The following is a 114,983-nucleotide window of genomic DNA, read 5'->3' as shown; positions in this document are numbered from 1 at the left end:
TCGGCGCCGTTCAACGAGGTGTACTTCGACGACGTGCGGATCCCCGCGGACGCGGTGATCGGCGAGGTCGACGCCGGGTGGGCGGCGGCGGTGACGATGCTCGGGCACGAACGCGTGTCGATCGGCGGTTCGGTGCGGCGCCGCTACGACCCGATGACGTTCGACAGCCTCCGCGACGTCGCCCGCGTGCGGGGAGTGGCCGACGACCCGGTCCTTCGCGCGGAGCTGGCCGAGCTGTACGCCGCCGAACGGAAGCTGGCGCTGCTGAACGCCCGGTTGCAGCAGCAGAGCGACGCCGGCCTCGCGCCGGGCGCACGCGGGTCGGTGGCGAAACTGGCCGGTGCGCAGGTGCTGTGGCAGGCGGTGCGGGTGGCGGGTCTCGTGGCCGGTCCTCGCGCGATCGCGTGGGATCCCGGCGATTCGTCCGGGGACGCGCTGGCGCTCGCGATCACTGCGACGCCGGCCTCCAGCATCGCGGGCGGCACCAACCAGATCCAGCGCGGCATCATCGGCGACCGCGTACTGGGACTGCCGAAAGAACCCCGGGTCGACCGCGACGTGCCGTTCCGTGAGCTGCGCGTCGGCACGCAGGCGAGGTGAATCCGGGCGATGCGGCTGATACTCGACGAGGAACAGACCGGGCTGGGCGACAGCGTCCGGGCCCTGCTGGCCGATCACTGCCCGCCGCAGCGGGTCCGCGAGGTCATGGCCGACGACGGCGAGGGCATCGACCGTCGACTGTGGACACAGTTGGCGACGCTCGGGATGACCGGACTGCTCGTGCCCGAGGCGTCCGGGGGAGCAGGAGCGGGGCACGTCGAACGCTGCGTCGTGCTCGCGGAACTGGGCGCCGCGCTGGCGCCGGTGCCGTATCTGTCCTCCGCGGTGCTGGCGACCGACACCGTGGCCGCCCTCGGTGACGACTCCCTGGCCGAGGAGCTGTTGCCGGGGATCGCGGCGGGACAGCAGACCGCTGCGGTGGCCGTGGCCGGCACCGGTGGCCGGTGGGGTTCGGCGGCCGACAGCGTGCAGGCGGCGCGGGACGGCGGCCACTGGCGGCTCGCCGGGGAGGCGGCGTTCGTGGTCGACGGCCCGTCGGCCGACCACGTCCTGGTGTACGCCGACCACGGCTGGTTCCTGGCCGACGGCGGGGCCGTCTCGTGGCGGCCGTCGCGCACCCTCGACCCGACCCGGCGGATGGCGCGCGCGGAGTTCGCCGGGACGTCGGCGCGCCGCGTGCCGTGCGGCGACCCCGCAGGTGTGCTGGAGGCGGTGTGGCACCGCGCCGCCGTGGCCCTCGCCGCCGAACAGCTCGGCGGGATGCGCCGGGTGCTCGCCGACACGGTCGAGTACGCGAAGGCGCGCGTGCAGTTCGGCAGGCCCATCGGGTCGCAGCAGGCCGTCAAACACGCGTGCGCCGACCTGTACGCCTCGTGCGAGCAGGCGGAAGCGGTGCTGTGGCACGCGGCGTGGACCGCCGATCACGATCCGGCCGCGCTGCCCGAGGCGGCGGCGCTGGCGCAGGTCGTGCTCGGCCCGGCCGCCTTCGACACCGCGGCGGCCGGCCTGCAACTGCACGGCGGCATCGGCTACACGTGGGAGCACGACGCGCACCTGTACTACAAGCGCGCCAAGACCTCCGAGCTGCTGTTGGGCACTCCGGCCGACCACCGCGCGCGCCTGGCCGACGCATTGTGCCTCTGAGCCCGGCGGCCGCACCGCCCGCAGCAGGGACGCGGCCGGGTCCGCACCGCAGCACCGAGACATCGCAGCACCGAGACACCGCAGCACCGAGACACCGCAGCACCGAGACACCGCAGCACCGAGACACCGCAGCACCGAGACCGGAAGGAAGGCCCGTGGACGAACCGACCGTAAAGGTGTCCCACAGCGACGCCGTCACGACGATCACGCTCAATCGCCCGCAGCGCAAGAACGCGATCGACGTGGAGACGTGGCCGCAGCTGGCCGAACGGCTGCGCGAGGCCGACGCCGACGAGCGGACGCGGGCGATCGTGCTGACCGGTGCCGGCGGCGACTTCTGCGCCGGTGCCGACCTGTCCGTGGAGTCGGGACTGCATCCGCTGCAGCGCATGCACCTGGTCAACCGCACCGCGATCGCGCTGCACGACGTGGAGACGCCCACGATCGCGCAGGTCGACGGCGTCGCCGTCGGCGCGGGCTGGAATCTCGCGCTCGGGTGTGACCTCGTGGCGGCCTCCGACCGGGCGCGGTTCAGTCAGATCTTCACCAAGCGCGGGCTGTCGCTCGACTTCGGCGGATCGTGGCTGCTGCCCAAACTCGTCGGACTGCAGCAGGCCAAACGCATCGCACTGCTGGCCGATTTCGTCGGCGCCGAGGAGGCCGAGCGGCTCGGGTTGGTGACCTGGGTGAAACCCGCGGGCGAGCTCGATGCGTTCGTCACCGAGACGGCGGCCGCGATCGCCGCGGGTCCGCCCGTCGCGCTCGCCCAGACGAAGGCGCTGCTCAACGAGGGCGCCGATGCGACGCTGCGGGAAGCGCTGGAGAACGAGGCGCGTGCCCAGACGATCAACTTCGGCACGACCGATGCGCGCGCGGCCTTCGAGGCGTTCCGGAACAAGACCGAACCGGAATTCACCGGCGAGTGGGGAGGTCCGTGACGATGGGTGGCGATCCGACGGCCCGCGGCGGGGCGCGGCACGACCGGCCTCCGGATGCCCGGGGCCGGGATCGGCGACGACGTGTCGGTGGGCCGTGACCGGGCAAACCGGGTGGTGTGCGAGGCCGTGCAGGGGCGCGGGCGGTCGCGACAGCACGCGGTTCGCGCCCGTGACCCGCCTGCCGTCACCGGCGGCGGGCTCGTCGTCGAGGACTCCGAGGAGGTGCGGATGCGCACGTGCGCCCGCCGTTCGTTCGGCTCCGCCGGGCCGGTCGGGCACGTATGACGGCGGAGGACCTGGCCACCCGGCTGGCGCTGCGGCTCGGGGACGTGTGGGGCGACGACGTGGAGGTCAGCGAACCCCGGCGGCTGTCGGCGGGGACGCGCCGCGAGACGTGGTCGTTCGAAGCCACCACTCCCGGCGCCGAGCCGGTGCGGCTGGTGCTGCGCCGCGACCGTCCCGGGTGGCCGTCCCCCGAGACGACGGCGCGGGAGGTGGCCGTGCTGCCCGCGGCGCGGCGACAGGGAGTTCCGGCGCCCGAACTCGTCGATCACGGCGTCGCCGGGGACCGGGTCACCGACGACGGCGACCTGACCGGCCTGGGCGCCCCGTACCTGATCAGCCGCCACGTCGACGGCGAGACGATGCCGCGGCGGCTGTTGTGCGACGACGACTACGCCCGGGCGCGCGCCGGACTGGCCGGCGAGCTGGGCCGGGTGCTGGCGCGGATCCACCGCATTCCGGACGGCGAGGTGCCGGGGCTCGCGGCACCGGACCCCCTCGAACGGCTCACCGAGCGGTGCGACGCGCTCGACGAACCGCTGCCGGCCGTGGAGGTCGCGCTGCGGTGGCTGCACCGCCACCGGCCCGCGGCGACCGGGGACACGCCGGTACACGGCGACCTCCGCACCGGCAACCTCGTCGTCGGTCCCGAGGGGCTGCGTGCCGTGCTGCACTGGGAACGGGTGCACCGCGGCGACCCGATGGAGGACCTCGGCCGGCTGTGCGTCAAGGCGTGGCGGTTCGGTGCGCCCGATCCGGTCGGCGGCTTCGGCTCGCGCGCGCAACTGCTCGACGGCTACGCCGAGGTCGCCGGGTTCCGCCCGGACGAGCACACCGTGCACTGGTGGGAGGTCTACGGCACGGCCGAGCTGGCCGTCGGCTGCGGGATGCGGGCGCGACGGCACCTGTCCGGGCGCAGCCGGTCGGTCGAACTCGCCGTGGCGGGGCGGCGGGTGTGCGAACAGGAACACGACCTGCTGCTCGCCCTCGGTGCCGAGCCCGCCGAGCCCGATCCGGTGACGGTGCCCGACGAGGCGCCGGAGCTGCACGGCAGGCCGACCGCGTCCGAACTCCTCGAAGCGGTGCGGGAGTACCTCGGCGCCGACGGCGAGGACGACGCCGGCGAGGCCTCGCACGCACTCGGCATGGTGCAGCGCGAACTCGCCGTCGGCGCCGCACAGCAGCAGCGGCACGATCGGCGGCTGGCGGCGCTCGGCGTCGGCGATTCCCGCGCCCTGGCTGCCGCACTCCGCCGCGGGGACGTCGACACCGGCGATGAGGCCGTGCTCGAGGCCGTCCGCCGGGACGTCGCCGACCGCCTCGCCGTGGCGAATCCCCGCTACCGCGACCAGCCCTGACGCCGCGGGGCCGGCTCTGACGCCACGGCATCGGCCGTCGTGACGGGGTGCCGGAGTTCAGGTCTTCTTGGCCCTGCTCGGCGCCACGCGCGGCGGTTCGCCGGGCTGTTTCGGATACACCGGCGGCCACGGCGCGTCCATCAGCCCCGAGGCCAGGTCCCGCCGCGACATCTCCAGCAGTGGTTCGAGCGACTGCGGCCGCTCGCCGATGCCCGCCCACGGGTCGCCGCGCTCGGCCAGCAGGGCGGGCACCGTGGCGATCGTGAGTGCGCGCGGATCGACGTCGGCCAGCTCGTCCCAGGTGATCGGCGCCGACACGCGAGCGCCGGTGACCGGACGGACGCACCAGGCGCCGAACACCGTCTTGTGCGGCGCGTTCTGGTTGAAGTCGACGAACACGCGCGCGCCGCGCTCCTCCTTCCACCACTGTGCGGTGATCAGGTCCGGATGGCGCCGTTCCAGTTCGCGGCCGAGGGCGACGGCGGCGGCGCGCACGGTGTAGCTGTCCCACCGCGGCTCCAGGCGCACGTACAGGTGCAGTCCGCGGGAGCCGGTCGTCTTGAGGACCGGCTCGATGCCGAGTTCGCCGAGCAGGGCACGCGCCCGTACGGCCGCCTCGCGCACCTGGGCGAACGTGACCCCGGGGGAGGGATCGAGGTCGATCCGCAGCTCGTCGGCCACCTCGGGCGCCGCGGCGCGGTAGGGCCAGACGTGGAAGCCGAGACAGCCCAGGTTCACCGCCCACAGCACGTGCGCCAGATCGGCGGCGACGAGCGCGTCGCTGGTCGTGCCGTTCGGTGTGGCCACGACGGTCGTGGTGAGCCAGTCCGGGACGGACGAGGGCACCCGCTTCTGCCACCACGACTTCCCACCCGCGCCGTTCGGGTGGCGCTCCATGAGCAGCGGTCTGCCGCCGAGCGTCGCCAACAGCGGTTCCGCGACGGCCTCGTAGTAGCGCACCAGGTCGAGTTTCGTCTCGCCGCGTTCGGCGAAGAACACCTTGCCCGGACTGGAGATCGTGACCGGCGTGATCCGCCCGTCCGGTCCCGGCACCTCGAGCGTCACGGAGTCCTTCGCCGCCGGGTCCTTCGCCGCCGGGCTCATGCCGGAGTCGCCTCGTCGAACAACGCCGTCAGCTCGGCGGGCGGCACTTGCTCCAGCTGCGCGTAGGTGCACGACGCCGGGTCCCGGTCGGGCCGGAACCGCACCAGCCTGCCGCCGTGCCGGAACCGGCCCGCCTGGAGGTGTTCGTAGCGCACCTCGGCGACCCGCTCGATGCGCAGCGGCTCCCACGAGAGGTCCTTGCCGGCGCTCCACCGGCTCTGCCCGCCCGGCATGCGGCCGCCGTGGGCGGCCTGCGCCGCCGGATCCGCCCAGTCGCGCCACGGGTGCCCGTCCAGTGCACCGGAGCGGAGCGGCTCCAGTTCGGCGGCCAGCTCCCGCCTGCGCGCCGCGGTGAAACTGCTCGCCACGCCGACGTGATGCAGTGTGTTTGCTTCGTCGTGGAGCCCCAGCAGCAGCGACCCGACGCCTTCTCCGTCCTTGTGCCACCGGAAACCGGCCACCACGCAGTCGGCCGTGCGTTCGTGTTTGACCTTGCGCATGGTCCGCTTGTCCTGCCGGTACGGCTCGTCGCCCGCCTTGACCATCACCCCGTCGAACCCGGCTCCCTCGAACCGGGTGAACCAGTCCTCGGCGACATCGGCGTCGCCGGTCAGCGGCGTCAGATGCACCCGGGCCTGCGCGGTGTCGAGGATGTCGGCCAGCCGCGCGCGGCGCCGGGAGAACGGCTCCCCGGTCAGATCCTCGTCACCGAGCGCGAGCAGGTCGAATGCCACGAACCCCGCAGGCGTCTCCGCCGCGAGCGTGCGCACCCGCGACTCGGCCGGGTGAAGACGCTGTTGCAGGGCGTCGAAGTCCAGTCCGGCCTCGCCGACCACGACGATCTCCCCGTCCACCACGCAGCGCCGCGGCAACGCGTCGGCGAGCAGGGCGACCAGCTCGGGAAAGTACCGCGTCAGCGGCCGGTCGTTGCGGGAACCGAGCTCGAGGTCGTCGCCGTCGCGGAACACGATGCACCGGAACCCGTCCCATTTCGGTTCGTAGCACAGGCCGGGCTCCCGGGGGAGCTCACGCACCAAGGCGGCGAGCATCGGCCGGACCGGCGGCATCACGGGCAGCTCCACGCACCGATCGTAGAGCCGCCGCGGCCGTCCGGCACGGTGCTCGGACCGCGCAGGCGCGCCTTGCCTCCCGGTGGCCGGTGGTTCAGCTGGCCCAGGCCAGCAGCGAGCCGTGGTTCTCCGCGCGGAGCTGGGCCAGGCCCCGCTCCTCGAGCGAGCGCACCCGTTTGCGCGTCAGACCCAGCCTCCGGGCGATGTCGGGCACGGTGTGCGCATCGCCGTCGGTGAGGCCGTAACGCAGCGCCAGCACCGTCGCCTCCTGGGCGGGCAGTGTCTCGAGCGCGGCGTTGAGCTCGCCGACCATCGACGAGTGCTCGAGCGATTCGCTGACACCGGGTACCGATCCGGCCGTGACCAGGTCACCGAGGGTGAGCTCGCCGTCGTCGTCGACCGGGACGTCGAGACTGGCCGTGCTCTGGCCCGCCTGCCGCAGCGCCAGGACCCGTTCGACCGACATGTCCGCGGCCTGGGCGAGCTCGTCGACCGACAGGTTGTGCCGCCCCTGCGCCTCGAGGGTGCGCTGCAACCGGTCGAGCTTGGCGATCTGCTCGGCGGTGTGCATGGGCAGCCGGATCGTGCCGCTGAAGAACGCGTTGCCGCGCTGGATCGCCTGCCGGATCCACCACATCGCGTACGTGGAGAACTTGAAGCCCTTGGCGTAGTCGAACTTCTCCACCGCGTGGATCAGGCCGAGGTTGCCCTCCTGCACCGCGTCGAGCAGCGACAGGTTGGCGTTGCGGTTCTTGCGTGCGGCCGTGACCACCAGGCGCAGGTTCGCCTGCACCATGTGGTCCTTCGCCGCCTCGCCGTCACGCGCGATCTGCTCCAGGTCACGACGGTCCGCGGGCAGCTCGGCGGCCTCCGACGGCACGGCACTTTCCGACGGGACGGCACTATCCGACGGGACCGTGGCATCGGACGACACTGCGCTATCGGACGGCACCGTCGGGGTGACGGTACCGCCGGTGCCGGGACCATCGGTGCCGTGGCCGGCACGGTCGGCCCTGCGGAGCAGCTCGGCGGCGTAGACGCCGGCCTCGATGCGTTTGGCCAGGTCGATCTCCTGCTCGGCGGTCAGCAGGGGCGTCCTACCGATCTCGTCGAGGTAGACACGGACCAGGTCGGCGTCTGCCTCGCCGCTGCCCGTTGCGCGCGTGCGGCGGGTCGGGGTCTTGGTGGCTTCTGCCAATCGTTGTCACCTCTCTCCGTTATGACAACGTTTGTCAGTCGGATGGAATTCCACCCCGGAACGTGGTGCGGTACACGATGGGGGAGACGCCGAGCACATCACGGAACTGAGCGCGCAGCGAGGCGCCCGTGCCGAATCCCACGTCACCGGCGATGGCGTCGACGGGCCGATCGGTCTCCTCGAGCAATACCCGGGCCCGCTCCACTCGTTGCCGGGTGAGCCACCGGCCGGGGGAGCAGCCGGTCTCGGAGCGGAAGCGGCGCGTGAACGTGCGCACGCTCATCGACGCGTGTGCTGCCAGTTCGTGCAACGGTACGGGCCGGTCGAGGTGTTCCAGGGCCCATGCCCGCGCCGGTGCGGTGGACGTGCCGTGCGCCTCGGGGATCGGATGCGGCACGTACTGGGCCTGGCCGCCCTCACGGTAGGGCGGCACGACCGTCCGCCGGGCCACGTCCGCGGCCACCGCTGCGCCGTGGTCGCGGCGGATCAGGTGGAGGCACAGGTCGATGCCTGCGGCCTCGCCCGCGGACGTGAGTACGTCGCCGTCGTCGGTGAACAGCACCTCGGCATCGAGTGTGAGGTGCGGAAACAGCCGGCCGAAGGCGGCTGCGGACTGCCAGTGCGTCGTGGCGCGGCGACCGTCGAGCAGACCGGCGGCCGCGAGGACGAAAGCCCCGGTGCAGATCGAGGCGATCCGCGCGCCGGGGCGCAGGCGGGTGAGCGCAGTGGCCAGTGCCGGGGTGAGTGTGCCGCCGGTCTCCGGCTGGTCCGGTGCGTGGGTGGCGGGCACGAGCACCGTGCCCGCCTCGTCGAGCACGTCGGGCCCGTGGGGCACGTCGAGCGCGAAGTCGGCGTCGGTGGGTACGCGGCCGGGTTCGACGGTGCAGGTCACGACGTCGTACAGCGGCGTGCCCGCGGCAGGTCCCTCCTGCCTGCGGGCCGTACCGAACAGCTGGTGCACGGCTCCGAGTTCGAGCGGCATGACCCCGGGTCGTACGAGCACGGCGACGCGGTGCGGCCGGACTGCGGACTCGTCGACGAGTGGCATGGCCTGATTCTTTCACAGTATGGCTGTCAGGCCACTGGACTGGGAAAGTGGACTGGTCGAGTCTGGGGACATGAACGTGCTGTGGATTCACGCCCATCCCGAACCGCGATCGCTCGGCGGCATGCTCGCCGCCGAGGGCAGGCGTGCGCTGGTGGAATCCGGTCACGCCGTGTGCGTGTCCGACCTGTACGCGATGCGCTGGAACCCCGTGGTGGAGGCCGCCGACTTCGGGCACGACCCGGCCTGCAGGCTCCACGTGGGGGCCGCGTCCCGGCGTGCCTACGACGCGGGCGGACTCCGTGCCGACATCGCTGCCGAGCAGGACAAGCTGCGCTGGGCGGAGGCCGTCGTGCTGCAGTTCCCGTTGTGGTGGCTCGGGCCGCCCGCGATTCTCAAAGGCTGGCTGGACCGCGTGCTGGTCCACGGTTTCGGGTTCGGGGTCACCGACCCGGTGACCGGAACGGTCCGCCGCTACGGTGACGGCGAACTGGCCGGCAAGCGCGGACTCGTGGTCACGACGATCGGGGCCAGGGAGAGTTCGTTCGGTCCCCGTGGCATCCACGGCCACCTCGACGACGTGCTGTTCCCGCTGCACCACGGTGTGTTCTGGTACACGGGAATGGAGGCGCTGCCGCCGCTGGCCGTCTACGGTGCCGACCGCGCCGACGAGCCCGCCGCGGCCGGTGCTCTCGCCCGGCTCCGCCGCCGGCTGGCGGGGCTGGCCACCGAGGAGCCACTGCCGTTCCGGAGCGAGCACGGCGGCGATTACGACACGGACCTCGTGCTCCGGCCGGGGCTCAGCCCCGGCCGGAGTGGCCTCGCGGTCCACTACCGCTAGCCGGCGTCCGGTGTGTGGACTGCTCCGCCCGGTCCATCCGGTCGGCGTTGGCCTGGCCGACCTGCCAGAGGATCGCCACGCCGGTCACGACGTGGCGGGCGAACGCCGGTTCCACTTCGAACGGCAGTCCCGGGTGGTGCACTGTCCGCCCGATCCCTGCCAAAACCAGGATCAGGCCCAGCATGAACAGGAGCGTGGTCACCATTGCGTCTCGTCTCCTCACAGGGCGTACTCGGTAGTGGTGTCATGGACTAGACTCCTCGGAACACTGGACTGGAGTAAGTACCAATGGCACGAGAATTGGACCGTTTTTCGCGCGGGGGCGACCTGGTCGCCGTGCTCGGTGACTGGACTGCCGGTGACGGGCCGCTGTATCGCAAGCTCGCGGACGCGGTGGCCCGGGCCGTCGACGAGGGGGCACTGTCGGCAGGACGGCGCCTGCCCTCGGAGCGAGAACTGGCGAAACTGCTGGCGGTCAGCCGGGCCACCGTGGTTGCGGCCTACGAGGACCTCGAGGTGCGCGAGGTGCTGGAACGGAAGCAGGGGAGCGGGACGCGGATCAGTGCGGCCGCCCGTGCGGTCCCGGCCGACGGCCGCGTGAACGGCGGCAGGGCGGCGGCGACGTTCCAACGGCTCATCGACGGGCCCGGCTCGGTCATCTCGCTCGCCTGCGCGGCCGACGCGGGTGTGCCCGAGGTCGCCGACGCGCTCGCCGAGGTGGCGCGCTACGACCTGCCCGGGCTGCTCGGCGATCCCGGCTACCAGGTACGCGGCCTGTCGGCACTGCGGGAAGCCGTCGCCGACTACTACAGCAATCAGGGCCTGCCGACCTCGCCGGACGAAATCATGATCACCAACGGCGCTCACCAGGCCCTCGTGCTGCTGTCGGAGGTGTACCTGCGGGGCGCCTCGACCGTCGCGGTCGAGGCGCCGAGCTGGCAGCCGTGCCTCGACGTGTTCCGCGACGCCGGCGCCGGCGTCGTGCCCGTGCCCCTCGACGACGAGGGCATCGACGAGCGACGCCTCGCCGCGGTGCTGGCCGAGCACCGGCCGTCGGTGCTGTACCTGATGCCGACCTTCCACAACCCGGCGGGTGTACTGATGTCGGACCGGCGCCGCCGCCGCGTCGCCGAACTCGCCGCGCGCTACGACGTGGCCGTCATCGAGGACAACGCCTACGCCGGCTGCACCCTGGCCCGCGAGGGTGCCCCCGAGATCCCCGCCCCGCTGTCGGCGTACCTGCCCGCCGGGGTCGAATCGGTCGTCGTGGAGTCGATGAAGGCGGTGTGGGGCGGGCTGCGGATCGGCTGGATCCGCGGGCCGCGCGGCCTGCTGCAACGGTGTGCGCGCCGCAAGGCACTCGCCGATCTCGGTGGCCCGATCATCGAACAGGCCATCGCGGCACGCCTGTTCCCGCGGCTGCCCGAGATCGTCAAGACCGGCTCGGTGGAACGCGCCGAACGGTGCGATCAGGCGGAGCGGCTGATCGCCGAGCACCTGCCCGGATGGACCTGGCGCACGCCCGACGGCGGGTCGTCGCTGTGGCTGGCGTTGCCGGAACGGGACGCCGACGTCTTCGCCCAGATCGCGCTCCGCCACGGCGTCGAGGTCATCCCCGGTTCGACGATGGACCCGACCGGCGCGCACGACAACTACCTGCGGCTGCCGTTCATGCAGGATCCCGAGGTGCTCGACGAACTCGTGCGCCGGCTCGCCGACGCGTGGGGCGATCTGGTGCGGCACGGCCCCGGCGAGGAGGAACCGCGGGCCCGCACCATCGTGTGACCCGCCCGCGTGGACGCGGTGGAACGCAGGCGCGTGGCTGCGACGTTGTACCGGGGAGACCGGGTGGGCACCCTGCGCCCGGTCGCCGCGGGAAGGCTGCTGCCGGGTTCGCGGCGTCACATCCGTTCATCGCTTTTCCGAGGAGTCGCCCGGTGTCGAGAATCGCTCGTTCGACGGGATCCGCACTGGCGACGGTCGTCGCGGCCGTCGCCGCCGACGCCGCGGTCGCGCTCGGCGGCAGGCCCGGTCGCCACGCCGGTTCGCCGCAGTTCCGCGACGGTGCGTTCCGCAATCCCGAGCCGTTGCGCTGGATGCCGCCCGGCAGCGTGCGCGAGGCGGCGGGGGACCTGCTCCGCCGCCGCAGGCGGCGACGTCCCTCGGGCCCCGTGCCGCGCGTCCGGACGAACGGCCCCGCGCCGGACGACGGGCTGTACGTGACGTGGTTCGGCCACGCCTCGACGCTCGTCGAACTCGACGGCGCGCGCGTGCTGGTCGATCCGATGTGGAGCGACCGCGCCTCGCCGTCGCGGCTGCTCGGCCCGCGCAGACTGTTCCGGCCGCCGCAGCCGCTCGCCGAGCTGCCCTCGCTCGACGCGATCGTCGTCTCCCACGATCACTACGACCACCTGGACATGCGCACCGTGGCCGAACTCGCGCGGCTGAGCACCGCGCCGTTCGTCGTGCCGCTCGGTGTCGGCGCGCATGTGCGGCGGTGGGGTGTGGCGGCCGAGCGGATCATCGAACTCGACTGGCACGACGAGACCCGCGTCGCCGGCCTGCGGATCGTGGCCACGCCGGGGCGGCACTTCTCCGGCCGGGCTCTGGTGCGCAACAACACGCTGTGGGCGTCGTGGGTGCTGTCGAGCGACCGGCACCGGGTGTTCTACAGCGGCGACACCGGCTATTTCGACGGTTTCGCCCGGATCGGCGCCGACCACGGCCCGTTCGACCTGACCCTCGTGCAACTGGGCGCCTACGCGCCGAGCTGGCCCGACGTCCACATGACCCCCGAGGAGGCCGTGGCCGCGCACCTCGACGTCCGCGGCGGGCTGCTCGTGCCCGTGCACTGGGGCACGTTCGACCTCGGCCCGCACGGCTGGGCCGACCCCGTCGACCGCGCGCGGAAGGAGGCCGCCGCCCGTGGGGCCGCACTCGTCGTGCCGAAGCCGGGCGAGCGGGTCGACGTGGCATCCCCGCCCGACCTCGACCCGTGGTGGGAACACCTCGCCTGACGCGGGGTGTGAGGGCAGAACACGCGGCGTGTGAGTGCATGCGCGGTGGTGGCTGCTAGCGTCCGGCTCGTCACAGGCGGGTCCAGAGTTCGGGACGGGGGTGACCGTGGGGGCAGCCGACTCCGGTACGGGCGGGGCCGGGACGCTGCGGTTGCGGCCGCCGGTCCACCGGGTGGACCGCAGGGCCGTGACGTGGTGGCGGACGCGGATCCTGCTGGCGGGCGCGGCGCCCGTGATCGTTCTGGTCGTGCTCGGGAGCCTCCTGTCGGAGGCACGGTGGTGGCTGATGGTTCCGGCCGTCGCCGTCGCCGTGGCGACCGCGGCCGCAGCGGCGGGCATGCCGATGTGGTGGTACCGCGTGCACCGCTGGGAGGTCACCGGCGACGCCGTGTACACGCGGACGGGTGCACTGTGGCAGGAATGGCGCGTCGCTCCGCTGTCGCGCGTCCAGACGGTCGACAGTGAACGCGGCCCGCTGGAGCAGGCCTTCGGCCTCGCCTCCGTCACCGTGACGACCGCGTCGGCGAAAGGCGCGCTGACGATCCCCGGTCTGGACCACCGGCGGGCCACCGACCTGGTGCACGCACTCACCGAGGCCACCCAGGCGACCCCCGGTGATGCGACGTGAACGCCGGAGCCGACCGCGAGGCCGATTCCGCCGATCACGACGCCGACGCAGCGACCGGAACCGACCCGGCGACCGGAACCGACCCGGCGACCGGAACCGACCCGGCGGCCGGCACCGACGCGGAGTGGCGGCGGCTCGACCCTCGCACCGTCCGGACCAGCCTGCTCACCGTCGCCGGCGTGTGCGTGGCCGCGGGCGCGGCGATCGGGTTCGGGATCGGCTCGATGTCGCTGTTCTGGACACTGGTGACGGTTCTGCCCGCGTCGGCGGCAGCGCTGGCCGGTGCCGTGGTCGTCGAACGCGTGCGCCTGCACAAGACCCGCTACCGCGTGCTGCCCGACCGCGTCGAGCTCACGAAGGGCATCGTCGTGCGCACCCGGAGGTCGATCTCCCGCGACCGCATCCGCACCGTCGATCTCACCGCGGGACCACCGGCCCGGTTCTTCGGCATCGCCACCGTGAAGATCGACACCGGGGAGCAGTCCCCCGAGAGTTCGCTGTCGCTCCATGCGGTGGCACGAGCAGAGGGGGAGCGGCTGCGCGCCGACCTGCTCGACCGCGGGCGCCGCGACGGGGCACCGCGCGGCGACGGCAGGCTCGCGACGTTCGACCCCCGCTGGATGCGGTACGCGCCGTTGTCGATCGTCACCCCGGTACTGGGCGTGGCCGCCTACGGGGCCGTGCTGCAGGTCGCCAGAATGTTCGGCCTGGAATCGGACGTGCTGTGGGTGTTCGATCTGCTCGGCCGGCTCGGGGTCGCCGGTGGTCTCGCGCTGGTCGTGGCCGTCGGCGTGGTGATCGGGGTGATCGGCTCGCTCGGGCTGTTCGCCGAGATGTGGTGGAACTACCGCCTGGACCGTGAACCCGGCGGCACCTTGCGTGTCCGTCGTGGCCTGGTGACGGCGCGGTCGATCTCGCTCGAGGAGCAGCGGCTCCGCGGGGTCGAGCTCGTCGAGCCGCTCGGCGTGCGCACGGTGGGCGCGGCGCGGGTGGACGCCGTCACGACCGGCCTGCGGACCCAGGGCGAGAACGAGGACAAGGAGCGCAAGACCCTGTTGCCCGCCGCGCCCCGTGGCGAGGCCGAGCGGGTCGTCGCGGCCGTGCTGGCCGAGGAGGCCGGGCCGACGTCGGCCGCGCTGACGCGGCATCCGGTCGCCGCCCGCGGGAAGCGGATCGGGTGGGCGCTGGGTGCCGTGGCGGTGCCCGTGGCGGCACTGGCGGCGATCGGCCTGCTGTACTCGTGGCCGGCGGGACTGCACCTGGCGTGGATCGGCGCGGTCGTCGGTGCGGCGATCGCCGTGGCACTGGCCCTCGACGCCTATCGCAACCTCGGTCACGGCCTCAGCGGCGACTATCTCGTGGCGCGCCACGGCGCCGTGCGGCGCAGTACCGTCGCCCTGCAGCGCCGCGGTGTGGTCGGCCTGACGGCCCGGCAGTCGCTGTTCCAGCGCCGCAGGGGACTCATGACGATCACCGCCACCACGGCGGCGGGATCGGGCGCCTACTCCGTGTACGACGTCGGCGCCGACGAGGGGCTCGTGTTCGCGGACGAGGCCGTGCCGGGCCTGTTCGGTCCGCTGCTCGAACGTCGGGGGTAACGTGTCGATCATGAGCGTCACTCGTCGGCACGCCTTCGGCGGCGCGTTCGACGTCCCCGCCGGGTACGTCAACACGCCGAGCATCGGGATTCCGCCTGTGACCGTGGCCGACACCGTCGCGGCGGCCGTCGACCGGTGGCGGGCGGGCGCGGACGATCCGCCGGACTTCACCGCCGCCGTCGATGCCTCGCGCGCGTCGTTCGCCCGTCTCGTGGGCGTTCCCGCCGACCGGATCGCCGTCGGTGCCACCGTGGCGGGACTGCTCACGCCGGTGGCGGCGGGCCTGCCCGACGGTGCGCGCGTGCTGACCGCGACGGGCGAGTTCACCAGCGTCACGTTCCCGTTCGCCGCTCAGGCGCACCGCGGTGTGACGGTCGACGCGGTGCCGGTCGCCGAACTGGCTTCCGCCGTGGACGGGCACGACCTCGTGGCCGTCAGCGTGGTCCAGTCCGCCGACGGCACCGTCGCCGACCTCGCCGCGCTGCGCGCCGCCACCGTCGATGCCGGGATCCCCGTGGCGCTCGACGTCACGCAGGCGGCCGGGTGGCTGCCCCTCGAACTCGACTGGGCCGACTGGATCGTCGGCGCGGGCTACAAATGGCTGCTGAGCCCCCGCGGCGCGGCGTGGCTCGCGGTGCACCCCCGCGCCCTCGAACGCGGTCGTCCCGTGGGGGCCAACTGGTACGCGGGCGAGGACCCGTGGGACAGCGTGTACGGCCTGCCGCTGCGCCTCGCGTCCGGAGCGCGCCGCTACGACGCCTCACCGGCGTGGCTGGCGTTCACCGGGGCCGCTGCGGGGCTCGAGTACCTCGCCTCCCTCGATGCCGGCGCCGTGTACGCGCACTGCACCGGGCTCGCCGACACGCTGCGCGATGAGCTCGGCCTGCCGCCCGCGGGCAGCGCGATCGTGGCCCTCGACACCGACGTCCCGTCGGAACGGATCGCCCGTGCGGGGGTGCGCGGCAGCATCCGGGCGGGCAGGCTCCGCATGGGCTTTCACCTCTACAACACCCGTGAGGACGTCGATCTGGCGGTTGCGGCCCTCCGCTGATGCCCGGTCGGCTACCGTCACGGGCCGTGCCAGGACAGCAGTCGCAGTTCCCCGGAACGGGTGCCTCACAGCCCGGCCCGGCCTACGGACCTCACGGACCGCAACCACAGCAGTCCGGACCACCCGCCGCGCCGGCGGCGCGCGCAGGCTCGGCAGCATCGGCAGGCTCGGCAGCGTCCGCACACCCGCAATCGCATCCGCACTCGCCCGGCCGGCCCGGGATGTCGCCGCGGGTGCGGGCCGCGCTGCGAGGCGGCGGGCTCGTGGTCATCGCGCTGGTCTCGGGCCTCGTGTGGTGGCTGATCCGGTACGAACCGGCCGCCGAGGTGCAGCCCGCAGCGCAACCGCAGAATCCGCTGACCAGCGGCGAATTCGACTACACGCGGGTGGCGGGACCCGAGATCTCGGCGGGCTGCGCGGCCAACTCGTACGGCGACGTCGTCGGCTGGTTCCGGGAGCATCCCTGCGACCGGGTGCACCGCTCGCTGTACGAGACGCGGACCCAGGACGCCCGCGCCCTCGTCTCGGTCGTGGTCGTGACCATGCCCGGGCAGACGGGCGCGAAACAGCTGAAGGTCACCACCGACACCGAGGGCACCGGCAACGTCAACGACCTCGTCCGCGACGGCACCGCGACGCTGCCGGGCGCGCCGAACGTCGCCGGCGGCGAGTACGCCTCCCGGGTGGTCGGCAACCGGCTCACGATCGTGGAGGTGCAGTTCTTCGAGGACACGTCCGGTTCGCAGGAGCTGCTGGGCGAGATCGCCCACGACGCGCTGCGCCTGTCAGCCGCGGCCCGGTAGCGCGACGGCCGCGGGCGTGTCCCCGGCGTCGAGGCGCCAGCTCGTGGCTCGCGTCGCCGAGCCGACGAGTGCCTGCGTGGCGACGTCGCGCAGGCCGGCGTCGTCGGTCCGTTCGAGAACTCCGTGCCAGGCACGCGTCGCGTCGGTCTCGGCGTCGATCACGAGCCGCACCGCCGAATCCCGGTCGGACACCGGGTCGTCACCGCTGTAGGCGGGCTGGGCACTCCGCGGGGTGGCACCCGCCGCGCGCAGCAGCGTCTCGCACGCCGTCCTGCGGTCCCGATGTGCCTCGCCGCCTGCGGTCAGCCCGTTCTCGTAGCTTCCCGGAAGGAACGCCGTGACGGTGGTGTAGACCCATTCCGCGGCGTGCTCGGCGGCCAGCGCCTGCTGCAGTGGGCCGGTGGCGGCCTCGTCGGGCGTGGCGGCCGACACCCGCTGCAGCGGCCCCGGCTGGCCTGCGCCGAAGGCCTCGTCGAGTTGCTGGACCGCGGCACACCCCGCGGCGACCGCCCCGGCCAGCCCGGCGCGGTGTGCGGGCAGCTGCGGCACCAGCCGGGCGGCCTGCGTGCGCGCAGCGTCGAGCCGCTGCCCGAGAGCCTCCCGATCGGGGGCGGCGGCGGGCGGCTCCGACGGCTCCGACGGCCGGGGCCGGTTGAGCCGGTCCACCTCGCGCCGCAGCGCGCGGGCGTGCGCCGAGCGGACCGCCGCGACCCGCTCGGCGCCGGCGCCGAGCCCGCGTGCGGTTCGTGCGTCGGACTCGGCGGCGCTGAGCAGGGGCAGCAGCGCATCCGGACTGTCGTCGTAGTCCGTGCAGCCCGCGAGTGCGCCGAGTCCCACGACCGCAGGTACGGCCAGTGCGGTCGCGCGGAGCACGGCACGGCGGTTCGGTGGGGGTGCCGGTCGACGAAAGGTCACGAGAGGTCATCCTGCCAGGCGATCCGGGGCGGCGGCTCGTGCGGACCCCGCTGGTCGGCGGACGACGGCCGCGACACGATAAGCTGGACCACCCTGTCCGGACCCGCGCGCGGGCGCCGGCAGCCGTACATTCGGACGACCTCGATTCAGCCGACCCGATTCAGCCGACCCCGACACACCGCCGGACACCCACCATCCGTACCACCGAGACCCATACCGACAAGATCCATACACCCGAGTTCCATACACAACAGCAACTCACGGGAGCAGCACGGTGCCCAACGAACTCGCCAGCCGGCTGGAGCCCGTCGTGGCCGAGGCCGTCACGGCCGCGGGTTTCGAACTCGACGCGCTCGACGTGCAACAGGCCGGACGGCGCAAGCTCGTCAAGGTCGTCGTCGACAGCGACAACGGCGTCGGCCTCGACGAGGTCGCCGAGGTCAGTCGGGGCCTGTCGGAGGTGCTCGACGAACACGAGCACCTCATCGAGGGCGCCTACACACTCGAAGTCACCTCGCCCGGCGTCGACCGGCCCCTGACCACGCAGCGGCACTGGCGCCGCGCGAAGTTCCGCCAGGTGCGGGTGACCCCGACCCAGGGCGCGGAGTTCACCGGCCGGGTGGGCCGGGCCGGTGAGACGGCGGTGCGCCTGCTCGTCGGCGGCACGATCCGCGACGTGCGCTACGCCGAGGTCGCGAAGGCCGTACTCGAGGTCGAGTTCAAACAACCGCCCGCCGGCGAGCTCAAACTGCTGGAACAGGATGCCGGTGAGACCGGTACGGGCGACAACGACAACAGCGAGGGTGCCGCGGCGGCAGCACCGGAGGAGGAGCCGAGGTGAACGTCGACATCGCCGCGCTGCGGGCCATCGAGGCGGACAAGGACATCCCGTTCGAAGCGGTACTCGAAGCCATCGAGTCCGCACTGCTCACGGCCTACAAGCACACCGAGGGCCACCAGCCCCGCGCCAAGATCGACATCGACCGCAAGACCGGGTACGTGCGCGTACTGGCGCACACGCTCGACGCGAACGGTGAGGTCGCCGAAGAGTGGGACGACACCCCCGAAGGCTTCGGGCGGATCGCCGCGACCACCGCGCGGCAGGTCATCGTGCAGCGCCTGCGGGACGCCGAGCAGGAGAAGACCTACGGTGAGTTCTCCGCGAAGGAGGGCGAGATCGTCGCCGGCGTGATCCAGCGCGACGCCCGTGCCAACGCCCGCGGCATGGTCGTGGTCGACATCGGCGGGGACACGGAGGGCGTGCTGCCCGCCGCGGAGCAGGTTCCCGGCGAGAACTACCCGCACGGCGGGCGGGTCAAGGCGTACGTGTGGCAGGTCGCCCGCAGCGCCCGCGGACCGCAGATCACCCTCTCTCGCACGCACCCGAACCTGGTGCGCAAGCTGTTCTCGCTCGAGGTGCCCGAGATCGCCGACGGCACGGTGGAGATCACGGCCGTCGCGAGGGAACCCGGTCACCGGTCCAAGATCTCCGTCCGGTCGACCATCCCCGGCGTCAACGCCAAGGGCGCCTGCATCGGACCGGTGGGCGCGCGGGTACGCAACGTCATGAGCGAGCTCGGTGGTGAGAAGATCGACATCATCGACTACTCCGACGACCCGGCGCAGTTCGTGGGCAACGCGCTCTCGCCCGCGAAGGCCGTGTCGGTCACCGTCGTCGACGAGCGGACCAAGACCGCGCGCGTGGTCGTGCCGGACTTCCAGTTGTCCCTGGCGATCGGCAAGGAGGGGCAGAACGCCCGGCTCGCGGCGCGGTTGACCGGCTGGCGGATCGACATCCGCAGCGACGCGGCACCCGACGCCGGACCCCAGCAGGAGGCGTCTCCCGACCCCCAGCCGGAGGACTCACCGCACACTGCGGTAACCGGTTCCGCCGAGTGACAGGCCACGGGCTAAACTGGGAGCGGTGCAACGCCCGACGTCGATGACCACCCCGGTCCGTACGTGCGTCGGTTGCCGTCGGCGGGCGTGCAGCGACGAGCTGCTGCGGTTGGTCGTGGCAGGTGGAGAGCTCGTCGTCGACGAGCGGCGACGGCTCCCCGGACGTGGTGCCTGGATGCATCGCAGCCCGGCATGCCTGGCCAAGGCCGAACGGAAACGCGTGTTCCCCCGTGCACTACGGGTGTCCGGTCCGCTGGACACGTCCGGCGTGCGGAACGTCGTGGAGCGGCTCGCCACCGGAGAATGAGGGGCCCGGGACCTCCCCGGGCCCTGGTCGGAAACAAGGAAGCAGGTCGACCCGTCATGAGTCAGCCGTGAAGCTGAAGCCATGAACGCGCGACGATAAGACGAGGTCAGCGGGTACTCTGCCTGCCTGGCCTCAGTTGAGGAGAGCAGTGGCAGGCAAGGCCCGCGTGCACGAGCTCGCGAAGGAGCTCGGTGTCACGAGCAAGGAAGTACTCGCCAAGCTCAAGGAGCAGGGCGAGTTCGTGAAGTCCGCGTCGTCCACCGTGGAGGCACCGGTCGCCCGGCGCCTCCGCGATGCCTACGGCGGCGCGGCAGGAAACAAGAGCGGCGGTGGCGCGTCGGCAGCCACGCCGGCTGCCGACGGCGGAGCGGACGGCGGTGCGGCCGCATCGGCGGCGCCGGTGCAGCCCGCATCGCACCAGTCCGAGCAGCCCGCGGCCGCGAAGCCGGCGGCTCCGAAGCCCGGTCCCAAGCCGGGGCCGAAGCCCGGTCCGAAACCGGCACAGCCGGCACAACCCGCCGAGCCCGCGCAGCCGGCCCAGCCCGCCGAACCGGCCGAGCAGGTACCGGCAGCGCAGGCGAGCCCGGAGAAGGAAGCGCCCAAGCAGGACGATTCCGGTTCGTCGGTGGTGCCGCCGAAGCCGCAGGGCCCCAAGCCGGGTCCGAAACCCGGTCCGAAGCAGCCGCGCGTCGGTAACAACCCGTTCGGCGTCGGAGCCGGTGCACCGGCACCGCGTCCGGCGCCGCCGCGTTCCGGCGGTCAGCAGGGTGGCGGCCAGCAGGGCGGCGGCCAGGGCGGCCAGCAAGGTGGCCAGCAGCAGGGCGGTCAGCGCTCCGGTGGTCAGGGCGGTCAGCAGCAGGGCGGCCAGCAGCAGGGCGGCCAGCAGCAGGGTGGTCAGCAGCAGGGCGGCGGTAACCGGCCGAGCCCCGGAAACATGCCGCCGCGCCCGAACCCGGGCATGATGCCGTCGCGTCCGGCCCGCCCGAGCGGTCCCGGTGGCGGCCGTGGTGGTCCCGGTGGCGGCCGTGGCGGTCCCGGTGGCGGCCGTGGTGGTCCCGGCGGCGGTGCCGGCGGTGCCGGCGGTGGCCGTGGTGGACCCGGCGGCGGTGCCGGCGGTGGCCGTGGTGGACCCGGAGGTCCCCCCGGTGGCGGTCGCGGTGGACCCGGCGGTCCTCCCGCCGGCGGCGGCGGGTTCCGCGGAGGCCGTGGCGGCGGTGGCCGTGGCAGCACGGCCGGTGCCTTCGGGCGTCCCGGTGGCCCCTCGCGCAAGGGCCGCAAGTCGAAGCGGCAGAAGCGCCAGGAGTACATGGAGAACATGCAGGCGCCGTCGGTCGGCGGCGTGCGCCTGCCCAAGGGCGGCGGCGAGACGATCCGCCTGCCCCGCGGTGCTTCGCTGACCGACTTCGCCGAGAAGATCGACGCCAACCCGGCATCGCTGGTGCAGGTGCTGTTCCACCTCGGCGAGATGGTGACCGCGACGCAGTCGGTCTCCGATGACGTGCTCGAGCTGCTCGGCACGGAGATGAACTACAGCGTGCAGGTCGTCAGCCCGGAGGAGGAGGACCGCGAGCTTCTCGAGGCCTTCGACATCACCTACGGCCAGAGCGCGGGCACCGATGAGGATCTGCAGGTGCGGCCCCCGGTCGTGACCGTCATGGGTCACGTCGACCACGGTAAGACCAAGCTGCTGGACACGGTCCGGAAGTCGAAGGTCGCCGAGGGCGAGGCCGGTGGCATCACCCAGCACATCGGTGCCTACCAGGTGGAGACCGAGCTGGAAGGTGACGAGCGGACCATCACCTTCATCGACACCCCGGGTCACGAGGCGTTCACCGCCATGCGTGCCCGTGGTGCGCAGGCCACGGACATCGCGGTGATCGTGGTCGCGGCCGACGACGGTGTGATGCCGCAGACGATCGAGGCGATCAACCACGCGCAGGCGGCCAAGGCCCCGATCGTGGTGGCGGTCAACAAGATCGACGTCGAGGGCGCGAACCCGCAGAAGATCCGTCAGCAGCTCACCGAGTACGGACTGGTGGCCGAGGAGTTCGGCGGCGAGACGATGTTCGTCGACGTCGCGGCCAAGCCCGGTACCAACATCGACGGGCTGCTCGAGGCGATCCTGCTGACCGCGGACGCGGCGCTGGACCTGCGGGCCAACCCGGACATGGAGGCGCAGGGCGTCGCGATCGAGGCACACCTCGACCGCGGCCGTGGGCCCGTGGCGACCGTGCTGGTGCAGCGCGGCACGCTCCGGGTCGGCGACTCCGTGGTGGCCGGTGACGCCTACGGGCGGGTGCGGCGCATGGTCGACGAGCACAACCGCGACGTCACCGCGGCCGATCCGTCGCGTCCGGTGCAGGTCATCGGCTTCACGTCGGTGCCGCGTGCCGGTGACACGTTCCTGGTGGTGGACGAGGACCGGGTGGCCCGGCAGATCGCCGAGCGCCGTCAGGCCCGCATTCGCAACGCCGAGAACGCGGCCAAGCGCAAGCGCGTCAGCCTCGAGGACCTGGACTCCGCGCTGAAGGAGACCAACAGCCTCAACCTGATCATCAAGGGTGACAACTCGGGTACCGTCGAGGCGCTCGAGAGCTCGCTCAACCAGATCAATGTGGGCGACGAGGTCGAGCTCAGCATCGTGCACCGCGGTGTCGGTGGCGTGACCGAGAGCGACATCGACCTGGCGGCGGCGTCCGACGCCGTGGTGATCGGGTTCAACGTGCGGGCGCAGGGCAAGGCGACCGAGCGGGCGGGCCGCGAGGGTGTCGACGTCCGGTACTACACGGTGATCTACCAGGCCATCGAGGAGATCGAGCAGGCCCTGAAGGGCATGCTCAAGCCGGTGTACGAAGAGGTCGAACTCGGCAAGGCGGAGGTGCGCGACGTCTTCAAGTCCTCGAAGTTCGGCACCATCGCCGGTTGTCTCGTCACCTCGGGCATCATCCGGCGCAACGCCAAGGCGCGACTGCTGCGTGACGGCGTCGTGGTCAGGGCGGATCTGCCGGTGGCTTCGCTGCGGCGGTTCAAGGACGACGCGACCGAGGTCCGCGACGGCTACGAATGCGGTATGACGCTCGGCAAGTTCTCCGACATCAAGGTCGGCGACGTCGTCGAGACGTACGAGCAGCGTGAGAAGCCGCGGGTCTAGAACGCGCACGGCCGGTGGGGCGGGGGATGTCTCCGCCCCACCGGCGTGGTCCGTGCCGGTGCTGCCGATGGCAGTGCTACCGATGGCAGTGCGGCGGATGGCAGCGTTGCCGCTAGCAGTGCGGCGGATGGCGGTGCGGCGGTGTTCGTAGGTTCGCTGGAGCTGGACGTGCTCCTCGGGGACGTGCATTCGCTGAAGCAGAAGCGCTCCGTGGTGCGGCCGCTTCTGGCCGAGTTGCGCAGGCGCTTCGATGTCGCGGTCGCGGAGGCCGGGCAGCGTGAGCTCTACCGCCGCGTCACCATCGGTGTCGCGGCGGTGGCGGCCGACGGCGCACACGTACGCGACGTGCTGGAGGCGTGCGAGCGGTTCGTGGCCGAGCGTCCCGAGGTCGAGCTGCTGTCGGCCGGGAGACGGGTGCACGGTACGGACGACGAATAGTGACCGGGTCTCGCCGCCGGTGACCGGTCCGGAACATCAGGGTGGTACGCCGGGCGAGTTGTACCGGCGATCGGACGAGTGAGGGGAATGGCCGTGGCTGACAAGGCTCGGGCACGCAGGCTGGCCAAGCGGATCGCGCAGATCGTCGCGTCCGCGATCGAACACGAGATCAAGGATCCGCGGTTGGGCAACGTGACGATCACGGACGCCCGCCTCACGGGCGACCTGCGTGACGCCACCGTGTACTACACCGTGCTCGGCGAGACCCTCGACGCCGCCCCGGATTTCGCCGGTGCCGCCGCCGCACTGGAGTCCGCGCGCGGGGTGCTGCGCACCAAGGTGGGGCAGGGCACCGGCGTGCGCTACACGCCGACGCTGGCGTTCGTCGCGGACAACATCCCCTCCGAGGCCCGCAACATCGACGATCTGCTGGCCAAGGCCCGCGAGGCCGATGCCGAAGTGGCCCGCCAGGCCACCGCGGCGCAGCCTGCGGGGGAGCCCGACCCGTACAAGCCCCCCAAGTCCGCCGACGACGAGGACTGACGCTCCACTCCTGCCCGAGTACCGCGTTCCTGCCCGAGTACCGTCCCGCGGGCACTCGTGCCCGAGCACCGGCCCGCCCGCAGGGGATCAGTCCTTCCGCGCCACCAGCACGTCCCGCACGATGGCCTGATCCACCCGGTGCGCGAGCGACTCGTACGGATCACCGTCGAGCACCGTCAGCCCGGCGCCGGTGAGGATCGCGGCGAGTTCGTCCCGTGGCACGACGTGCGTGTTCCACGAGATGCCCAGAGCGCCGCCGCGCCGCAGCACCCGGGTCCACATCGGAACGGCCGCCGCGAGCAGATCCCGGGGGCTGCGCGCCAGCGCCTGATCCGGCGTGCGACTGCCGTGCTGGACGCCGTAGGGCGCGTCGGTCACCACGATGTCGGCCGAGCCTGGACGCAGCAGTTCGTCGGTGTGCACCGTGTCGCAGTTGAGGTAGCCGAGGGTGCGGGTCTCACCTGCCTTGTACTGCTCCTTGGATGCGGCGTACTCGATGTCGAGCCTGCGCCCCAGCCGCGCCTTGCGGTGGCGCAACGTGCCGGCCTCGGCCTTGTGCTTGACCCGTTTGGTGCGCAGCCACGTCTTGATGAACTGTTGGTAGGCCTCGAAGTCCTTGCCGTCCAGTTCCAGCCCCGTGGCATCGAACCCGTACATCATCGCCTGGCCCAGCGTCGTTCCCCTGCCACACAGCGGATCCAGCAGGCGCAGGCCACCCTCGACCAGGGCGCGGGGGCGGTCGCAGGCCAGCACGGTGAGGTTCAGCAGCAGCTTGGTGAACAGCTCGTTGGTCTTGCCGCTGTACTTCTGGATCGTCAGCAGGTCGGAGTCGAACACGTCGGCCGGTGCCAGCGGCAGCGGCCGGAGCAGCTCGCCGGTGATCTCGAACAGCACGTAGGCCGACGACAGGTTCGACAGCAACGTCACGTCGTCGTCGGTGAGCGGCTCGGACGTGGTGAACGTGACGTAGGAGACACCGCCGATCGACCGCGTGCCCGACTCGAGCACCTGCGTGGACAACACGGCCGCGCCGAAGACGGTGAGCTCGGCGTGCAGCAGCCGGGGCGAGGTGTCGGTGTAGACACGGTTGGCCGACGGCAGGATCAGGATCGCGTACTCGGGCATCGGCGTAAGACTAGGCGTAAGACTGGGAGAGCCGTGCCCGCCCCGGCCCCTGCGGGCCGCGGCGGGCACGGCGCGGGCCTCACCGGGCCGGCCGGCCGTGGACGGTGCGGTAGGGCACGAACCGCTGGAAGCCGAGCGGTTCGAGCCCCGGCGTCCGCTCGACCAGCTGCGGCACCTCGTCGTCGGCGTTGAGTCGCTCGGCCACGACGCGTTCGTGCGCCTCGACGGTCGCGAACTCGGCCCAGTTGAGCGTCCGGCTGCCGTCGAGGGCGAGATGGAAGTGGTTGCCCGCCATGCCGTCCGCCACCGGCTCGCCGGTGGTCACGGGATGCCGGCGGATCAGCTCGTCGACGAACTGCTCGCCGGTGGCGGCCGAGTCGGTGCGGAACGAGACCAGCACGACGGCGCCCGGCTCGAGCGGCCGCTCGGGCACGGCCTCGCGGTACAGCCGGTAGGCGCCCTCGTCGCGGCGTTCGATGCCGGGGACCCGGGCTGCGACCGCCTCGTGGTGCGCGGTCCGGCCGGTGCGCCGGAACTCGTCGAGCGCGTCCTCGTCGGTCCACTGTGCATAGTGCACCAGGGTGTGACCGTCGGTGCCGAGCAGCACGCTGTGTGCCAGCAGGCCCGTGGGCCACGGGCGGTCGTGCCGGTCGTCGAGTACGGCCCGTGCAGCCGCGCGCTGCGAGTCCGCGTCGGCGACCCGCCACGTGCCGACGAGCACGACGTCCGCGTCGCCGCGCGAGACCGGCGGCAGGGAGCCGGTCAGTGCGTCCGGGTGCGCCTCGACCCAGTCGCGGTAGGTGTGTGCCGGCCTGCTGGTCACGCGCGCGACGGTGTCGGTGCGGACGGGGTCGCGGTCGGTGAGGTCGGCGACCATCCCGGCGATCACCTCGTCCGGCGTGTCCGGTCCGAGCAGGGAGCGGGCCCAGTCCTCGGCCGGTTGTTCCTCCCAGGTGACGTGCCTGCCGGTGACCTCGCCGATGACCTCGAGCTGCCGCGCCGGAGTGAGGAGCTCGGGCCCGGTGAGTTCGTGGCGGGCGCCCTCGTGCCCGTCCTCGGTCAGGGCCCGCACGGCGACGGCCGCGATGTCGCGCTCGTCGACCGGAGCGGTGGGCACCTCGGGAGCCACCATCGCCACGGGCCTGCGGGACCGGATCGCCGGTGCCCAGGCCAGCGAGTTGGCCGCGAACCCGTAGGGCCGCAGGAACGTCCACGACACCCCCGTGGCACGGATCGCCTCCTCGACGACCGCGTGCGCGTGGGCGATGGGCCCCGGCTGGTCGCCGGGGGACACGTCGTCGCGCACCGCTCCCGACGACAGCAGCACCACGTGCCGGACGCGTTCACCGAGGACGTCGACGCTCTCGGCGAGCGCGTCGAGGTCGAAGCCGGGGAGCATGAGAAACACCGCCGACACGTCGTCGAGGTGCCGTGCCAGCTCCACCGTGTCGAGCTGGCTGCCCGCCACCACCTCGACGTCGCCGGGCAGGTCCGCCGTGTCCGGGTCGCGGGTCAGTGCGCGCACCCGCACGCCCGCGTCCCGCAGCCCGGCCACGACGTGCCGTCCCACCTGTCCTGTCGCTCCGGTCACCAGCACCGTGCCGTTCGATTCGTTCATGGCGGGGACGTTAGGCCGCGTGTGATGATCACGGCATCCGTCGGATGACCGGGGTGTCGGCGGGGTCCCTTAGGCTCGGTGCGTGGTCGAGGTGACGGAGGAACGCGCCCCGGCGCGCAAGGTGTTCGGGCTCGCCGTTCCCGCGCTCGGCGTGCTCGCGGCGGAACCGCTGTACGTGCTCGTGGACACCGCGGTGGTCGGTCACCTGGGGGCCTTGCCGCTGGCCGGTCTCGCGCTGGGCGGCACGCTGCTGGCGCTCGTGTCGACCCAGCTCACGTTCCTGTCCTACGGCACGACCTCGCGCACGGCGCGGCTGCACGGCGCGGGCAGGCGCGCCGAGGCCGTCGAAGAGGGGGTGCAGGCCACGTGGCTGGCGCTCGCCGTCGGGCTCGTCATCGTGGGCCTCGGCCAGCTGCTGGCCCGGCCGGTGGCGAGCATGCTGTCCGGCGACGAGGCGATCACCGACGCGACGGTGTCGTGGCTGCGGATCGCGGTGTGCGGCACGCCGATGATCCTCGTGACGATGGCGGGCAACGGCTGGATGCGCGGAGTGCAGGACGCCGTGCGCCCGCTGCGGTACGTGCTGGCAGGCAACGGGCTGTCGGCGGTGCTGTGCCCGGTCTTCGTGTACCCGCTGGGATGGGGGCTGGAAGGGTCGGCGATCGCCAACGTCGTGGCGCAGACCGTGGCGGGCGGGCTCTTCCTGCACGCGCTGGCGGCGGAACGTGCGCGGCGGCGCCCACGGCCGCGGGTGATGTGGGCGCAGCTGATCCTCGGCCGGGACCTGGTGCTGCGCAGCCTCGGCTTCCAGGCGTGTTTCCTGTCGGCGACCGCCGTCGCGGCGCGGACGTCCACCGAGGCGGTCGGCGCCCACCAGGTCGTGTGGCAGCTGTGGACGTTCCTGTCGCTGGTGCTCGACTCGGTGGCGATCGCCGCTCAGTCCCTGATCGGCGCAGCGCTGGGGGCGGAGTCGAGACGGCGGGCTCAGGGGATCGCGAACCAGATCGTCGGATACGGGCTCACGCTGGGCTGCGGCCTCGGCGTCGTGTTCGCGGCCGTGTCGCAGGTGCTGCCGCTGGCCTTCACCACCGACGCCGGGGTGCTCGGCCAGATCCCGCACGCCTGGTGGTTCTTCGTCGCACTGCAACCGGTGGCCGGGGTGGTGTTCGCGCTCGACGGCGTACTGCTCGGGGCCGGTGACGCCGCCTACCTGCGCAACGCCACGCTCGGCAGCGCGCTGCTCGGGTTCCTGCCGTTGATCTGGGCCTCGCTCGGCTTCGGCTGGGGACTGGCCGGCATCTGGACGGGCCTGACGGTGTTCATGCTGCTGCGGCTGGCGTTCGTGGTGGTGCGCTGGCGTGGCGGCCGCTGGGCGGTGACCGGCGCGGTCCGGACCTGACCCGGCCGCGTGCGGGCGGGGTCAGCGCCTGCGTGTGGGCAACTCCACTGAGGTCACGGGCCCGCTGCGGGTGCCGCCCCGGCCGGCGATGCACTAGAACGAACTCCGGACGGCCGCCGTGCCTGTCCGCTCGTGCGACGTGACTAGGAGGACAGGTGCTGTCCAGTAAGCCGGTGCATGCGTCCGCCCCCGGCCGGGCATGGGTGATCTGGGGTGCCGGCGCGTTCGTCTACGTGCTCGCGCTGTTCCACCGGACCTCCTTCGGCGTCGCCGGCCTGGACGCGGCCGAGCGATTCGGTGTCGGTGCCGCGGCGCTGGGCACGTTCACCGTGCTGCAGGTGGGCGTCTACGCCGCGATGCAGATCCCGACCGGACTGCTCGTCGACCGGTTCGGCCCGCGGGCCGTGCTGACCGGGGCGGTCGTGATGCTGGGCTCCGGACAGGTGCTGCTCGCGCTCGTGGACGCCTACCCGCTCGGTCTGCTCGGCCGCGCCGTGCTGGGCGTCGGCGACGCGCTGGCGTTCGTCTCGGTGCTGCGGCTGGCGGCCAACCACTTCCCGGGACGGCAGTACGTCCTCGTCACGACCCTCACCGGTTCGCTCGGGTTCGTCGGTAATCTCGCGGCCACGCTGCCGTTGGCGCTGTTGCTGTCCGGCCCGGGCTGGACGCCCACGTTCCTCGTTGCCGGCCTGGTCACGCTGGCCTACATCGTGGTGGTGCTGGCCGCGGTGCGGGACTCTCCCGAGCGGCGGACGGCCTCGTCCGAGGCCAAATCCTTCTCCGAGGTCGGCGGTGACCTGCGGGCGGCGTGGCGGGTTCCGGGTACGCGGCTCGGCTTCTGGACCCATTTCTCGATGCCGTTCAGCCTCAACGTGATGACCCTGCTGTGGGGCCTGCCCTACATGGTCGAAGAACTCGGTTACACGGAGACGACCGCGAGTTCGCTGCTGATGGTCTTCGTCGTCGGCGCGATGCTGTCCAACCCGCTCGCGGGCGGGTTCTTCGGTCGCAGGCCGGACCTGCGCATGCCGACGGTGCTCGGCTACGGCGCGCTGCTCACGCTGACCTGGGCCGTGCTGCTCGGGTGGCCGGGTCCGGTGCCGATCGCGGTACTGGTGGTCGCGTTCGTGCTGATGTCGCTCGGGGCGCCGGTCTCGTCGGTCGGGTTCGCCCTGGTGCGCGACTACAATCCGCTGCCGCGCGTCGGCACGGCCACGGGCGCGGTCAACGTGGGCGGGTTCTGTGCCACGACCGCCGCCTCGCTGCTCGTCGGCGTGCTGCTGGAGCTGACCGGCGGCGACTACCGGATCGCGCTGCTGGCGATCGTGGCCGTGCTCGTGTTCGGCACGTCCCGGGTCGTCGTGTGGTTCCGGCGGGCACGGGCGGCGGTGCTGGCCGCCCAGGAGCGCGGCGAGGACGTGCCCGTGCGGGTCACCCGCACCCGTTGGGACCTGGCCTCGGCGGCGTAGCCGGCGCTCGCTACAGTCGGCGGCCGTGTCCAGAGCGCCCGCGCCCCCTCCCGGCCTGCTGATCGTCGACAAGCCCGCCGGCATGACGTCGCACGACGTCGTCGCCAAGGCACGCCGTTTCCTCGGCACCCGCAAGATCGGCCATGCGGGCACGCTCGACCCGATGGCCACGGGTGTGCTCGTGCTCGGCGTCGAACGTGCGACGAAACTGCTCGGCCACCTCGCGCTCGACCGCAAGACCTACCTCGCCACGATCACCCTCGGCGCCGCCACGACGACCGACGACGCGGAAGGCGATCTCCTCACCGAGACCGACGCGAGCGCGGTCACCGACGGGGCGATCGCGGCGGCGATCGCGGACCTGACCGGGGACCTGCAGCAGGTGCCCAGCGCCGTCAGCGCGGTGAAGGTCGACGGCAAGCGGGCCTACGCGCGGGTGCGCGACGGGGAGGACGTCGACCTGCCGCCGCGGCCGGTCACCGTGCACCGGTTCGACCTGCTCGCGAGCCGCAGGGAGGACGGCCGCATCGCCCTGGACGTGATGGTCGACTGCTCGTCGGGCACGTATGTCCGCGCGCTCGCCCGGGACCTCGGCGCCGCTCTCGGCGTCGGCGGGCACCTGACACAGCTGCGGCGCACCACCGTCGGCCCGTTCACGCTCGCCGCGGCGCGCACACTCGAGGCCGTCGAGGCCGACCCCGGGCTGTCGCTGAATCTGACCGAGGCCGTGGCCGCGGCGTTCCCGCGCCGGGACGTCGACGTCGCCGAAACGCGTGCGGTGCGGCACGGCCAGCGGCTGCCCGCGGCCGGCATCGCGGGCACCTACGGCGTCTTCGGCCCCGACGGCGAGGTGCTCGCGCTCGCGGAGGATCAGCGCGGTGCCGCCAAGCCCGTGGTGGTCCTGCTGCCGGCCTGACGCGTGCCGGCGGGCCGCGGGTGGGCCGTCCGGCGCGGCGGACCCGCCCGGCCGGTGCACGCTCCCGCCCGGCTGCCGCGCGGCTCGCGCAGGGTCGTTAGGCTGCTGCACTGTGCAGCGTTGGCGCGGTTTGACAGATCTGCCCGGTGGCTGGGGACGGTGCGTCGTCACCATCGGGGTGTTCGACGGGGTGCACCGGGGTCACCAGGTGCTCATGGACCGGACGGTGGCCACGGCCGCCGAGCTCGGGGTGCCGTCGGTGGTGTTGACCTTCGACCCGCATCCGTCCGAAGTGGTGCGTCCCGGATCGCATCCCGCTCAGCTCACGACCCTGCGCCGGAAGGCGGACCTGGTCGAGCAGCGGGGCGTCGACGTGTTCTGCGTGCTGCCGTTCACACCGGAACTGTCCCGGCTCGAACCCGACGAGTTCGTGCACGAGATCGTCGTCGACAAGCTGCACGCGGCGGCGGTGATCGTGGGGGAGAACTTCACGTTCGGCCGCAAGGCCGCGGGCGACGTCGAGACGCTGGAGGAACTGGGCAAGCGCTTCGGCTTCACCGCGCAGGGCGCCACGTTGCAGGGGACCGCATTGCCGGGCGGGGCCCGTGAGGCCGAGCAGATCACGTTCTCGTCGACCTACGTGCGCTCGTGCATCGACGCCGGTGACGTGATGGCGGCCGCGGACGCGCTCGGCAGGCCGCACCGGCTCGACGGCATCGTCGTGCGCGGCGACGGCCGGGGGCACGACCTCGGTTACCCGACGGCGAACCTGTCGCCGCCCCGGTTCGCGGCGATTCCGGCCGACGGGGTGTACGCCTGCTGGTTCGTCCGGGCAGGCGGCGTACGGTTGCCCGCCGCCGTGTCCGTGGGCACGAACCCGACGTTCTCCGGAAGGGAACGCACCGTCGAGGCCTTCGTGCTCGACGTCGACGAGGACTTCTACGGCCAGCAGGTCTCCCTCGACTTCGTGGGGCGGATCCGGGGTCAGATCACCTTCGACGCGTCCGGCGGGCTGGTCACCCAGATCGCCGAGGACGTGGCGCGAACGCGGGAACTGCTCGGAACGGCCTGAGCGGCCGGGCGATGGGGGACGCGACGACGGGGACGTCGCGGCGGTGGTGGGGCCTCGCGGCGGTGGTGCTGCCACCGGCCCCGGTGCGATAGTGAACGGTCGGTCCGTTCCGTCCCGAACACCGGGCGCGACCTGGCAGGATGCCGGGAGGGGTCGCCGGGACGTCCGGCGGTCGGACATTCGAGGGGAGCATGGCTGACGTGGAGGACCACAAGATCGTCCAGCGCAACGTCTCGTTGCAGCGCGAGTGGTACGGGGAGCCGCTCGGCGACCGCGTGCGCAGGCTCGTCGTGGCCTTCGACGTGTCACAGGCCTATCTGGCCGAGGTGCTGGGGATCAGTGCGCCGATGCTGAGCCAGGTGATGAGCGGCAGGCGTGCCAAGATCGGGAATCCGGTCGTACTGGCGCGGCTCATCATGCTGGAGCGCAAGGTGCTGTTGCCGGAGGTCGCGGGCGGTGGCAAGGAGGCCATCCAGGCGGCGCTCGAGGACGTCAAGGAGTCCCGGCCGACGGTGAGCCGGGACAGCATGCCGCTCGGCGCGGGCCCGGACGACCAGCACGTGCTGACCGCCCTGCGCGAGGTCGCCGAGGGCGAGGATCTGCTCAACGCGGGCGAACGGCTCGACCCGGACTTTCCCGCGATCGCCGATCTGCTGCGGCGGGCGGGGAAAGACACCCGGTGACGACGGGGCCGTGAAGGACCTCGGCGTGGGCGTGCGGCTGTTCAGTGCCTTACCCGTACCCGCCGCGGCGGGCGAGGCGCTGCGCGCACGCCTGGCCGAAGCGGTGCCGTCCCGTGCCGACGGAGTGCGCTGGACGGCACCGCAGGGCTGGCACATCACGCTGGGGTTCTACGGTGACGACGACCCGCGGGCCCGCAGCGCGTGGCTGGCACGCCGGCTCGACGGCCTGGGTGCCCCCGTACTGCGCCTGGCCGGCGCGGGCGTGTTCCCCGGTGTGCTGTGGGCGGGCGTGGCCGTCGAGTCCGGGGAGCTGGCCCCGCTTGCCGACGCCGTACGGCCACCCGGCGAGCGCAGGCCGTTCCGGGCACACGTGACCGTGGCACGGGGCGACCGCGGAGCGGGGCTCGACGAGCTGGCCCGCGAGCTGGCCGATCACCGCGGACCGGCATGGCAACCCGAGGCGGTCGTCCTGCTGCGCAGCGACCGCGGACCGGCGGGACCGGAGTACACCCCGGTTTCGCGGTTCGGTCTCGGCCGTGCGCTGCGGTGACCGCGAGCGCTGATAGGCTGGACAGCTGAGTCCGGCTGCAGTCCGTGGCGGCCGGTACCGACATGACAACACGGCACTGAACACAAGGAGTGACGAGTGGCGCTGTCCACCGACGAGAAGAAGGCGATCCTCACCGACTACGGCTTGCACGAGTCGGACACCGGTTCGCCCGAGGCTCAGGTTGCCCTGCTGACCAAGCGGATCACCGGGCTCACCGAGCACCTCAAGACCCACAAGCACGACCACCACTCGCGTCGTGGTCTGCTGCTGCTGGTCGGCCGTCGCCGTCGGCTGCTCAACTACGTGATGAGGGTCGACATCGCGCGGTACCGTTCGCTGATCCAGCGACTCGGCCTCCGCCGGTGACATCGTGACGAAGGGGAGTGGCCCGGCGGGTCGCTCCCCTTCGCTCCATCGGAGCCGGAATAGGCTCCCCTCGGACGCGTGAGCCGGCGGAGTCCGTGCCTGCGCGGTCCGGAGACAAATCAGCGGTCCGGAGACACATCAGCCGGTCCGGAGACACATCAGCCGGTCCGGAGACACATCAGCCGGTCCGGAGACACATCACAGAGAGGGTTCGCAGGCGATGCGCGCCGCGTGCGGGGACGCCGCAGCCGGTCCTCGGTAGTGGCCCCCGGGAGTTTCCCGTGGGCTTCGATCGATGGCCGGCCTCGTACCCCGGACGTGCCCCGAAGGGCGGGGAAGTGCGTGTCGCATGCGGCAGTACGAGGAGTTATCACTTTCATGACAGACACAGACACCGTGCACGAAACCGAAGCCGTACTGGACAACGGCCGGTTCGGCACGCGCACGGTGCGCTTCGAGACGGGCAGGCTGGCCAAGCAGGCCGCCGGCAGCGTCGTGGCGTACCTGGACGACGAGACCATGCTGCTGTCGGCCACCACGGCCTCGAAACAGCCCAAGGAGCAGCTCGACTTCTTCCCGCTGACGGTGGACGTCGAGGAGCGCATGTACGCCGCGGGACGCATCCCCGGCGCGTTCTTCCGCCGCGAGGGTCGTCCGTCGACCGACGCGGTGCTGACCTGCCGGCTGATCGACCGGCCGCTGCGCCCGTCGTTCGCCGACGGCCTGCGCAACGAGATCCAGGTCGTCATCACGGTGCAGAGTCTCAGCCCCGAGGACCCGTACGACGTGCTGGCGATCAACGCCGCATCGGCCTCCACGCAGATCGGCGGACTGCCGTTCTCGGGTCCGATCGGCGGCGTGCGCGTGGCGTTGATCGAGGACCAGTGGGTCGCGTTCCCGACCTGGTCGCAGCTGGAGAAGGCGACCTTCAACATGGTCGTCGCGGGCCGGGTCGTCGGTGACGGTGCCGGTGACGTCGCGATCATGATGGTCGAGGCCGAGGGCACCGAGAGCACGCTCGACCTGATGGCCGAGGGCTCCACCGCGCCGACCGAGACGACGGTCGCGCAGGGCCTGGACGCCGCGAAGCCGTTCATCCGCGCACTGTGCGAGGCGCAGCAGCGGCTGGCCGAGGTCTCGGCGAAGCCGACCGGCGAGTACCCGCTGTTCCCCGCCTACCAGCAGGACGCCTACGAGGCCGTCGCCGCGATCGCGACCGACGACCTCACCAAGGCGCTGGCGATCGGGGGCAAGCAGGACCGCGACGACGCCACCGACGAGGTCAAGGCCGCGGTGCTGGAGAAGATCGGCCTCGGTGAGGGCGAGGCCTTCGAGGGCCGCGACAAGGAGATCGGCGCGGCGTTCAAGTCGCTGACCAAGCACCTCGTGCGCCAGCGCATCCTGCGCGACAAGGTGCGTATCGACGGCCGGGGCCTGACCGACATCCGGCAGCTGGCCGCCGAGGTCGCGGCCATCCCGCGGGCACACGGTTCGGCACTGTTCGAGCGCGGCGAGACGCAGATCCTGGGCGTCACCACGCTGAACATGCTGCGGATGGAGCAGACGCTGGACACGCTCTCGCCCGAGACGTCCAAGCGCTACCTGCACCACTACAACTTCCCGCCGTTCTCCACCGGCGAGACGGGCCGTGTCGGCACGCCGAAGCGGCGCGAGATCGGCCACGGCATGCTCGCCGAGCGTGCGCTCGTGCCGGTGCTGCCGAAGCGGGACGAGTTCCCGTACGCCATCCGCCAGGTCTCGGAGGCGCTGGGCTCGAACGGCTCGACGTCGATGGGCTCGGTCTGTGCGTCGACGATGAGCCTGTACAACGCCGGTGTGCCGCTCAAGGCGCCCGTGGCGGGCATCGCGATGGGCCTCGTGTCCGACGCGGTCGACGGGGAGACGCGGTACGTCGCCCTGACCGACATCCTCGGAGCCGAGGACGCGTTCGGCGACATGGACTTCAAGGTCGCCGGTACCAAGGACGTCATCACGGCGCTGCAGCTGGACACCAAGCTCGACGGCATCCCGTCGGACGTGCTGGCCGCCGCGCTGAACCAGGCCCGCGACGCCCGGCTGACGATCATGGACGTGATGTCCGAGGCGATCGACGAGCCGGACGAGATGAGCCCGTACGCCCCGCGCGTGACGACCGTGAAGGTCCCGGTCGACAAGATCGGTGAGGTCATCGGGCCGAAGGGCAAGATGATCAACACGATCACCGAGGAGACCGGCGCCGACGTCTCGATCGAGGACGACGGCACGATCTACGTCGGTGCCGCGGACGGCCCGTCCGCCGAGGCGGCGATCGACAAGATCAACGCCATCGCCAACCCGCAGCTGCCGAAGGTGGGCGAGCGGTTCCTCGGCACGGTCGTCAAGACGGCCGCGTTCGGCGCGTTCGTCTCGCTGCTGCCCGGCAAGGACGGCCTCGTCCACATCTCGAAGCTGGGCAACGGCAAGCGCATCGGCAAGGTCGAGGACGTCGTCAACGTCGGTGACAAGCTCCGCGTCGAGATCGCCGACATCGACCAGCGCGGCAAGATCAGCCTGGTCGTGGTCGACGAGGACGGCGAGAGCAACAGTGGCAGCGACCACGACGGCGCCGCGCCGGAGGAGGCCGAGCAGACCGAGGCCTGACGGCTCCGGATCCGCCACTCGGACGAACAGACACGACAGCGACCCGTCGACGGCATCCTCTGCCGCGGCGGGTCGCTGTGTGACCTCGGGCGAAAAGCAGGTTGATGGCACGGCAGAATCCCGGGCACGAGCAGCCCGTCGGCAGCACCCGCACCCTGGAGTCGGCTTCCGGTGGGCAGGTGAAGCGCACCGTCCTGCCCGGCGGGCTGCGGGTGATCACCGAGCAGGTTCCGGGCGTGCGGTCGGCGACGGTCGGTCTGTGGGTCGGCGTCGGTTCCCGCGACGAACGCCCCGCGGTCGCCGGCGCGGCGCATTACCTCGAACACCTGCTGTTCAAAGGCACCGGCCGCCGGGACGCGACGACGATCGCCGAGGAGGTCGACGCCGTCGGCGGGGAACTGAACGCGTTCACCGCCAAGGAGCACACCTGCTACTACGCGCAGGTCATCGACGAGGACCTGCCGGTGGCCATCGACCTGGTGACCGACGTCGTGTTCGACGCCCGGTGCACGGATGCGGACGTCGACACCGAGCGCAGTGTCGTGCTCGAAGAGATCGCCATGCGCGACGACGATCCGGAGGACCTGCTCCACGAGACGTTCGTGGAGACCGTCCTCGGGGGACATACGCTCGGCAGGCCCGTTCTCGGCAGCCAGGAGTCCATTCAGGACATGTCGGCCGGGGCGCTGCGCGGGTTCTATCGCAGGCGGTACCTGCCGCAGCGGATGGTGCTGGCGGTCGCCGGCAACATCACGCACGGCGCGGTGCTGCGACTGGTGCGGAAGGCTCTCGGCGGCAGATTCGACGGTGACACCGCTCCGGTGCCCCCGCGCGGGGGCCGGGCGCGGCCCCGCAGGGCCCGGAGCCTGCAGCTGCGCACCGACGACACCGAGCAGGCGCATCTCATGCTCGGTATGCCGACGCTCGGCAGACACGACGAGCGGCGGCATGCCCTCGGGGTGCTCAACGCGGCGCTGGGCGGCGGGATGAGCTCACGGCTGTTCCAGGAGGTGCGTGAGCGCCGTGGACTGGCATATCAGGTCTACTCGTCGGTGGCGACCTACGCCGACACCGGTCACCTGTCGGTGTACGCCGGGTGCCAGCCCGACCGGCTCGGCGAGGTCACCGGTGTCGTGCGCGCCGTGCTCGACGACGTGGCCGCCCACGGGCTCACCGACGCCGAAGTGGCGCGCGCGAAAGGCCAACTGCGCGGCGCGCTGGTGCTGGGCATGGAGGACACGGCCTCGCGGATGACCAGGCTCGGCAAGAACGAGCTGAACTACGGCCGGTACCTGAGCGTCGACGACAACGTGGCGCGGATCGACGCCGTCACGGCCGACGACGTCGCCGCGCTCGCGCGGACATTGCTGGGCAGGCCGGGAGGCGTGACGAGCGGTGTGGTCGTCGGGCCGTACGCTCACGACGAGGACCTTCCCGACGAGTTGCACGAGGTGATCGCATGACCAGCAGTCCGATTCGCGTCGGCGTGCTCGGCCACACGGGCCGGATGGGCGCGGAGACCGTGCGTGCGGTCGAGGGCGCTGGAGACCTGGATCTGGTCGCCACCGTCGGTTCCGCAGGCGACCCGGCCGCGCTGGTCGAGGCGAAGGCCGATGTCGTGGTCGACTTCACCCGGCCCGATGCGGTCATGGGCAACCTCGAGTTCGCGCTGTCCCACGGTATGCACGCCGTGGTGGGCACGACCGGGTTCACCGACGAACGCCTGGCGCAGCTGCGCTCATGGCTCGCCGACCGGCCGGAGCTGGGTGTGCTCATCGCGCCGAACTTCGCGCTCGGGGCCGTGCTGGCGATGCGGTTCGCGCAGCAGGCCGCCCGGTTCTACGACTCCGCCGAGGTCATCGAACTGCACCACAACCGCAAGGCCGACGCGCCGTCGGGCACGGCCGCGCACACCGCGCGGGCGATCTCGCAGGCGCGCGCCGAGGCCGGGATCGCACCGGGCGGCGACGCCACGGTGTCCGAAGTGGATGGAGCGCGCGGCGCGGACCTGGGCGACGTGCGGGTGCACTCGGTGCGCCTGCCCGGGCTCGTCGCCCATGAGGAGATCCTGTTCGGGGCCGCGGGGGAGACGCTGACCATCCGCCACGACTCGATGGACCGCACGTCGTTCATGCCCGGCGTGCTGCTCGGCATCCGGGAAATGCCGAAGCGGCCCGGCTTGACGGTCGGCCTGGAGCAGGTGCTCGACCTGTGAAGGCCCGCAATGTCGCCATCGTGCTCACGGCCGCGGTGGCGTTGTATCTCGTGCTGCTGGGCGGCCGCGCGGTGGCGCTGCTGAGAACCGGGGAGCCGGTGCCCGTGCTCCTCGGGGCGGGCGTGCTGGTGCTGCCGTTGTTGGGCGCGTGGATGCTGTGGACGACGTGGCGCTCCGGGAACCGGATCCAGCGGCTGGCCCGCACCCTCGAGGCCGAGGGTGGCCTGCCGGACGTCTCCGACCTGCCGCGCCGCCCGTCGGGCCGGGTGGACCGGGAGGCCGCCGACGCCTGGTTCGACGAGCGCCGCGCCGAACTCGAACAGGAACCCGACGACTGGCGCCGCTGGTACCGACTGGCCTACGCCTACGACATCGCGGGGGACCGCAAACGCGCCCGCGCCACGATGCACAAGGCCGTCGAACTCGAAGCGCGCGACACCCGCGACACCGACACCCGCGACACCGGAGCCGCCGACGGCACCGACGGCTGAGCGTGCGGCCGACCGGCGCACGGCTCACCGGCGCAGTCGCTACAGCGTGATACCGAACCAGCCTGCGCACACCGCGGGGGCGGCGGCGACGAGGCTGAAGCGCACGAACCGGCCCGCCAGGCCGGCTCCGAGGAACAGCGACGGGCGCATGTTGACGAACCCGGCCAGCACGACGGTGGCCATGTACGGCGGCAGACCGACGACGGAGCTGACACCGTAGGTGCTCGCCATCCAGTGCGGGTGCCGGTGACACCGCTCGCGCAGCGCCTCCAGCCAGCCGCGCACCCGTTTCGTACGCCTGCGCCAGCGCTCCCGGCGCGGGGTCGGCGGGCGCTGGCGCCGGTTCCGGTGCAACCGCGCGTGCAGGAACCGCGGCAGGTGGATCGAACCCCGCGCCGCGAGGTAGTACGGCAGCTTGCCGACGACATGGCCGACCGCGACGACAGCACCCATGAGTACCCACGGGATCGTCTCGCTCTCGCTGGTCATCACCGTGACGAGGAAGAGTTCGAGGCTGACCACCGGCAGCAACGCGGAGCCGAGGGCGACACCGAAGGCGACGCACAGCCAGGTCAGCACGGTGTCTCCGAACGGTCGGGATCGGTGGTCGGGAGCCGGGGACAGGGACGGTGCGGGCGGTGTCGCCACCGACGTCAGTGCGGCCTCAGCGTCACTGCGGCCTCAGCGTCACTGCGGCCTCAGCGTCACTGCGGTCTCAGCGTCACAGAAATCGGGTGTCGGGTGTGTGAACGGCGCAGCGGATCGGCGGGCCGAACCGGATCGGCGGAGGATCGGGGAACGAATCGACTGTGCCACACACCGCCGCCGCGATGTGCCGGTTGATCTCGATCGCCGCCGCACGTCGGGCGGCCAACGGGCCCGCTCGCACGGGCCGGCCGCGCATCGCCGTGGCGGTGACGTCGCCCGTCACCGGGGGTCACTGTTCGAATCGGATGTCCAGTCCGCCGGTGAGCCGGAGCTCGCGCACCGTGCGTTCTCCCGTGTCGAGGGTCCGGACCGTGCCGTCCGGGTTCCAGCCTATGCTGCGAAAGAACGACAGGGCCGCCGAATCGGACTGCGAGACCCAGGTCACGCCGCGGGTGTGGCCCAGTGCCCGCAGGTCGGTGGCGGCGGTGCCGAACAGGCGGCCGCCGTGCCCGCGCCGCCCCCACCGCGGTTCGACGAGCACCGTGGCGACGAGCGCCACCTCGGCGGCATCGGCGGGCGGGGACCCGTCGGCGGCCGCGGTGTCGTCGGCGGGCGCCGGTCCGGCCGCGCAGAAGCCGACGGTCGTCACGCCTTCGCGGGCGACGTAGACCGTCGACGCCGGGTGGGTGACTGCGCGGGTCCATTCGTCGGTGAGGGTGGCCTCGTCGAGCGCGTCGACGGTGGCCTGGCCCAGCGTGTCCGCGTACGCGGTGCGCCACGTCCGTACCTGGATGGCCGCGATGTCGGCGGCGTCGTCGGGGCCGGCGATGCGAACCGTGGCGTCCGTCATACCGGCACCCTACTGGCCGGGGTTCGGCGGCCGACCGCGGTGGCCCCTCGTCCGCGGCGGGCTGAGGCAGCGGCCCGGCGGATCCTCCCCGCGCGGCCGGGGCCGGTGGAGGGGTTCGGTCGTGGGTCTCGGCCGCGGGGACTCGGTGACGGCGGAATCGTCGGGGGCGGCTGGCACCATGCGGAGGGTGAGGACCATGAGCCTGTCCGTTGCGCGCCGCACCGCCCTCGCCGCCCAGGGGTTCGCCGAGCCGCGACCGTCGTCCGCGCCGACCCGCCGGCAGCTGCAGCGCGTGCTGTCGCGCACGAAACTCCTGCAGCTCGACTCGGTGAACGTGGCGATGCGCGCGCACTACGCCCCGCTGCTGTCCCGTCTCGGCCCCTACGACCCCGCGCTCGTCGACGACGCCGCGTGGCGCGACACGGCCCGGAAGCCGCGTCTGCTCGTGGAGGCCTGGGCCCACGAGGCGAGCCTGATCCCCGTGCAGGACTGGCCGTTGCTGATGTCCGGGGCGAAACGCCCGGGATGGTGGCGCGGCTACGAGCCGCACGCCGACGCGTCACCGGGTCTGGTCGATGACGTGCTCGCCGTCGTCAAGGAACGCGGGCCGGTGGGTGCGGGAACCATCGAGAAGGAGCTGACCGGCGGCGAGCGCCGCACCCCGGGTTCGTGGTGGGAGCGCTCGGAGGTGAAGAAGATCTGCGAGTGGCTGTTCGGCACGGGCGAGCTCACCACGGGTACGCGCCGCGGTTTCGAACGGTGTTACGAGCTGACCGAACGGGTCGTGCCCGCCGACGTCCGGCAGCGGCGCGTCGATCCCGCGGACGCGGCGCGGGAGCTCATCGAGCGGTCGGCCGACGCGCTCGGCGTCGCGACCGACACCGATCTGCGCGACTACTACCGCCTCGGCCCCGCGACAGCGCGCACCGCCGTGGCCGAGGCGGTCGAGGCCGGCACGCTCGAGCCGGTCCGGGTCGAGGGATGGCGGCAGCAGGCGTACCGCCATGCCGCGGCCACGGCACCACGGTCGGTGACCGGGAGCGCGCTGTTGTGCCCGTTCGACCCGCTGATCTGGGAGCGCAACCGCACCGAGCGGCTGTTCGGGTTCCGCTACCGGATCGAGATCTACGTGCCCGCAGCCCGGCGCGAGTACGGCTACTACGTCTTCCCGTTCCTGTGCGACGGCCGGCTGGTGGGCCGGGTGGATCTGAAGGCCGACCGGAGCGCTTCCGTGCTGCGCGTACCGGGTGCGTTCGCCGAGCCGGGCGTCGATCAGGGCCGCGTGGCCGCGGAGCTGGCCGTCCGGCTGCGCGAGACGGCGGGCTGGCTCGAGCTCGACGGCGTCGAGGTCGGTGAGCGCGGCGACCTGGTGCCCGCCCTGCGCCGCGCGCTCAGCCCGCGGCGGTGACGACGGCACGGGTGACGACGGCGTCACCCGACCCCGTGCGTGCCCGGACCGCGAGCGGGACGTCGCGGTCCGGCGTCCTGTCGGCCACGTCCAGCTCGCTGGTCGCGCGTCCCGAGCCGGAGGAGAGGTCGATCTCGGCGGCCACGCCGGAGCGGATGCCGATGCGGATCGTGCCCGAACCGGTGGTCGCCTCGAGTGAGCCGGCCACGGCGTCGGCGACGGTGACGTCACCGCTGCTCGTGCGGACGAGGACGTCGCCGGCGACCTCGCCGAGCCGGACCGCACCACCGGCCCCCGTCACACTCCCTGTCGCGGGCAGCGCAGCGATCGTGACCGCACCCCGGCTCGCGCGCAGTTGCGCGCCGCCGCGGAGTGCGCCCGCCGTGACGTCACCGCTGCCCGCGCGGATCGTCGCCGGGCCGTCGGCATCACCCACCCGCACCTCACCGGCTCCGGTGGTCACCTCGAGCCGGTGAGCCGTGCCGGTCACCGTCACGGGACCCGCCGCGGCGCGAACCCGGACCGCCGATCCGGCGGGCGCGTGCACGGTCACCGCGAGCGGGACGCCGTGCAACGGCAGTGCCTGCGGACCGCGCACGACGAGGGTCACGGGGTCGTGGTCGATGCGCGCCTCGTGCTCTATCCGACACTGCCCGATCGCCTCCTCCGGCGATCCGGCACTGTCGCCGGTGCCGAACCGGTCGCCGACCCAGCTGAGAATGCCCGCGACGCTCTCGGTCCACGGCAGTTGCGCCCCGGGATCGTGCCGGATCTCCACCGAGCCGGAGGTCTCGCCGAGATGCACGGCCACGCGTCCGAACGGGATGTCGACATCGATGTCCACCGGGCCGGAAGCGTCGAACGCGTCGGTGCGTACGGCGTCGGGGTGCTGCTCGGGCATGGTCACCCCTCCACCCAGCCGTGCAGGTGCGACCGCGTCGTGTGCTCGGACCGGGGTCCGGGGCCGCAGTCGCCGCGCTCACTCTCCCGGTTTGCTGTCCGGTCCGCCCCGCGGCCGGGCCGGTTCCCGCGGCCCTGCCGCCCGCCGCGGACCGCCTGCTGTACCGCCTGGGCGACGAACGCGTTCAGCGACTGCCCCTGGGCCGCGGCCGCCTGTTCCGCCTGGGCCTTGATCTGCTCGACGATGCGCAGCGTGATGCGGCTGATGTCACCACCGGCGCCGGAGAAGTCGCCGAAGGTGCCGCCGGGCCCGGACGTGCCGGCATCGCCCGGGTCGCCGCCGCCGGTGGTGCCACCCGTGGCACCACCGGTGATGTCAGGGTCGTCCCCCGCGTCGGTGTCCGCGCCGGATGTCGGCGCGCCGGCGGCGGAGCGCGGGCCCGGCCCGGTCACGGCGACCCGGACGTCGCGCCCGTCGAGGCGCACCTCCACCACCTGTTCCTGCAGCTGAGCGGTGACCTCGGCCGCCATGTCGGCGAGGGCGTTCATCAGGGTCAGCCGGGCCGCGGGTTCGAGTGCGGCCGACAGCACCGCGGCGGTGCGCTTCATGTCCTGGTCGCCGGCCGAGGCGCTCGTGGCGAGGTCCTCGCGGAGGCGGTCGAGGTACGGGGTGAGGTCCATGACTCCATGGTGACGTCATCTATGACGTCATGCAATCCCTGTCGGTGGTGTCATCGTGGCTGCGCGCGGCGTCATCAGGGCAGAGGGCGCTGTGGGCAGAGGACGCGGTGGGCAGAGGACGCGGTGGGCAGAGGGCGTGGTGGACAGAGGGCGCTGTGGACGCCGGGTGCTCCGGGGTGCTGGTACCCGGCCCGGTCGGACGCCGCCGTCGGGGCCGGGAAGTACGCTGCCCGAGGAGTCGCGGGCGCCGTGGATCCGGGCTCGGCGACACGTGCAGGCGCGAGGGCACGAACGTGGCCGGGACGCGGCAGGAACGGGAACGCGGCAGGACAGGAATCCGGCAGGACAGGAACCTGACGGGACAGTGCGGGGCGAACAGAGGGAGTCGGACGTGGCCGAAACGGTGTCACCGCAGGTGCGTGTGATCGCGAAGACGGAGTTCTTTCCGCCGGAGGACGTGGCGTGGAGCACCGACGCCGACGGTGGGCAGGCGCTCGCGGAGTTCGCAGGCCGGGCCTGCTACCAGTCGTGGCAGAAGCCCAACCCGAAGACCGCCACGAACGCCGGCTACCTCGACCACATCATCGAGGTCGGCCACCTGTCGGTCCTCGAGCACGGCTCGGTGACCTTCTACATCACGGGCATCTCCCGTTCGTTGACCCACGAACTCATCCGCCACCGGCACTTCTCGTACTCGCAGCTCTCGCAGCGGTACGTGCCGGAGAAGGACGCCGCGTTCGTCGAGCCGGACGTCATCGCCGAGGACCCCGAGCTGCACGAGAAGTTCGTCGCCGCGGCGCAGGCGAGCGTGGACGCCTACGCGGACCTGCTGGCCGGCCTCGAGGACAAGTTCGCCGACGCGCCCAAGGCCACGCTGCGCCGCAAGCAGGCCCGTCAGGCCGCCCGTGCGGTGCTGCCGAACGCCACCGAGACCCGCATCGTCGTCACCGGGAACTACCGTGCGTGGCGGCATTTCGTCGGCATGCGGGCCACCGAGCACGCCGACGTCGAGATCCGCGAGCTCGCCGTCGCGTGCCTGCGCGAGCTGCAGAAGGCCGCGCCGAACGTGTTCGCCGACTTCACGATTTCGGAACTGCCGGACGGCACCGAGGTCGCGACCAGTCCGCGCGTCGCGGAAGGCTGAGGGGGACCCGTGCGCCGACTCGCGATCGACGTCCGGCCGGGGGAGTACACGGTCGCCCGGTTCGCGGCCTCCGCACCGGTGCCCGCCGGACTGCTCGATCCGCCGGGCGGGGATCTGGTGTCGGTCGTCCGTACGGCCGAGGAGTTGTCGGTGGTCGGCCCGTCGGCACGCGTTCCCGCCGCCGACCGCGCGGAACCGGGGTGGCGGCTGCTGACCGTCCGGGGGCCGCTGGCGTTCAGCCTCACCGGAATCATCGCGGCGCTGTCGAGCGAACTGGCCGCGGCCGGGGTCGCGCTGTTCGCGGTCTCGACCTTCGACACGGATCACCTGCTCGTCGCGGCCGACGATCTCGACCGGGCGATCGATGCGTTGCGATCCGGAGGGCACGAGGTGCACCGCGCCGACGTCTGACCGGGTGATGCGTCGCTAGGATGCGGCGCGCACCGTGAGGACGAAGTGAGGGCCTGTGACCGAGAACCCCGATCAGCAGACCGATTCCAGTACCCGGGCGCACGTCCCGCTGCGTACGGTGGCGGGGCGGTACGCCCTGCTCGAGGAGCTGGGCCGCGGCGGCATGGGTCTCGTCTGGCGCGGTGAGGACACCGTGATCGGCAGGCACGTCGCGGTGAAGGAACTGCGCCTGCCGGACGGTGCCGAGGACGCGGGTGTGTTCTCCGAGCGCATTCTGCGTGAGGTCCGCACCGGAGGGCGGCTCAACGATCCGGCCGTGGTGACGGTGTTCGACGTCGTGGCCGACGGCGACGCGACGTTCATCGTGATGGAGCTGGTCGAGGCGCCGACCCTGTCGGACCTCGTCGACCGGCGCGGCCCGTTGCCGGTGCACGAGGTGGCGCGCATCGGTGACCAGGTGTTGTCGGCGCTCGAGGCCGCGCACCGGGCGGGCATCGTCCACCGGGACGTCAAGCCCGGCAACATCATGGTCGCGCCGAACGGCCGGGTGAAGCTGACCGATTTCGGCATCGCCCAGGCCGTCGACGATCCCCGGATCACCACGAGCGGCATGCTCGTCGGCTCACCCGCGTTCATGGCTCCGGAGCGAGTGGCGGGACAGGAGGCACTCGCCGCATCCGACCTGTGGTCGCTGGGTGCGACCCTGTACTTCGCCGCGGAAGGGGCGCTGCCGTTCCAGCGTTCGACCACGGCGGCGACGCTGCACGCGATCATGCACGAGATGCCGTCGCTGGCCCGGGCACACGGCCCGCTGGCGTCGGCGATCATGGGCCTGCTGTCCGCGGCGCCCGAGGCGCGAGTCCCCGCGGGCCAGGCCCGGGGCCTGCTGACCGCGGCCGCACAGCCCGGCGTGGCGCAGCCGGGACCGCAGACACCGCCCGGCGGTGACGCGCAGGCCACGGCCGTGCACGAGGGCGGCCCGCCGACGCTCGCCGCGGCGCAGGGCGCCGGCGCGCGGCCCGTGCCCCGCGGCCGGCGCAGGCTGCTCCTCGCCGGCGGGGCGGTCGCGGCGGTGGCGCTGCTGGTCGGCGGCTTCTTCGCGGGCAAACCGTTCTGGGGCCCGGCCACCGACGACGCGATGGCCGAGACGCTCACCTACGGCCGCGGCGGCGACATCGAGAGCTATTCCCTCGACACCGGTTCGGACTACTGCGTGAACACTCCGCTCGCGGCGGGCCGTGCGCTCGCGTCGAGCAACTGGGTCGACTGCGAGGACGAGGCGCACGACGCGCAGCTGTTCGAGGTCGCCGCCGCGGCGCCGGAATCCCGCGACTCCGATGCGGCCGCGGCGACCTACCCCGGCCAGGACCGGCTGCGCGCGTTCGCCGAGGCCAAGTGCACGGCGACGTTCCACACCAACCGGGTGGACGACGAGGCCCGCCCGGCCCTGCGGTTCCTGGCACTGGTGCCGACGGAAGCCGCGTGGAATCGCGAGCCCGCCGACGAGTACGCCTCGCCCGTCCGCAACGTGCTGTGCTTCCTGATTCCCGGCGAGGGCGGCAGGCTCGAAGGGTCGGCGACCCGCAACATCAGCTGAGCCGCGGTCCGCCGGGACGGCGCAAGAACTTCCGGTGGCGGCGCGGCGGCAGCGGTGATCCTCCGGTGCGTGGCGTGCCCCGCACGAAGGGCCGCCTCGGGGCATGGTCGACGCGGTGGGCCCTCCTCTCGGCAGGTACCGTCAGCGGCATGTCGACCGCTTTGCCTACCGCGCCCACCGCCGCGCCGGGCCGCCCGTTCGGCCGCGTGCTGACCGCCATGATCACGCCGCTCGACGACCGGGGCGAACTGGACGTGACGCGGGCGCAGGAGATCGCCGAACACCTCGTGGACCTGGGTAACGACGGCCTCGTCGTCAACGGGACCACCGGTGAGAGTCCCACGACGACCGATGAGGAGAAGGCCCGTCTGGTGCGCGCCGTCGTCGAGGCGGTGGGGGACCGTGCCGCCGTCGTCGCCGGAGCGGGCACCTACGACACGCGGCACAGCGTGGAACTCGCCCAGCAGGCGGAGAAGGCGGGCGCCCACGGCCTGCTCGTCGTGACGCCGTACTACTCGCGGCCGACGCAGGCCGGGGTGCAGGCGCACTTCACCGCCGTGGCCGACGCGACGCAACTGCCGGTGATGCTCTACGACATCCCGCCGCGCTCGATCGTGCCCATCGAGGTGGACACGCTGCGCCGCCTCGCCGAGCACCCGCGGATCGTCGCCGTCAAGGACGCCAAGGGCGACCTGCTGGCCGGCAGCGAGGTCATCGCCAACACCCACCTGGCCTACTACTCGGGCGACGACGCGCTGAACCTGCCGTGGCTGTCGGTCGGTGCGGCCGGTGTGGTCAGCGTGATCGGCCACGTCGTCGCGGGCCGGATCCGCGCGATGATCGAGGCCTACGAGGACGGCGACACGTCCACGGCCCGCACCAACCACCGGGGCATGCTCGCGGTGTATCGTGCGTTTTCCCGCGTCGGCGGTGTCGTGTTCTCGAAGACCGCTTTGCGCCTGCGTGGCTTCGACGTCGGTGGTCCGCGACTGCCGATCGTCCCGGCCACCGACGATCAGGTGGAAGCGATCGCTGCGGACCTGACGCAGGCCGGCGTGCCGCTCGACGCCTACCGAGCGGAGGACTGGGCGGGTTCTCGTGCGCGCCGCGCGGACGAGGCCGCGGCCTACGTCACGCCCACCACCCACACCAGCGTTGGGACACTGCATCAGTGAGTGAACTCGCGGTCGGCCCCGGGCCGACTTCCGCACCACCCGCACTGCCGGACGGCGCGCTGCGCACGGTCGCCCTGGGCGGCATCAGCGAGGTCGGCCGCAACATGACCGTGTTCGAGTACGGCGGCAGGCTGCTGATCGTCGACTGCGGGGTGCTGTTCCCCGAGGATCCGCATCCGGGTGTCGACCTGATCCTGCCCGACTTCCGCGCGATCGAGGACCGGCTCGACGAGGTGGACGGCCTCGTGCTCACCCACGGGCACGAGGACCACATCGGGGCGGTGCCGTTCCTGCTGCGGCTGCGGCCGGACCTGCCGGTCTACGGCTCGAACTTCACCTTGGCACTGCTCGCGGCGAAGTGCCGCGAGCACAAGCAGAAGCCGGTGCTGGTGGAGGTCGCCGAGGGGGAGCGGCGCAACGTCGGGGCGTTCGACCTCGAATTCTTCGCCGTGAACCACTCGATCCCGGACGCCCTGGCCGTGGCGATCCGCACTCCGGCCGGGGTCGTGCTGCACACCGGTGACATCAAGCTCGACCAGTTGCCGCTCGACGGCAGGCTCACCGATCTGGCCGGCTTTTCCCGCCTCGGCGACGAGGGGGTGGACCTGCTGTGTGTGGATTCCACCAACGCCGAGGTCCCCGGATTCGTCACGCCGGAGCGCGAGATCGGGCCCGTGCTCGACGACGTGATCGCGAAGGTGCGCAGGCGGGTGATCGTCGCGTGCTTCGCCAGCCACGTGCACCGCGTGCAGCAGGTGCTCGACGCGGCCGTCAAGCACGGCAGGCGCGTCGCCCTGGTGGGCCGTTCGATGGTGCGGAACATGAACATCGCCGCCGAGCTCGGACTGCTGAACGTGCCCGAGGGGCTGCTGATCGACCTCGACGAGGCGGTGAACCTGCCGGAGTCGCACGTCCTGTTCGTCTCGACCGGGTCGCAGGGTGAACCGCTGTCGGCCCTCTCGCGCATGGCACGGGGCGAGCACCGGCAGATCTCCATTCGCTCCGGCGACACGGTGGTGCTGGCGAGCTCCATGATCCCCGGCAACGAGAACGCCGTGTTCGGGGTCATCAACGGGCTCGTGCGGCTGGGCGCGGACGTGGTCCACCAGAGCAACGCCAAGGTGCACGTCTCGGGGCACGCCTCGGCGGGGGAACTGCTGTTCCTGTACAACGCGATCCGCCCGAGCAACGTCATGCCGGTGCACGGCGAATGGCGGCATCTGCGGGCCAACGGGGAACTCGCGGTGCACACCGGGGTGGCACCGGACAGCGTGGTACTGGCCGAGAACGGCGTGGTCGTGGACCTGATCGACGGTCGCGCGCAGGCCACCGGCCGGGTCGAGATCGGCGAGGTCTACGTCGACGGGCTGTCGGTGGGCGACGTCGGGGAATCGACATTGTCCGACCGGCTGATTCTCGGCGAAGGCGGCTTCATCGCGATCACGGTCGTCGTCGACTCCGCCACCGGGCGCGCCGTGAGTGAGCCGACGGTGTCGGGCCGCGGCTTCTCCGACGATCCGAAGGCGCTGGACGAGGCGGCCTCGCTGGTCGAGATGGAGCTGTCGCGGACCGAGGCCGAGGGCATCACCGACACCCATCGCATCGCCCAGGTCGTCCGCCGTGCCGTGGGCCGCTGGGTCGCCGAGACCTACCGCCGCCGTCCGATGATCGTCCCGACGGTCATCCCGGTGTAGACGCTCCCCGCCCGCGCCCCGCGCCCCGCGCCCGGGACCCTGCCCCTGCGGGTGCCCGGGGCCGGGGCGCCCGCAGGGGTGGGAGTCACCCGGTCACGCCGGGCGGGCGGCCCGTGGCCGCGGTGCAGAGCAGGTCGGCGAGTTCGCGGCCGTAGTCGCGCGCCGAGGTGCCGACCCGCCTTCGCAGCACCCCCGGGACCTCGCGCAGCGCGCCGTACATCGCGTCGGCGAAGGTATCCGGGTCGAACGGCCGGAACTCGCCGTGCTGCTGTCCGGCGAGCAGGAAGTCGACGAGCTCGGTGCGGCCGGCCCGTTCGTGCTCGTCGATGTCCGCCCGCAGGGCCGGCGTGAGCGTGGCCGCCATGATCTCGCGCCGGGCGGCCATCTCCTCGGGGCGAGCGGCGCAGTGCTCGACGTGGCCCGTGACGATGCGCCGCAGGCCGTCCTCGTAGCCCTGGACGGGCTCGTCACCTTCCATGGCCTGGTCCTGCCGGGCCGCAATGTCCCGTAGGACCCGGCGGATCAGCCGTTCCTTCGTCCTGAAGTGGTAGGTGATCAGCCCGGGGCTGATCCCGGCATACCCGGCGATCCGCACGAACGACGCCTTGCCGTATCCCACGTCGGCGATGACGGCGACGGCGGCGCGCACGATCTGGTCACGACGGGCCGCCTCGACGAACGTCTCGGACTCCGTGTCGCTCCCGTCCGCCGTAGCTCCCGCCGGTAGCTCCTGCTCCGTACCGCTGTCTGGTTGCACGTACAGAATCCTATATGGTCAACTAGTCGGCGGTGCACGCCGAGTGAGGGGACCGTCATGGAGCCGGAAACGGTCGCGCTGACCGGCGTCACGGTGCTGGTCAGGGACGGGCCGGCAGCGGTGCCGGACGCCGTCGTGGTGAGCCGGGGCGGCCGGATCGTCGACGTCGGCCGGGACGTTGACGTGCCCGGGGACGCGCACGTGTACTCCCTGCCCGGACACACCGTCCTGCCCGGGCTGGTCGACACCCACGTCCATCTCGGAGCGCCCGACGGGACGGGACTACGAGCCCGGCTCCGTGCGGTCGCGGGCCACCTGCGTTTCCACCCACGCAAGCGCCGCGCGTTCCTCGCACACGGCGTCACCACCGTGTGCAGCCTCGGCGACGACCACGCCTGGGCCCACGAATTCCGTCGGCGCACGGCCGACGGGCGCCTCGTCGGTCCGCGCGTGCGTATCGCCGGACCTCTCTTCACCGCGCCGGGCGGTCACCCGGTGGCCACGCGCGGTGCCACGTCCCGCGACGACTGGGTGCGCGTCCCCACCAGCCCGGAACACGGACGGGAACAGGTGGCCGCCGTAGCCGGAGGTAGCGACCGCCACGATCCCGTGGACGTCGTCAAGGTCGTCCAGGATCGTGGTGATCCTGCGCGGCGCGCGCTGGAACCGATGGCGCCTGCGGTGCTGACGGCCGTCGCCGACGAGGCCCACCGGCACGGCGTCCCCGTCGTCGCGCACTGGGGCACGCCGGCGGACCTGGCCGAGCTGCTGGAGGCAGGCGTCGACCACCTGCAGCACCTGGAACCCCGCGGACCGCTGGACGGGTGGCCCTCCGGCGTGCTGGAGACGATGGTCGCGCGTGGCATCACGCTCGCGCCGACCCTGGCCGTCACCGAGCCCCTGTTCGACGACGACACCGCGCGCACGATCCGCAGGCGGGTCCTGGACGTCCACGAGGCGGGCGGAACGCTGCTGGCGGGCAGCGACACGGGAATGCCCGGCGTGGCCCCGGGACGCGGCCTGCTCCGTGAGATCGAGCTGCTCGCCGCGTGCGGCCTCACCGCGCGCGAGGCACTGCGGACAGCCACGACGGCACCGGCTGCAGCCCTGGACCTCGAGGACGCAGGCGTGCTGTCCCCGGGTGCGGTCGCCGATCTCGTGGCGGTCCGCGGTGATCCGCTCACCGAGGTCGGCGCCCTGCGGCGGGTCGGCCTGGTCCTGTGCCGGGGCGTCGTCGTCGGCGGCCGTGGACACCGCACGAGCCGTGAACGCCGCACCGGCTTCGGACACACAGCGCACGAGGGGGCGTGATGGCACGAGGACGTCGCGAGAACACAGCGAGGGCCACGGCGACCGGGACCGGCGCGGCCGACGAGCAGCGCACGGTCACCACCGTCCGCCACGGGGCGGGCTACCACCTCCTGCTGTGGGGACTGTTCCCTCTTCTCGGTGCAGCGGGTGGCTGGCTGCTGTCCAACGTGCCGGGATGGCTGCCCGCCCTGCCCGACTGGGTATCGGCACTGCCGTTCCTGCCGGGGCCCGAGAAGATCGAGGCGGTGGCCGGACTCAGCGGGCCGGTCCTGACGATCGTGCTCGCCGTGCTGGGTGCGGGCGGCGGGGTCCTGCTCGCCGCGTCGGCCTACGACGAGGTGATCACGGTCGAGGTCGACGACGCGGCCGTGCGGGTGGCCGCCTCCGGCGCCACAACGGAGGTCGCGCGGGACCGGTTCGGGGTCGCGTTCCTCGACGGCAAGGAACTGGTCATCCTCGACGTCGACACCGCCGAGGTGGTGCGGGTGGTGACCGATCACGACGCACGGCGACTGCGCGACGCGTTCGCCGCACATACGTATCCGTGGTCGGAGGGCGATCCGCACGAGGGCACCTACCGCCGGTGGCTGGACGGTACGGCCGAGCTCGACGATCACGTTCAGGCCCTGCTGCGCACCCGGCGGGAGGCGCTGGCGAGCAAGGACACCGGCGACGCCGCGGCGTTGCGGCGCGAACTCGCCGAACACGGTGTCGTCGTGCGCGACGAGGAGGGCAGGCAGTACTGGCGAGCGCTGACCGGCCGCGGCGACTAGCAGGGCCGGTCGCGGGACCGGTCCGACAGCGGGTCAGTCGGCCACCGGGAGGGGTTCACCCACGGGTTGCTTCTTCGGTGAGGTCAGCTGCACCAGCGCGGCGCCGCCGAGCAGGATCGCCGCGCCGAGCACCTGCAACCACGTCAGCGCCTCACCGAGCAGCAGCCAGGCCAACCCGGTCGCGATCAGCGGTTCCATGAGCGCGAGTACGCTCGCCGCGGCCGCGGGCAGGTGCCGCAGGGACGCCGTGCCCGCGCTGTAGGCCAGCACGGTCGAGAGCAGGGCCACGGCGATCAGCAGCACCCACACCGGCGGCTGCCACGGCCCGAGCTGGGCCGATGCGGTCACGACGTCACCGGGCCACGTCCACGGCGGCGCGACGACGCACACCGCGACGGCGCCGACCGTCATCCCCCACGTGACCATCCCGAGCGGGTGTTGGTCGGCGACACCGCGTTCGCCGAGCAGGAAGTACGCCGCCGAGCACAGGGCGGCCCCGGCACCGGCCAGTAGTCCGATCGCGTCGAGGGTGAGGCCGGTGCCGATCTGCGCCACCATGGCCAGCCCGGTCAGTGCGAGGGCGATGCCGAGCCACATCGGCCACGGCAGTCGGACTCGCCGCACGAACCGCACCCACAGCGCCACGAGCACCGGCGAGGTGAACTCCAGCAGGATCGCCACGCCGACCGGGATCCGGGACGCGGCCACGAAGTACAGCAGCTGTACACCGGCGACGCCGAGCAGGCCGTAGGCGACCAGCAACCGCCACTGCCCGCGCCGGACGCGGAGCAGCGACGGGCGCAGTAGCGCGATGCACGTGAGCATTACCAGCGCCGCGATGCCGATCCGCGCGGCCGCGACCTGTTCGGGGCCGAGGCCTGCGGTCATCGCCGGTTTGCCGATCACGCCGGAACTGCCGAAACACAGCGAGGCCACGAGCAGCAACAGCACTCCGCGGCCGGTGTGCGGGCGCAGCGTGATGGACGGCGAGGTGGTGGGCGGTGCGGGGGCGGCGTCGCCGCCGGCCTGCTGTGCGGGCCCGGTCGTGGTCATGCGCAGAGGTCCTCGTCGAGGTCGAACGGATCGGGGATACCTCAGGACCGTAATCGGGATCGGGGTGCGGCCGATTGAAAATTGTCCCGCCCCCGCGCAACATGTTTGCGTGAGTGATCTGATGCTGGACGACGTCGACCACGACCTGCTCGCGCTGCTGCAGCGGGACGCCTCCCGCACGCTGCGGGACCTGGGCGACGAGGTGGGGCTCTCGCCGAGTGCGGTGTTGCGGCGGGTCCAGCGCTATCGCGCGGCGGGACTGCTGAGTCACAACGTCGCGGTGCTCGATCCGCGGCACGTGCCCGAGGTGATCCTGTCCGTCTGCCTCGTGACGATCGAGGACGACACTCCCGAGGAGGGCCGCCGCTACCGGGCGCGGCTGCTGGAGGCGCCGGAGGTGCAGCAGGCCTACGAGGTCTCCGGCGATTACGACTACGTCGTGGTGCTCGCCTGCGTGGGGATGCGCCACGAGAACGAGGTGGCGAAACGCCTGTTCCAGCAGGACCCGAACGTCAAGCGCTACACCACGCTGTTCGTGCTCGACCCCGTGCGCACCGGGGCGGCGATGCCGACGCGCGAACCGGTACGGGGCCCGGCGCCGCCGTCCGGTGAGGTCAGGGGCGCCACGGACTGACCGTGTCCGTCGGCCGGGTCGGGTCGTGGAACCGCGGGACGTCGGGTTCGTCGCGGCGCAGCGGGACGATCCCGTCGGTGATGGTCTGCATGATCTTGGCGTGGGCCTTCACCGCGTGGCCCGGCGTGGCCGCGTCGAACTCGCCGAGGTCGACCGGTTCGCCGAAATGCACCCGGAACGTCGGCCTGCGCAGGGGCGCGGTGAACCCGGACCGCGCCAGGGGAACCACGTCACCGAACCCGGTGACCGTCTCGGTGCCCCAGTAGACGGCCTCGTGTGCGCCCCACTGGCTGATCGGCACGACCGGCACGCCCGAGCCCAGCGCGAGCCGGGCCAGGCCCGTCTTGCCGCGTTCGGGCCACAGCCCGCGGTCGTGGCTGATCCGCCCCTCGGGGTAGACGATGATCGGCGAACGGGTGGCGGTCAGCTCCGCGACGGCATCGGTGAACTGCTGCACGGCGGAGGCGGAGCCGCGGTCGACCCGTAGGTGGCCGCTGGCCTTGAGCGCGGTGCCCAGCACCGGAGCGTCGAGGAGCCCACCGGCGAGCATGAACCGCGGGGCGAGCCCGAGCGACCGGCACGCGGCCATCAGCACGAACGGGTCGAAATTGCCGATGTGGTTCGCCGCGATGAGCAGCGGCCTGCCGCGCAGTCGCCGGGGGACGGACCCGGTGATCCGTAACCGCCCTGCGACGCGGACGAGGTTGTGGTCCGCGGCGAGCATCGCGCGCCAGATGGCCGGCGTCCCGCCACCGCGTGACGGAGAGTGATCGTCGGTGTGACTGCCGGTCGTACCGCTCAGCATGTCCAGAAGGATGTCACGCGCACGGATGAGTGCGGCGGCCCGGTCGGTCCGGCGGGACGAGCAGGCGCAGGCCGTCGTGTGACCTCGTCGTTCGTGACGCGCGGGCCGCGTGTGGCGGCTGGGACGCGGGTGGTGATCCGGTTACCGTGGGGACATGGCGAGTGGGTCGGTGACGAAGGGCCGGGGCGGCGCGTCGGGTAAGTCGGGCGCCGCGGGCGGCAAGTCCGGTGGGTCTCGCGGCTCGGGAGCGCGGGGCTCCGGCAGTGGTTCCGGGGCCCGCAAGTCCGCCGCCGGCGGCGGGGCGAAAACCGCGAAAACTGCGAAAACCGCCTCGTCGTCGCGTACCCGGGCTGCGTCGTCCTCGCGGACCCCGGCCAGGAAACCCGCCGCGGGCGGTACGGCGGCCGGTGCGAAAGCCGGGGCGAAATCGGGCGCGAAAGGTCGTTCGGGCGCCGCCACGGGCTCGGCCGTGCGCGGGGGCTGGAACCTCGCGGCCAAGGGTGTCGGCGGGCTGGCCCGCACGGTCGGCCGGACCCGCGACCTCGAACCGGAACACCGCAGGGACGGCCTGGCACTCGGTTTGATCGCGCTGGCGCTCGTCACGGCCGTGGGCGTGCTGTGGGAGAGCGCAGGACCGATCGGCGAGCTCGTCACGATCGGGATGCGCACGGTCTTCGGCGCCGGTTCGGTCGCGATCCCGCTCGTGCTGCTGGTGCTGGCCGTGGCCCTGATGCGCTCGGAGCCGAACCCGCAGACGCGCCCGCGCCGGGTCATCGGCGTGCTGTTGATGGGCCTGGCGGTGCTCGGACTGCTGCACCTGATCAACGCGCGCCCGCAGGGCCACGAGGGGCTGATGTACGCGGGCGGCGGGCTCGGCTGGTTCTCGGGTGACCTGCTCGCCCGCGGGGTCACCGTGTGGGTGGCCGCTCCGCTGCTGGTGCTGGCCCTGGTGTTCGGCGTCCTCGTGTTCACGGGGACCCCCGTGCGGGAGATTCCGCAGCGACTGAGCGAATGGGGCGCGGAACCGGACGACGACGAGGCGTTCGAGGCCGAGGACGGCTCGGCGCGTGGCGGCCGCGGCGCGGATCCGACGACCGAGGGCGATCCGTCGGCGGTGCGACTGCGCAAACCGTCACGGCGGCGGCAGTCCTCGTCCGGCTCGGCGTCGACGCTGGACGAGATGCTCGACGGTGACGCCGGGACCGACGCGCCCGCCGCAACGGGGGCGACGGAACACGCGGCCGCGACCGGCGGCGCCCGGTCGAAGGCGGCGAAGGCCGCCGACAACGCCGTCGACAAGGCCGCGGAGAAGGCCACCGCACCGGCCGCGGAGAAGGCCGAGGCCAAGGCCGACGCACCGCCGGCCGAGCCCGCGCTGGCGATCACGCGCACGGTCGACGGCGATTACCAGCTGCCGCCGCCCGACCTGCTGACGCTCGGCGATCCGCCGAAGGCCCGCAGCAAGGTCAACGACGCCATGATCGAGGCGATCACCGGGGTACTGGAGCAGTTCAACATCGATGCCCAGGTCACCGGATTCGTCCGCGGTCCCACGGTGACGCGCTACGAGGTGGAGCTCGGCCCGGGCGTGAAGGTCGAGAAGATCACCGCGCTGACGAAGAACATCGCCTACGCCGCGGCCACCGACAACGTCCGGCTGCTCGCGCCGATCCCCGGCAAGTCGGCCGTCGGTATCGAGGTGCCCAACTCCGACCGCGAGATGGTGCGGCTCGGCGATGTGCTGCGCTCGCCGAAGGCGGCCAAGGACACGCATCCGATGGTGATCGGCCTGGGCAAGGACATCGAGGGCGAATTCGTGACGGCGAACCTCACGAAGATGCCGCACCTGCTCGTCGCCGGTTCCACCGGTTCCGGTAAGTCGAGCTTCGTCAACTCGATGCTCGTGTCCCTGCTCGCGCGCTCGACGCCCGACGAGTGCCGCATGATCCTCATCGACCCCAAGATGGTCGAGCTGACGCCGTACGAGGGCATCCCGCACCTGATCACGCCCATCATCACCCAGCCGAAGAAGGCGGCCGCCGCGCTGGCCTGGCTCGTGGAGGAGATGGAGCAGCGCTATCAGGACATGCAGGCCAACCGGGTGCGCCACATCGACGACTTCAACACGAAGGTGCGTGCCGGCGAGATCACCGCACCGCCCGGCAGCGAGCGCGAGTACCGGCCCTACCCGTACATCCTCGCGATCGTCGACGAACTCGCCGACCTGATGATGACCGCGCCCCGCGACGTCGAGGACGCGATCGTGCGCATCACGCAGAAGGCGCGCGCCGCGGGCATCCACCTGATCCTGGCGACCCAGCGCCCGTCGGTCGACGTCGTGACCGGCCTGATCAAGACGAACGTGCCCTCGCGGCTGGCGTTCGCCACGTCGTCGCTGACCGACTCGCGCGTCATCCTGGATCAGCCCGGCGCCGAGAAGTTGATCGGTATGGGCGACGGTCTGTACCTGCCGATGGGCGCGGGCAAGACGATCCGCATCCAGGGCTCGTTCATCGGTGACGACGAGATCCAGTCGGTCGTCGACTACACCAAGCAGCAGGCCGACCCGGAGTACACCGAGGGCGTCACGCAGGGCAAGACCGACGAGAAGAAGCAGATCGACGAGGACATCGGCGACGATCTCGACGTGCTGCTTCAGGCGACCGAACTCGTCGTGACCTCGCAGTTCGGCTCGACGTCGATGCTGCAGCGCAAGCTCCGCGTCGGATTCGCCAAGGCCGGACGGTTGATGGATCTGCTCGAAAGCAGGTCCGTCGTCGGGCCGTCGGAGGGGTCGAAGGCCCGCGACGTGCTGGTCAAGCCGGACGATCTCCCCGCGACGCTGGCGTTCATCCGCGGTGAGGACCCGCCGTCGGCCGACGAGGAGACGGCCGCCGACGAGTGATGTCTCCCCAGTGACGTGCCGGGTCAGCTGGCGCCGAACTGGCGGACCGCCTGGTAGTAGGTCCAGGCTGCCGCGTTGCAGGCGTACGAGCCGCTGCACTGCTGCTTCATGTCGCTGTAGAAGTTGTTGTCGATGCTCAGCCGGGCGTCCTCGGTGAAGCGGCCCTGCCGCTTGTAGTTGCGGTACCCGAAGTCGTGCCGGTGGCAGGCCGGGGTGAAGTCGTAGCCGAGGGGCTCGTCGGGTGACCACGAGCAGGCGTCGGACGACCAGTCGAGCTGGTCGGGGTAGGGCTGCTGGTCGCGGATCGCACCGAACTGCGCGAGCGAGGTGTCGAACAGATACTGGTCGGTGATCGCGGGGGCGTCCACCGCCTGGGCGGCGGGCGCACCGACGACGACGGCCGCGGCGACGGCGGACGTGGCGACGGCGCCGCGCAGGGCTCGTTTCAGGAGTGCGGAGGTCATGCCGGAGTTCCTCACGGTCGTGGCTGACAGTGAGGAACAGTGTCGGCAGCGGTGGTCTGTACCACTACCGCCGATGGTGGGACGGACGGTGAACGTCGGGCCACGGCCCGTTGTCCGGCGGTTGCGGCGGGCCCGGGTGTCAGGGCGCCGGGTGTCAGAGCTCCGGGTGTCAGAGCTCCAGCAGCATGCGGGTGTTGCCGAGGGTGTTGGGTTTGACGAACGGCAGGTCGAGGAATTCCGCGACGCCCGTGTCGGGGGAACGCCGCATCTCGTCGTAGACCTCCTGGGGGACGGGCGCGCCGTCGATGGCGCGGAAGCCGTGCCTGCCGAAGAAGTCGGTCTCGAACGTCAGCACGAACAGCCGGGGCAGGCCGAGCCTGCGCGCGAGGTCGATCAACGCCGACACCAGGGCGTGCCCGACGCCGTGGCCGCGGGCCGAGCGGTCGACGGCCACGGTGCGGATCTCGGCCAGGTCCTCCCACAGCACGTGCAGCGCTCCGCAGCCGACGACCTCGCCGCCGAGCTCGGCGACCCAGAACTCCTGCACGGCCTCGTAGAGCGTGATCAGGTCCTTCTCGAGGAGCACCTTGCCGGCATCGGCGTCGACGAGACGCTTGACGGTGCGGACGTCGGCGATACGGGCGCGGCGAACGGTCGGTGACTCCACCACTCAAACGCTAGCGGCCGGGTTGCGCGGACATGTCGATGGCCTGGTCGTTACTCTTGTCGGGATGTCTTCCGCAGCTGCCTCGCCCGGCCGCAGGGTGTCCCTGCTGACCCTGGGCTGTTCCCGTAACGAGGTCGACTCCGAGGAACTCGCGGGGCGGCTCGCCGCCGGAGGGTGGGAACTCGAGAGCGATCCCGCGGGCAGCGACGTCGTGGTGGTCAACACGTGCGGGTTCGTCGAGTCGGCGAAGAAGGACTCGGTGGACACGCTGCTGGCCGCGTCCGACACGGGCGCGAAGGTCGTCGCCGTCGGCTGTATGGCCGAGCGCTACGGCGAGCAGCTCGCCGGGAGCCTGCCGGAGGCCGACGCCGTGCTCGGCTTCGATCACTACGCGGACCTGGCCGAGCGGCTCGACGACGTCGCCGCGGGCAGGCAGGTCGCCTCGCACACGCCGGCCGACCGCAGGACACTGCTGCCGATCAGCCCCGTCGAGCGGCAGGACGCGGCCACCGGCGTCGCCGTGCCGGGCCACGCCGGGTGGGGACCGCGCGTACTGCGCTCGCGCCTGGACGACGCGCCCGTCGCGTCGCTGAAGATCGCCTCCGGGTGCGACCGCCGCTGCTCGTTCTGCGCGATCCCGTCGTTCCGGGGCTCCTTCGTCTCCCGCCACCCCGACGAGATCGTGGCCGAGGCGGAGTGGCTGGCCACGCAGGGCGCGCGGGAGCTGTTCCTGGTCAGCGAGAACTCGACGTCCTACGGCAAGGACCTCGGGCGTGAGCTGGGCGGCACCCGGGCGCTGGAGGCGCTGCTGCCGCGGCTGGCAGGCGTCGACGGCGTCGAGCGGGTGCGCGTGTCGTACCTGCAGCCCGCCGAGACACGGCCCGACCTGGTCAGGGCGATCGCCACGACCCCGGGGGTGGCCGACTACTTCGACCTGTCGTTCCAGCATTCCAGCGAAACGGTGCTGCGGCGGATGCGCCGCTTCGGGTCGACCGACGCGTTCCTGGCGCTGGTGGACCAGATCCGCGAGTACGCACCCGAGGCGGGCATCCGTACCAACGTGATCGTGGGATTCCCCGGCGAGACCGACGACGACGTGGCCGAGCTGGAGCGCTTCCTGACGGGAGCGCGGCTCGACGCCGTCGGCGTGTTCGGCTACTCCGACGAGGACGGCACCGAGGCCGAAGGGTACGAGGGCAAGGTCGATCCGGACGTGATCGCCGAACGCGTCGCCCGGGTCTCCGCGCTGGTCGAGGAGCTGACGGCGCAGCGGGCGGAGGAACGCATCGGCACGGTCGTCGACGTGCTCGTCGAGCAGGCCGGTGGTGATGCGGGCACCGAGGGCGGCGACGAGGCCGAGGTGACCGGGCGCGCCGCCCACCAGGCTCCCGAGGTCGACGGCGACTGCGTCGTGCTCGGGGCGGGGAACGTCGAGCGGGGTGAACTGATCCGCTGCGAGGTCGTCGACACCGCGGGCGTCGACCTGATCGTGCGTCCGGTGGCGCCCGCCGCCGGTGAGGATGCCGCGCGGTGACCGGCGGGGCCGGCGATGAGGGTCCCTCCGGGGCCGCGGGAGGTTCCGGCGCTGCCGGCGGGCACGGGGCCGCGGGTGCGGTGCCCGTGCCGACGCTGAACGTCGCCAACCTGCTGACGATCTCGCGGCTGGTGCTGGTGCCGCTGTTCGTGATCGCCCTGTTCGCCAGCGGTACCGGCGAGGACGAGGCCACCGGCGGTGCCGGCGTGTGGCGGTACGTCGCGGCCGCGCTGTTCGCGCTCGCGGCGCTGACCGACAACGTCGACGGATGGGTGGCCCGCAAGTACGACCTGATCACCGACTTCGGCAAGATCGCCGACCCGATCGCCGACAAGGCGCTGATCGGCGCCGCGCTGGTCGGGCTGAGCGTGCTCGGTGAGCTTCCGTGGTGGGTGACGATCGTGATCGCCGTCCGGGAGCTGGGGATCACGCTGTTGCGGTTCTGGGTGCTCCGGCACGGTGTGCTCCCGGCGAGCCGCGGCGGCAAGGCCAAGACGCTCGCCCAGGTCGTCGCGATCGGGTTGTTCCTGCTGCCGCTGCCTGCGGCGCTGGACGTCGTGAGCTGGACGGTGCTGGTCGCGGCGCTCGTGCTGACGGTCGCGACCGGCCTGGACTACGTCGTCAGGGCGGTGCGGCTGCGCGCGGGCCCGGCCGGCGGCGCGGCGGCGTGACGGGCCGGGCGGTGTGACGGGGACCGGTGACGTCGTGACCGGGGAGCCCGGGGTGCCACGGCGGGTCGTCGACCTGCTGGCCGCGGCCGGGCAGACGGTGGCCGCGGCGGAGTCGCTGACCGCGGGGCTGGTGTGCGCGACCCTGGCCGAGGTTCCGGGCGCGAGTGCGGTGCTGCGGGGCGGCCTGGTCGTGTACGCGACGGACCTCAAGCACGAACTGGCCGGCGTGCCGGCATCGCTGCTGGAGGCCGAGGGCGCCGTGCATCCCGAGGTGGCGGCCCAACTGGCGGACGGGGTCCGCAGGCGGTGCCGTGCCGACTGGGGGATCGGGCTCACGGGTGTCGCCGGACCGGCGGCGCAGGACGGCGTGGCGCCGGGAACGGTGCACGTCGCCGTGTGCGGTCCGGACGGCCGACACGCCCGGACCCTCGAGCTGTCCGGCGACCGGGACGCGGTGCGTACCGGGGCCGCCTGCGGAGCACTTGCGCTGCTCGTGGAACAACTCGGCTGACTGTGGCGTTACAGCCGGGTAGAGCCCGCCCGGACCTGCCGGGTGAGTACTGCCGGCGATCGCTGTGCACACCGCGGTGACGCCGGGCCGAGGGGCCGTGCCCTGTTCGCCGATGGCGGACGGGCCGCGCGAATGACTGTGCGGTGTCGGTCCCGGTCGGTACCGTGGGCGGTGGTTGAAGGGAGGCGCGTGATGACCGTGCTGCTACGTGAGGCGATCGGTGACCGGCTCCGCCATGCCCGGACCACGAGGCATCGGACGCTGCGGGACATCTCGCGCGTTGCGAGGGTGAGTCTGGGATACCTGTCCGAAGTCGAACGCGGGCAGAAGGAGGCCTCCAGCGAGCTGCTGGCCTCGATCTGTGAGGCCCTGGACCTTCCACTGTCGGACCTGCTGGTCAGCGTGGCCGGTGACGTCTCCGCGCTGAACAGCGTGGACGCCGTCGGAGCCGTGGACGGCCCCGTCGAGCCCACCGGTGACGGCGCCGACGCGGCGGCCGATCGCGGGGTCGATGTCGGCGAGGCACACGCGAGCGCCGCAGGCGGCCGGGACGGTTTCGAAGCCGATTCGCTCGTGGCGGGGCCGGTCGGTAACGAGCTGACCGATCTGGAACTGTCGCCGGTGCTGCGCACGACGATTCATCGGCCCGAGGCGAAGGCCGTACTCGTCGCCTGAGTTCGATCACCTGCCGAGATCATCCGGGCGTTAGGCGGAGGCCGGTGAAAACCCTGAAATCCTTCGGGGTCTTGTGGAACGACCGCGCTCGACCTGACACGATGGAACCGACACCGGGGGTTGCACGTTTGCCAGGTCGACGGCCAGCGGTGACAACACCGGACCAGCAAGCCCGTGGGACGTGGAGAAGGCAGGCGGAAAGATGGCCAACCCTTTCGTGAAGGCATGGAAGTACCTGATGGCGGCGTTTTCGGCGAAGGTCGACGAGAACGCCGATCCGAAGGTACAGATCCAGCAGGCCATCGAGGAGGCGCAGCGCAACCACCAGCAGCTGTCGCAGCAGGCCGCCTCGGTGATCGGCAACCAGCGGCAGCTGGAGATGAAGCTGAACCGCCAGCTCGGTGAGGTCGAGAAGCTGCAGTCGTCGACGCGCCAGGCGCTCACGCTGGCCGAGGAGGCCCGCGAGCGCGGCGACGAGCAGAAGGCCCAGGAGTACGAGACGGCCGCGGAGGGCTTCGCCGCTCAGCTGATCACCGCTGAGCAGAGCATCGAAGACCTCAAGACGTTGCACGACCAGGCATTGCAGGCCGCCGATCAGGCCAAGGAGGCCGTCGAGCGCAACGCCAGCATGCTGCAGCAGAAGCTGGCCGAGCGCACGAAGCTGATGTCGCAGCTCGAGCAGGCCAAGATGCAGGAGCAGGTGTCCTCGTCCCTGAACCAGATGACCGAGCTGTCGGGGTCGGACAACACGCCGTCGCTGGAAGACGTCCGCGACAAGATCGAGAAGCGGTACACCACGGCCGTCGGATCGGCGGAACTGGCGCAGAACTCGGTGCAGGGCCGCATGATGGAGGTCCAGCACTCCACGACGCAGCTCGCCGGGCACAACCGGCTGGAGCAGATCCGTGCCTCGATGGGCGGCGGTTCCGTGGCCGGCGAGGTGGCCGGCGGCGCCGCGTCCGGTACCTCCTCGGCGGGTACGTCGTCGGCCGGTGCCACGCAGTCCGCAGCCTCCGGCTCGGACGTCCAGAACGAGATCCAGCAGCGCGTGCAGGCCGAACAGCAGAAGAACCAGGCCTGAGGCGGCCGGATCGGGCCGGTTCACGAGTGTCCGGGAGGCGGTCATGGCGAGGAAATCGGGCGGACGAGATTTCAGTGAGCTGACAGCGAAGCTCGGCAAGCATGTCGAACGTCTGCCCGATTACGCGCAGAAGGCCCAGGAGAAGGTCCAGAAGTACCTGCCGCCCGAACAGCAGCGGGCCTCCGGGGACGGGGACCGGACATCGGGGTCGTCGGGGTCGGCGGATCGCCGCGACGAGGGTCCGCCGTCGCGAGCCGACGGCAACCGCACGGGCGGCTCGTCCGTGCCACGGCCGAAGGTGGACCTCACGGTCGTGAGCGACGTCCGGGACAAGATCGCCGCGTGGAACTCACCCGAGGCCAAGCATGCGCGGCGGGTGCGCTGGACCCGTCGCGCGGTCACGTTGTGGACGGTGCTGAGCCTTCTCGCGGTGCTGTGGGCGGTCGCCGGGTACTTCGGGATCATGGGTAGCTACGACGGCATCGAAGGCGCGCTGACCGGTGCCGTCGGCACGGTCGTGTTCGGCACGCTGGCCGTCTCCTCCGGCACGAAACTGCGCCGGCTGCGCCGGGCCGAACCGCCTCCGCCCGACCCGGCGTCGACACTGCCGTCCGCGGGGTCGGCTGCCCGGGAACCGATGGAGAAGCTCGCGGACAGCGAGCAGACCCTGACGGATCTGCTCGACCAGCTGGCGGCACCGCAGCACGGCGCGCCGTCGGGGGCGGCCGGATTCGACGTCGAGGACGCCCGGGCCACGGCGACGGACGCCTCGGCGGCACTGCGGGGGCTCGCGGCGCGGCTCGAATCGATCGAACGGGCCCGGGACGCGGCACCCGCACGGGAACGCGGTGGGCTGGATTCGGCGGTGACGGCCCTGCGTGAGCAGCTCGACGAAGGGCTCGAAGGATACGGCACACTCGTCGCGGCGGCGGGCCGCGCCGTTGCGGCGAGCAGCGACGGCGCGACCCCGGCGAAGGACGCCCTCACCGACGCCACCGACCGCCTCGCCGGCCTGGCCGTCGCGCTGCGCGAGCTGTCCTGAGTCGCTCCCGTCCCGGACCGCTCCCGTCCTGAGCCGTTCAGTAGTCCGCAGGCCACCGTGCCTGCTCGGCGGCGAGGGTCCGGTTGATGGTGCGCACCACGGACGGGCCGTGCAGTGCGACCGCGGTGTAGAGCTGCACCAGCGCGGCACCGGCGTCGAGCATCGCCTCGGCGTCGGAGGGCCCGCAGATGCCCCCGACCCCGATCACCGGCAGCGTGCCGCCCGTGCGGGTGTGGACGAACCGCACCACCTCGCGGGCCCGGTGCGTGAGCGGCCTGCCCGACAGTCCACCGGTCTCGGCTGCCGTGGCCGCGTCCCCGGCGGCCAGGCCGTCGCGACCGAGTGTGGTGTTGGTGGCGATGACCCCGGCGACGCCGTGGTCGGTGCACACCTGCAGCAGCTCGCCCAGCGCGTCGTCGGTCAGGTCCGGGGCGACCTTCACCAGTAGTGGCGTGGTGGGCGCGGCCTCGCGCAGCGCGGTGAGGATCTCGGCGAGCGAATGGCGGTCCTGCAGGGCGCGCAGACCCGGCGTATTGGGGGAGCTGACGTTGATGGCGACGTAGTCGGCGTAGGGCCGCAGGGCGCGCAGCGACGCCTCGTAATCGGCCACGGCCTCGTCGATCGGCGTGAGTTTCGACTTGCCGATGCTGATGCCCAGTGGGACGTCCGGAGTGCCGTCGCGTGCCAGCCGCGCCGCGAGTGCCGGGGCGCCCGCGTTGTTGAAGCCCATGCGGTTGATCACCGCGTCGCTGTCGGGCAGGGCGAACAGCCGGGGGCGCGGATTGCCGGGCTGCCCGTGACCGGTGACGGTGCCGACCTCGACGAAGGACAAGCCCAGCGCGGGCCACGCGCGCAGTGCCCGCCCGTCCTTGTCCATACCTGCGGCGAGGCCGACACGGCCCGGGAAGCGGATGCCGAAGGCGGTGACGGGAGTGTCGGCGGCGTAGTGGCGCCGTAGCGCCGCGCGGGCCGGAGCGGGCGTGGCGCTCAGCATGCCGAGTGCGCGGACGGTGCGTTCGTGAACCCGCTCGGCATCGCCGCCGTGCAGCCGGTACAACGCGGGCCGGATCAGACTGTCGAAGAGCACGGCTGTTCATGGTGCCGCACGTGCGCTCCGGCCGCGGGCCAGGGCCCTCGGGCGTGCTCACCGCCGGCCGCCGGAGCATGGCGGCGTACCGGAGCATGGCGGCGTACCGGGGCATGAGGAAACCCCCGACGCGACTCCCGGACGTCGTCAGTCGTCCGGGCCCGGGGTGGACCGGTCCTCGGGAGCGTCGGGGGTCGGTGACCGCCTGGTATTCGCCAGGCGACACGCGGTGGTCCGCATGCCGTCCTAGCGGACGACCACCTCACGAGTCCTGTAGCTGTGCACTGCTGGACCACCTCCTTTCTCGTGTACCCGCCACGTTAGGCGGGTCCGCGCCGGTCCGGCAACGTGTTTTTGGTCGTTCATCGGTCCGGTGCCGGGCCGTGCTGGCAGCGGGGGCAGAACCACACCGGCCGGCCCTCGGTGCCGATCCGGACGGCTCCGCCGTCGCCCTCGGACGCGCCCTGGGCCGCCACCCGGACCGGGCCGCCGCACCGGAAACAGCCGTGGCGGGTGCGTTCGTACACCCACGTGCGCCGGCCGCGGACGAGCTGGCCGGTGGTGCTCTGCTCTCGGCGCGCCGCATTGGCGCGCAGCAGTCGCCGGGCCAGGGCGACGGCTCTCGTGGCGCCCCCGGCGTCCATATCGGACACCGGGGTCCACGGTGTGACGCCGAGCAGGAAGCAGGTCTCCACCTTGTAGAGATTCCCGACACCGGCCATCACCGTCTGATCGAGCAGGGCGAGGCCGATCTCGCGGGCGGGGTCGGCGGTCAGTGCCGCCACCGCCCGCGCGGTGTGTTCGGCCGTCCACTCCGGATCGAGCAGATCGGGGCCGAGCAGGCTCACCCGGCGATGTTCGTCCGATGTGGACATCACGGCGAGGTCGTGCACCCGGATGCCGACGAGTTCGGCGGTGCCTGCGGTGAGCACGACCCGGACCCGATGATCGCGGACGGGACGCCGGGCGCTGGGGTGCAGTACCCGCCATTCGCCGTCCATGCGCAGGTGGCTGTGCAGGCTGAGTTCCCGCTCGCCGGCCCGGCCGTCAGGGTCGTCACGGCCGTCACGGAACCGGAAGAACAGGTGCTTGCCCACGGTCCGCACGCCGGTGAACACCCAGCCGCTCAGGTCGGCAGTGGCCAGTGCGGGAACGCGGAACTCGCAGCCGGTCACCGTGGCGCCGGTCAGAGCGCGCGCCACGGTGCGGCCGGTGAGGAAGACGGTGTCGCCCTCGGGCACGGATCACGCCGAGCCGGTTTCGGCGCCCGGATCGTCGGCTTCACCGGGCAGGCGATGGCGTCCCGCGCGGCTGGAGCGCAGGACCTTCGCCAGCACCATGTTGAACGTCAGTCCGATCTCGTGTGCGCCGGGCGATTTCCACTCGTGGATCGGCAGGCACGCGCCCTGGGCCTGCTGGATCGCGAGCCGGTCGGGAATGGCCGTCGGCATGACCGAGCGCCCGAACGTCTCCCGTAGCTCGTCGACGCGGTAGTTGTGCTCGTGCGAGCGCGGGCGCATGCGGTTCACCAGCACCCCGGCCGACTGCAACCGCGGATTCGGTCCCCTGCGGATGCCTTCGATCGCCTCGAAGGCGCGCTCGGCCCCCGACACGGCGTACATCGTCGGTTCGGTCACCAGCAGTGCGGTGTCCGCGGCGAGCAGTGCGGAACGCGTGAGCCTGCCCAGCGACGGCGGGCAGTCGAGGATCGCCACCTCGTACGGCCGGTCGCTCTGCGGCTGTGCGCGCAGTGCGTCGAGTGCCCGGGCGAGGTTGTCGAGCCGTCTGCTGCCGGGCCCGGGTTCGTTGAGCAGCTCCAGGTCCTCGGAACTGACGAGGACGTCCAGGTCGGGGCCCCAGCTGCTCGGGGCGAGCGCATCGGCGATCACCGCGTCGCGCGGGGTGTCCAGCACCGCTGTCAGCGAGGCCGTCGTGACCGGCGGGTTGAGTGTGGCGGTGGCATTGCCCTGCGGGTCCAGGTCCGCGACCAGCGTGCGGGATCCCCGGCGCAGCGCGGCGGAGGCGAGACCGAGGGCGACCGTCGTCTTGCCCACGCCTCCCTTGAGGCTCAGTACCGCGACCGTATGCACGCGTCCAGCGTATCGGCTCGCGGAGCGTCACGCGGCGGTGCCGCGACCGCGGGCGAGATCGCTCACTCGGGTGGGGCCGGGATCCGCGGCACAGTTCCGGTGGCGGGGCGCGCGGGCGCGGGCGGCCGTGACTACGCTGGGCGCCCATGCGAACGGAGTACGCGGCCGGCCACGGGTCCCCGGCCGTACGGCGAGTGCTGTCCGACGAGCTGGTGCAGGCGCGCGAGCGGAGGGCCGGCAGGCCACGGGTGATCGATGTCGGCGGTGGCACCGGCGGCTGGGCGGTACCGCTGGCCGGTCAGGGCTGCGACGTGACGGTCGTCGAGCCCAGTCCGGACGCCGTCGCCACGCTTCGCCGTCGTGCTCGCGAGGTGGGCGCGGACGAGCGGATCAGCGTGGTGGCCGACGACGTGGACGCGCTCGCACGTCACGTTCCGGAGGGCTCGGCCGACCTGGTGCTCGCGCACGGCCTGCTGGAGGTCGTCGACGACCCCGCCGCAGCCGTGCGCGCCTTCGCGGCGGTGACCGCTCCCGGCGGGGCCGTGTCGGTGCTCGTCGCGAACCGTCATGCCGCGGTGCTGCAACGGGCCCTGGCCGGCCGGCTGTCCGAGGCCACTGCACTGCTCGGCGCGCCGGACGGGGTGTTGTCGGGTGATTCGGAGACGGTGCTGCGCCGGTTCGACACCTCCGGTCTGGAACTGCTGCTCGGCGGCGCGGGACTGGCGGTGGCGCTGATGCAGGGCGACGGTGTGGTCGCGGACGTGGTCCACCAGCTCGACGCGGCCGACGACGGCGCGGACACCGCCTGGGAACGCGAGGTCACCGAGTTCGAGGACCGGGCCTCCGTGACCCCGCCGCTGCGGGACATCGCGAGCCGCCTGCACGCCCTGGCGCGCCGGCCCGCCTGAGGCACGTACCCGCCGCCGTCACACCGCGGACCCCGGAATCGTCGGCGGTGGCCGCTAGTCTGGCGCCGTGGGACGTAATGCGCAGCTGCCCGACGGGCACGAGCGCTTCCTGGTGCGCACCGGCACGCCGCACGACGCGCTGCCGGACGACACCGGGTGCGGTGTGCTGCATGTCGACATGGACGCCTTCTATGCGGCCGTGGAGCTGCGTACCCGGCCCGAGCTGGTCGGCGCGCCGGTCGTCGTCGCCGGTGCGGGTCCGCGGTCGGTGGTCCTGTCGGCGACGTACGAGGCGCGGCGCTACGGGGTGCGGTCGGCGATGCCCGCCGCGGCTGCGCGGAAGCTGTGCCCGGACGCGGTGTGGCTCCCGCCGAGCCGGGACGCCTACCGCGAGGTCTCCGACGGTGTGATGGCGCTCTTCCGCGAGATCACGCCGCTGGTGGAACCGCTGAGCCTCGACGAGGCGTTCCTCGACGTGAGCGGTGCACTGCGCAGGCTGTCCGCGACCTCGGCCGACATCGGCGCGCGGATCCGGGCGCGGGTGGCCGCCGACCACGGCATCACCTGCTCGGTCGGCGTGGGCAGGGCGAAGTTCGTGGCCAAGCTCGCCTCCGGGATGGCGAAACCGGACGGCATGGTCGTCGTCCCCGACGCGGAGACGCTCCCGTTCCTGCACCCACTGCCGGTGTCGGTGCTGTGGGGTGTCGGCAGGCGTACCGAGGAGGCACTCCGCAGTCACGGCTACGCCACCGTCGCCGACGTCGCGGCGGCTCCGGTGGAGCGCCTCCGCCGCAGTGTCGGTGCCGCGGCAGGGGAGCAGCTGCATGCGCTGGCCCGCGGCCACGACGAGCGGCGGGTCGTGCCGGAATCGGAGGAGAAGTCGGTGGGTGCCGAGCACACCTTCGACGCCGATGTCCACGACCGCGGCGCGGGTGAACGCGAGCTGCTGCGGCTCGCCGAGCGGGTCGCGGCGACGCTGCGCGGGAAGGGGCTGAAGGGCAGGACGGTGTCGATCAAGGTGCGGTTCTCCGATTTCCGGACGATCACCCGGGCCCGTACGCTGCCGGCCGCCACCGACGTCGCCCGCGAGGTCCACGCCACGACGGCCGACCTGTTCCGCGAGGCGGTCTCCGGGGCGCCGGTGCGCCTGGTCGGTGTGCGTGTGGAAGGATTGACGGCCGGTGATGCCGCCGAACAGCTCAGCTTCGAGGCGCCCGAACCCCGGTGGCGCGACGCCGAGGTCGCGGCCGACGGGGCGCGATCGCGGTTCGGGGCCGCGGCCGTGCGGCCGGCGTCGTTACTGTCACCCGATGAGCGGTGACAGCAGCGATGCCGGTTGCGTTCCGTGCCGATCCGGCAGCTGTCCGACGTCGCCGCAGGAAACACTTCTGTCGGAACGCGAGATCGGGTAGTCGCCGACGCGCGGTGCTCGTATCCTGGAGTCCGACACCCCGACCGGGGCTGTCAGGGTCCACGATGAAATGCGGTCCGGTGCCGCCAGGTGGCGCCGGGAAGCGCTGTGCCGGAGGAGGAAAGATGCCACTCTCCGAGCATGAGCAGCGGCTGCTCGACCAGATCGAGCGCGAGCTCTATGCCGAGGACCCCAAGTTCGCATCGTCGGTACGCGGCGCGAAGGTACGTCGCCCGAAGCGCGGCAGGCGCTTGCAGGGTGCCGCGCTGTTCGTGGTGGGCATCGGCCTGCTCGTGCTGGGCGTCATCGTGCCCGTGCGGGTCGCCGAGATCCCGCTGATCAGCGTTTTCGGCTTCCTGGCGATGTTCTTGGGGGTGGTGCTCGTCATCACTGCCATGCGAGCAGGTGGGGAGCCGGAAGAGGAATCCGGCAGCGGTTCTGGGGATTCGGGTGGCGGTTCGTCCCGCGCCGCTCCGCGCCAGCGCAGTTCGTTCTCCCAGCGCATGGAGAACCGGCTCCGCCAGCGGTTCGACGACCGATGACGACGTCTCGCGGACCCGTGCCGCGACACCGGGAGAGGACGGCCCGGGCGCCCGCCGGGGCGTGACGGCGCCGGTACCGGTCGCGGCGGAACACCGCAGCCGATCTCGAGCAGGACTCCCGGAGGGGGTCCTGCTCGAGTTGTGTCGAGCAGGGCCCTGCGCCCAGGACCTCGCGCCCCGGATCCCGCGCCCCGGCACGGTCCGGATCGGGCTCGGTGGACTCGGGCTCGGTGGGCTCGGGTTCAGTGGTGACGGCGGTGCAGCAGGGACCGGGGCAGCACCCGGTTCCGCCAGGACAGCGGTGCACACTGTGCGAGGCGCTCGCGCAGCCCCGTGAGCGCGCGGTCCAGTTCGGGCCGGGACGAGTCGGACTCGTGCCCCGCCGCGCCGGTGGCCCCGGCCGGGCTGTACCGCGACCGTTCCACGACGGAGACGATCGTGTGCAGTTCGCGGCGTCCGGTGTCGTCGAGGTCGAGCCGGTCGCCGATCGTCTCGGCCGACTGCCGGAGCGTCGCCGTGGCCGGCAGGTCGAGACCCCGGTCGGCGCATTCGGCGAGCACCTCGCGCCAGGCGGCGTCCGGTGACGCCTCGGTGACGCTGGCGACCTCGGCCATCCGGCGCCGGCGGATCAGTTCCCGGGCACCGGCGGGTCCCAGCACCCCGGCGACGAGCACGAACACGCCGAGTGCGACCGCCCAGTGCACCAGCCACGCGGTCAGCGCCACCGACACGAGCCAGGCACCGACGACGGCCGCGGCCCGTGCGCCTGCCGTGGTGGGCGCCGTGGTGAGGCGCCTGCCGAGCGCCAGGACCGCCGAGGTCGTCAGCGCCAGCAGGGTGCCCGCGACCCAGCCGGGCCACCGCGCCGGTTCGGTCGCACCGGCGGGCTGCGCCTGCTGGTCCGGAGTGTCGGCGGGCTGGGACGGTTGCGGGGTGTCGGGCGACGAGCCGTCCGGGGCTTCCGACGGCTCGGCCGGGTCGCTGGATGCGGGCGCGTCCTCGGTGTCGAGGTAGCCGGGCGTGTATCCGCGGCCGTTGGTGAGCGGGGTCGGGTCGAACGTGACCCAGCCGAGGTCGTCACCGAAGTACACCTCGACCCATGCGTGGGCGTCCTCCGACGTGAGCACGCGGGTGCCCTGGCCGTTGGTGGTGCCGCGGGTGAAGCCGACCGCGACGCGGGACGGCACGTCGAGGGAGCGGAGCATGACCGCCATCGCGGAGGCGTACTGCTCGCAGAACCCGCGCTTACCGTTCAGGACGAAGTCGGCGAGTGCGTCCGGGTCGGAGGCCGGTGCCGTCTCGGTGTCGTAGACGAATCCGTTCGACGGGTCGGTGAAGTGGCGCCAGACGGCCTGGGCCTTGTCGAACGTCGTCGGGGCGTCGGCCGTGAGCTCCTGTGCGAGGGACCGCACGCGCGGGTCGACCCGGTCGACGGCGTGGTACCGGGGATCGGGGCCGGAGACGGTGCCGGCGCCGCGGAGCTGTTCCCGCGTCGGTTCGGCCAGCGACGTCGTCATGGTGTAGGTGCGCGGTCGGCGTTTGTCCTCGCTGTACACCGCGCCGCTGCCCGGGTCGTAGTACCACTCGCCCGGGGGCGGGTCGATGCTGCGGACCTTCCCGTAGGTGGGCAGCCAGACGTCGGACCAGTTGACGGGGGTGACCCGGACCGTGCGCGCGGCATCGGTGACGGTGTCACCGGGTGCGGGCGGCAGGGTGCCGCCGGCGGGTCGGCCCGCCGGCATCCGACGCCCGTCCGGCAGTCCCCAGCCCTGTCCGGGCACGTAGCGCGACAGCGTGAACGCGCGCATCAGCGGTGCGTCGTCGCCGAGTCCGTCGACCTCGAACATGCGGGTCGGGGAGCGGTCGCCGAGCATGCCGCGCAGCGACGTGAACGGTTCCACGCCGAGCCCGCCGGGCGCAGCCTGCTGTTCGGAATCCGACCCGGGCAGGCTGCCTTCGGTGCCGACGACGGTCAGGGTCGCGCCCGCGACCAGGCCCGCCACGACGGCGGTGGTGACGATGCCTGCGGGGGCCGCCACGGAGCCGATGCCGGCACCCGCGTCCCGCGTGGCGGTGCGGGTGCGCCACAACCGGTGCCGGTGGCTGCCGTCCACGGCCAGCAGCCCGGCGTAGCCCACCACGCCGAGCGCGAACGTCCACCAGGGCAGCAGTTCCGAGGTGAGCGCCGAGGGCACGGCGTAGACGCACAACAGGAGCAGGCCCGTCGCCGCGGGGGCGGCGGCGGTCACGGCGAGCAGGTCGACCACCAGCGCCACGAGCCCGATGGTGATCATGATCAGGCAGCGGATGCCGGTACCGGCCTCGACCGGTGGCAGTCCGGTGCGGATGTCGGCGAACCCGCCGGTGAGCACCTGGTGCAGTTCACCGAAGGCCTGGGGACCCGGCAGCAGGCCGAGTACGCCCCCGGTGGTGAACGATCCGGTGACGAGCAGGAGCAGCACCAGCAGTTGGGCCGCTCCCACGAGGAACGGGGGCAGCCGCACGATGCGCAGTCCGATGCCGGTGCCGGCGATCAGCAGTGCCGCGGTCACGATGTCGCCGAACCACGACCAGCCCGCCACGACGCCGGTGAGCGCGGTGGAGACGGCGATCGTGGCGAGTGCGGCCATGAGCGGTGCGACGATGCCGTGCAGCGTCACGTGCGGTCGCCACCGTGACGGCGCGGCCGACGCGCCGGGCGGTGGCGGGGCCGGAGGTGCGGGCGCGCTCACCGGAGGCCGCCTGCCTGCACGGGGGTGGGCGTCGTGGCGCGGCACAGCTGCGACCACACGTCGGCGACATCCGCGTGCCGGTCGGCGACGACGACCCGCCAGCCCGCGGCGCGTAACAGCGCGGCCGTCTCGCTGACGGCCGCGCCGGGGCTCCTGCCGGGCTCCTGCCACGACGCGGTGTCGACCAGCACCGCGAGGCTGGGCGCACCGCGGGGCCGGGTGTGGGTCAGCTCGGCGACGCCCTGGGCGCCGACGGTGCCGAGCACGGCGATCAGCTCGTGGCCCTGGGCGTGTACCGGACCGGAGGAGACGGCCAGGTCGCGCTCGTGCGCGGGCTGTAGTGCGGCGAGTGCGTCGAGCGCGACGCCGCTGCCTGCCGGACCTGCGCCGTCCGGAATATCGGCCAGGACATGGCCGCGTTCGTCGGACAGTCGCACGGGGCTACCGGAGCCGCTCAGGTGCACGCACGCGCTGGCGGCGAACTCGACGGCCCATTCGAGGCTGCCGTCGGGGTGTCCGACGCCGTGGTGTGCGGCGGCGCGGCGGTCGAGCAGGACGGTCGTCCCGCCCCGCCACGGTCGTTCCTCGACCCGCACCATGATCTCGTCCCGGCGCGCGGTGGAGCGCCAGTGCACCTTGCGCATGTCGTCGCCGGTGCGGTATTGCCGGACCATGACGTCCGGGTCGCCCTGACCCACGTGCCGGCGGATGCTGCCGCTGTCGGCGCCGCCGGTGCCTGCGCCGCCGGGGCGGCCGTGCAGCGGGGTCACGCGCGGTACGACGACGACGCTCGACGGCGGCACCAGGTCGCGGTCGAACTCGCAGAGGCCGAACGGGTCGGTGATCGTCGCGCGCAGCGCGGTGATGCGGTGGACACCGCGCATGCCGGGCCGGATGGGGTAGCGCAACGCGACGGGATGCTGGGGGAGCCGTTCCACCACGAAGCGCGGCCTCGGGCCGAGCGGGTGCGGCAGCCGGTCCTCGAGCAGGATCTCCCCTGCCGGGAGCCGGCCGGTGCGCCACAGGTCGAGGCGGACGTCGCCGTCGCCGCCCGCGGGCACCCGCTCGGGGGTGACGGTGCGCCGGGCGCCGAGGCGCACTTTCGACGCCGCCGCGAGGGCCGTGGCCAGCAGCGGCAGTGCCACGACGAAAGCCGCGATCCGCAGCAGGCCCCGTTCGTCGAGGACGGCGGCGCAGACCGCCGCGGCGAGGCCTGCGGCCAGCAGGCAGCGGCCGCGGGTGGTCAGGCCGGACACGGCCCGTAGTACGGCGGGCCTGCGGCGCGGCGTGGCGGGCGGCCGCGTCGCGCGCGCTCGCCCGGACGACGAGCCGGCCGCCTCCGCCCGCGGCGACGGAGGGGCCGGTGCTGCCGGGCCGGCGGCCGGATCGCTGGTCATGGTCGGGATCCGTGCTCAGTGCCCGTACGGGCCACCGTGGGCGTCCGGTGCGCCGGGCCGGTCCGCAGGCCCGCCGGGTCCGACGTGGCCGGAGTGTCCGACGTGGCCGGGGTGCCCGTTGTCGGCGTGCCCGTTGCCGGCGTGCGGGGCGGGATGCGGTGGTGCGGAGTGGGCGCCGGCCACGGGCGCCTGCGCTCCGCGGGTGGCGCCGCCCGCCGCACCGTTGGCGGGGGCGCCCCCTCGCTGCGGGACCGGGACGCGCTGGGGCACCGGAACGCGCTGGAGGACGGTGTGGACGACGTCGGACGCGGAGCGGCGCGCGGCGTGGGCCTCGGTGGTCAGGACGAGGCGATGCGCCAGTACCGGCACCGCGACGGCGTGGAGGTCGTCGGGCACGACGAACTCGCGGCCCGCGAGCGCGGCCTGGGCACGGGCGGCGCGGATCAACTGCAGCGTCGCCCGCGGCGAGGCGCCGAGCCGCAGTTCGGGCAGCTGCCGGGTGGCCGAGACCAGATCGACCGCGTACTGGCGCACCTCGGGCGCGACGTGCAGCTGCTGGACGGCACGGGCGAGCCGGTGCACGGTCCCGCCGTCCGAGACCGGCACGAGGTCGTCGAGGGGATTGTGGCCCGCGTGCTCGTCGACCATCGCCAGTTCGGCCTGCGGGTCGGGATAGCCGATCGAGACGCGTGCGGTGAACCGGTCGCGCTGGGCCTCCGGGAGCGCGTACGTGCCCTCCATCTCGATCGGGTTCTGCGTGGCGATCACCATGAACGGCGAGTCGAGCGGATAAGTCGTGGTGTCGACGGTGACCTGCCGTTCCTCCATGCACTCCAGCAGTGCGGACTGCGTCTTGGGGGAGGCGCGGTTGATCTCGTCGCCGACGACGACGTTCGCGAACACCGGGCCGGGCCGGAACTCGAACGTCGCCTGCTGCCGGTTGTAGATCGAGACGCCGGTGACGTCGCTGGGCATGAGGTCGGGCGTGAACTGGATGCGGCTCACGGTGCAGTCGATGGACCGGCCCAGCGCCTTGGCGAGCGAGGTCTTGCCGACGCCCGGGACGTCTTCGACGAGCAGATGCCCCTCGGACAGCAGCGTGATGAGGGCGATACGGACGACGTCGGGTTTGCCGACGAGGACGCGTTCCACGTTGGCGGCGATGCGCTGGGCCGTCTCGTGCAGGTCGCCGAGTCCGGGCTGCGGTGCCGGGCCGCCGGACGCCGGGTACGCGGGGCGTTCACCGAATGTCTCGGCGGTTGCGGCAGAGTGCCCTCTCGACGTCACGCGACCTCCACATTCCGTGCATGCGCCCTGCTCCAGGGTCCCACGAAGTGTGTCAAACACGGGCGAAACGACGAGATTCACCCCGCGTCGTGCCACGGTGACACCGCGCACCCGCCGCTGTCGACTCCGCGTACCCGCCTGCCGGGGGCGGATGAGGGCTGGACACCTGCACGAGGTCGCCTAGGATTGCACCCTGGAATCATCCGGTTACGGAGAGGCGCCTCGCGATGACCAGTGGTACGCCTGTCACGGGCCCGGTCGACGTGCCGGCCGGGGCGTTCGCCGTCGCGCCGGAGCTGGCCGAGGACGCGTTGCAGCGGATCAGCGAGCTGCAGGACGTGGTCGGCAGGCTCGTCCGGGAGGCGAAGGTGCTCGGCCGGTCGGTGCCGCTGGGCGGCGGTTACGCCGGCGAGATCGGTGAGTTCATGGCCCGCTACGGCATCGAACCGGACGGCGGTGCCGACGCGGGCTCGGGAGCCGTGTCCGATGCCCTCGTGGCGTTCGGCAGGGAGCTCGCGGACCTGCGCACCCGGATCGGCGCCGCCCTCGAGCAGTACCGCAGTCGGGACGAACAGGCCGAGGGCGAGCTGAAAGGCGTCGATTGTCAGGGCGGGTGACTCGGCGGCGCGGGTGGCTGTGGGGCCGCGCCGATGGCCGTCACACGGGCAGGGCGGGCGCCGCGGGGTCCGGTGCGGTGATCGTGGCGGGCGTGCTGGCGACCTCCGCGTGCGGGGCGGCAGGCGGAGCTGCGGCTGGCGGCGACGGGACGGCACCGAGTGCACCACCGTCGGGGGCCGGTCCCTCGTCGCCGGGTGTGCCGTCGTCGGAACGGACGCCGGTGGCGGAGACCGATCCGTGTGCGTGGCTGACGCCGGCCGAACGGTCGTCGGCCGGGCTGGCCGTGCCGGGTGAGCCGCGGACCGTCGGCTCGGTTCCCGTGTGCGACTACACCGAACCGGGTTCCGGTGGCGTCACCGTCACCTTCGACACCACGTCCGCGCTGACCGACCTGCGGCCGGACGGTGAGGCCACCCCGCTCCGGATCGCGGGCCGCGAGGCGCGGCGGGTGGCCGATCTCCGCACCGACGACGGAACCTGCACGATCCTGATCGCGGCGGGCCCGGCCGCGTCCGTCCACATCGATGTGTCCACGGCGGACTTTCGCGGTACCCGCGAGTCCTGTGAGCGTGCCACCGCCGTGGCCGAGCTGATCGCACCGGATCTGCCGGGGAGGGCGGGATGACCGAACGTCGACACGGTGGCGCAGAGCACGGTGGCGCAGAGCACGGCGGTGAGGAGCACGGCGGCGCTGCCACCGCGGATCCCGCCGGGGGCGGCGTCCGTGACCCGCTCGTGCCGGAGCCGGACGTGCGCTACGAGTGGTACAGCCACGAACAGCTCAAGGCCATGGTCGACAGCGGCAACGACCCCGAGTCCGCCGGTGAGGTCGGCGCCGGCTGGTACGGCCTCGGCCGGGCACTGCACGAGGCGGTCGGGCAGCTGGCCGGCACCACCGCGGCCTCGGAGGACGTGTGGCAGGGCGAGGCAGGCCGGGCGTTGCGGGCCGCGCTCGACCGGGCGAGGTCGTGGGCCGGGCAGGCGGCGGCGACCGCGGATGCCGTGGGCGGCGCCGTGGTGTCGCAGTCGGGCGTGGCGGCGCAGGCGCGGTCGGCGATGCCGGACCCGGTGTCCTACGACCCGGGCGCGATGATCCGTGACGCCATCGCCACCGGTGACCTCGCGGCTCTGGCCGGCATGACCGACACGATGGCGCAGCGCCGCGCCGAGGCGGAGGAGGCGCGGCGCCGTGCCGTCGACGTGCTGCACGCGCGGGACCGCGCACTGCGCGATGCCGCACGCGTGCCCTCGTTCACCACGCCGCCGTCGCTGAGCGGTCCGGCATGATCCGCCTCTCGGCGTCGGCGTTCGACATCCTCTGGTCGGACCTGGATCTCGGCGCTCCGCCCTCGGTGCTGGCCCTGCCGAGTGTGGGGCGCACCGACGGCGAGCGTGCGCGTATCCGCGAGGAGGTCTATGCCAACCTCGCCGACCGTGGCCTGTACCCGGGGGAGCTGGACGCCGCTCTGCACGCCCGCCTGGCCGGGATCGCCGCGGCGCCCCTCGTGATCGACTGCGAAGTGCTGTTCGATCCGGCCGATGCCGAACCGCTGCGCGGCCTCGTCGCCGAACTGCGCGACGGCAGGGGAGTGCTGGCCGTGCAGCCGCATCGCACCCTCGGCCTCGATGCCGTCGGCGACGGGCGTGCCTGCGCCGAGGCGGCGGCGATCCTCCCGGACCTCGACGCCGGTCCCGGACACGGCGTGAGTCTGCCGTCGCGCGCGCTCGCGGAGGCGGCCGATCCCGTCTACGACGGCGCCACCGGCTCGCGTGCCCACGATCGGCAGGTGCAGGAGGTGCTGGCGATCCAGGCGCGGCCGGTCCTGTCCGCAGGCCAGTTCTCCGTGTACCGGCGTGAGGCGACGCGGCTCGTCCGGCAGGGCGGTCTCAGTTGGTTCCTCACCGACGTCGGCGCCTACACGGCGACCGTGCTGCCCGGTTCCGACGGCGAGTCCTGGACGACGGTGGCTCCCGCCGACCGTGACCGCGTGACGGCCCGGCTCGCCGACCTCGTCCCGCGGGAGCAGGCCGCCGCAGGCCGGGCGCGGGCCGGCGGCCCCTGACGGACGCCGGTCGTCCACCACCCGGCCGCCCGTCGCGCTGTGCGGCCCCACCCTTGCGCCCCACGCTCGTCCCGATCCCCGGATCCCCGGTCCGCACCGATGTCCCGGTCCCCACCTGCTGCCCGGGTTGCCACGCCGCGCAGGACCGCGGTTCCCCACCACGGCCTCCGGCCGTGGGCCTGCGTATTCCCCACCGTCGCCCACAGAGCGCCCCAAATACCCGATACGGCGGTCGAAACGGGCACAACGGGCGTGGGGAACCGGCTCCGGAGGCGTTCACATCCCCCGGCGTGGCGATCTTCCCCCGCGGCTCCCCACTGCTAGATCACCGCTGTGACCTGCTTAAACTCCCACTTTTCGGTGTTGATTTCCGGTTTTTCACGTTGACTGTGGGGAGAAGTGGGGTACGGTGGTGCTCAGTGGAGCGGAAGGGAGCTCCGAGGTCGATGCCGGCAGGTCCGACGGGACGGTCCGCGGCCTCGACAGGGGAGGTGGAGGCCGATGTTCCTCGGCACTCACACCCCGAAGCTGGACGACAAGGGGCGACTGACGTTGCCCTCGAAGTTCCGGGAAGCGTTGGCGGGGGGCCTGATGATCACCAAAGGTCAGGACCACTGCCTCTATGTCTTTCCGCGGGCGGAATTCGAGCAGCTGGCCAGGAAGGTCGCCGAGGCTCCGTTCACGAACGAATCGGTGCGGGCCTACCAGCGGTACCTGTTCGCGGGGACCGACGAACAGCGGCCGGACGGACAGGGCCGGATTCCGATCGCACCCGAGTTGCGGCGCTATGCCGGGCTCAACAAGGAATGCGTGGTGATCGGTGCGATCACCAGGCTGGAGATCTGGGACTCCGAGGCGTGGCAGTCCTATCTGGACGAGAACGAGGACAACTACGCCAAGGCGCAGGAGGAGATCCTGCCCGGTGTCTTCTGACCCGGAAACCGGACATCCGGTCGTGGCGTCTCTCCGGTGCCGTCACCGGACACGGGAGAGAACAGACGGACGACGTCGGCGCGGATGCCCTCAGGCTGCGGCCCTGATGCACCTTCCCCGGTATCAGGCCCGCAACCTGTAGGCATCCGCCCGCGTCGGGAGAGCAGTCCCCGGTGGGGCGGGGCGGACAAGGGGGCGCAGTGACCAGTGACGCCGCGCACCTTCCCGTGCTGCTCGACCGGGTCGTCGCTCTGCTGGCCCCCGCGGTGGCCGACCGCGACGCCGTGCTCGTCGACACCACACTCGGCCTCGGCGGCCACGCCGACGCGCTGCTGACGGCGTATCCCCGCCTCCGGCTCGTCGGTCTGGACCGGGACCCGAACGCGCTCGACCATGCCCGGCAGCGGCTGGCCGGCCACGGCGACCGGGTCGACTACGTCCACGCCGTGTACGACGAGTTGCCCTCCGTCCTCGACGGACTCGGGCTGTCGCATGTGGACGGCGTGTTCATGGACCTGGGTGTCTCGTCGATGCAGCTCGATGTCACCGATCGCGGGTTCGCCTACGCGCAGGACGCCCCGCTGGACATGCGGATGGACCAGACCACCGGCGCGAGTGCGGCGGATGTGCTCAACACGTACTCGGTGGCGGAGCTGACCCGGATCCTGCGCGAGTACGGCGAGGAACGGTTCGCCCAGCGGATCGCGAAGGCCGTCGTCGCCGAACGGGAGTCCGAGCCGTTCGACCGCAGCGAGCGGTTGGTGCGGTTGCTCTACGAGGTCGTGCCCGCGGCGAGCAGGCGCACCGGCGGGCATCCGGCCAAGCGGACGTTCCAGGCACTGCGCATCGAGGTCAACCGGGAGCTGGAGGCGCTGCGCGCCGCGGTTCCGGCCGCGCTCGATGCGCTGGGTGAGGGCGGCCGGATCGTCGTGGAGGCCTACCACTCGCTCGAGGACCGCATCGTCAAGCGTGCGCTCGTCGAGCGTGCCACCTCGCGCACGCCGGAGGGGCTGCCCGTCGAGCTTCCCGGGCACGGCCCTGAGTTCCGCCTGCTCACCCGCGGTGCCGAGAAGGCGGGCGAGCAGGAGATCGAGCACAACCCGCGCGCGGCGTCGGTGCGCCTGCGCGCGGCCGAGCGGATTGGAGCGGCTGCCTCATGACTGCACCCGCACGTCCTCGCCCGCAGCCGGTCGAGCGGCCGCGGCAGAACCCGCGCCGCGGTACGAGGCAGGCACCGGCATCCGCTCCCGACACCGGCTCCCCGCGGCGCCGCAGTTCCGCGGCCGAACGCGCCTACGCGCGCCGGGCACAGCGCGCGGAGACACTGCAGCGGCAGTCCGAACGTCGCGAGACACCCGAGCCGCGCACGCTGCGACTGCGGCTGCGCTGGCCGAGGTCGCGGACCTCGTTCGTGCTGATGCTCATGGCTCTCATGGCCGTGGGTGTCGCGACGACGCTGTGGCTCTCGACGCAGGCGATCTCCGATTCGTACCGGCTCGAACAGCTCCGCCAGAACAACGCCTCGCTGGCCGAACGGTCCGAGGAGCTGCAGCGTGCGGTGGCCTCGGCCGAGGCGCCGACGCGGCTCGCCGAGCGGGCCGAGGAACTGGGCATGGTCCCGGGCGGAAACCCGGCCCGGCTCGTCGTGGGTGACGACGGCGAGGTCCGCGTGGTCGGCGAACCGACCCGGGCGAGCAAGCCCGCGCCGCGGCAGTCCGCAGAGGCACAGAGCGATCGTGACGGTGCCGCCGGCGACCAGGGCGGCGACCACCAGGGCGACGCCCAGCAGGACGGCGACGAGCAGGCCGGCGACGAGCAGGGTGACGGCCAGGACGGTGATGGCCAGGACGGTGACGGCCAGGACGGTGACGAGCAGGCCGGTGCCGACACGCGCAGCGACCGCGAGGAGGGCCGTGACGGTGCTCGGGGCGGTGACACTGGAGACGCCGGTGCCGGCGATCAGGACGGTGCCGGGCAGACAGCGGACTGACTCCCCGCGGCCGTCGTCGGGGCGGACCGGGAGAGTGTGACGGATCCGGAGGGGACCGATGCGACCGAAACGACCGGCGGGACCGGGAGGTTCGAGCAGGTCGGCGTCGTCGCGGCGGCGCGGCGCGGCGGGACGGACGTACTCGGCGAAGGCCCGTCGTGCCGGGCAGGAATCGGCCGAGCGTGGCACGCGGAGCCGGTTCGTGGTCGGCCGGATCGCACTCGCCGTCGTCCTCGTCGCCACCGGCGCCAAACTCGTCCACGTGCAGGGGTTTCAGGCCGCGGCCTTGTCGGCGCGTGCGGAGCAGCAGCGCACCACCACGATCGACATCCCGGCCCAGCGCGGCTCCATCGTGGACCGCAACGGGGCGAAACTGGCCTTCAGCGTCGAGACCCGCACGCTGTGGGCCAACCTGCGGCTGATGCGAAAGAACCGCGCCGAGGCGGAGAAGGAGAATCCGGACTCGGCGGAGAGCTTCGACACGCGCGTCGCCGAGATCGCGACGTTCATCGCCCGGCAGGTGCCGGACAAGACCACCGAAGCCGAGTTGCTCGAGGAGTTCCACGACGAGGATTCGAGCTTCACCTACCTCGTCGACGACGTGAAGCCGTCCGTGGCCGACCGGATCGTCGAGAAGTATCCGGAGATCGGCTTCGAGAAGCGTGCGCGCCGCGAATATCCGGCGGGCGAGATCGGGTCGAACATCGTCGGGTTCGCCAACTGGCGGATGGAGGAGCCGGACCAGTCCAAACACAACATCGAGGGCCTCGCCGGACTGGAAAGCGCGCGCAACGCTGTGCTGACGGGTGAACCGGGGCGGCAGGTCGTCAACACGGAGCAGGGCACCGACGTCGTGATTCCGGGTACGGAGCGGGAGGTGCAGCCGGCGATGCCCGGCTCCGATCTCGAGCTGACCGTCGACTCCGACGTGCAGTACAACCTGCAGCAGATGCTGTCGGACTACGTGGCGAAAGCCCGCGCCGACGGCGGCAGTGCGGTGGTGCTGGATTCGAAGACCGGCGAGATCTACGGACTCACGAGCGAGAAGACCCTCGACCCGGACGACGTCGACCCCGACCTGATGACGGAGAAGGCGGTCACCCAGCCGTTCGAACCGGGGTCGGTGAACAAGCTCGTCACTGCGGCGGGTGCGATCGAGGACGGCGTCACCGAGCCCGGGGACGTCCACCGGGTTCCCGGTTCGATCAAGATCGCCGACCACACCGTGCGCGACGCGTGGGACCACGGCACGCAGCCGTTCACCACCACCGGCATCTTCGCCAAGTCGTCCAACGTCGGCACACTGATGCTCGCCCAGGAACTCGGCCCGGACCGGTACATGGATCTGCTGAAGAAGTTCGGCCTCGGCAGCCGCACCGGCGCCGGCCTGCCGGGCGAGAGTCCCGGGTACGTTCCGCCGCGCAACCAGTGGTCGGGCACGACCTTCGGCAACCTGCCGATCGGTCAGGGACTGTCGATGACGGTGCTGCAGATGGCGAGCATGTACCAGGTGATCGCCAACGACGGCGTGCGGGTCGAACCGCGCGTGGTCGCCGCGACCCGCACGCCGGACGGCGGCCGCGTGGCCGAGCCGGAGCCCGACCGCACGCGGGTCGTGAGCGCGCAGACGGCCGGCTCGGTGCGCAACATGCTGCGGGCGACGACGCAGGACGGCGACGTCTACGAGAGCGGCACCGCTCCGCAGGCCGCGATCGAGGGCTACCAGATCTCGGGCAAGACCGGCACGGGCCAGCAGATCGACCCGCAGACGGGTGCCTACAGCAACGAGCTCTACAACATCACGTTCGCCGGGATCCTGCCCGCCGACGACCCGCGCTTCGTCGTCGGCATCCGGCTCGACGCCCCGGACACCACACTGCCGGCGGGCAGCTCCGCGGCACCACTGTTCAAACAGGTCTCGTCGTATCTCGCGCAGCGCTACGAGATCCCGCTGTCGGACGAGCAGGCGCCGGTCGTCCCGCTGATCCGCAGGCAGTGACTGACGTCCGCAGACCGGCAGTGCCGGCCGCACACGCGACCGGCAGTGCCGGCCGCACACGCGTGAGGGGTGCTCACTCGACGAGTAAGCACCCCTCACGGTGTCGCGTGGGTTCGGCCGGTGGCCTACTTGGCGTACAGCGAGTCGATGTCGCCCGCGTAGTTCTTGCCGACCACGCCCCGCTTGAGCTTCATGCTCGGCGTGATCTCGCCGCCCGCCTCGGTGAAGTCATGCGGCAGCACGCTGAACTTCTTGATCGCCTCGGCGTGCGAGACGAGCTTGTTGGCCTCGTCCACGGCGGCCTGCACGTCGGCCCACAGTTTCTCGTCGGCGACCAGGTCGGCGACGGTGGCGTCGGCCGGCTTGCCGTTCTGTTCCTTCCAGCTCGGGAAGAACTCCTCGTCGATCGTCACCAGCGCGCCGATGAACGGCCGCTGGTCGCCGACGACCATCGCCTGGCTGATCAGCGGGTGGGCCTTGAGTGCGTCCTCCATCGTCGACGGGGCGACGTTCTTGCCGCCCGCCGTCACGATGATCTCCTTCTTCCGGCCGGTGATCTTGACGAAGCCCTCGTCGTCGAGCTCGCCCAGATCGCCGGTGTGGAACCAGCCGTCCTCGAGGGACTCGGCCGTGGCCTGCTCGTTGCGCCAGTACTCACCGAACACGACGCCGCCCGAGAGCATGAGCTCGCCGTCCTCGGCCACGCGCACCGACGTGCCGGCGACCGGCCTGCCCACGGTGCCCACCTTGAACGCCTCACGGGTGTTCACGCAGGCGGCGGCGCTGGTCTCGGTCAGGCCGTAGCCTTCGAACACCGGCACCCCGATGCCGCGGAAGAAGTGGGCGAGGCGCGTGCCGAGTGGAGCACCGCCGGCGACCGCGGCGATGCAGCGGCTGCCCAGGGCGGCGTGCAGCTTGCTGTAGACGAGCTTGGCGAACACCGCGTGCTTGAGCTTGAGGCCGAGGCCGACCTTACCGGCGTCGGTGGCCTGGCTGTAGGCGATCGCGGTGGCCTCGGCCGCGTCGAAGATCTTGCCCTTGCCCTCGGAGTGGGCCTTGAGCTTGGCCGAGTTGTACACCTTCTCGAACACACGGGGCACGGCGACGACGAACGTCGGCCGGAAGGCACCCAGGTCGGAGACCAGGTCCGTGGTGTCGGTGTGACCGAGCGTCACGCGGGAGGAGAACGCCGTGACGGCGATGGCGCGCGCCAGGATGTGGGCCAGCGGCAGGAACAGCAGCAGGGAGTTGCCGGACTCCATCAGGTCCGGGAACGCGTCGATGTTGGCGCGGACCTCGGAGAGCAGGTTCCGGTGCGTGAGCGTGACGCCCTTCGGCCTGCCGGTCGTGCCGGACGTGTAGCAGATCGTCGCGACGTCGTCGGCCTGTACGGACCGGCGGCGGGTGTGGACGTCGTCGTCGGCGCGCTCGGCACCGAGCGCCGTCAGCGCGTCGACCGCCGGCGTGTCGCCGTCGATCTGCCAGGTGTGGGCCAGATCGGGCAGCCGGCTGCGGACCTCGTCGAGGGCGGCCGTGTGCGCGGCCGTCTCCACGACGACCGCCGTGGCGGCCGAGTCGGACAGAATCCAGTGGATCTGCTCGGCCGACGACGTCTCGTAGATCGGCACGGTGACGCCGCCCGCGGCCCAGATCGCGAAGTCGAACAGGGTCCACTCGTAGCGGGTCGTCGACATCAGGCCGACGCGATCGCCGCGTTCGATCCCGGCGGCGATGAAGCCCTTCGCGACCGAGAGCACTTCGGCGGCGAAGGTCCGCGCGGTGACGTCCCGCCAGGAGCCGTCGATCCGCCGACGGAAGCTCACGGTGTCGCCGAACCGCTCGGCGTTGGCCCAGACGACGTCGGAGGCGTTCTCGTCGTCGGCGATGGGCCGTAGTGCTGGGGCGCTGTACTCGCGCACGTCAACCTCCGCAGTGGGATACCAAACAACGTTGTTACTCGCCGGTCAACCTAGCCGGTGTCCGTTCCGTGCACCACGGGTGGGTGTGTGCATGTTGTGAGCCGCATATCATCTCGCAACCGTGAGCGGATCCGAATCCGAGCCTGCGCTCGACATCGTCGACGAGACGTTCCTGACTGTGCCTCCGAGCACACTCGCCGCGGTCTTCGCGGACCCGGCGGCGTGGCGGAGGTACTGGCCGGACCTGGTACTCGAAGTCTATACCGACCGCGGCGACCAGGGCCTGCGCTGGACCGTGCGGGGCGCGCTGATCGGCACGATGGAGGTGTGGCTGGAGCCCGTGCTCGACGGCACCCTGCTGCACTACTTCCTGCGCGCGAGTCCGGTCCCGGACGACGGGACCCGCCCGTCGGGTGCGTGGCTCCGGCGGGAGTTCGACCGGAGGGCGCGCGCCGCGAAGGCGATCGCGTTGGACCTGAAGGTGACCCTGGAGGACGGTCGCGCCGCAGGGATGCCGCCGCGCTCGACGGTAGAATGATCACGTGCGGGTTCATGTGGTGTCCGATGTGCACGGCAACGCCGAGGCATTGGCGCGCGCCGGTGACGGGGCGGACGCGCTGGTCGTACTCGGTGACCTGATCGACTTCGTCGACTATCACGACCACGGCGGCGGGATTCTCGGCGCGCTGTTCGGCGCCGAGCACGTCGCCGCGTTCGCCGCGTTGCGCCGCGAGGGCCGCCGCGGGGAGATGATCGAGCTGTCGAAACGGCTGTGGGGCAGCCTCCGCGACCCGCAGGCCGCGGTGGACGAGGCGGTGCGCGAGCAGTACGCCCGGCTGTTCGGTGTGCTCCCCGCGCCGACCTACGCGATTCCCGGCAACGTCGATGTGCCCGCTCTGTGGCCCGAGTTCGAGGCGCCCGGGTTGCATTTCGTCGACGGCGAGGTCTGCGAGATCGGCGGGCTCCGGTTCGGGTTCGTCGGAGGCGCGGTGCTGCCGGAGGGCGTGTCCCCGCGGCGCGATGAGGCGTGGCGGCCGTACCTGCGCACCCGTGAGGAGTTCGACAAGGCCGTCGCCGGCCTGACCGGCGTCGACGTGCTGTGCAGTCACATCCCGCCTGCGCTGCCCCAACTGACCTACGACGTCGTCGCGCGGCGGGTCGAGCTCGGCTCGGAGGCGCTCGCCGACCTGATCGTGCGGGAGCGGCCGCGGTGGTCGCTGTTCGGCCACGTGCACCAGCCGCTGGCCGGTGCCACGCGGGTCGGGACGACCGAATGTCGCAACGTGGGGCATTTCCAGCGCGACCCGCGGCCCTACGTCCTGCGATGGTGAGGAAGCGGACCGCTACGCTCTAGCGCCATGGCCGACCAGTCCACGCAATCCATCGAGGTCGATGCCCCTCCGGAGCAGATCATGGCCGTCATCGCCGATCTGCCCGCGTATCCGGAGTGGGCCAAAGCGGTGCAACAGACCGAAGTGCTGGGCACCGATGAACAGGGTCGGGCCACGCAGGTGCGGTTCACGCTCGACTCGGGCCCGGTCAAGGACGTCTACACACTCGAGTACGACTGGGCCGACGACGGGTTGTCGGTGAGCTGGCATCTGGTGAAGGGCCAGATGCAGAAGGCCCAGAACGGCCGGTACGAGCTCGAACCGCTCGACGGCGCTCGTACGAAGGTTACCTACACCCTGGCCGTCGAGCTGGCGCTGCCGATGATCGGGATGCTGCGCCGCAAGGCGGAAAAGATGATCATGGACACCGCCCTGAAGGAACTCAAGAAGCGCGTCGAGGCCGAGGGCTGACGCGAGTGCGACTGCTGCTGCTGACCGGGAAGGGCGGTGTCGGCAAGACGACGCTGGCCGCCGCGACCGGCGCCGCGTCGGCGGACCGGGGCAGCACGACACTGGTCGTGTCGACCGATCCGGCGCATTCGCTGGCCGATGCGTTCGCGGTGCCCATGGGGCACGAGCCCGCCGAGGTGGCCGACGGGCTGTACGGCGCGCAGCTCGACGTCCGTGCGCTGGCCGACGGCGCGTGGGACGGCGTGCGCGAGCAACTGCGGGCCGCCCTGGTCCGTGGCGGAGGCCTGGACGGGCTCGCGGCCGAGGAGCTGAGCGTGGTCCCGGGGGTCGACGAGTTGCTGGCCCTCGGCGAGGTGCAGCGGCTCGCCGGAACCGGGCGCTGGGACGCCGTCGTCGTCGACTGCGGCCCGACCGCCGAGACGCTGCGGCTGCTGGCACTGCCCGATGCCGTGTCGGGGTATCTCACGCGCATGGCCGGCCCCGTGGCGAAACGATCCGCGCTGGCGCGGTCGATGACCCGGCTGGCCGACCACACCGGTGCGCTGCGCGACCTGCTGGCCGACCCCGCACGCACGAGCGTGCGCCTGGTGTTCACACCCGAGCGCGTCGTCGTCGCCGAAACGCGGCGGACCCTGACCTCGCTGGCCTTGCACGGGATCCGGGTCGACGGCATGATCGCGAACCGCGTGGTGCCCTCGCCGGGCTGGTGGCGCGGCGCCGCGGCCGCGTGGGTGCGCAGACGGCGCGGGCAGCAGGAAGCGGTGCTGTCGGAGCTGGCCGATTCCGGTGTCGGCGATGCGGCGCGCCGGTTGCGTTCCGTCGAACACCGGGCAGAGGAACCGATCGGGCTGGCTGCGCTGCGGGAGATCGCCACCGAGCTGTACGGCACCGCGGACCCGCTGGCCGACGACCTGGCCGACGACGCCGCGGCCGCCGCCGGCGGCCCCGCGGGCGCGGCCGGCCTCACGCCGCTGTTGCAGATGTTCGAGGCCGACGACGGCTACCGGCTCCGGGTCGCGGTGCCGCTCGCCCGGGACAGCGACGTGGATCTGGCCAGGGTCGGCGACGACCTCGCGATCACGGTCGACGGCGTCCGCAGGCTCATCGCGCTGCCGGAACCCCTGCGCGCCTGCCGGATCACGGATGCCGAATCCGACTCCCGTGGCGTGCTCGTGCACCTGGAGGGAACCGAATGAGCGGCACCGACGGCCCCGCAGGCCGCGCGGGGGAACCGCGGGCGGGAGCGCCGGACCCCGGGGACGGACCGGCGGCCGACAGCGCGCGGCTGGCCGAGGAGATCCGCCTGCTGGTCGACCTCGTCACCGAGCGGGCGGAACCGTGGCTGCGGAGCGTGTTCGCCGCGGGACACGGCCGGGGTGACCCGGCGTCGTGCGCCGCGCCGGGTCCCGGCGGGCCGGGCGGCGACGCGCAGACGGGTCACCGTGGCGGGTCCGCCCCCTCGGATGCGGCGGCCGGCGATTCCGGCACCGCGACGGGCGGCGACGGCGAATGGGCTCCGGCGTGCTCGTGGTGCCCGCTCTGCGCCGTGATCTCGGTCGCGCGCGGCGAGACCCCGGAGATCACCGCCCGCGTGCTGGAGCAGGCCGCCGCGCTGATCGCGCTGCTGCGGGCCGTGCTCGCCGACCGGTGGCAGCCCGACGAGGGCGTGCACATGCCCGGGTACCGCCCGTCGTCACGGCCGGGACCGGCTCCGGCAGGCTTCGCCGCGTCGGGGACGTCGGTGTTCGCCGAGCGGCCGGGCCGTGGCGCGGCAGCGGGCGGGCCGGCCCGGAGCAGGGAAGCCCGGAGCAGGGAATCCGGGAGCAGGGGACCCGGCGAGCCGGCGAGTGGGGCGCGGCGGGTGCAGCGCGTACCGGTGCGCCCGCGCGAGAGCTGGGAACCGGGGGAGTAGCCGGTGGCCGCGATCGGAATCGATGTCGGCGGCACGAGCATTCGCGCCGGTGTCGTCGACGGCACCGGCGATGTGCTCGACACCGCACGCACCGGAACCCCGCACGACGAGGCGGCACTGGAGGACGCGATCGCGGGAACGGTCGACTCCTTGCGGCGTGGCCGTGAGGTGGCCGCGGTCGGACTGGCGGTCGCCGGGTTCGTCGAGCGCGACCGCACGTCGGTGCTGTTCGCGCCCCATCTGCCGTGGCGGACCACCACGGTGGCCGAGCGCATGAGCGAGCGGCTCGGGCTGCCGGTGACGCTCGAGCACGACGCCAACGCCGCGACCTTCGCCGAGTACCGGTTCGGGGCGGCGCGTGGCGCGTCGGTGGGCGTGTTCGTCGCGCTCGGTACGGGGATCGGCGCAGGCCTGCTGCTCGACGGTGAGCTGTTCCGGGGTGCGCACGGTGTCGCACCGGAGCTGGGGCATCTGCGGCTCGTGCCCGGCGGGCGGCAGTGCCCGTGCGGCAAGTCCGGGTGCTGGGAGCGCTACTGCAGCGGCACCGCGCTGGCAGCCACGGCGATCGAACTGCTCGCCACCCGGCCCGAACACTCCACGGTGCTGGCGCGTGAGGCGGCGGGCGATCCGGGTGCGGTGACGGGCCGGCGTGTGGCTGCGGCCGCGCGCGAGGGCGATCCGCTCGCGCGCAGGGCGATGGCGGAGCTCGCCCGGTGGCTCGGTGAGGGGCTGGCACTCGTGGCCGACGTCTACGACCCGGAGGTCGTCGTCATCGGCGGTGGCGTGTCGGCGTCGGCGCCCCTGTTCCTCGACGAGGCACGGGAGACCTACCTGAGCGCCGTGACGGGTGGCAGGCACCGACCGCACGCCCGGATCCGCACGGCACAGCTCGGCGACGACGCCGCCATCGTCGGGGCGGCCGCACTGGCGGCCGAATGCGGCGGCCGAGCGGTCTGATTGCCTCCGGGTACGGGCGTGTTGCGGTCCGGACGCGCTAGATTCGCACGATGCTGATCGGAAACGGGGACGGGTTCGTCAGCTGTGCCTGCGGGCGGCGGCACTGGGGCTTGTTCGGCGCTGCAGGGCTGCTGCTGAGCGATCCGCGGCGCGGCGTGCTGCTGCAGCATCGCGCGGCATGGACGCACGAAGGCGGTTCGTGGGCACTGCCGGGCGGCGCGGTGCAACCCGACGAAACGTCGGCGCAGGCGGCGGCTCGGGAGACCGAGGAGGAGACGGCCGTGCCCGGCGAGGCCTTCCGGGTCCTGGCCCAGCGTGCCGACGAACACGGCAGCTGGCGGTACACGACGGTGCTGGCGACGGCACTCGGCGACGCGGCACGGCCGCGCGTGGCCAATGCCGAGAGCACGGCCCTGCGCTGGGTACCGCCCGGCGAGGTGGCGGACTATCCGCTGCACAGCGGGTTCGCCGCGGCCTGGCCGGAGCTGCGTGATCAGCTCGGCAGGCGGCTCGTGCTGCTGGTCGACGCCGCGACCGTGATCGATGCGCGCTCGGACGGCCGGTCCCGCGACCGGGCGGGCGCGGTGGCACGGCTGCGCGATCGGCTGGCCGTGCTCGCCGGCATGGGCGTGTCGGCAGCCGACGTCGGACTCGACGGCGTGGCCGGCGCGGCGCACTGGAGCTGGTGGCCGCAGGTGGTGCTGGTCGCCGAGGGTGCGGCCGCCGGGACCGAACCGGCTGCGGGTGTCGCTGTGGTGGGCCCCGGTGCGGACGGCCCCGGTGCGGACGGTGACGCCGGGATCGTGGCGGCCGCTCGCACGGTGCGGGCGGGCGGGCCCGGCGATCACCTCGTGGTGGTCACGGCCGATCCCCGGCTGCGTGACGGCGCCGACGCCACGGAGGTCCTGGATCCGGCTGCGGTCCTGGATCCGGCTGCGCTGTGGCGGCTGCTGGCGGCCTGCGCACCCGCGTGACCGCGGCACGTCCTCACGCGGTGAGCCGGAACCTCTCGCGGTGAGTCAGACCCTCTCGCGGTGAGTCAGACCTGAGCGCCGTTGGTCGGGTCGGCACCGTCCGGCGGACCCTGCCTGACGCGCAACAGCAGCAGCGAGATCCCCGCCGCGAGCGCGAGCATGCCGAGCGGCGTGGCGACCGCTCCGGACAGCCCGGCGAGCGACGGCGCGATGAGCAGCAACAGCCCGAAGACGAACAGCACGAGGATGACCGCGGCACCCTTGCGCGGTTTCGGCAGCGGGGGCGGTTCGGGCGGGACGAAGTGGTCGTCGGGATCGTCGTCGTCCGGTGCCGGGCCGAACATCGTCTCGTCCCACGCGATCGGGCTGTCGCGCCAGCCGTCGCCGCGCGAGCGCGGCGCCGTGGTGCCCGCACCGCGCTCGCTGTCGCCGCGGTCCTCGGGTCCGTGGGAGGGATCGGGGCGCTCGTCGGGATCGGGACCGGGGCGCTCCAGTACCGCACCGCCGCCCCGGTCGTCGTCGATGCCGGGCCGGTCGCCGCGCGGTTCGCTGCGATCCCGGTCGTCACCGGCCGGTTCGTCGAAGGACCCACGGTCGGCGGCGCGCTCGTCGAATCCCTGCGCGCGCAGGTCCGCGACGATCTCCTCGAAGGTCGCGTCGATGTTCTCCGGTCCGTCGGAGCCTGGTCTGCTCACTTGCTCCCCACCTGCCTGACCGCGCGGACGAACTCGCTGCTGCGCTCGAAAACGAGCGGTGCGTCGTTGTCGAGGGTGGCGACGTGGAAGCTGTCGTGCAAGACGACCTCGGTGACACGCGCCGGATCGGTGCCGATGCCGTCGAGGACGACCCGGGAATTGACCGGCTCGACGACGTGGTCCACCGTCGAGTGTGCCAGCAGCACCGGCTGGGTCACGAGCGGCAGATCCCGGCGCACCGACCGCCACAACCTGCTGAGGGAATGCGCCGCGCGGAGGGGCGTGCGGTCGTAGGAGAGTTCGGTGACACCGGGCTTGGCGATGTCGCCGGAGATCGCCGGGATCGAGGGAACCAGGTGGGATACCACGGGCAGGAACCTCGCGGCCGGCCGCGAGGTCAGTACCGACGGGTTGACCAGCGCGATGCCCGCGAGCGCGTCACCGAGCTGCTGCGCGAGCCGAAGCGTCAGCGTGCCGCCCATCGACAGCCCGAACACGAACACCGCGTCGCACCGGCGGGACAGTTCCAGCGCCTCGCGTTCGACGCAGCCGTACCAGTCCCGCCAGGTCGTGCGGTTGCATTCCCGCCACGTGGTGCCGTGTCCCGGCAGGCGCGGCCCGCGCACGGTGTGGCCCTCGGCAGCCAGGTGCTCGCCCCACGGCCGCATACTCGCCGGGGTCCCCGTGAATCCGTGGCACAACAGCACCCCCGTTCCACTGGTTCCGGTGTGCTGGAACGGCTCGGCGCCGGCGAGCACGGGCATGCCGCGGGTCCCTTCCTCGTACGGGTGATCGAGTGTCATCGTCGCACGGCGAACCGCACGCACGGAGGCGAAGCTCCGCCTGCCGGCGTCCGCGGCGCCGGGGCGGTGCCCGGGGAACCGGGTGCGGGGTGACACGGATGTCGGCGGCACCCCCGGTGTTGTGGCCGTGCGCACGGTATTCGTAGTGTGAGCCGTCTCGATGGGGTGACAGGTTAGGAGGCGCGGCACGGTGGTGTATCGGCTGCTCAAGTACGTGTTCCTCGGCCCACTGCTGCGGCTGTTGTGGCCGACCAGGGTCACCGGGACGGAGAACATCCCGGCCGAGGGCGGCGCGATCATCGCGAGCAATCACCTGGCCGTGGCCGACTCCTTCTTCATGCCGGTGCACGTGTCGCGGCGGGTGACGTTCCCGGCCAAGCAGGAGTACTTCACCACGCCCGGCGTCAAGGGGCGGCTGCAGAAGTGGTTCTTCACCGCGTCGGGCCAGTTCCCGATCGACCGTTCGGGGGCGTCGGCGGCCCAGGCCGCACTCGACACCAGCGTCGGGTTGCTGTCCGAAGGACGACTGCTCGGGATCTACCCCGAGGGCACCCGTTCGCCCGACGGGCGCCTGTACAAGGGCAAGACCGGCATCGCCCGGATCGCCCTCGAGGCACAGGTGCCGGTCGTTCCGGTCGCGATGGTCGGCACCGACAGGGTCAACCCCATCGGCTCGAAGATGTGGTGGCCGCGCCGGCTCGAGATCCGCTTCGGGGAGCCGCTCGACTTCTCCCGGTACGAGGGGCTCGCCGGTGACCGGTTCGTCGAGCGCTCGATCGCGGACGAGATCATGTACGCGCTCATGGAGCTGTCCGGCCAGGAGTACGTCGACGTCTACGCCGCGAAGGCCAAGGAGGAACTCGGTGAGGCGGTGCCGCGGCACTCCCGAACGGATCGGGCCGCCGCGCCGGACCGATACGCCGACACCGACGCCGACGCCGATACCGACACTGCCGCCGACGCCGACACTGCCGCCGACGCCGCGGCGCCGGCCGGGATGCCGGAGAGCCGGGCGGGCTGATTCCGGGGCCGGACGGGCGGTCCGCCACCTCCGGACCGCCCGTCCGGGGTGGCGGAGCGCGGGCGTTACGGTGCTGCGGTGCGATTCTTCTACGACACCGAATTCATCGAGGACGGCGTGACCATCGACCTGGTGTCGATCGGTGTGGTGGACGAGTCCGGACGCAGCTTCTATGCCGTGTCCACGGAGTTCGACCCCGCCAAGGCGGGCAAGTGGGTGCGCGAGCACGTGCTCGACAAACTGCCCTCGCCCGCCGACCGGGCATGGGGCAGCCGCGATCGGATCCGTGACGACCTGCTGGCGTTTCTCGGCAAGCCGTCCGACGGCATCGAGCTGTGGGCCTGGTACGCCGCCTACGACCATGTCGCACTGGCCCAGCTGTGGGGCGCGATGCCGACGTTGCCGCGTCAGCTGCCCCGGTTCACCCGCGACCTGCGCCAGCGCTGGGAGGACGTCGGCAAGCCGGCGCTGCCGAAACAGCCCGCCGACGCCCACGACGCGCTCGCCGACGCGCGGCACAACCTGGAGCGGTGGAAGGTCATCGAACAGGTGCGCCTGCGCGCCGGCTTCGCGGACTGACCCGGGTCCGGCACGGCCGAACGCGGTGCCGGACCCGGTTCGGAAGGGTCAGCCCCGGCGGGCGCGTACCGCCGCGGCGAGGTCGTCGAGCAGGGACGTCGTCGTGGTCCAGTCCATGCACGCATCGGTGATGCTGCGTCCGTAGTCGAGGTCGGCCGCCCGGCCGAGGGTGAGGTCCTGCCTGCCGTCGGCGAGGAAGCTCTCCAGCATCAGACCGGAGATACCGGGCTCACCCGCGCCGATGCGCGTCGCCAGCTCGCTCACCACGTTCGCCTGGCGCACCTGGTCCTTACCACTGTTGCCGTGGCTGGCGTCCACGACGAGGCGTTCGGGCAGCCCCGCCTTCCGCAGCCGCGCCAGGGTGTCCGCGACCGTGCCGGCGTCGTGGTTCGGGCCTGCGCTGCCGCCGCGGAGGATGACGTGGCCGTCGTCGTTTCCGGCGGTGGTCAGCAGCGCGGACACGCCGTCGGTGGTGATGCCGGGGAAGACGTGACTCGCCGCCGCCGCGCGCGTGGCGTCGACGGCGACCTGCACGTCGCCGTCGGTCGCGTTCTTGATGCCCACCGGCATCGACAGTCCGCTGCACAGCTGACGGTGCACCTGGCTGGCCGCGGTGCGCGCACCGACGGAGCCCCACGTCACGACGTCGGCGATGTACTGCGGAATGATCGGGTCGAGGAACTCGCAGCCGACCGGAAGGCCGAGCGCGGAGACGTCGAGCAGCAACTGGCGCGCGAGCCGCAGGCCCTTGTTGACCGCGAAGCCGCCGTCGAGGTCCGGATCGTTGATCAGGCCCTTCCACCCGAGCGTGGTGCGCGGCTTCTCGAAGTACACGCGCATCACGATGTGCAGTTCGCCGCGGACCTTCTCGGCGTGGGCAGCCAGCTTCCGGGCGTAGTCGAGGGCGGCCTCGGGGTCGTGGACCGAGCAGGGCCCCGCGACGACCAGCAGGCGGTCGTCCCGGCCGGCCAGGATGTCCACGGCGGCGTCCCGGCCCGCGGTGACCGTGCGGGCGACGGTGTCGTCGACCGGGTGCTCCTGGCGCAGCAGCGCGGGCGACATGAGGGGGCTGACGTGCGTGATGCGGTGATCGTCCAGGGGCACCGTGGCAGTACCGGACGTGGCGGCACCGGCTCCGGCGGCGCCGGTCGTTGCCGTCGTGGGCTCGGGGGATGCCGTGCTCGGCAGAGTGGCCATCGGGGTGACTTCCTTTCCGCAAGCCGCCCCGGGCGTGACCGAGCCGGCTCGACTTCCGGCTCGAAGTGGGTTGGTCAGCGCAGGTTCACGCCGACCGGCCCACTCCGGGCCGGCCAGGTAAACCAGTAATAGCGCTGCATGTCTGGGACCATAGCAGAGGCTAACCTAGCTTGAACGGTCCAGTGATCTAGATCTATCCTCGGCCCGCACCAACCCGTACACCGAGGACGGCGGGGCGGAACGGATCGCGCTCCACTCCGGTAGGGCGGGCGGGGCGAGCGCCGTCCTCGTGCCGGAACGGCCGTTCTCGGTCGGCCGGGTGGTCGGCCGGGTGGTCGGCTGAGTGCAGGCCCGGTTCGAGCGGGAGTACGCGCCGATCGTCGTCGCCGCCGAAGGCGCTCAGCCCGACGCCGTGGCTGCGGTCGCCGACGGCGACTCGGGTGTGATGACGGCCCTGCGTGGCACCGGCATCGTCCGCGTTCCCCTCGTCGAGGCCACGGCCGAGCTCAAGACCGTGCCCGCCGAACGCTACGCCGAGGCGGAGGTCCTCTTCGGCTGACACCGTCGGATGCTCGATCCGCCGGCCGGGTTAGCGTGTCCGGCCGTGGGGTTCACGGGATTCGGCGAGTACGCGATCGACTTCTACGACGGCCTCGTGGCCGACAATTCGAAGCCGTACTGGAACGCCAACGTCGAGACGTACCGGCGCGACGTGCGCGGGCCGATGGAGGAGTTGCTGGCCGAGCTGGCCGACGAGTTCTCCGACCTGGGCGAGCCGAAGGTGTTCCGGCCGCATCGCGACGTGCGGTTCGCCAAGGACAAGACGCCCTACAAGACGCACTGCGGCGGGGTGATCGAAGCGGGCCGCGGCGGCGGTGCGTACTACGTCGAGGTCGGGCCCGCCGGCCTGCGCGCAGGCGGCGGGTGCTTCCACCTCGCCGCCGACCAGCTGGCCCGGTTCCGGCAGGCGGTCGACACCGACGTGCACGGCCGCGCGCTCGAACGCATCCTCGGCGACCTGCGCGGGAAGGGATGGCAGATCGCGGGCGAGACCCTCAAGACCCGCCCGCGTGGCGTGCCCGCCGACCATCCCCGGCTGGAGCTGCTGCGGCACCGCAGGCTGTACGCGATCCACACGTGGGAGCCCGACGACACGCTCCACGAACCGGGGTGTCTCGACCGCGTGCGCCGCGCGTGGCGGCAGGTGCGGGCGCTGAACGAGTGGGCACGCGACCACGTCGGCGTGAGCACGCAGCCCCGCCGCTGACGGGCGCGACCGGGCCGCCGACCGGGGTGTGACCGGGCACACCACGCTCCGCGGCACGCGGAAACCGGATCGGTCAAGACGCGAGGGCGGCGACGGTCTAGGCTGTGCAGGTGTGAGTCGACGAGCGAAGATCGTATGCACCCTTGGCCCAGCGACGGCGACGGCGGAGAAGGTCCGTGACCTCGTCGAATCGGGGATGAACGTCGCCAGGATGAACTTCAGTCACGGCGACCACGACGACCACAAGCAGGTCTACGACCTCGTCCGTTCCGCCGCGGCCGAGACCGGACGGGCAGTCGGCATCCTCGCCGACCTGCAGGGCCCGAAGATCCGGCTCGGCACGTTCGCCAGCGGTCCCGTCGAATGGCGCACCGGCGACACGGTCCGGATCACCGTGGAGGACGTGGTCGGTACCCACGACCGCGTGTCCACGACGTACAAGGGCCTGGCCGAGGACGCCAAGCAGGGCGACCGGTTGCTGGTCGACGACGGCAAGGTGGGACTGACGGTCGACGAGGTCGACGGGTCGGACGTCGTGTGCACCGTCAGCGAGGGCGGCACCGTCAGCGACAACAAGGGCGTGTCGCTGCCCGGTATGGACGTCTCCGTGCCCGCCCTGTCCGACAAGGACGTCGCCGACCTCGAATTCGCCCTCGAGCTCGGCGTCGACTTCATCGCACTGTCGTTCGTGCGCTCGCCCGCCGACATCGACCTCGTCCACCAGGTGATGGACCGGGTCGGCAAGGGCCGCGTGCCGGTGATCGCCAAGCTGGAGAAGCCGGAGGCGGTCTACAGTCTCGAGGCCGTCGTGCTGGCCTTCGACGGTCTGATGGTGGCGCGCGGCGACCTCGGTGTCGAGCTGCCGCTCGAGCAGGTGCCGCTGGTGCAGAAGCGGGCCATCCAGATCGCGCGGGAGAACGCCAAACCGGTCATCGTCGCGACGCAGATGCTCGACTCGATGATCGGCAACCCGCGGCCGACGCGCGCCGAGGCCTCGGACGTCGCGAACGCGGTGCTCGACGGTGCGGACGCGGTGATGCTCTCCGGCGAGACGAGCGTCGGCCGGTACCCGATCGAGACGGTGCAGACCATGTCGCGGATCGTCGAGGCGGTCGAGGCCGATCTGCCCGAGGTGCCGCCGCTGTCGCACGTGCCGCGCACCAAGCGGGGCGTCATCTCGTACGCGGCGCGCGACATCGGCGAGCGGCTCAACGCGAAGGCGCTCGTCGCGTTCACCCAGTCCGGTGACACGATGCGCCGGCTCGCGCGGCTGCACACCCGCTTGCCGCTGCTGGCGTTCACCCCCTTGGAGAGCGTGCGCAGCCAGCTGGCGCTGTCGTGGGGCACGAACACGCAGCTCGTGCCGAAGGCGGACTCCACCGACCGGATGATCCAGCAGTGCGATCGCGCCATGATCGAGACCGGTCGGTACCAGCCGGGTGACCTGGTCGTCATCGTCGCCGGTTCGCCGCCGGGCACGGTCGGCTCGACCAACCTCATCCGGGTGCACCGGCTCGGTGAGGACGACCACGCCTGACCGGCGACTGCGGCGGCCGGCTGACAGAATCGGCGCATGACGGAACTGGCGCGCGCCGCGGCATCGGAGTCCGGCGACGACTCGGGCAGTGGTCAGCCGGTGCTGGACCGGCTGGTGAATCTGCTCGACCTCGAGAAGATCGAGGAGAACATCTTCCGCGGGGTCAGTCCGCCGAACTCGCCGACGCGCGTGTTCGGCGGGCAGGTCGCCGGGCAGGCGCTCGTGGCCGCGGGCCGCACGGTGCCGGCCGAGCGCCACGTGCATTCGCTGCACGCCTACTTCATCCGTGGCGGCGATCCGGCCGTGCCGATCGTGTACGAGGTCGACCGTGTCCGCGACGGCCGTTCGTTCACCACGCGGCGTGTCACCGCCGTGCAGCACGGCAAGGCGATCTTCGCGTTGTCGGCGTCGTTCCAGCTGGCCGAGGCCGGTGTCGAACACGCAGGGGTGATGCCCGACGTGCCCGCTCCCGAGACGCTGCCGACACTCGCCGAGCGGGTCGCGCCGTACGCCGAGACGCTCGGCGACCACCGGGTGGGCCCGCGGCCGCTGGACATGCGCTACGTCAACGACCCGCCGTGGGTGACCCGGGAGACCGGCGGCTGGGAAGGCCGTAACCAGGTGTGGATGAAGGCCGACGGCGTACTGCCGGACGACCCGCTGCTGCACGTGTGCGTGCTGACCTACGCCTCGGACCTCACGTTGCTGGACTCCGTACTCGCCGAACACGGTGTGTACTGGGGCCTCGACCGCGTGCTCGGCGCCAGTCTCGACCACGCGCTGTGGTTCCACCGGCCGTTCCGGGCCGACAACTGGTTCCTCTACGACAGCACGTCGCCGACCGCCTCCGGAGCGCGCGGTCTGGCGACGGGCCGGTTCCTCGCTCACGACGGCAGCCACATCGCGACCGTCGTCCAGGAAGGTCTGGTCCGCGTCCTCTGACGCCATCGCCACCGCCACCGCCACGCCGGCGCGGCGGTGGCGGTGGCGTTTCCCCGGGGTCGGCGCAGCCGTCCCGCAGGTCGGCCGTCACGTTCGGCGGAAATGCACCGCGTGGTTTTCCGGAATGGCACGCTCGTACGGCGCCGACGTGATTCACCGGCACCGTCTTGTCCTCGCGCTCGGTGGTTAGATGGGGCGCGGCACGAGGTGGAGGTGAGTGATGACGCGTGGCCAGGGCCCGACCGTCCGACGCCGCAGGCTGGCCGGAGAACTGCGCAGACTCCGGGAGGCTGCGGACCTGACGATCGACGACGTGGCCGAGCGCCTCGAGTGTTCCGCGTCCAAGGTGAGCCGGGTCGAGACCGGCAACGTCGGCGTCACGCCGCGGGACGCGCGGGACATGCTCGGGTTGTACGGCGTGACGGGGCAGGAGGCCGACGCCCTCGTTCAGCTGGCGCGGGAGGCCCGCAAACGCGGCTGGTGGCACGCCTACAGCGAGGTCTTCACCGGCACGTTCGTGGGACTCGAGGCCGACGCCAGCTCGCTGCGGGCGTACCAGGCCCTGCTCGTGCCCGGTCTGCTGCAGACCCGCCGGTACGCGCACGCGGTGATCCGGGCGATGCGGCCCGACTCCACCGAGACCGAGGTCTCCCGCCGTGTCGAGGCGCGCCTGGAACGGCAGGCACTGCTGCAGGACGCGCATCCGCCCGAGTACTGGGCCGTGGTGGACGAGGCCGTACTGCACCGCGCCGTCGGCGGCGCGGAGGTGATGGCCGAACAGCTGTGGCGCATGGTCGACATCGCCGCGCTGCCGCACGCGACCATTCAGGTCGTGCCGTTCGGCGGTGGCGCACACCCGGGAATGGAGGGCCCGTTTCTCATTCTCGGATTCCCGGAACAGGCCGATCACGACGTGGTGTACGTCGACAGCACGAATGGTGGACTCTATCTCGAAGAGGACTCCGAGGTTCATCGCTACGCGCTCATGTTCGACCATTTGCGTGCCGCGGCGGCCAAGCCCGATGATTCGCTCGACATGATCGAGGCCGCCGCGCGGCGGTTCGAGAAGCACGACAACTGAACCGGATCGACAAGGAGAGCACATGGCCAGCGTCCTGTCCGCCCGTTCCGCGCCGCGTGGCTCGAACCGGGCCGAAGCCTGCGAGCTCGCGTGGCGCAAGAGCAGCTACAGCGGTGGCGGCAACGACTGCGTCGAAGTGGCGTTCACTCCCGCCGGTACCGCGGTGCGGGACTCGAAGAATCCCGGCGGCGGCATGCTGCGGATGTCGGCATCGGAGTGGGAGATGCTGCTGACGGCCGCGCGCAGCGGCTCGCTCGACCGCCCTTGACTCCTACTCGTGCGCCTGCCGGTGAGCCGTCGGCCCCTCGGGCGGGCGTCAGCGGCGCGGGAGCCGCCGCAGCGCCGCGATACCCGCGGACATGGCCTTGGCCCACAGCCGCGGGGGCATGCCGCGGAACGGGCGCAGCTTCAGGCCGCGCTGCACGGCGACGGCCTGCGCCTCGGTGTACTTGAGCAGACCCTCGGCACTGTTACGCCTGCCGACACCGGATTCCTTCATTCCGCCCATCGGCACCCCGACCGTGCCGAACGTGGCTGCGTAGCCCTCGTTGACGTTCACGGTTCCGGCCTTGATCCGCCGGGCGACCTCTTCGCCGCGGCGGGCGTCACGGGTCCACACGCTCGCATTGAGGCCGAACTCGGTGTCGTTGGCGCGGGCGACCGCCTCGTCGACGTCGGAGTAGGGGTACACCGCCACGACCGGGCCGAACGTCTCCTCGCGGAACAACGCCGCCTGCTCGGTGACGCCGGTGAGCACGGTCGGCTCGTAGAACAACGGGCCCAGGTCCGGCCGTGGCCTGCCGCCGGTGACGACGTTCGCTCCGGCCGCGCGTGCGTCGTCGACGTGCGCCGACACCGTGTGCAGTTGGTCCTGCGAGGTGAGCGAGCCCATGCCGGACCGGTAGTCGAGACCGGCGCCGAGCCGGAGCTCCTCGGTCCGTTCGGCCAGGGCACGGACGAACTCGTCGTGGATGCTCTCGTGCACGTAGATCCGCTCGACCGATACGCACAGCTGGCCTGCCGACGAGAAACACGCCGTGACGGCACCGGCGGCGGCCTTGCGGATGTCGGCGTCGGGCAGCACGACCATCGGGTTCTTGCCGCCGAGCTCGAGCGAGTAGCTGGTGAGCCGCTCGGCGACCTGCCGCGCCAGCCGCTTGCCCGTCGGCGTCGAGCCGGTGAAGCACAGGTAGTCCGACTCCTCGACGAGCGCGTCGCCGATGGCCGATCCGCGCCCGAGCACGATCTGCCACGCGTCGGTGGGCAACCCGGCCTGCCCGGCGAGTTCGTGCAGCCACAGCGCCGACAAGGCCGTCTGGTTGTCCGGCTTCTGCACGACCGTGTTGCCGGCGGCCAGAGCGGGCAACACGTCCATCGCCGTCAGGGCGAGCGGGTAGTTCCACGGTGAGATGATCCCGACGACACCCTTCGGGTGCCGGACCTCGCTCGCCTTCGTCAGCACCGGCAGGGCGCCTGCGGCCCGGCGCGGGGCGAGGTGTCGTGCGCTGTGCTTGCCGTAGTAGGAGGCGACCAGTGCGGTGGCGCTGACCTCGTCGAAGGCGTCGATCCGCGCCTTGCCTGCCTCGATCTGCACCAGGTCGAGTACCTCCTGCTGGTGGGCGAGCACGAGGTCGGCCAGGCGCAGCAGCACCCGCTGGCGTTCGCGGGCCGTCCGGTCGCTCCACGCCGTCTGCGCCTCGCGCGCCCGGGTGAAGACCCGGCGCACCTCGGCGTCGCCCGCCTGCGGAAGTGCCGTGACCGGCAGGCCGGTGAACGGCGCGGACATCGTCACCGGTGCGGCGTCCATGCCGGTGACGACCCGGCTGGTGAGCTGTTCGGCGCGCCGGCCGGTGGGTGCACCGGGAACCCCGCCGATGGGGTCGCCGGGGCCGGCCGTGGAGCTGGACTGGCTGGGCGTGCTGGCCGCGGTGCTGGTCACGGGTGCCTCCGGGGACGAAGAAGTGTTACCGGCGAGTAATACCATACCGGGCGGCCGCAACTCCTGCCTCCCGAGCTCGCGGGGCTCACCCGCCGGGATGCCGCGTCACTCGCCGAAATACCGGGTCGCGATGCGTTTCCACTCGGCGAGCAGCTGCTCCCGGCGGTGCGGATCACCGCCGAGTTCGGCGTCCAGGGCCAGGCCCCGGGTGAGGTTCACCGTCAGCCAGAACAGGGTCTGCATCCGTTCCTCGGAGAGGTCGCCGGAGACGCCGGTCAGCAGTTCCAGGGTCGAGCGGCCCAGCGCGCGGTCGACCGGACGGATCGCGCAGCGTAGGTCCGGGTCGGTGCGCGCGGCGATCCAGAGTTCCATGGCCGCGGTGGCGAGAGTGCCGGAGTAGGAGTTCCACAGCAGGTCGATCGCGGCGGCGATGCGCTCGGGGCCGTCGGGCAGCTCCCTGGCCTCCGGCGCGCGCTCGTGCTGCAGCCGGGTGGTCAGGTGCTGCACCGCGGAGGCCATGAGCTCCGATTTCGACGCGAAGTGGTGCTGGAACGCGCCTTTCGAGACACCGGCGCGGGCGCAGATCTCCTGCATCGACGTGCGCGGATACCCCAGCTCCACCAGGCAGTCGATCGTGGCGTCGAGCAGGGCTGCGCGGGTCTCGGCGCGCCGCTGTGCCTGGGTGCGGTGGGTACGCGGGGGAGTGGGCGGTGTCGTGGTCATGAGCGCGTCACCTGCGACCCCTTTACCGGCTCGGGTGGTGGTTGTAGATTCCGGTCGGAACTTACATCTCGTCCGGAATGTTTTCCACCCCAGAGCCAGGTGATCAAGGAGGACCGCCGTGCCGCTGCAACTGCCCAGGAGCCCGTGGCTGACCGAGGAGCTCGACGACTTTCGCGAGATGGCGCGGTCGTTCTGCCAGAAGGAGCTCACCCCGCATCAGGACCGGTGGATCGAGAACAAGCAGATCGATCGCGAGGTCTGGACCAAGGCCGGTGAGGTCGGCCTGCTGTGCCTGTCCGTCCCGGAGGAGTACGGCGGCGGTGGCGGCACCTTCGCGCACGAGACCGTGCTCTACGAGGAACAGGCCCGCAGTGGTGACAGTGCATGGGGCGTGTCCGTGCACAACGGGATCGTGGCCCACTACGTGCTCGCGTACGCCGACGAGGAGAACAAGCGCGAGTGGCTGCCCAAGCTCGCGAGCGGTGAGTGGATCGGTGCGATCGCCATGACCGAGCCGGGAACCGGATCCGACCTGCAGGGGATCAAGACCCGTGCGGTGCGCGAGGGCGACGAGTACGTCATCAACGGCTCCAAGACGTTCATCACCAACGGCGCGATGGCCGACTTCGTCGTCGTGGCCTGCAAGACCGACCCCGATCCCGACGCCGGCGCCAAGGGCATATCGCTGATCGCCGTGCCGACGTCGACGCCCGGTTTCCGGCGCGGCCGCGTGCTCGACAAGATCGGCATGAAGGGGCAGGACACCGCCGAGCTGTTCTTCGACGACGTCCGCGTACCCGCAGCGAATCTGCTCGGCGACCAGGAGGGCCTGGGCTTTCTCCAGCTGATGCAGCAGCTGCCGCAGGAGCGCCTGCTGATCGCCGTGACGGCGGTCGCCGGCATGGCGGCGGCGGTCGACCAGACGATCACCTACACGCACGAGCGCGAGGCGTTCGGCAGGCCGCTGTCGAAGTTCCAGAACACCAAGTTCACGCTCGCCGACGCGGCGACCGAGGTCGCCGTCTCGCGCGCGTTCCTCGACCAGTGCATCGAACGCCACCTGGCGGGCGAACTCGACGTGCAGGGTGCCGCGATGGCGAAACTGTGGACCACCGAGCGCGCCAACCGCGTCATCGACGACTGCGTGCAGCTCTTCGGCGGCTACGGCTACATGACCGAGTACCCGGTCGCGCGCGCCTGGGCGGACATGCGCATCTCGCGGATCTTCGGCGGCACCAGCGAGATCATGAAGGACATCATCTCCCGGACGCTGTGACCCGGCGTGGAGCGAACCCGCCCGCGGAGGGCGGAAAGGGGACATCCATGAACACTGGGCCTCTCGGTGGCCTGAAGGTGATCGAACTCGCCGGCCTGGCGCCGGCTCCGTTCGCGTGCACGATGCTGGCCGATCTCGGTGCCGACGTCGTGCGCGTGGATCGGGCGAACCCGGGAGCGGACGTGCTCGGCATCCCGGACGACCCCCTCACCCGCAGCCGCCGCACCATCGGGGTCGACACCAGAACGCCGGAGGGTGCCGAGGTGGTGCTGTCGCTGGCGCAGCGCGCCGATGTGCTGATCGAAGGCTTCCGGCCCGGCGTCGCCGAACGCCGCGGACTGGGACCGGAGCAGGTGCACGCGCGGAACCCGCGGCTCGTGTACGGGCGCATCACCGGGTGGGGCCAGGACGGTCCGCTGGCGCCGGTGGCCGGGCACGACATCAACTACATCGGGCTCTCCGGAGCCTTGGCCACCATCGGCAGGGCGGGGGAGAAGCCGGTGGCGCCGGTGAACTACCTCGGCGACTTCGGCGGCGGTGGGCTGTACCTGGCGATGGGCGTGCTCGCGGCGCTCCACGAGCGCACGTCCTCCGGTCAGGGACAGGTGGTCGACGCCTCCATGGTGGACGGTTCCGCCCTGCTGACCACGCAGCTGTACGGCATGAAGGCTGCGGGGGCCTGGGGCGGCGAGCGGGGCGAGAACCTCCTCGACGGTGGTGCGCCGTTCTACGACACCTACGCCTGCGCCGACGGCAGGTACGTGGCCGTGGGCGCGATCGAGATGCGGTTCTGGGCCGCGCTGGTGGAGGTGCTCGACCTCGACGCCGCGTCACTGCCGGTACACCTGGACCAGTCGCAGTGGCCGGCGCTGCGCGAGATCCTCACCGAGGCGATCGGGCAGTACTCGCGCGACGAGCTGGTCGCCAAGGCCGAGGGCACGGATGCCTGCCTGACGCCGGTGCTCACGCCGGAGGAAGCCGCCGAGCACCCGCACAACATCGCGCGCGGGACGTTCGCCGACGTCGGCGGGACCGTGCAGCCCGCGCCGGGACCGAAGTTCGACCGTACGCCCGCGCCGCACCCGGAGGCGCCGCACGAGCAGGGTACGGACACGGCCGAGGTGCTCGCCGAATTCGGGTACGACGACGCCGCCATCACCGCGCTGCGGGACGGCGGGGCCATCGCGTGACGAGATCCGCGCGAGGGCTGCACGGCGGGGTGACGGCTGCACGGCCGCGGTGATCGGCCGCGGGCCTCGCCGGCGATCGGTGGGGCCCGCGGCAGGTTCCCGGTCCCACTGGCCGGCGGGACCGGGAATCGGGCACGATGCGCGGCGTGTCGTTGCGCCTGCCGTGAGCGTTGTTCTTCTACGGTGCCACCCGTACGTGTCAGTCATGGATGCGTTGTGTAACCGGATTCCGCCGTTCGTGTGGGAACCGGTTGGGTGGCCCACGGCCCGGTGCAGATGAGGTTGAATGAGCCGCGTGAGCGCGTGCGGCTCACCGGCGTTCATCGGGCTGTCACCCCGTGCGGTCCGGACGTGGCGGAACCGGCGTGAGACCTGGCCGGCCGCCGATGTGAAGAATTGAGTGGAGCGATGTCACCGGGACTCAAGAAATTCCTCATATTCGGCGTCGTCGCTCTCGTTCTGTTCCTGTTGATCAGCAAGCCCACCGAGTCGGCCGAGGCCGTGCAGACCGCCCTGAGCTGGCTCGGAGACGGCGCCCAAGCACTCGTGACCTTCGTGGAGCGCCTCTTTTCCTGACGGTTACGCCGCAGCATCTTTTCCTGACGGTTACGCCGCAGCATCCACCATATGGACAGTTCCTCGTCCGGTGCCGGAAACCCGGCACCGGCAAAGCGTCGTGACCACCCGAAGAATGCGATCACACAGCGTGCATTCGCGGCTTTCTCGACGTGCGGACTGGACCATCCGGGTGGATTCCTGGCCTTGAGTCGCAGGTCAACGAATCGGTTGCCGAGAGGGTCTGGCGTGGACCCGAGTCGCTCTCCTACGGTGCTCACATTGCGTGATCGGGACGATTCCCATCGCCCCGGCGGCTTTGCACCGCAGCGTTGCTCGTGACACGTCGTTCGGGAACGGCGTCGCTCGCGAAGCAGGGCTGCTCGACAGTCTTTCCGCAATCGACCTTTCCGCAATCGACTCCGATGTGCGTTGCAGAAGGAGGCAGGGATGCACGACCCCGGCGTTGACGCGGTCATCCAGCAGTGGACCTCTGAGCGTGAGCAGAGCGCCGAGGAGGCCGAGGCGCACCGCATCGCCACGTCCTGGCTCGCCGAGGCCCCGCAGACTCCGCAGAACTCCCCGCAGACCCCCGGGATTCCCGGCCAGCGAGGCGCGGCGGGCGCCGGCGCGTGGTCGACCCTCGAGACCGCCGACACCACCTATCTGGACGCCATGCGGGACCGTCTGCCGGACGCTCCCGACGAGCTCCTCGTCGCCGCCGCGGGATGGTGGCAGATGGTCGGTGACGTCCGGGAGGCAGAGGCCTGGTGGGATGCCGGCATCAGCCCGCTCGACCAGCGGGCGCTGGACTACCGCGCGGCGGGGCTGGCCCCGGACGATCTCGCCAAGTGGCTCGGGCCGCTCACGGTCCTCGAACACCTCCGGCGGGGCAGCGCTCCCGCCTGGTGTGTGGCCCGCCTGGCGCGGCAGCGCCGCGACGCCGCGAGCTGAGCCCGGTCCCGGCGGTTCTCCGGCCGCGCGGCCGGATCCGTCGTGTGACCCGGCGCCTGTGACCCGTGCGGCCCGGCGCCGTACGGGTCGCACGGTGACCTCGTCCCGGCGTGCCCGCGCCGTCACCGGACGGGCGTAACGTTACGGTGCCTCCGTTCGTTAGCCCCACGGGTGGATCGGCACAGGGAAGGGCCAGGCGGTGCGCGTAGCGGGAACCGGCGACGGTGGACAGCACCGTGGCTTCGTGGTGTCGGTGCTGAGGGTGGTGCCGGTGCTGAGGCCCGTGGCGGCGCGGCTCGGCGCCGTCCTTCTCGTGCTGGCCGTCGGTGCGGGCGGTGTCTGGCTGGTGGCCGGCGCGGCCACCCCGGAGGCGAGTCCCACGACGACGGACGTACCCGCGCGGGAGATCGAACCGGCGAGCGTGACTCCCGGCTCCGCGGCGCCCGCCGAGGAGGTGTCGGTGGAACCGGAACCGGAACCCGAATCGCAGCCGGACCCGGGTGCGAGCAGCGGCGGTGGCCGGCAGCGCCCCGCGGATTCGCTCGACGCCTGGGCCGAACGCACCGCGGCGGTCACCGGCGTGCCCGCCCGCGCGCTGCGTGCCTACGGCCAGGCCGAGCTCGCGATGCGCGAGCACCGGCCCGGGTGCCGTGTCTCGTGGGCGACGCTGGCCGGTATCGGCCGCGTCGAATCCGACCACGGGCGTTACGGCGGCGCCGTGCTGCAGGAGGACGGCAGGCCCTCGTCCCCGATCATCGGCGTACCGCTCAACGGCGCTCCGGGCGTACGCAGCATCACCGACACCGACGGCGGGCGCCTCGACGGCGATTCCCGGCACGATCGGGCCGTCGGCCCGATGCAGTTCATTCCGAGTACGTGGGTGCGCCATGCCGGCGACGGCAACGGCGACGGGCGGGCCGACCCGCAGCAGATCGACGATGCGGCGGTCACCGCGGCGCGGTATCTGTGCGCCGGTGGGCGTGACATGTCCGGAGCCGACGGCTGGTGGGCCGGGATCATGTCCTACAACAATTCGGTGGAGTACGCGCAGAAGGTGTTCGGCCTCGCGGACGGCTACGCCGCACAGGCCGCGGGAGCCCAGGGCTGAGGGCCGAGCCGGTGGCGACGGGCACGCTCGTGCGGCCGCGCGCACCGGGTGTGTGACCGCGATCGCGATCGCACGGGTGCTAGCGTCGGAAGGGTGAATCCCCGCTCCGTCACCGGCCGCGCCGTGGGCCTCACGGCGCTCTGCCTGGCGGCGATGGTGGTCTGCTTCGGCTTGGCCTGGTGGCAGTGGGACCGGTTCTCGTCCGCAGGCGGGACGTTCCAGAACCTCGGTTACGTGCTGCAGTGGCCACTGTTCGGGTTGTTCCCCGCATTCATGGTGTGGCGGTGGCGGGTACTGAGCCGCAGATCCGGCGAGGAGTCCGCCGGCGCATCCGGTGCCGAGTCCTCCGGCGCCGGCCACAGCACTGACGGCGGCCACAGCACTGACACCGGCCACAGCACTGACGGCGGCCACGGCGGTGACGGCGGATACCGTGGCGACAGCGGCGATTCCGAAGACCCCGCCGACGCCGAGCTGGCCGCGTACAACCGGTACCTGGCCGAGCTCTACGCACGTGATCACGAGGTGAAGTGACGACATGGTGACGACCGACCGCGACGCCGACGGCGGGAACAACGCGAGCGCCACTGACAATGCGACCAGCACTGCCGGCCGGGCTCCGGAAGCGTTGCGGGGCCCGCTGGCCCGGTTCCGCGTCGCCGCCTTCGCCACCGGCATCGGCCTGCTGGGACTGGTGGTCGTGATGGTGATCCGCTACGGCTTCGACAACGCCGGGCCCTCGGCGGTGTACTCGCCGATCCACGGGGTCGTCTACATGATCTACCTGGTGCTGGCGGTGGACCTTGCGCTCAAGGCCCGTTGGTCGGTGAAGGGGACGATCGGCGTGCTGCTGGCCGGGTGCGTGCCCCTGCTGTCGTTCTGGGTCGAGCGCAAGGTCCACCAGCATGTCATTGCGGGGAAGAAGCTCTGACCGACGCCCGTACCGCGTGCGGGGGCACGGTGTTGCCCTGCAGTGCCTCGGCGTCGATCGACTCGGGCAGGTAGCCCGCGCCACCCGCGGTGATGCCGGCGAGCCGGCCCTGCATGGTGGTCACGGCGTCGTCGATACGGTCGATCCTGCCCGACAGGAACGCCCATTCGTGCTCGTCGGAGCCGTAGTAGACGGCGGTGCTGAACGCCTCGGTGAACCGTCGCCACGCGGTGACGAGCGTGCGGTTCCGCCACATCGTCGGGCAGCCGCCCTGGCACGTCACCACGCCGCCGGGTGCGAGCAGCTGCGCGCACCGGCGCAGGAAATCTGCTTCGTAGAGGCGGTTGTGCTGGGCCTCGGGGTCTTCGCTCTCGTCGGGCAGGTCGATCAGCACGACGTCGTAGCGGGTGCCCGCCGACTCGGCCGTGGCCAGGAAGTCGAAGCCGTCGCGGTAATGCATCCGGACGGGCCCCTCGTGGGCCTCGGCCGCGGTCAGCTCGGCCTCCGTGTAGCCGTAGGGAAGGTGCTGCGCGCACAGGCGCACGGTCTCGGCGTCGATGTCGACGTGGTCCACCAGCTCCGCTCCGTGGGCGACGGCCATCGCGCTCGCGACACCCTCGCTCGAACCAATGATCAGGACGGACTCCACCCGATCGGCCAGTAGCAGCGGCGGCACGGCCAGCGCCTCGTGGTAGACGAGCTGGGTGGCGTCGGCGCTCTGGCGTTCGTCGTCGCAGAACAGGGTGAGGCCCTGGGCGGTACGGCCGATCAGGACGTGCTGGAACGCGGTCGTCGTGTCGACGACCACGTCGTCGACCTGCCAGGTGCGGGTCATGCCGTCGGCGAGCGGTTCGACGATCTCGGTTCCGGTGGAAGACTCGGTGCTGACGGGGGACACGCGTCACCCTCCTGTCGTGGTCGTCTGCCGGGCGGGGTGGCCGCGCCGGACGATGGACATGGTCACCGGTCCGCTGCCCAGTGCGTCGCCGAGCAGCTGAACGGCGTGAGCGGGGTCGGCCCGGTCGCCGCACGTGAACACGTCGACGAAGGCGGCTCCGACCTCCGGGTACGTATGCACCGACGCGTGCGACTCGGCGAGCATCGCCAGCACGGTCACGCCCTGCGGCTCGAACCGGTGGGCGATGACGTCGCAGACGGTCGCCCCCGCGTCGGTGAGGGTGCGAGCGAGCGTGGCGCGCAGGAACGCCTCGTCGTCGAGCAACCGCGGTTCGACACCGTGCAGCTCGGCGAGTACGTGCGTGCCCGAGAACACACCGACGTCGCTGCGGTCAGTCGGCACCGGTAGGCCTCCCTTCACGGATGCAGTAGGTACGGAGTGGCGGAATGCCGTTGAACGCCACCGACGAATAACTCGCCGTGTACGCGCCGGCGGCAAGGATGTCGATCCGGTCCCCGGCGCGCAAGGACTCGGGTAGCCGGTACGGCGTCCGCTGATACAGCACGTCGTCGCCGTCGCAGGTCGGTCCGGCAAGGACCACCGGCCCGTCGGGCCCGTCGCGGTCGTCGACGAGTTCGACGGGGTAGGTGATCGCCTCGTTCTCCGTTTCGGCGAGCCCGTTGTAGCGGCCGACGTCGAGGTAGACCCAGCGATGGTCGTCGCCAGGGGCCTTGCGGCTGACCAGCACGACCTCGGCCCGGATCAGCCCGGCGTCGGCGACGACGGCACGGCCGGGTTCGAGGACCAGCTCCGGCTCGTCCGCGGGGAAACGGGTGCGCAGTGCCCCGGCGATCGCGGTGGCGTACTCGGCCGGATCCGGTGCGGCCTGCCGGTAGCTCGTGGCGAAGCCCCCGCCGATGTTGAGCCTGCGCAGGGGTACGTCCCGCTCGGCGGCTGCGGTGAACACGGAGGCCGCGGTCGCGATCGCGCCGTCCCAGGCATCCGGGTCCTGCTGTTGCGATCCGACGTGGAGGCTGACGCCGACCGGGTCCAGTCCCAGCCCGGCGGCCTCGACGAGAAGGTCGGTCGCGATCGCCGGGCTGCAGCCGAACTTGCGGCCGAACGGCGTCGCCGAATCCGGCGGGTCCACGAGGAGCCGGACCGAGACCTGGGCTCCGGGGGCGTGGGCGGCGATGGCGTGCAGATCACCGGAGGCCTCGCAGGCGTACTCGGTGATACCGGCGGAGTGGGCGTGGGCGATTGCGGCGGGCTTTTTGACCGTGTTGCCGTAGGAGAGCCTGCTGCCGTCGGATCCCGCGTCCAGGCACAGGTCGATCTCGGCGGGGCTGGCGACGTCGAACCGGGCGCCCGCCTCGGCCAGTGCCCGCACGACCTCGCGGGACGGATTCGCCTTGACGGCGTACTGGATGCGTGCCTGCGGGAAGGCCGCGGACAGGGCGCGGTATCGCGCCACGACGGTGTCGGTGTCCACGACGAGACAGGGGGTCGGCGGGTCGTACTCGTCCAGGAACCGCCGCAGTGCCGGGGGCGGTGTCGGGGTGTGGTCACGGTGGTTCACGAGGGTGAGGTTCGCAGGCCGGGCCTCGGGCCCGTGTCGTGGGCCGGGTCGGTGTGCGGCGTGCAACTTGAGCCGGTGGACGGTGCTCGGGGCCCGGTGCGGTACACGTTCACCGACTGCGTGCCGCCCCGGTGAAACCGTGGCGTTCGGTGCATTTCCGGGAATGGAAGGTCGCGCCGATTGGTCATTTCTGTCCGCGTGACGGTGCGGGACACGGATCCTGCGGAATTGTGCGCTCCGTTCTATTCGGCACCGGCAATCGCTGAACCGGGTGACACGGGCGTGGAGGCGCGTCCGTCTCGCTGTGCGCAGAGTAGTGATCATGGCGTCGCGCGGCGGTGAGCTGGTGTGTGCGATGTGTCGAGGGGCAGCCGGCCGTCTCCCGGGCGGGGGTGGCCGGTCTGCCGTCGCCGGCGCGGCGGACTGAACCACCGTTCGAGGGACACCGGCGACGGAGGTGCATTCGCGATGTACCACAAGATCGTGGACACTTTTGTTGCAGTCCGTAGTCGCACTGGACCAATGGCTACCCATTATGGGTGAATAATCGTCTCATACTGAGCTATGTGGGTGAGACTTGACTCGGTGTCTGCTGCGAGTTCGGTAACCAAAAATCGGCGCGACCTTCGCGGGGTGGGGAAACCGGCGGCCGCCGAGTCGGGTGAATGGCGATTTCCGCTGGTCATGCTGCGCCCGTCGAGATCGTTTGGTGGCAACCCGATTGGCTGTACGATTTTTGACGCCCCGGCCGAGCGAATTGAGTGCCACCACACGGATCTGTGTCACGGCACGGATCTGCGGTTTCAACCTGCAGATCGCAAGCCGTCGGCCGCGGCGCCGAGGTGTGCCGTCGTGTGCGGTGCGCCGACGTGGCGGACGGTGTTCTGGGGGAGGGCGCACCCGGGCGGGGCGGACGTGAGCGACAGCGGCCGCAGGCCGTCCGGACCGGTGGTGACAGTGCCGGTGGTGACGGTCCGGTGCCACAGGCAGCTCGACCGTGCCTGCGGCGGTGCTGTGGTGTCGGCGCCCGTCCGGAGAGACACCGGATACGGAGGAACGACCAGACATGCGCTACAGCGTGCGGTGCCCGGGCGGGGCTCGACCGGCCCCGGCCGCGGTGACGAGCCCGGCCGGGTACCCCGCCCGGGCCGGGTTCCCGCACCTGACCGGACCGGAGATCGTCGTGGCCGTGAGTGAGCCGGAGAGGGAGTCACGTACGTGACCGTTGCAGGAGAAGGCCGAGTTCCGGTGGGGCAGCTCCTCGGAGAGGGTGCCCCGAAGCCGTCCCCGTGGCAGGCGCTGGCGCGCTGGCGGGACTGGAAACTGCCAGCCAAGCTCGGAGCCGTCACGTTGGTTCCCATCGTCATCGCGCTGGTGCTGGGCGGGTTGACGCTCGCCACGCAGCTCGACCGCGCCGACCGGTACGACCGGGTGGCGGAGCTGGCCGAGCTGAACTCGGCCTCGCGCACGCTGCTCGATGCGCTGCAGCGCGAGCGCACCGCCACCGCGGCTGCGCTGACCCGGGGCACCGGTGCCGACTCGGCGGAGCTGAACGGACTGCGTGACGAGGTCGACCGTGCGGTGGGGCCGGTGCGGGCCGCGCTCGTGACCGAGGGCGCCGAACTCGACGCGCTCGCCGGGCCGCGCAGTCGCCTGAACGACCAGCTCGACCGCCTCTCTTCGCTGCGGGAACGGGTCCGCGCCGGCCAACTGGGCGCGATCCAGGCAGCGCAGTCCTACTCGGTGATCACGTCCTCGCTGCTGGCGGTGGATGTCGCGGCCGTGTCGGGCATGGGCGACCGTGCCGTGGGCGGCACACCCACGGCGTTGCACGACGCGCTGGTCGCCCGCGAGGAGGTGTCGGTCCAGCAGGCGCTCGTGGCCTACGGCATCGACCGTGGCGGGCTCGCTCCGAGCGAATTCGACCAGCTCCGCACCTCGGCGGTCCGGTTGGAGGACCGGCTGTCCGACTTCGGCAGCGCAGCGACCGTCGGCCAGCGTGCCGCCTTCAACGAGACCGTGCGCGGCGAGGCGTTCGACAACCGCGAGCGGATCATGCGCGGACTGCTCGCCGGACAGGACGGCGACGCGGCGTTCGGCGAGGTGTCACCGAGCCGGTGGCAGGACGCCTCGGACGGCGTGTTCGCCGCGACGGGTGAGTTCGCGGACCGGCTTGGTGACGAGGTGATGACCGCCACCGACGACGCCGCGGGCGGCGCCCACGCCGCCGTGGTGTGGCTGGCCGTGCTGTTCTTCCTGGCGCTGGTGCTGGCCGCGGTGGTCGTGTTCGTGATCACCCGGCAGCTGCTGCGGTCGCTGAACGTGCTGCGCACCGCGGCGCTGGACGTGGCAGACCGGGCGCTGCCCGAGGCCGTGCAGTCGATTCAGGACGGTCAGTCGCAGAACCCCGTCGTGCGCCCGGTCCCGGTGTCCACCGACGACGAGATCGGCCAGGTCGCACGCGCGTTCGACGCGGTGCACAACCAGGCACTCCACCTCGCCGTGGAGCAGGCCGGCATGCGGGCCGGGTTCGCGGGCGTGTTCGTCAACCTGTCGCGCCGTAGCCAGAGCCTGGTCCAGCGGCAGCTGCAGCTCATCGAACGGCTGGAGCGGGACGAGGAGGACGCCGATCAGCTGGCGACCCTGTTCCAGCTCGACCACCTCGCCACGCGGATGCGGCGCAACAACGAGAACCTCATGGTGTTGTCCGGCGACGAGCCGGGCAGGCGGTCCGGTCGGCCGGTGTCGGCGACCGACGTGCTGCGTGCGGCCGTGTCGGAGATCGAGCAGTACCAGCGTGTCGTGGTGAACACACCACCGTCGGCGCGGGTCGTCGGCCACGCCGCGGGGGATCTGGTCCGGCTGGTGGCCGAGCTGCTCGACAACGCGACCGCGTTCTCCGCGCCGGAGATGCGGGTGACGCTGTCCAGCCGCCTCCTCGACGACGGCTCGCTGCAGGTCGACATCTCCGACCGGGGTATCGGCATGAACGAGACCGAGCTGGGGGAGGCCAACGGCCGGCTGCGGGACGTCGGCCCCGTCGATATCGCGACCTCCCGGCGCATGGGCCTGTTCGTGGTGGGCCGCCTCGCCGAGCGGCACGGCTTCGGCGTCGTACTGCAGCGCGGTCAGGACGCGACCGGCGTCACGGCCGTCGTGACCGTGCCCTCCGAGGTCGTCATCGTCGAGCAGCAGGCGCCGACCGACGTGCTCGCGCGGACCGCGTCGGCGACGTTGCCCGGGAGTACGGCTCAGCAGGCCGGTGCGCAGGCGGCAGGGTCCGGTGCCCCGGCTGCGGCGACCGACACGACTACCTCCGCGCACGGCACCGCGGCGGCGAACGGCACGGCACCGGCGGATCCGGCGCAGGCCTCCGGCAGCGGGTCCGGTGCGGCCTCCGCCGCGACGAGTAGCGGGCTGCCCCGCCGCCGGTCCCCCGGTTCGGCCATGCCCGCTTCGTTCGCTCCGCTGACGCAGGGCGGCGACGGACCGTCGGAGACCGAGGTGTCCGGGACCGCCCTGTTCAGCCCGGTCACCGACGACGATCACCCGGGGAGCGGAAAGGACCAGAGCGGAAAGGAACAGAGCGGAAAGGAATCGTCGGACACCGGGAGCGGCGGAGCGGCCGGCTCCGGGGCCACCGAGGCCGGTGACCGGCCCGAGGCCGGAGCCCGCATCCCGGAAGCCGGCGCCGACAGCGGACCGCCGATCCCGCAGCAGGGTGGACCGGCCGACGACGAACCCCGCTCTGGAACCCGGGACGAGAACGAGAGCGACGATTCCCCGTCCGGAACGCAGAACGGTGCCAAGCCCGCGCTGCCGCGGCGTAAGCCGGGTGCGAGCCGGACCGGCCGCGACGGCGCGCGGCGCCCGGGTGAGTCGGCCGGAACCGGTGCCACGGCCGGATCCGACGCGGCGGACTCCGGGAGTACGGCCGACGCGGATGCGGACCGCACCACCGCCGACGCGCCGAGCTCCGGCCTGGGTGGGTCCGCGCTGTTCGCCGTGCCCGATACGGAGGTCACCGACTGGTGGAACGCTGCGACCGCGGCCACGACGACCCCGGGCACCACGCCCCCGGCCACGGAGCCGCCGGGCACCGCGACCCCAGGCACCACGACCCCGGGCACCACGACCCCGGGCACGGAGCCGCCGGAATCCGAGCCGGCACCGCGGCGGAAGGACGGCTCCGAGGGCACGCCCATCTTCAACGACATGTTGTCGGCGTGGTTCCGCAGCGCCTCCGATTCCGAGGACGAGAG

General features: G+C 72.2%; 109 protein-coding genes and 2 pseudogenes (2 of these 111 only partly in view). 79 read left to right on the top strand and 32 right to left on the bottom strand.

Features of this window, described 5'->3' with window-relative positions; translation table 11 throughout:
• From LY41_RS01300 to LY41_RS01280, 5 genes are all read left to right on the top strand, one after another.
• Positions 1-600, top strand: partial view of an acyl-CoA dehydrogenase family protein gene (locus tag LY41_RS01300; protein ID WP_253861963.1) — the 3' end only. Its footprint begins 618 nt before the window's first position; only the last 600 of its 1,218 coding nucleotides appear in the window; its start codon lies off the left edge, out of view; its stop codon occupies positions 598-600.
• A gap of 9 nt (positions 601-609) precedes the next feature.
• The gene (locus LY41_RS01295; protein WP_253861962.1) at positions 610-1,704 is read left to right on the top strand and encodes an acyl-CoA dehydrogenase family protein; all 1,095 of its coding nucleotides are present in this window, start codon (positions 610-612) and stop codon (positions 1,702-1,704) included.
• 155 nt (positions 1,705-1,859) lie between these two features.
• Positions 1,860-2,642, top strand: a complete 783-nt coding sequence (locus LY41_RS01290; RefSeq protein ID WP_253861961.1) for an enoyl-CoA hydratase/isomerase family protein — start codon at positions 1,860-1,862, stop codon at positions 2,640-2,642.
• Positions 2,643-2,648: 6 nt separating this feature from the next.
• Positions 2,649-2,927 carry a hypothetical protein gene (locus LY41_RS01285; protein WP_253861960.1) on the top strand — a complete coding sequence of 93 codons (279 nt, stop codon included), beginning with the start codon at positions 2,649-2,651 and terminating at the stop codon, positions 2,925-2,927.
• Positions 2,924-4,282: a phosphotransferase family protein gene (locus LY41_RS01280; RefSeq protein WP_253861959.1), complete on the top strand. Its 1,359-nt coding sequence runs from the start codon at positions 2,924-2,926 to the stop codon at positions 4,280-4,282. Before LY41_RS01285 ends, LY41_RS01280 begins: the two co-directional genes overlap by 4 nt.
• A gap of 57 nt (positions 4,283-4,339) precedes the next feature.
• Here LY41_RS01280 and LY41_RS01275 read toward each other — a convergent pair whose 3' ends face one another.
• The 4 genes from LY41_RS01275 to LY41_RS01260 all read right to left on the bottom strand — a co-directional run bounded on the left by LY41_RS01275 (position 4,340) and on the right by LY41_RS01260 (position 8,702).
• Positions 4,340-5,386 carry a DNA polymerase domain-containing protein gene (locus LY41_RS01275; protein WP_253861958.1) on the bottom strand — a complete coding sequence of 349 codons (1,047 nt, stop codon included), beginning with the start codon at positions 5,384-5,386 and terminating at the stop codon, positions 4,340-4,342.
• Positions 5,383-6,468 carry an ATP-dependent DNA ligase gene (locus tag LY41_RS01270; RefSeq protein ID WP_253861957.1) on the bottom strand — a complete coding sequence of 362 codons (1,086 nt, stop codon included), beginning with the start codon at positions 6,466-6,468 and terminating at the stop codon, positions 5,383-5,385. The genes LY41_RS01275 and LY41_RS01270 overlap by 4 nt, the downstream gene beginning before the upstream one ends.
• 82 nt (positions 6,469-6,550) lie before the next feature.
• Positions 6,551-7,654 carry a sigma-70 family RNA polymerase sigma factor gene (locus tag LY41_RS01265; RefSeq protein WP_253861956.1) on the bottom strand — a complete coding sequence of 368 codons (1,104 nt, stop codon included), beginning with the start codon at positions 7,652-7,654 and terminating at the stop codon, positions 6,551-6,553.
• 34 nt (positions 7,655-7,688) lie between these two features.
• On the bottom strand, positions 7,689-8,702 hold the full coding sequence (locus LY41_RS01260) for a GlxA family transcriptional regulator (protein ID WP_253861955.1): 1,014 nt from the start codon (positions 8,700-8,702) through the stop codon (positions 7,689-7,691).
• A gap of 19 nt (positions 8,703-8,721) precedes the next feature.
• On the opposite strand from LY41_RS01260, the gene LY41_RS01255 reads away from it, so the two are divergent.
• On the top strand, positions 8,722-9,540 hold the full coding sequence (locus tag LY41_RS01255) for an NAD(P)H-dependent oxidoreductase (RefSeq protein WP_253861954.1): 819 nt from the start codon (positions 8,722-8,724) through the stop codon (positions 9,538-9,540).
• Here the strand turns inward: LY41_RS01255 and LY41_RS01250 are convergent.
• Positions 9,500-9,745, bottom strand: a complete 246-nt coding sequence (locus LY41_RS01250) for a hypothetical protein (RefSeq protein ID WP_253861953.1) — start codon at positions 9,743-9,745, stop codon at positions 9,500-9,502. The two genes, LY41_RS01255 and LY41_RS01250, sit on opposite strands and share 41 nt — an antisense overlap.
• Before the next feature lie 83 nt (positions 9,746-9,828).
• Here LY41_RS01250 and LY41_RS01245 point away from each other — a divergent pair, with 83 nt between their 5' ends.
• The 6 genes from LY41_RS01245 to LY41_RS01220 all read left to right on the top strand — a co-directional run bounded on the left by LY41_RS01245 (position 9,829) and on the right by LY41_RS01220 (position 16,637).
• Positions 9,829-11,325 (top strand): aminotransferase-like domain-containing protein, encoded by a 1,497-nt coding sequence (locus LY41_RS01245; RefSeq protein WP_253861952.1) that lies wholly within the window; start codon positions 9,829-9,831, stop codon positions 11,323-11,325.
• Between the two features lie 152 nt (positions 11,326-11,477).
• Positions 11,478-12,557, top strand: coding sequence for an MBL fold metallo-hydrolase (locus tag LY41_RS01240; protein WP_253861951.1), 1,080 nt, complete (start codon positions 11,478-11,480; stop codon positions 12,555-12,557).
• A 100-nt stretch (positions 12,558-12,657) separates the two neighbouring features.
• A complete protein-coding gene (locus LY41_RS01235) occupies positions 12,658-13,185 on the top strand; it encodes a PH domain-containing protein (RefSeq protein ID WP_344056120.1) in 528 nt (175 codons plus the stop codon).
• Positions 13,182-14,783, top strand: coding sequence for a PH domain-containing protein (locus LY41_RS01230; protein ID WP_253861948.1), 1,602 nt, complete (start codon positions 13,182-13,184; stop codon positions 14,781-14,783). Before LY41_RS01235 ends, LY41_RS01230 begins: the two co-directional genes overlap by 4 nt.
• 10 nt (positions 14,784-14,793) lie before the next feature.
• The gene (locus LY41_RS01225; protein ID WP_253861946.1) at positions 14,794-15,834 is read left to right on the top strand and encodes an aminotransferase class V-fold PLP-dependent enzyme; all 1,041 of its coding nucleotides are present in this window, start codon (positions 14,794-14,796) and stop codon (positions 15,832-15,834) included.
• A 26-nt stretch (positions 15,835-15,860) separates the two neighbouring features.
• On the top strand, positions 15,861-16,637 hold the full coding sequence (locus LY41_RS01220) for a hypothetical protein (protein ID WP_253861945.1): 777 nt from the start codon (positions 15,861-15,863) through the stop codon (positions 16,635-16,637).
• Here the strand turns inward: LY41_RS01220 and LY41_RS01215 are convergent.
• Positions 16,620-17,552 carry a ferritin-like domain-containing protein gene (locus LY41_RS01215; protein ID WP_253861944.1) on the bottom strand — a complete coding sequence of 311 codons (933 nt, stop codon included), beginning with the start codon at positions 17,550-17,552 and terminating at the stop codon, positions 16,620-16,622. The two genes, LY41_RS01220 and LY41_RS01215, sit on opposite strands and share 18 nt — an antisense overlap.
• A gap of 274 nt (positions 17,553-17,826) precedes the next feature.
• Between LY41_RS01215 and rimP the strand changes: the two genes are divergently transcribed.
• The 6 genes from rimP (at position 17,827) to rbfA (ending at position 23,890) form a co-directional block, all read left to right on the top strand.
• On the top strand, positions 17,827-18,393 hold the full coding sequence (gene rimP / locus LY41_RS01210) for a ribosome maturation factor RimP (protein WP_253861942.1): 567 nt from the start codon (positions 17,827-17,829) through the stop codon (positions 18,391-18,393).
• On the top strand, positions 18,390-19,451 hold the full coding sequence (gene nusA / locus LY41_RS01205) for a transcription termination factor NusA (protein ID WP_253861939.1): 1,062 nt from the start codon (positions 18,390-18,392) through the stop codon (positions 19,449-19,451). Before rimP ends, nusA begins: the two co-directional genes overlap by 4 nt.
• A 25-nt stretch (positions 19,452-19,476) precedes the next feature.
• Complete coding sequence (locus LY41_RS01200) at positions 19,477-19,758, top strand: YlxR family protein (RefSeq protein WP_253861937.1); 282 nt, start codon at positions 19,477-19,479, stop codon at positions 19,756-19,758.
• A gap of 148 nt (positions 19,759-19,906) precedes the next feature.
• Positions 19,907-22,909 (top strand): translation initiation factor IF-2, encoded by a 3,003-nt coding sequence (gene infB, locus LY41_RS01195; protein ID WP_253861935.1) that lies wholly within the window; start codon positions 19,907-19,909, stop codon positions 22,907-22,909.
• Positions 22,910-23,050: 141 nt separating this feature from the next.
• Entirely contained in the window at positions 23,051-23,347 is a 297-nt protein-coding gene (locus LY41_RS01190) for a DUF503 domain-containing protein (protein ID WP_253861933.1), read from the top strand.
• Between the two features lie 93 nt (positions 23,348-23,440).
• The gene (gene rbfA, locus LY41_RS01185; protein ID WP_253861932.1) at positions 23,441-23,890 is read left to right on the top strand and encodes a 30S ribosome-binding factor RbfA; all 450 of its coding nucleotides are present in this window, start codon (positions 23,441-23,443) and stop codon (positions 23,888-23,890) included.
• Between the two features lie 87 nt (positions 23,891-23,977).
• On the opposite strand, the gene LY41_RS01180 is transcribed toward rbfA, so the two are convergent.
• Both LY41_RS01180 and LY41_RS01175 read right to left on the bottom strand, forming a co-directional pair.
• Positions 23,978-25,015 (bottom strand): TRM11 family SAM-dependent methyltransferase, encoded by a 1,038-nt coding sequence (locus tag LY41_RS01180; protein ID WP_253861930.1) that lies wholly within the window; start codon positions 25,013-25,015, stop codon positions 23,978-23,980.
• A gap of 79 nt (positions 25,016-25,094) precedes the next feature.
• Positions 25,095-26,633 carry an SDR family oxidoreductase gene (locus LY41_RS01175; RefSeq protein WP_253861928.1) on the bottom strand — a complete coding sequence of 513 codons (1,539 nt, stop codon included), beginning with the start codon at positions 26,631-26,633 and terminating at the stop codon, positions 25,095-25,097.
• Between the two features lie 82 nt (positions 26,634-26,715).
• Between LY41_RS01175 and LY41_RS01170 the strand changes: the two genes are divergently transcribed.
• From LY41_RS01170 to LY41_RS01120, 11 genes are all read left to right on the top strand, one after another.
• Complete coding sequence (locus tag LY41_RS01170) at positions 26,716-28,032, top strand: MATE family efflux transporter (protein WP_253861927.1); 1,317 nt, start codon at positions 26,716-26,718, stop codon at positions 28,030-28,032.
• 158 nt (positions 28,033-28,190) lie between these two features.
• Complete coding sequence (locus LY41_RS01165) at positions 28,191-29,501, top strand: MFS transporter (protein ID WP_253862836.1); 1,311 nt, start codon at positions 28,191-28,193, stop codon at positions 29,499-29,501.
• Between the two features lie 25 nt (positions 29,502-29,526).
• Positions 29,527-30,417 (top strand): tRNA pseudouridine(55) synthase TruB, encoded by an 891-nt coding sequence (truB, locus tag LY41_RS01160; protein ID WP_308292182.1) that lies wholly within the window; start codon positions 29,527-29,529, stop codon positions 30,415-30,417.
• A gap of 112 nt (positions 30,418-30,529) precedes the next feature.
• On the top strand, positions 30,530-31,489 hold the full coding sequence (locus tag LY41_RS01155; protein WP_253861925.1) for a bifunctional riboflavin kinase/FAD synthetase: 960 nt from the start codon (positions 30,530-30,532) through the stop codon (positions 31,487-31,489).
• A gap of 200 nt (positions 31,490-31,689) precedes the next feature.
• Complete coding sequence (locus LY41_RS01150) at positions 31,690-32,172, top strand: helix-turn-helix transcriptional regulator (protein WP_253862834.1); 483 nt, start codon at positions 31,690-31,692, stop codon at positions 32,170-32,172.
• A 10-nt stretch (positions 32,173-32,182) separates the two neighbouring features.
• Positions 32,183-32,722, top strand: a complete 540-nt coding sequence (gene thpR, locus LY41_RS01145) for an RNA 2',3'-cyclic phosphodiesterase (protein WP_253861923.1) — start codon at positions 32,183-32,185, stop codon at positions 32,720-32,722.
• A 96-nt stretch (positions 32,723-32,818) separates the two neighbouring features.
• Complete coding sequence (gene rpsO / locus LY41_RS01140) at positions 32,819-33,088, top strand: 30S ribosomal protein S15 (RefSeq protein WP_253861922.1); 270 nt, start codon at positions 32,819-32,821, stop codon at positions 33,086-33,088.
• Between the two features lie 378 nt (positions 33,089-33,466).
• Positions 33,467-35,728 (top strand): polyribonucleotide nucleotidyltransferase, encoded by a 2,262-nt coding sequence (locus tag LY41_RS01135; protein ID WP_253861921.1) that lies wholly within the window; start codon positions 33,467-33,469, stop codon positions 35,726-35,728.
• 104 nt (positions 35,729-35,832) lie between these two features.
• Entirely contained in the window at positions 35,833-37,191 is a 1,359-nt protein-coding gene (locus LY41_RS01130) for a M16 family metallopeptidase (protein WP_253861919.1), read from the top strand.
• A complete protein-coding gene (gene dapB / locus LY41_RS01125) occupies positions 37,188-37,943 on the top strand; it encodes a 4-hydroxy-tetrahydrodipicolinate reductase (protein ID WP_253861918.1) in 756 nt (251 codons plus the stop codon). The genes LY41_RS01130 and dapB overlap by 4 nt, the downstream gene beginning before the upstream one ends.
• Positions 37,940-38,434 carry a hypothetical protein gene (locus LY41_RS01120; RefSeq protein ID WP_253861916.1) on the top strand — a complete coding sequence of 165 codons (495 nt, stop codon included), beginning with the start codon at positions 37,940-37,942 and terminating at the stop codon, positions 38,432-38,434. The genes dapB and LY41_RS01120 overlap by 4 nt, the downstream gene beginning before the upstream one ends.
• 39 nt (positions 38,435-38,473) lie before the next feature.
• Here the strand turns inward: LY41_RS01120 and LY41_RS01115 are convergent, their stop codons facing one another.
• Together LY41_RS01115 and LY41_RS01110 are read right to left on the bottom strand one after the other, a co-directional pair.
• Positions 38,474-39,013 carry a hypothetical protein gene (locus LY41_RS01115; RefSeq protein ID WP_253861915.1) on the bottom strand — a complete coding sequence of 180 codons (540 nt, stop codon included), beginning with the start codon at positions 39,011-39,013 and terminating at the stop codon, positions 38,474-38,476.
• 358 nt (positions 39,014-39,371) lie between these two features.
• The gene (locus LY41_RS01110; RefSeq protein WP_253861913.1) at positions 39,372-39,932 is read right to left on the bottom strand and encodes a GNAT family N-acetyltransferase; all 561 of its coding nucleotides are present in this window, start codon (positions 39,930-39,932) and stop codon (positions 39,372-39,374) included.
• A gap of 196 nt (positions 39,933-40,128) precedes the next feature.
• Between LY41_RS01110 and LY41_RS01105 the strand changes: the two genes are divergently transcribed.
• Positions 40,129-41,340 carry a winged helix-turn-helix domain-containing protein gene (locus tag LY41_RS01105; RefSeq protein ID WP_372493042.1) on the top strand — a complete coding sequence of 404 codons (1,212 nt, stop codon included), beginning with the start codon at positions 40,129-40,131 and terminating at the stop codon, positions 41,338-41,340.
• Here LY41_RS01105 and LY41_RS01100 read toward each other — a convergent pair.
• Together LY41_RS01100 and LY41_RS01095 are read right to left on the bottom strand one after the other, a co-directional pair.
• Positions 41,324-42,241, bottom strand: coding sequence for a DUF4097 family beta strand repeat-containing protein (locus LY41_RS01100; RefSeq protein WP_253861910.1), 918 nt, complete (start codon positions 42,239-42,241; stop codon positions 41,324-41,326). The two genes, LY41_RS01105 and LY41_RS01100, sit on opposite strands and share 17 nt — an antisense overlap.
• 2 nt (positions 42,242-42,243) lie before the next feature.
• Complete coding sequence (locus LY41_RS01095; RefSeq protein WP_253861908.1) at positions 42,244-42,921, bottom strand: toxin-antitoxin system HicB family antitoxin; 678 nt, start codon at positions 42,919-42,921, stop codon at positions 42,244-42,246.
• A 391-nt stretch (positions 42,922-43,312) separates the two neighbouring features.
• Between LY41_RS01095 and thyX the strand changes: the two genes are divergently transcribed.
• The 5 genes from thyX (at position 43,313) to LY41_RS01070 (ending at position 48,942) form a co-directional block, all read left to right on the top strand.
• Positions 43,313-44,065, top strand: a complete 753-nt coding sequence (gene thyX / locus LY41_RS01090) for an FAD-dependent thymidylate synthase (RefSeq protein WP_253861906.1) — start codon at positions 43,313-43,315, stop codon at positions 44,063-44,065.
• Positions 44,066-44,074: 9 nt separating this feature from the next.
• Complete coding sequence (locus LY41_RS01085) at positions 44,075-44,476, top strand: ACT domain-containing protein (RefSeq protein ID WP_253861904.1); 402 nt, start codon at positions 44,075-44,077, stop codon at positions 44,474-44,476.
• A 55-nt stretch (positions 44,477-44,531) separates the two neighbouring features.
• Positions 44,532-46,073, top strand: coding sequence for a serine/threonine-protein kinase (locus tag LY41_RS01080; protein ID WP_253861903.1), 1,542 nt, complete (start codon positions 44,532-44,534; stop codon positions 46,071-46,073).
• A 149-nt stretch (positions 46,074-46,222) separates the two neighbouring features.
• A complete protein-coding gene (dapA, locus tag LY41_RS01075) occupies positions 46,223-47,248 on the top strand; it encodes a 4-hydroxy-tetrahydrodipicolinate synthase (protein ID WP_253861902.1) in 1,026 nt (341 codons plus the stop codon).
• The gene (locus tag LY41_RS01070; protein WP_253861901.1) at positions 47,245-48,942 is read left to right on the top strand and encodes a ribonuclease J; all 1,698 of its coding nucleotides are present in this window, start codon (positions 47,245-47,247) and stop codon (positions 48,940-48,942) included. Before dapA ends, LY41_RS01070 begins: the two co-directional genes overlap by 4 nt.
• A gap of 85 nt (positions 48,943-49,027) precedes the next feature.
• Here the strand turns inward: LY41_RS01070 and LY41_RS01065 are convergent, their stop codons facing one another.
• Positions 49,028-49,699, bottom strand: a complete 672-nt coding sequence (locus LY41_RS01065) for a TetR/AcrR family transcriptional regulator (RefSeq protein WP_253861899.1) — start codon at positions 49,697-49,699, stop codon at positions 49,028-49,030.
• 57 nt (positions 49,700-49,756) lie between these two features.
• On the opposite strand from LY41_RS01065, the gene LY41_RS01060 reads away from it, so the two are divergent.
• Together LY41_RS01060 and LY41_RS01055 are read left to right on the top strand one after the other, a co-directional pair.
• Complete coding sequence (locus LY41_RS01060; protein WP_253861898.1) at positions 49,757-51,010, top strand: amidohydrolase family protein; 1,254 nt, start codon at positions 49,757-49,759, stop codon at positions 51,008-51,010.
• Complete coding sequence (locus LY41_RS01055; RefSeq protein ID WP_253861896.1) at positions 51,010-51,783, top strand: YqeB family protein; 774 nt, start codon at positions 51,010-51,012, stop codon at positions 51,781-51,783. Before LY41_RS01060 ends, LY41_RS01055 begins: the two co-directional genes overlap by 1 nt.
• Before the next feature lie 33 nt (positions 51,784-51,816).
• Here the strand turns inward: LY41_RS01055 and LY41_RS01050 are convergent, their stop codons facing one another.
• Positions 51,817-52,836: an EamA family transporter gene (locus tag LY41_RS01050; protein WP_253861895.1), complete on the bottom strand. Its 1,020-nt coding sequence runs from the start codon at positions 52,834-52,836 to the stop codon at positions 51,817-51,819.
• Positions 52,837-52,945: 109 nt separating this feature from the next.
• Between LY41_RS01050 and LY41_RS01045 the strand changes: the two genes are divergently transcribed.
• Positions 52,946-53,470, top strand: a complete 525-nt coding sequence (locus tag LY41_RS01045; RefSeq protein WP_253861893.1) for an Lrp/AsnC family transcriptional regulator — start codon at positions 52,946-52,948, stop codon at positions 53,468-53,470.
• Here LY41_RS01045 and LY41_RS01040 read toward each other — a convergent pair.
• Positions 53,451-54,194, bottom strand: a complete 744-nt coding sequence (locus LY41_RS01040) for a lysophospholipid acyltransferase family protein (protein ID WP_253862833.1) — start codon at positions 54,192-54,194, stop codon at positions 53,451-53,453. The two genes, LY41_RS01045 and LY41_RS01040, sit on opposite strands and share 20 nt — an antisense overlap.
• Before the next feature lie 235 nt (positions 54,195-54,429).
• Between LY41_RS01040 and LY41_RS01035 the strand changes: the two genes are divergently transcribed.
• Positions 54,430-57,180: an FtsK/SpoIIIE family DNA translocase gene (locus LY41_RS01035; protein WP_253861891.1), complete on the top strand. Its 2,751-nt coding sequence runs from the start codon at positions 54,430-54,432 to the stop codon at positions 57,178-57,180.
• 23 nt (positions 57,181-57,203) lie between these two features.
• On the opposite strand, the gene LY41_RS01030 is transcribed toward LY41_RS01035, so the two are convergent.
• Together LY41_RS01030 and LY41_RS01025 are read right to left on the bottom strand one after the other, a co-directional pair.
• Entirely contained in the window at positions 57,204-57,644 is a 441-nt protein-coding gene (locus LY41_RS01030; RefSeq protein WP_253861889.1) for a phospholipase, read from the bottom strand.
• A gap of 169 nt (positions 57,645-57,813) precedes the next feature.
• On the bottom strand, positions 57,814-58,311 hold the full coding sequence (locus tag LY41_RS01025; protein WP_253861886.1) for an amino-acid N-acetyltransferase: 498 nt from the start codon (positions 58,309-58,311) through the stop codon (positions 57,814-57,816).
• Between the two features lie 64 nt (positions 58,312-58,375).
• Here LY41_RS01025 and rimO point away from each other — a divergent pair, with 64 nt between their 5' ends.
• From rimO to pspM, 6 genes are all read left to right on the top strand, one after another.
• Positions 58,376-59,845 carry a 30S ribosomal protein S12 methylthiotransferase RimO gene (gene rimO / locus LY41_RS01020; RefSeq protein WP_253861883.1) on the top strand — a complete coding sequence of 490 codons (1,470 nt, stop codon included), beginning with the start codon at positions 58,376-58,378 and terminating at the stop codon, positions 59,843-59,845.
• Positions 59,842-60,516 carry a CDP-diacylglycerol--glycerol-3-phosphate 3-phosphatidyltransferase gene (pgsA, locus tag LY41_RS01015; protein WP_372493041.1) on the top strand — a complete coding sequence of 225 codons (675 nt, stop codon included), beginning with the start codon at positions 59,842-59,844 and terminating at the stop codon, positions 60,514-60,516. Before rimO ends, pgsA begins: the two co-directional genes overlap by 4 nt.
• 34 nt (positions 60,517-60,550) lie before the next feature.
• Positions 60,551-61,027: a CinA family protein gene (locus LY41_RS01010; RefSeq protein WP_253861881.1), complete on the top strand. Its 477-nt coding sequence runs from the start codon at positions 60,551-60,553 to the stop codon at positions 61,025-61,027.
• Positions 61,028-61,219: 192 nt separating this feature from the next.
• Entirely contained in the window at positions 61,220-61,702 is a 483-nt protein-coding gene (locus LY41_RS01005) for a helix-turn-helix domain-containing protein (protein WP_253861879.1), read from the top strand.
• Between the two features lie 202 nt (positions 61,703-61,904).
• The gene (locus LY41_RS01000; protein ID WP_253861875.1) at positions 61,905-62,783 is read left to right on the top strand and encodes a PspA/IM30 family protein; all 879 of its coding nucleotides are present in this window, start codon (positions 61,905-61,907) and stop codon (positions 62,781-62,783) included.
• A gap of 43 nt (positions 62,784-62,826) precedes the next feature.
• A complete protein-coding gene (gene pspM, locus LY41_RS00995; RefSeq protein WP_253861873.1) occupies positions 62,827-63,825 on the top strand; it encodes a phage shock envelope stress response protein PspM in 999 nt (332 codons plus the stop codon).
• 37 nt (positions 63,826-63,862) lie between these two features.
• Here pspM and LY41_RS00990 read toward each other — a convergent pair whose 3' ends face one another.
• The 3 genes from LY41_RS00990 to LY41_RS00980 form a co-directional block, all read right to left on the bottom strand.
• The gene (locus LY41_RS00990) at positions 63,863-64,912 is read right to left on the bottom strand and encodes a quinone-dependent dihydroorotate dehydrogenase (protein WP_253861870.1); all 1,050 of its coding nucleotides are present in this window, start codon (positions 64,910-64,912) and stop codon (positions 63,863-63,865) included.
• 362 nt (positions 64,913-65,274) lie between these two features.
• Positions 65,275-66,153: a DNA-formamidopyrimidine glycosylase family protein gene (locus LY41_RS00985; protein WP_253861867.1), complete on the bottom strand. Its 879-nt coding sequence runs from the start codon at positions 66,151-66,153 to the stop codon at positions 65,275-65,277.
• A gap of 3 nt (positions 66,154-66,156) precedes the next feature.
• Positions 66,157-67,002, bottom strand: coding sequence for a ParA family protein (locus LY41_RS00980; RefSeq protein WP_253861864.1), 846 nt, complete (start codon positions 67,000-67,002; stop codon positions 66,157-66,159).
• A gap of 146 nt (positions 67,003-67,148) precedes the next feature.
• Between LY41_RS00980 and LY41_RS00975 the strand changes: the two genes are divergently transcribed.
• From LY41_RS00975 to LY41_RS00965, 3 genes are all read left to right on the top strand, one after another.
• Positions 67,149-67,910 carry a class I SAM-dependent methyltransferase gene (locus LY41_RS00975; protein WP_253861861.1) on the top strand — a complete coding sequence of 254 codons (762 nt, stop codon included), beginning with the start codon at positions 67,149-67,151 and terminating at the stop codon, positions 67,908-67,910.
• 67 nt (positions 67,911-67,977) lie between these two features.
• Positions 67,978-69,231: a DNA polymerase IV gene (gene dinB / locus LY41_RS00970; RefSeq protein WP_253861859.1), complete on the top strand. Its 1,254-nt coding sequence runs from the start codon at positions 67,978-67,980 to the stop codon at positions 69,229-69,231.
• A 215-nt stretch (positions 69,232-69,446) separates the two neighbouring features.
• Entirely contained in the window at positions 69,447-69,863 is a 417-nt protein-coding gene (locus tag LY41_RS00965) for an SCO2097 family morphological protein (RefSeq protein ID WP_253861857.1), read from the top strand.
• Positions 69,864-70,105: 242 nt separating this feature from the next.
• On the opposite strand, the gene LY41_RS00960 is transcribed toward LY41_RS00965, so the two are convergent.
• From LY41_RS00960 to LY41_RS00950, 3 genes and pseudogenes are all read right to left on the bottom strand, one after another.
• Positions 70,106-72,523 carry a transglutaminase TgpA family protein gene (locus LY41_RS00960; protein WP_253861855.1) on the bottom strand — a complete coding sequence of 806 codons (2,418 nt, stop codon included), beginning with the start codon at positions 72,521-72,523 and terminating at the stop codon, positions 70,106-70,108.
• A 68-nt stretch (positions 72,524-72,591) separates the two neighbouring features.
• Positions 72,592-73,992, bottom strand: a complete 1,401-nt coding sequence (locus LY41_RS00955; protein WP_253861853.1) for a DUF58 domain-containing protein — start codon at positions 73,990-73,992, stop codon at positions 72,592-72,594.
• A gap of 261 nt (positions 73,993-74,253) precedes the next feature.
• Positions 74,254-75,279 (bottom strand): annotated as a pseudogene (locus LY41_RS00950) (AAA family ATPase); the annotation flags it as partial.
• Positions 75,280-75,506: 227 nt separating this feature from the next.
• Here LY41_RS00950 and LY41_RS00945 point away from each other — a divergent pair.
• The 8 genes from LY41_RS00945 to LY41_RS00910 all read left to right on the top strand — a co-directional run bounded on the left by LY41_RS00945 (position 75,507) and on the right by LY41_RS00910 (position 82,882).
• Entirely contained in the window at positions 75,507-75,896 is a 390-nt protein-coding gene (locus tag LY41_RS00945; protein WP_253861851.1) for a hypothetical protein, read from the top strand.
• On the top strand, positions 75,893-76,522 hold the full coding sequence (locus LY41_RS00940) for a DUF3558 domain-containing protein (protein WP_253861850.1): 630 nt from the start codon (positions 75,893-75,895) through the stop codon (positions 76,520-76,522). Before LY41_RS00945 ends, LY41_RS00940 begins: the two co-directional genes overlap by 4 nt.
• A complete protein-coding gene (locus tag LY41_RS00935; protein WP_253861848.1) occupies positions 76,519-77,184 on the top strand; it encodes a PE-PGRS family protein in 666 nt (221 codons plus the stop codon). The genes LY41_RS00940 and LY41_RS00935 overlap by 4 nt, the downstream gene beginning before the upstream one ends.
• Positions 77,181-77,960, top strand: a complete 780-nt coding sequence (locus LY41_RS00930) for an ESX secretion-associated protein EspG (RefSeq protein WP_253861846.1) — start codon at positions 77,181-77,183, stop codon at positions 77,958-77,960. Before LY41_RS00935 ends, LY41_RS00930 begins: the two co-directional genes overlap by 4 nt.
• A 501-nt stretch (positions 77,961-78,461) precedes the next feature.
• A complete protein-coding gene (gene mraZ / locus LY41_RS00925) occupies positions 78,462-78,893 on the top strand; it encodes a division/cell wall cluster transcriptional repressor MraZ (RefSeq protein ID WP_253861844.1) in 432 nt (143 codons plus the stop codon).
• Between the two features lie 200 nt (positions 78,894-79,093).
• The gene (rsmH, locus tag LY41_RS00920; protein WP_253861842.1) at positions 79,094-80,053 is read left to right on the top strand and encodes a 16S rRNA (cytosine(1402)-N(4))-methyltransferase RsmH; all 960 of its coding nucleotides are present in this window, start codon (positions 79,094-79,096) and stop codon (positions 80,051-80,053) included.
• On the top strand, positions 80,050-80,883 hold the full coding sequence (gene ftsL, locus LY41_RS23755; protein ID WP_308292180.1) for a cell division protein FtsL: 834 nt from the start codon (positions 80,050-80,052) through the stop codon (positions 80,881-80,883). The genes rsmH and ftsL overlap by 4 nt, the downstream gene beginning before the upstream one ends.
• Before the next feature lie 58 nt (positions 80,884-80,941).
• On the top strand, positions 80,942-82,882 hold the full coding sequence (locus tag LY41_RS00910; protein WP_253861840.1) for a peptidoglycan D,D-transpeptidase FtsI family protein: 1,941 nt from the start codon (positions 80,942-80,944) through the stop codon (positions 82,880-82,882).
• 125 nt (positions 82,883-83,007) lie between these two features.
• Here LY41_RS00910 and LY41_RS00905 read toward each other — a convergent pair whose 3' ends face one another.
• Positions 83,008-84,801 (bottom strand): AMP-dependent synthetase/ligase, encoded by a 1,794-nt coding sequence (locus tag LY41_RS00905; protein WP_253861839.1) that lies wholly within the window; start codon positions 84,799-84,801, stop codon positions 83,008-83,010.
• 121 nt (positions 84,802-84,922) lie between these two features.
• Between LY41_RS00905 and LY41_RS00900 the strand changes: the two genes are divergently transcribed.
• From LY41_RS00900 to LY41_RS00870, 7 genes are read left to right on the top strand one after another with little or no spacing between them, the layout of a single operon-like run.
• On the top strand, positions 84,923-85,339 hold the full coding sequence (locus LY41_RS00900; protein WP_253861838.1) for a polyketide cyclase / dehydrase and lipid transport: 417 nt from the start codon (positions 84,923-84,925) through the stop codon (positions 85,337-85,339).
• 4 nt (positions 85,340-85,343) lie between these two features.
• Complete coding sequence (locus LY41_RS00895; RefSeq protein WP_253861836.1) at positions 85,344-86,132, top strand: metallophosphoesterase family protein; 789 nt, start codon at positions 85,344-85,346, stop codon at positions 86,130-86,132.
• 27 nt (positions 86,133-86,159) lie between these two features.
• Positions 86,160-86,603, top strand: coding sequence for an SRPBCC family protein (locus LY41_RS00890; protein ID WP_253861834.1), 444 nt, complete (start codon positions 86,160-86,162; stop codon positions 86,601-86,603).
• A 5-nt stretch (positions 86,604-86,608) separates the two neighbouring features.
• Positions 86,609-87,799, top strand: a complete 1,191-nt coding sequence (locus LY41_RS00885; protein ID WP_253861833.1) for an ArsA family ATPase — start codon at positions 86,609-86,611, stop codon at positions 87,797-87,799.
• Positions 87,796-88,515, top strand: coding sequence for a hypothetical protein (locus tag LY41_RS00880; RefSeq protein ID WP_253862921.1), 720 nt, complete (start codon positions 87,796-87,798; stop codon positions 88,513-88,515). The genes LY41_RS00885 and LY41_RS00880 overlap by 4 nt, the downstream gene beginning before the upstream one ends.
• A gap of 18 nt (positions 88,516-88,533) precedes the next feature.
• Positions 88,534-89,472 carry an ROK family protein gene (locus tag LY41_RS00875; RefSeq protein ID WP_253862831.1) on the top strand — a complete coding sequence of 313 codons (939 nt, stop codon included), beginning with the start codon at positions 88,534-88,536 and terminating at the stop codon, positions 89,470-89,472.
• Positions 89,473-89,522: 50 nt separating this feature from the next.
• Positions 89,523-90,446, top strand: a complete 924-nt coding sequence (locus tag LY41_RS00870) for an NUDIX hydrolase (protein WP_253861831.1) — start codon at positions 89,523-89,525, stop codon at positions 90,444-90,446.
• 65 nt (positions 90,447-90,511) lie between these two features.
• Here the strand turns inward: LY41_RS00870 and LY41_RS00865 are convergent, their stop codons facing one another.
• Together LY41_RS00865 and LY41_RS00860 are read right to left on the bottom strand one after the other, a co-directional pair.
• Positions 90,512-91,141, bottom strand: a complete 630-nt coding sequence (locus LY41_RS00865; RefSeq protein WP_253861830.1) for a hypothetical protein — start codon at positions 91,139-91,141, stop codon at positions 90,512-90,514.
• A complete protein-coding gene (locus LY41_RS00860; RefSeq protein ID WP_253862830.1) occupies positions 91,138-91,905 on the bottom strand; it encodes an alpha/beta hydrolase in 768 nt (255 codons plus the stop codon). Before LY41_RS00860 ends, LY41_RS00865 begins: the two co-directional genes overlap by 4 nt.
• A 229-nt stretch (positions 91,906-92,134) precedes the next feature.
• Between LY41_RS00860 and LY41_RS00855 the strand changes: the two genes are divergently transcribed.
• Together LY41_RS00855 and LY41_RS00850 are read left to right on the top strand one after the other, a co-directional pair.
• Positions 92,135-92,965 (top strand): lysophospholipid acyltransferase family protein, encoded by an 831-nt coding sequence (locus tag LY41_RS00855; RefSeq protein WP_253861828.1) that lies wholly within the window; start codon positions 92,135-92,137, stop codon positions 92,963-92,965.
• 78 nt (positions 92,966-93,043) lie between these two features.
• A complete protein-coding gene (locus LY41_RS00850; protein ID WP_253861826.1) occupies positions 93,044-93,544 on the top strand; it encodes a polyadenylate-specific 3'-exoribonuclease AS in 501 nt (166 codons plus the stop codon).
• 48 nt (positions 93,545-93,592) lie between these two features.
• Here the strand turns inward: LY41_RS00850 and LY41_RS00845 are convergent, their stop codons facing one another.
• Positions 93,593-94,741 carry a 3-deoxy-7-phosphoheptulonate synthase gene (locus tag LY41_RS00845; protein WP_253861824.1) on the bottom strand — a complete coding sequence of 383 codons (1,149 nt, stop codon included), beginning with the start codon at positions 94,739-94,741 and terminating at the stop codon, positions 93,593-93,595.
• A gap of 244 nt (positions 94,742-94,985) precedes the next feature.
• Here LY41_RS00845 and LY41_RS00840 point away from each other — a divergent pair.
• From LY41_RS00840 to LY41_RS00815, 6 genes and pseudogenes are all read left to right on the top strand, one after another.
• Positions 94,986-95,300 (top strand): annotated as a pseudogene (locus LY41_RS00840) (6-phosphofructokinase); the annotation flags it as partial.
• 45 nt (positions 95,301-95,345) lie between these two features.
• Positions 95,346-96,008 (top strand): DUF2461 domain-containing protein, encoded by a 663-nt coding sequence (locus tag LY41_RS00835; protein WP_253861823.1) that lies wholly within the window; start codon positions 95,346-95,348, stop codon positions 96,006-96,008.
• A gap of 112 nt (positions 96,009-96,120) precedes the next feature.
• Positions 96,121-97,545: a pyruvate kinase gene (gene pyk / locus LY41_RS00830; RefSeq protein ID WP_253861822.1), complete on the top strand. Its 1,425-nt coding sequence runs from the start codon at positions 96,121-96,123 to the stop codon at positions 97,543-97,545.
• Between the two features lie 36 nt (positions 97,546-97,581).
• Entirely contained in the window at positions 97,582-98,487 is a 906-nt protein-coding gene (locus LY41_RS00825; protein WP_253861820.1) for an acyl-CoA thioesterase, read from the top strand.
• A gap of 220 nt (positions 98,488-98,707) precedes the next feature.
• Positions 98,708-99,568 carry a helix-turn-helix domain-containing protein gene (locus LY41_RS00820; RefSeq protein WP_253861819.1) on the top strand — a complete coding sequence of 287 codons (861 nt, stop codon included), beginning with the start codon at positions 98,708-98,710 and terminating at the stop codon, positions 99,566-99,568.
• A gap of 22 nt (positions 99,569-99,590) precedes the next feature.
• Positions 99,591-99,836 carry a DUF397 domain-containing protein gene (locus LY41_RS00815; RefSeq protein WP_253861818.1) on the top strand — a complete coding sequence of 82 codons (246 nt, stop codon included), beginning with the start codon at positions 99,591-99,593 and terminating at the stop codon, positions 99,834-99,836.
• A gap of 48 nt (positions 99,837-99,884) precedes the next feature.
• Here LY41_RS00815 and LY41_RS00810 read toward each other — a convergent pair whose 3' ends face one another.
• Together LY41_RS00810 and LY41_RS00805 are read right to left on the bottom strand one after the other, a co-directional pair.
• A complete protein-coding gene (locus tag LY41_RS00810; protein WP_253861815.1) occupies positions 99,885-101,507 on the bottom strand; it encodes a succinic semialdehyde dehydrogenase in 1,623 nt (540 codons plus the stop codon).
• A 105-nt stretch (positions 101,508-101,612) separates the two neighbouring features.
• Entirely contained in the window at positions 101,613-102,230 is a 618-nt protein-coding gene (locus tag LY41_RS00805) for a TetR/AcrR family transcriptional regulator (protein WP_253861813.1), read from the bottom strand.
• A gap of 118 nt (positions 102,231-102,348) precedes the next feature.
• Between LY41_RS00805 and LY41_RS00800 the strand changes: the two genes are divergently transcribed.
• The 7 genes from LY41_RS00800 (at position 102,349) to LY41_RS00770 (ending at position 108,244) form a co-directional block, all read left to right on the top strand.
• Positions 102,349-103,506 (top strand): acyl-CoA dehydrogenase family protein, encoded by a 1,158-nt coding sequence (locus LY41_RS00800; RefSeq protein WP_253861812.1) that lies wholly within the window; start codon positions 102,349-102,351, stop codon positions 103,504-103,506.
• A 47-nt stretch (positions 103,507-103,553) separates the two neighbouring features.
• Entirely contained in the window at positions 103,554-104,696 is a 1,143-nt protein-coding gene (locus tag LY41_RS00795; protein ID WP_253861810.1) for a CaiB/BaiF CoA transferase family protein, read from the top strand.
• 408 nt (positions 104,697-105,104) lie between these two features.
• Positions 105,105-105,272, top strand: a complete 168-nt coding sequence (locus LY41_RS00790) for a hypothetical protein (RefSeq protein WP_253861809.1) — start codon at positions 105,105-105,107, stop codon at positions 105,270-105,272.
• Positions 105,273-105,701: 429 nt separating this feature from the next.
• On the top strand, positions 105,702-106,205 hold the full coding sequence (locus LY41_RS00785; RefSeq protein ID WP_253861807.1) for a helix-turn-helix transcriptional regulator: 504 nt from the start codon (positions 105,702-105,704) through the stop codon (positions 106,203-106,205).
• 271 nt (positions 106,206-106,476) lie between these two features.
• Complete coding sequence (locus LY41_RS00780) at positions 106,477-107,313, top strand: lytic transglycosylase domain-containing protein (protein WP_253861805.1); 837 nt, start codon at positions 106,477-106,479, stop codon at positions 107,311-107,313.
• A 93-nt stretch (positions 107,314-107,406) separates the two neighbouring features.
• Positions 107,407-107,847, top strand: coding sequence for a transcriptional regulator (locus LY41_RS00775; protein ID WP_253861803.1), 441 nt, complete (start codon positions 107,407-107,409; stop codon positions 107,845-107,847).
• Between the two features lie 4 nt (positions 107,848-107,851).
• Positions 107,852-108,244, top strand: coding sequence for a DUF3817 domain-containing protein (locus LY41_RS00770; protein ID WP_253861802.1), 393 nt, complete (start codon positions 107,852-107,854; stop codon positions 108,242-108,244).
• Here the strand turns inward: LY41_RS00770 and LY41_RS00765 are convergent.
• The 3 genes from LY41_RS00765 to LY41_RS00755 all read right to left on the bottom strand — a co-directional run bounded on the left by LY41_RS00765 (position 108,222) and on the right by LY41_RS00755 (position 110,721).
• The gene (locus tag LY41_RS00765; RefSeq protein ID WP_253862829.1) at positions 108,222-109,079 is read right to left on the bottom strand and encodes a spermidine synthase; all 858 of its coding nucleotides are present in this window, start codon (positions 109,077-109,079) and stop codon (positions 108,222-108,224) included. The genes LY41_RS00770 and LY41_RS00765 overlap by 23 nt on opposite strands.
• A 66-nt stretch (positions 109,080-109,145) precedes the next feature.
• Entirely contained in the window at positions 109,146-109,544 is a 399-nt protein-coding gene (speD, locus tag LY41_RS00760) for an adenosylmethionine decarboxylase (RefSeq protein WP_253861800.1), read from the bottom strand.
• Complete coding sequence (locus tag LY41_RS00755) at positions 109,534-110,721, bottom strand: type III PLP-dependent enzyme (RefSeq protein ID WP_308292179.1); 1,188 nt, start codon at positions 110,719-110,721, stop codon at positions 109,534-109,536. Before LY41_RS00755 ends, speD begins: the two co-directional genes overlap by 11 nt.
• Before the next feature lie 1,218 nt (positions 110,722-111,939).
• Here LY41_RS00755 and LY41_RS00750 point away from each other — a divergent pair.
• A protein-coding gene (locus tag LY41_RS00750) for a nitrate- and nitrite sensing domain-containing protein (protein WP_253861798.1) crosses the window boundary here: on the top strand, positions 111,940-114,983 show its 5' portion. 1,303 nt of this gene lie beyond the right edge of the window; the window shows 3,044 of its 4,347 coding nt (coding positions 1-3,044); it begins with the start codon at positions 111,940-111,942; its stop codon lies off the right edge, out of view.

This window comes from Prauserella halophila (assembly GCF_024171895.1).
GTDB lineage: Bacteria > Actinomycetota > Actinomycetes > Mycobacteriales > Pseudonocardiaceae > Prauserella > Prauserella halophila.
This window is presented reverse-complemented; position numbering and strand designations above follow the sequence as displayed.

What these genes read in the sequence shown, in the direction of transcription:
- LY41_RS01295 (WP_253861962.1), top strand. Translation starts at nt 610, where the DNA reads ATGCGGCTGATACTCGACGAGGAACAGACCGGGCTGGGCGACAGCGTC.
- LY41_RS01280 (WP_253861959.1), top strand. Translation starts at nt 2,924, where the DNA reads ATGACGGCGGAGGACCTGGCCACCCGGCTGGCGCTGCGGCTCGGGGAC.
- LY41_RS01275 (WP_253861958.1), bottom strand. Translation starts at nt 5,386, where the DNA reads ATGAGCCCGGCGGCGAAGGACCCGGCGGCGAAGGACTCCGTGACGCTC.
- LY41_RS01260 (WP_253861955.1), bottom strand. Translation starts at nt 8,702, where the DNA reads ATGCCACTCGTCGACGAGTCCGCAGTCCGGCCGCACCGCGTCGCCGTG.
- LY41_RS01255 (WP_253861954.1), top strand. Translation starts at nt 8,722, where the DNA reads ATGGCTGTCAGGCCACTGGACTGGGAAAGTGGACTGGTCGAGTCTGGG.
- LY41_RS01250 (WP_253861953.1), bottom strand. Translation starts at nt 9,745, where the DNA reads ATGGTGACCACGCTCCTGTTCATGCTGGGCCTGATCCTGGTTTTGGCA.
- LY41_RS01245 (WP_253861952.1), top strand. Translation starts at nt 9,829, where the DNA reads ATGGCACGAGAATTGGACCGTTTTTCGCGCGGGGGCGACCTGGTCGCC.
- LY41_RS01225 (WP_253861946.1), top strand. Translation starts at nt 14,794, where the DNA reads ATGAGCGTCACTCGTCGGCACGCCTTCGGCGGCGCGTTCGACGTCCCC.
- LY41_RS01180 (WP_253861930.1), bottom strand. Translation starts at nt 25,015, where the DNA reads ATGCCCGAGTACGCGATCCTGATCCTGCCGTCGGCCAACCGTGTCTAC.
- LY41_RS01175 (WP_253861928.1), bottom strand. Translation starts at nt 26,633, where the DNA reads ATGAACGAATCGAACGGCACGGTGCTGGTGACCGGAGCGACAGGACAG.
- LY41_RS01135 (WP_253861921.1), top strand. Translation starts at nt 33,467, where the DNA reads ATGACAGACACAGACACCGTGCACGAAACCGAAGCCGTACTGGACAAC.
- LY41_RS01130 (WP_253861919.1), top strand. Translation starts at nt 35,833, where the DNA reads ATGGCACGGCAGAATCCCGGGCACGAGCAGCCCGTCGGCAGCACCCGC.
- dapB (WP_253861918.1), top strand. Translation starts at nt 37,188, where the DNA reads ATGACCAGCAGTCCGATTCGCGTCGGCGTGCTCGGCCACACGGGCCGG.
- LY41_RS01110 (WP_253861913.1), bottom strand. Translation starts at nt 39,932, where the DNA reads ATGACGGACGCCACGGTTCGCATCGCCGGCCCCGACGACGCCGCCGAC.
- LY41_RS01105 (WP_372493042.1), top strand. Translation starts at nt 40,129, where the DNA reads ATGAGCCTGTCCGTTGCGCGCCGCACCGCCCTCGCCGCCCAGGGGTTC.
- LY41_RS01100 (WP_253861910.1), bottom strand. Translation starts at nt 42,241, where the DNA reads ATGCCCGAGCAGCACCCCGACGCCGTACGCACCGACGCGTTCGACGCT.
- LY41_RS01095 (WP_253861908.1), bottom strand. Translation starts at nt 42,921, where the DNA reads ATGGACCTCACCCCGTACCTCGACCGCCTCCGCGAGGACCTCGCCACG.
- dapA (WP_253861902.1), top strand. Translation starts at nt 46,223, where the DNA reads ATGTCGACCGCTTTGCCTACCGCGCCCACCGCCGCGCCGGGCCGCCCG.
- LY41_RS01060 (WP_253861898.1), top strand. Translation starts at nt 49,757, where the DNA reads ATGGAGCCGGAAACGGTCGCGCTGACCGGCGTCACGGTGCTGGTCAGG.
- LY41_RS01055 (WP_253861896.1), top strand. Translation starts at nt 51,010, where the DNA reads ATGGCACGAGGACGTCGCGAGAACACAGCGAGGGCCACGGCGACCGGG.
- LY41_RS01050 (WP_253861895.1), bottom strand. Translation starts at nt 52,836, where the DNA reads ATGACCACGACCGGGCCCGCACAGCAGGCCGGCGGCGACGCCGCCCCC.
- LY41_RS01040 (WP_253862833.1), bottom strand. Translation starts at nt 54,194, where the DNA reads ATGCTCGCCGCGGACCACAACCTCGTCCGCGTCGCAGGGCGGTTACGG.
- LY41_RS01035 (WP_253861891.1), top strand. Translation starts at nt 54,430, where the DNA reads ATGGCGAGTGGGTCGGTGACGAAGGGCCGGGGCGGCGCGTCGGGTAAG.
- LY41_RS01030 (WP_253861889.1), bottom strand. Translation starts at nt 57,644, where the DNA reads ATGACCTCCGCACTCCTGAAACGAGCCCTGCGCGGCGCCGTCGCCACG.
- rimO (WP_253861883.1), top strand. Translation starts at nt 58,376, where the DNA reads ATGTCTTCCGCAGCTGCCTCGCCCGGCCGCAGGGTGTCCCTGCTGACC.
- LY41_RS01005 (WP_253861879.1), top strand. Translation starts at nt 61,220, where the DNA reads ATGACCGTGCTGCTACGTGAGGCGATCGGTGACCGGCTCCGCCATGCC.
- LY41_RS01000 (WP_253861875.1), top strand. Translation starts at nt 61,905, where the DNA reads ATGGCCAACCCTTTCGTGAAGGCATGGAAGTACCTGATGGCGGCGTTT.
- pspM (WP_253861873.1), top strand. Translation starts at nt 62,827, where the DNA reads ATGGCGAGGAAATCGGGCGGACGAGATTTCAGTGAGCTGACAGCGAAG.
- LY41_RS00975 (WP_253861861.1), top strand. Translation starts at nt 67,149, where the DNA reads ATGCGAACGGAGTACGCGGCCGGCCACGGGTCCCCGGCCGTACGGCGA.
- LY41_RS00965 (WP_253861857.1), top strand. Translation starts at nt 69,447, where the DNA reads ATGCCACTCTCCGAGCATGAGCAGCGGCTGCTCGACCAGATCGAGCGC.
- LY41_RS00955 (WP_253861853.1), bottom strand. Translation starts at nt 73,992, where the DNA reads ATGACCAGCGATCCGGCCGCCGGCCCGGCAGCACCGGCCCCTCCGTCG.
- LY41_RS00945 (WP_253861851.1), top strand. Translation starts at nt 75,507, where the DNA reads ATGACCAGTGGTACGCCTGTCACGGGCCCGGTCGACGTGCCGGCCGGG.
- LY41_RS00935 (WP_253861848.1), top strand. Translation starts at nt 76,519, where the DNA reads ATGACCGAACGTCGACACGGTGGCGCAGAGCACGGTGGCGCAGAGCAC.
- LY41_RS00930 (WP_253861846.1), top strand. Translation starts at nt 77,181, where the DNA reads ATGATCCGCCTCTCGGCGTCGGCGTTCGACATCCTCTGGTCGGACCTG.
- mraZ (WP_253861844.1), top strand. Translation starts at nt 78,462, where the DNA reads ATGTTCCTCGGCACTCACACCCCGAAGCTGGACGACAAGGGGCGACTG.
- ftsL (WP_308292180.1), top strand. Translation starts at nt 80,050, where the DNA reads ATGACTGCACCCGCACGTCCTCGCCCGCAGCCGGTCGAGCGGCCGCGG.
- LY41_RS00910 (WP_253861840.1), top strand. Translation starts at nt 80,942, where the DNA reads ATGCGACCGAAACGACCGGCGGGACCGGGAGGTTCGAGCAGGTCGGCG.
- LY41_RS00890 (WP_253861834.1), top strand. Translation starts at nt 86,160, where the DNA reads ATGGCCGACCAGTCCACGCAATCCATCGAGGTCGATGCCCCTCCGGAG.
- LY41_RS00880 (WP_253862921.1), top strand. Translation starts at nt 87,796, where the DNA reads ATGAGCGGCACCGACGGCCCCGCAGGCCGCGCGGGGGAACCGCGGGCG.
- LY41_RS00870 (WP_253861831.1), top strand. Translation starts at nt 89,523, where the DNA reads ATGCTGATCGGAAACGGGGACGGGTTCGTCAGCTGTGCCTGCGGGCGG.
- LY41_RS00860 (WP_253862830.1), bottom strand. Translation starts at nt 91,905, where the DNA reads ATGCCCGTGCTCGCCGGCGCCGAGCCGTTCCAGCACACCGGAACCAGT.
- LY41_RS00845 (WP_253861824.1), bottom strand. Translation starts at nt 94,741, where the DNA reads ATGGCCACTCTGCCGAGCACGGCATCCCCCGAGCCCACGACGGCAACG.
- LY41_RS00825 (WP_253861820.1), top strand. Translation starts at nt 97,582, where the DNA reads ATGACGGAACTGGCGCGCGCCGCGGCATCGGAGTCCGGCGACGACTCG.
- LY41_RS00820 (WP_253861819.1), top strand. Translation starts at nt 98,708, where the DNA reads ATGACGCGTGGCCAGGGCCCGACCGTCCGACGCCGCAGGCTGGCCGGA.
- LY41_RS00815 (WP_253861818.1), top strand. Translation starts at nt 99,591, where the DNA reads ATGGCCAGCGTCCTGTCCGCCCGTTCCGCGCCGCGTGGCTCGAACCGG.
- LY41_RS00805 (WP_253861813.1), bottom strand. Translation starts at nt 102,230, where the DNA reads ATGACCACGACACCGCCCACTCCCCCGCGTACCCACCGCACCCAGGCA.
- LY41_RS00795 (WP_253861810.1), top strand. Translation starts at nt 103,554, where the DNA reads ATGAACACTGGGCCTCTCGGTGGCCTGAAGGTGATCGAACTCGCCGGC.
- LY41_RS00790 (WP_253861809.1), top strand. Translation starts at nt 105,105, where the DNA reads ATGTCACCGGGACTCAAGAAATTCCTCATATTCGGCGTCGTCGCTCTC.
- LY41_RS00785 (WP_253861807.1), top strand. Translation starts at nt 105,702, where the DNA reads ATGCACGACCCCGGCGTTGACGCGGTCATCCAGCAGTGGACCTCTGAG.
- LY41_RS00770 (WP_253861802.1), top strand. Translation starts at nt 107,852, where the DNA reads ATGGTGACGACCGACCGCGACGCCGACGGCGGGAACAACGCGAGCGCC.
- LY41_RS00765 (WP_253862829.1), bottom strand. Translation starts at nt 109,079, where the DNA reads ATGACCCGCACCTGGCAGGTCGACGACGTGGTCGTCGACACGACGACC.